The sequence below is a fragment of the Okeania sp. KiyG1 genome, from assembly GCF_014132355.1.
In the GTDB taxonomy this organism is placed as follows: domain Bacteria; phylum Cyanobacteriota; class Cyanobacteriia; order Cyanobacteriales; family Microcoleaceae; genus Okeania.
The window spans coordinates 1-115343 of sequence record NZ_BLZO01000089.1 but is presented as its reverse complement, the minus strand read 5'-3'; the positions used below and the strand labels follow the sequence as shown (position 1 = coordinate 115343).

94 protein-coding genes, 2 tRNA genes and 1 pseudogene (1 of these 97 running past the window's edge) are annotated in these 115343 nt (G+C 35.5%); 54 read left to right on the top strand and 43 right to left on the bottom strand.

Translation table 11 applies throughout. From position 1 onward, the window contains the following. The 4 genes from SAGCYANO_RS50540 to SAGCYANO_RS20450 all read right to left on the bottom strand — a co-directional run. Nucleotides 1-378 carry the start of a WD40 repeat domain-containing protein gene (locus SAGCYANO_RS50540; protein WP_202221747.1) on the bottom strand. 2214 nt of this gene lie to the left of the window's left edge, so the window shows 378 of its 2592 coding nt (coding positions 1-378); its start codon is at nucleotides 376-378; the stop codon falls past the left edge of the window. Nucleotides 379-641: 263 nt separating this feature from the next. Next, nucleotides 642-1097: a hypothetical protein gene (locus tag SAGCYANO_RS20460; protein WP_202221746.1), complete on the bottom strand. Its 456-nt coding sequence runs from the start codon at nucleotides 1095-1097 to the stop codon at nucleotides 642-644. Next, entirely contained in the window at nucleotides 1067-1990 is a 924-nt protein-coding gene (locus SAGCYANO_RS20455; protein WP_202221745.1) for an AAA family ATPase, read from the bottom strand. The genes SAGCYANO_RS20460 and SAGCYANO_RS20455 overlap by 31 nt, the downstream gene beginning before the upstream one ends. 146 nt (nucleotides 1991-2136) lie before the next feature. Beyond that, nucleotides 2137-3297: a hypothetical protein gene (locus SAGCYANO_RS20450; RefSeq protein WP_237396417.1), complete on the bottom strand. Its 1161-nt coding sequence runs from the start codon at nucleotides 3295-3297 to the stop codon at nucleotides 2137-2139. A 112-nt stretch (nucleotides 3298-3409) separates the two neighbouring features. On the opposite strand from SAGCYANO_RS20450, the gene SAGCYANO_RS20445 reads away from it, so the two are divergent. Continuing rightward, nucleotides 3410-3574 (top strand): hypothetical protein, encoded by a 165-nt coding sequence (locus tag SAGCYANO_RS20445; RefSeq protein WP_202221743.1) that lies wholly within the window; start codon nucleotides 3410-3412, stop codon nucleotides 3572-3574. Between the two features lie 873 nt (nucleotides 3575-4447). Here SAGCYANO_RS20445 and SAGCYANO_RS20440 read toward each other — a convergent pair. Then, nucleotides 4448-5803, bottom strand: coding sequence for an AAA family ATPase (locus SAGCYANO_RS20440; RefSeq protein WP_202221742.1), 1356 nt, complete (start codon nucleotides 5801-5803; stop codon nucleotides 4448-4450). A 1041-nt stretch (nucleotides 5804-6844) separates the two neighbouring features. Between SAGCYANO_RS20440 and SAGCYANO_RS20435 the strand changes: the two genes are divergently transcribed. The 9 genes from SAGCYANO_RS20435 (at nucleotide 6845) to thiD (ending at nucleotide 13545) form a co-directional block, all read left to right on the top strand. Continuing rightward, nucleotides 6845-7681 (top strand): cell division protein FtsQ/DivIB, encoded by an 837-nt coding sequence (locus SAGCYANO_RS20435; RefSeq protein WP_202221741.1) that lies wholly within the window; start codon nucleotides 6845-6847, stop codon nucleotides 7679-7681. Between the two features lie 212 nt (nucleotides 7682-7893). Continuing rightward, a complete protein-coding gene (locus SAGCYANO_RS20430; protein WP_202221740.1) occupies nucleotides 7894-8355 on the top strand; it encodes a helix-turn-helix domain-containing protein in 462 nt (153 codons plus the stop codon). 70 nt (nucleotides 8356-8425) lie between these two features. Further along, nucleotides 8426-8779, top strand: coding sequence for a transposase (locus SAGCYANO_RS50535; protein WP_202221739.1), 354 nt, complete (start codon nucleotides 8426-8428; stop codon nucleotides 8777-8779). Nucleotides 8780-8926: 147 nt separating this feature from the next. After that, nucleotides 8927-9337 (top strand): RNA-guided endonuclease TnpB family protein, encoded by a 411-nt coding sequence (locus SAGCYANO_RS50530; protein ID WP_202221738.1) that lies wholly within the window; start codon nucleotides 8927-8929, stop codon nucleotides 9335-9337. Nucleotides 9338-9517: 180 nt separating this feature from the next. Beyond that, nucleotides 9518-9709, top strand: coding sequence for a hypothetical protein (locus tag SAGCYANO_RS20415; protein ID WP_202221737.1), 192 nt, complete (start codon nucleotides 9518-9520; stop codon nucleotides 9707-9709). A 179-nt stretch (nucleotides 9710-9888) separates the two neighbouring features. Then, on the top strand, nucleotides 9889-10230 hold the full coding sequence (locus SAGCYANO_RS20410) for a transposase (RefSeq protein WP_202221736.1): 342 nt from the start codon (nucleotides 9889-9891) through the stop codon (nucleotides 10228-10230). A gap of 110 nt (nucleotides 10231-10340) precedes the next feature. Continuing rightward, entirely contained in the window at nucleotides 10341-10637 is a 297-nt protein-coding gene (locus tag SAGCYANO_RS20405; protein WP_237396415.1) for a transposase, read from the top strand. Nucleotides 10638-10804: 167 nt separating this feature from the next. After that, nucleotides 10805-12076, top strand: a complete 1272-nt coding sequence (ftsZ, locus tag SAGCYANO_RS20400; protein ID WP_202221734.1) for a cell division protein FtsZ — start codon at nucleotides 10805-10807, stop codon at nucleotides 12074-12076. Between the two features lie 662 nt (nucleotides 12077-12738). Then, nucleotides 12739-13545, top strand: a complete 807-nt coding sequence (thiD, locus tag SAGCYANO_RS20395; protein WP_237396414.1) for a bifunctional hydroxymethylpyrimidine kinase/phosphomethylpyrimidine kinase — start codon at nucleotides 12739-12741, stop codon at nucleotides 13543-13545. A gap of 180 nt (nucleotides 13546-13725) precedes the next feature. On the opposite strand, the gene SAGCYANO_RS20390 is transcribed toward thiD, so the two are convergent. Together SAGCYANO_RS20390 and dndE are read right to left on the bottom strand one after the other, a co-directional pair. Continuing rightward, the gene (locus tag SAGCYANO_RS20390) at nucleotides 13726-14115 is read right to left on the bottom strand and encodes a late competence development ComFB family protein (protein ID WP_255502632.1); all 390 of its coding nucleotides are present in this window, start codon (nucleotides 14113-14115) and stop codon (nucleotides 13726-13728) included. 280 nt (nucleotides 14116-14395) lie between these two features. After that, entirely contained in the window at nucleotides 14396-14788 is a 393-nt protein-coding gene (dndE, locus tag SAGCYANO_RS20385; protein WP_202221732.1) for a DNA sulfur modification protein DndE, read from the bottom strand. On the opposite strand from dndE, the gene SAGCYANO_RS20380 reads away from it, so the two are divergent. Further along, the gene (locus SAGCYANO_RS20380; protein ID WP_237396410.1) at nucleotides 14776-14919 is read left to right on the top strand and encodes a hypothetical protein; all 144 of its coding nucleotides are present in this window, start codon (nucleotides 14776-14778) and stop codon (nucleotides 14917-14919) included. The genes dndE and SAGCYANO_RS20380 overlap by 13 nt on opposite strands. A gap of 786 nt (nucleotides 14920-15705) precedes the next feature. Continuing rightward, nucleotides 15706-17439, top strand: a complete 1734-nt coding sequence (locus SAGCYANO_RS20375) for a hypothetical protein (protein WP_202221730.1) — start codon at nucleotides 15706-15708, stop codon at nucleotides 17437-17439. A 270-nt stretch (nucleotides 17440-17709) separates the two neighbouring features. Here SAGCYANO_RS20375 and SAGCYANO_RS20370 read toward each other — a convergent pair whose 3' ends face one another. After that, on the bottom strand, nucleotides 17710-18801 hold the full coding sequence (locus tag SAGCYANO_RS20370) for a choice-of-anchor K domain-containing protein (RefSeq protein ID WP_202221729.1): 1092 nt from the start codon (nucleotides 18799-18801) through the stop codon (nucleotides 17710-17712). 1461 nt (nucleotides 18802-20262) lie between these two features. Here SAGCYANO_RS20370 and SAGCYANO_RS20365 point away from each other — a divergent pair. Together SAGCYANO_RS20365 and SAGCYANO_RS20360 are read left to right on the top strand one after the other, a co-directional pair. After that, nucleotides 20263-20544, top strand: a complete 282-nt coding sequence (locus SAGCYANO_RS20365; RefSeq protein ID WP_202221728.1) for a type II toxin-antitoxin system ParD family antitoxin — start codon at nucleotides 20263-20265, stop codon at nucleotides 20542-20544. After that, nucleotides 20545-20850, top strand: a complete 306-nt coding sequence (locus SAGCYANO_RS20360; RefSeq protein WP_202221727.1) for a type II toxin-antitoxin system RelE/ParE family toxin — start codon at nucleotides 20545-20547, stop codon at nucleotides 20848-20850. Between the two features lie 1256 nt (nucleotides 20851-22106). Here the strand turns inward: SAGCYANO_RS20360 and ftsH3 are convergent. After that, nucleotides 22107-23948: an ATP-dependent zinc metalloprotease FtsH3 gene (ftsH3, locus tag SAGCYANO_RS20355; protein ID WP_202221726.1), complete on the bottom strand. Its 1842-nt coding sequence runs from the start codon at nucleotides 23946-23948 to the stop codon at nucleotides 22107-22109. 163 nt (nucleotides 23949-24111) lie between these two features. Here ftsH3 and SAGCYANO_RS20350 point away from each other — a divergent pair, with 163 nt between their 5' ends. The 8 genes from SAGCYANO_RS20350 (at nucleotide 24112) to SAGCYANO_RS20310 (ending at nucleotide 39201) form a co-directional block, all read left to right on the top strand. Further along, nucleotides 24112-24267, top strand: coding sequence for a hypothetical protein (locus SAGCYANO_RS20350; RefSeq protein ID WP_202221725.1), 156 nt, complete (start codon nucleotides 24112-24114; stop codon nucleotides 24265-24267). A gap of 26 nt (nucleotides 24268-24293) precedes the next feature. Beyond that, nucleotides 24294-25034, top strand: coding sequence for a tetratricopeptide repeat protein (locus SAGCYANO_RS20345; protein WP_202221724.1), 741 nt, complete (start codon nucleotides 24294-24296; stop codon nucleotides 25032-25034). Between the two features lie 23 nt (nucleotides 25035-25057). Further along, entirely contained in the window at nucleotides 25058-25363 is a 306-nt protein-coding gene (locus SAGCYANO_RS20340; protein ID WP_202221786.1) for an FkbM family methyltransferase, read from the top strand. A 1150-nt stretch (nucleotides 25364-26513) separates the two neighbouring features. Beyond that, nucleotides 26514-27986 (top strand): class I SAM-dependent methyltransferase, encoded by a 1473-nt coding sequence (locus tag SAGCYANO_RS49375; RefSeq protein ID WP_307785942.1) that lies wholly within the window; start codon nucleotides 26514-26516, stop codon nucleotides 27984-27986. A gap of 191 nt (nucleotides 27987-28177) precedes the next feature. Further along, nucleotides 28178-35824 (top strand): glycosyltransferase, encoded by a 7647-nt coding sequence (locus SAGCYANO_RS45085; RefSeq protein WP_307785941.1) that lies wholly within the window; start codon nucleotides 28178-28180, stop codon nucleotides 35822-35824. An 859-nt stretch (nucleotides 35825-36683) separates the two neighbouring features. Continuing rightward, a complete protein-coding gene (locus SAGCYANO_RS20320; RefSeq protein ID WP_202221723.1) occupies nucleotides 36684-37403 on the top strand; it encodes a class I SAM-dependent methyltransferase in 720 nt (239 codons plus the stop codon). Nucleotides 37404-37599: 196 nt separating this feature from the next. Beyond that, a complete protein-coding gene (locus tag SAGCYANO_RS20315) occupies nucleotides 37600-38340 on the top strand; it encodes a class I SAM-dependent methyltransferase (protein WP_202221722.1) in 741 nt (246 codons plus the stop codon). A gap of 339 nt (nucleotides 38341-38679) precedes the next feature. Next, complete coding sequence (locus SAGCYANO_RS20310) at nucleotides 38680-39201, top strand: hypothetical protein (protein WP_202221721.1); 522 nt, start codon at nucleotides 38680-38682, stop codon at nucleotides 39199-39201. Between the two features lie 170 nt (nucleotides 39202-39371). Here SAGCYANO_RS20310 and SAGCYANO_RS20305 read toward each other — a convergent pair whose 3' ends face one another. From SAGCYANO_RS20305 to SAGCYANO_RS20280, 7 genes and pseudogenes are all read right to left on the bottom strand, one after another. Further along, on the bottom strand, nucleotides 39372-39653 hold the full coding sequence (locus SAGCYANO_RS20305; RefSeq protein ID WP_202221720.1) for a DUF3288 family protein: 282 nt from the start codon (nucleotides 39651-39653) through the stop codon (nucleotides 39372-39374). Nucleotides 39654-40107: 454 nt separating this feature from the next. Continuing rightward, nucleotides 40108-40344, bottom strand: coding sequence for a tetratricopeptide repeat protein (locus SAGCYANO_RS50525; RefSeq protein WP_375339964.1), 237 nt, complete (start codon nucleotides 40342-40344; stop codon nucleotides 40108-40110). 42 nt (nucleotides 40345-40386) lie between these two features. After that, nucleotides 40387-40566, bottom strand: a pseudogene (locus tag SAGCYANO_RS50520) (tetratricopeptide repeat protein); the annotation flags it as partial. Between the two features lie 241 nt (nucleotides 40567-40807). Further along, nucleotides 40808-41179: an oxalurate catabolism protein HpxZ gene (hpxZ, locus tag SAGCYANO_RS20295; RefSeq protein WP_202221719.1), complete on the bottom strand. Its 372-nt coding sequence runs from the start codon at nucleotides 41177-41179 to the stop codon at nucleotides 40808-40810. Nucleotides 41180-41192: 13 nt separating this feature from the next. After that, entirely contained in the window at nucleotides 41193-41624 is a 432-nt protein-coding gene (locus tag SAGCYANO_RS20290; protein WP_202221718.1) for an NUDIX hydrolase, read from the bottom strand. A 432-nt stretch (nucleotides 41625-42056) separates the two neighbouring features. Further along, nucleotides 42057-42509, bottom strand: coding sequence for a DUF3531 family protein (locus SAGCYANO_RS20285; RefSeq protein WP_202221717.1), 453 nt, complete (start codon nucleotides 42507-42509; stop codon nucleotides 42057-42059). Between the two features lie 415 nt (nucleotides 42510-42924). Further along, on the bottom strand, nucleotides 42925-43932 hold the full coding sequence (locus tag SAGCYANO_RS20280) for a Sll0314/Alr1548 family TPR repeat-containing protein (protein ID WP_202221716.1): 1008 nt from the start codon (nucleotides 43930-43932) through the stop codon (nucleotides 42925-42927). Nucleotides 43933-44572: 640 nt separating this feature from the next. Between SAGCYANO_RS20280 and SAGCYANO_RS20275 the strand changes: the two genes are divergently transcribed. The 4 genes from SAGCYANO_RS20275 (at nucleotide 44573) to SAGCYANO_RS20260 (ending at nucleotide 49469) form a co-directional block, all read left to right on the top strand. Beyond that, nucleotides 44573-45202 (top strand): ABC transporter ATP-binding protein, encoded by a 630-nt coding sequence (locus tag SAGCYANO_RS20275; protein ID WP_202221715.1) that lies wholly within the window; start codon nucleotides 44573-44575, stop codon nucleotides 45200-45202. A gap of 302 nt (nucleotides 45203-45504) precedes the next feature. Next, nucleotides 45505-45651: a hypothetical protein gene (locus SAGCYANO_RS20270; RefSeq protein ID WP_202221714.1), complete on the top strand. Its 147-nt coding sequence runs from the start codon at nucleotides 45505-45507 to the stop codon at nucleotides 45649-45651. Between the two features lie 15 nt (nucleotides 45652-45666). Further along, complete coding sequence (locus SAGCYANO_RS20265; RefSeq protein WP_202221713.1) at nucleotides 45667-47520, top strand: hypothetical protein; 1854 nt, start codon at nucleotides 45667-45669, stop codon at nucleotides 47518-47520. Between the two features lie 1322 nt (nucleotides 47521-48842). Continuing rightward, entirely contained in the window at nucleotides 48843-49469 is a 627-nt protein-coding gene (locus SAGCYANO_RS20260; RefSeq protein WP_202221712.1) for a precorrin-8X methylmutase, read from the top strand. Between the two features lie 199 nt (nucleotides 49470-49668). Here the strand turns inward: SAGCYANO_RS20260 and SAGCYANO_RS20255 are convergent, their stop codons facing one another. The 3 genes from SAGCYANO_RS20255 to SAGCYANO_RS45075 form a co-directional block, all read right to left on the bottom strand. Next, complete coding sequence (locus SAGCYANO_RS20255) at nucleotides 49669-50355, bottom strand: phosphate ABC transporter permease (protein WP_202221711.1); 687 nt, start codon at nucleotides 50353-50355, stop codon at nucleotides 49669-49671. A gap of 163 nt (nucleotides 50356-50518) precedes the next feature. Next, nucleotides 50519-50866, bottom strand: a complete 348-nt coding sequence (locus SAGCYANO_RS45080) for a hypothetical protein (RefSeq protein WP_237396408.1) — start codon at nucleotides 50864-50866, stop codon at nucleotides 50519-50521. Nucleotides 50867-50883: 17 nt separating this feature from the next. After that, nucleotides 50884-51711 (bottom strand): RNA-guided endonuclease TnpB family protein, encoded by an 828-nt coding sequence (locus SAGCYANO_RS45075; RefSeq protein ID WP_237396406.1) that lies wholly within the window; start codon nucleotides 51709-51711, stop codon nucleotides 50884-50886. 383 nt (nucleotides 51712-52094) lie between these two features. On the opposite strand from SAGCYANO_RS45075, the gene SAGCYANO_RS20245 reads away from it, so the two are divergent. Next, complete coding sequence (locus SAGCYANO_RS20245) at nucleotides 52095-52340, top strand: lipopolysaccharide assembly protein LapA domain-containing protein (protein WP_202221710.1); 246 nt, start codon at nucleotides 52095-52097, stop codon at nucleotides 52338-52340. Nucleotides 52341-52445: 105 nt separating this feature from the next. Here the strand turns inward: SAGCYANO_RS20245 and SAGCYANO_RS20240 are convergent, their stop codons facing one another. The 7 genes from SAGCYANO_RS20240 to SAGCYANO_RS20210 all read right to left on the bottom strand — a co-directional run bounded on the left by SAGCYANO_RS20240 (nucleotide 52446) and on the right by SAGCYANO_RS20210 (nucleotide 60900). Then, nucleotides 52446-53384: a hypothetical protein gene (locus tag SAGCYANO_RS20240; protein WP_202221709.1), complete on the bottom strand. Its 939-nt coding sequence runs from the start codon at nucleotides 53382-53384 to the stop codon at nucleotides 52446-52448. A 207-nt stretch (nucleotides 53385-53591) separates the two neighbouring features. After that, nucleotides 53592-53663: transfer RNA gene (locus SAGCYANO_RS20235), tRNA-Thr, on the bottom strand. 30 nt (nucleotides 53664-53693) lie between these two features. Further along, nucleotides 53694-53775, bottom strand: a tRNA-Tyr gene (locus SAGCYANO_RS20230). A gap of 265 nt (nucleotides 53776-54040) precedes the next feature. Continuing rightward, nucleotides 54041-55867 carry an ABC transporter ATP-binding protein gene (locus SAGCYANO_RS20225; protein WP_202221708.1) on the bottom strand — a complete coding sequence of 609 codons (1827 nt, stop codon included), beginning with the start codon at nucleotides 55865-55867 and terminating at the stop codon, nucleotides 54041-54043. A 459-nt stretch (nucleotides 55868-56326) separates the two neighbouring features. Next, nucleotides 56327-56599, bottom strand: a complete 273-nt coding sequence (locus SAGCYANO_RS20220; protein ID WP_202221707.1) for a hypothetical protein — start codon at nucleotides 56597-56599, stop codon at nucleotides 56327-56329. Between the two features lie 486 nt (nucleotides 56600-57085). Further along, nucleotides 57086-57529: an NUDIX hydrolase gene (locus SAGCYANO_RS20215; protein WP_202221706.1), complete on the bottom strand. Its 444-nt coding sequence runs from the start codon at nucleotides 57527-57529 to the stop codon at nucleotides 57086-57088. A gap of 767 nt (nucleotides 57530-58296) precedes the next feature. After that, nucleotides 58297-60900, bottom strand: a complete 2604-nt coding sequence (locus SAGCYANO_RS20210) for a dynamin family protein (protein WP_202221705.1) — start codon at nucleotides 60898-60900, stop codon at nucleotides 58297-58299. Between the two features lie 634 nt (nucleotides 60901-61534). Here SAGCYANO_RS20210 and SAGCYANO_RS20205 point away from each other — a divergent pair. The 3 genes from SAGCYANO_RS20205 (at nucleotide 61535) to SAGCYANO_RS20195 (ending at nucleotide 64594) form a co-directional block, all read left to right on the top strand. Next, nucleotides 61535-63124, top strand: coding sequence for a hypothetical protein (locus tag SAGCYANO_RS20205; protein WP_202221704.1), 1590 nt, complete (start codon nucleotides 61535-61537; stop codon nucleotides 63122-63124). A 20-nt stretch (nucleotides 63125-63144) separates the two neighbouring features. Next, nucleotides 63145-63726: a hypothetical protein gene (locus SAGCYANO_RS20200; RefSeq protein WP_202221703.1), complete on the top strand. Its 582-nt coding sequence runs from the start codon at nucleotides 63145-63147 to the stop codon at nucleotides 63724-63726. A gap of 586 nt (nucleotides 63727-64312) precedes the next feature. Then, entirely contained in the window at nucleotides 64313-64594 is a 282-nt protein-coding gene (locus SAGCYANO_RS20195) for a hypothetical protein (RefSeq protein ID WP_202221702.1), read from the top strand. A gap of 549 nt (nucleotides 64595-65143) precedes the next feature. On the opposite strand, the gene SAGCYANO_RS20190 is transcribed toward SAGCYANO_RS20195, so the two are convergent. The 4 genes from SAGCYANO_RS20190 to SAGCYANO_RS20175 all read right to left on the bottom strand — a co-directional run bounded on the left by SAGCYANO_RS20190 (nucleotide 65144) and on the right by SAGCYANO_RS20175 (nucleotide 66893). Then, on the bottom strand, nucleotides 65144-65560 hold the full coding sequence (locus SAGCYANO_RS20190; protein ID WP_237396404.1) for a hypothetical protein: 417 nt from the start codon (nucleotides 65558-65560) through the stop codon (nucleotides 65144-65146). A gap of 74 nt (nucleotides 65561-65634) precedes the next feature. Beyond that, nucleotides 65635-65922, bottom strand: coding sequence for a hypothetical protein (locus SAGCYANO_RS20185; protein WP_202221700.1), 288 nt, complete (start codon nucleotides 65920-65922; stop codon nucleotides 65635-65637). Nucleotides 65923-66053: 131 nt separating this feature from the next. Beyond that, nucleotides 66054-66389 carry a hypothetical protein gene (locus SAGCYANO_RS20180; protein WP_202221699.1) on the bottom strand — a complete coding sequence of 112 codons (336 nt, stop codon included), beginning with the start codon at nucleotides 66387-66389 and terminating at the stop codon, nucleotides 66054-66056. Nucleotides 66390-66494: 105 nt separating this feature from the next. Beyond that, nucleotides 66495-66893 (bottom strand): hypothetical protein, encoded by a 399-nt coding sequence (locus SAGCYANO_RS20175; protein ID WP_202221698.1) that lies wholly within the window; start codon nucleotides 66891-66893, stop codon nucleotides 66495-66497. Nucleotides 66894-67001: 108 nt separating this feature from the next. Between SAGCYANO_RS20175 and SAGCYANO_RS20170 the strand changes: the two genes are divergently transcribed. The 10 genes from SAGCYANO_RS20170 (at nucleotide 67002) to SAGCYANO_RS45060 (ending at nucleotide 77433) form a co-directional block, all read left to right on the top strand. Further along, complete coding sequence (locus SAGCYANO_RS20170) at nucleotides 67002-67235, top strand: hypothetical protein (RefSeq protein WP_202221697.1); 234 nt, start codon at nucleotides 67002-67004, stop codon at nucleotides 67233-67235. A gap of 16 nt (nucleotides 67236-67251) precedes the next feature. Continuing rightward, nucleotides 67252-67470 (top strand): type II toxin-antitoxin system PemK/MazF family toxin, encoded by a 219-nt coding sequence (locus SAGCYANO_RS50515; RefSeq protein ID WP_202221785.1) that lies wholly within the window; start codon nucleotides 67252-67254, stop codon nucleotides 67468-67470. Between the two features lie 392 nt (nucleotides 67471-67862). Next, entirely contained in the window at nucleotides 67863-68165 is a 303-nt protein-coding gene (locus tag SAGCYANO_RS20160) for a hypothetical protein (RefSeq protein WP_202221696.1), read from the top strand. Nucleotides 68166-68221: 56 nt separating this feature from the next. Further along, complete coding sequence (locus SAGCYANO_RS20155; protein WP_202221695.1) at nucleotides 68222-68362, top strand: hypothetical protein; 141 nt, start codon at nucleotides 68222-68224, stop codon at nucleotides 68360-68362. Nucleotides 68363-68639: 277 nt separating this feature from the next. Continuing rightward, on the top strand, nucleotides 68640-69635 hold the full coding sequence (locus SAGCYANO_RS20150) for an OmpA family protein (RefSeq protein ID WP_202221694.1): 996 nt from the start codon (nucleotides 68640-68642) through the stop codon (nucleotides 69633-69635). Between the two features lie 752 nt (nucleotides 69636-70387). Then, complete coding sequence (gene rimO, locus SAGCYANO_RS20145; RefSeq protein WP_202221693.1) at nucleotides 70388-71719, top strand: 30S ribosomal protein S12 methylthiotransferase RimO; 1332 nt, start codon at nucleotides 70388-70390, stop codon at nucleotides 71717-71719. 923 nt (nucleotides 71720-72642) lie between these two features. Continuing rightward, nucleotides 72643-73872 carry an RNA-guided endonuclease TnpB family protein gene (locus SAGCYANO_RS20140; RefSeq protein ID WP_202221692.1) on the top strand — a complete coding sequence of 410 codons (1230 nt, stop codon included), beginning with the start codon at nucleotides 72643-72645 and terminating at the stop codon, nucleotides 73870-73872. A gap of 571 nt (nucleotides 73873-74443) precedes the next feature. After that, nucleotides 74444-75928 carry a DEAD/DEAH box helicase gene (locus SAGCYANO_RS20135; protein WP_202221691.1) on the top strand — a complete coding sequence of 495 codons (1485 nt, stop codon included), beginning with the start codon at nucleotides 74444-74446 and terminating at the stop codon, nucleotides 75926-75928. A gap of 235 nt (nucleotides 75929-76163) precedes the next feature. Then, a complete protein-coding gene (locus SAGCYANO_RS45065; RefSeq protein ID WP_237396402.1) occupies nucleotides 76164-76547 on the top strand; it encodes a helix-turn-helix domain-containing protein in 384 nt (127 codons plus the stop codon). Nucleotides 76548-76572: 25 nt separating this feature from the next. Further along, a complete protein-coding gene (locus SAGCYANO_RS45060; RefSeq protein ID WP_307785943.1) occupies nucleotides 76573-77433 on the top strand; it encodes a transposase in 861 nt (286 codons plus the stop codon). Nucleotides 77434-77676: 243 nt separating this feature from the next. Here the strand turns inward: SAGCYANO_RS45060 and SAGCYANO_RS20125 are convergent, their stop codons facing one another. Beyond that, complete coding sequence (locus tag SAGCYANO_RS20125) at nucleotides 77677-78123, bottom strand: NADAR family protein (RefSeq protein WP_202221690.1); 447 nt, start codon at nucleotides 78121-78123, stop codon at nucleotides 77677-77679. A 20-nt stretch (nucleotides 78124-78143) separates the two neighbouring features. Between SAGCYANO_RS20125 and SAGCYANO_RS20120 the strand changes: the two genes are divergently transcribed. Next, a complete protein-coding gene (locus tag SAGCYANO_RS20120; protein WP_202221689.1) occupies nucleotides 78144-79205 on the top strand; it encodes a TIGR03032 family protein in 1062 nt (353 codons plus the stop codon). Between the two features lie 296 nt (nucleotides 79206-79501). After that, entirely contained in the window at nucleotides 79502-83167 is a 3666-nt protein-coding gene (locus SAGCYANO_RS20115) for a calcium-binding protein (protein ID WP_202221688.1), read from the top strand. A 1508-nt stretch (nucleotides 83168-84675) separates the two neighbouring features. Here the strand turns inward: SAGCYANO_RS20115 and SAGCYANO_RS20110 are convergent. Beyond that, a complete protein-coding gene (locus SAGCYANO_RS20110) occupies nucleotides 84676-86262 on the bottom strand; it encodes a DUF655 domain-containing protein (protein ID WP_237396423.1) in 1587 nt (528 codons plus the stop codon). A 417-nt stretch (nucleotides 86263-86679) separates the two neighbouring features. Here SAGCYANO_RS20110 and SAGCYANO_RS20105 point away from each other — a divergent pair, with 417 nt between their 5' ends. Together SAGCYANO_RS20105 and SAGCYANO_RS20100 are read left to right on the top strand one after the other, a co-directional pair. After that, nucleotides 86680-87078: a hypothetical protein gene (locus tag SAGCYANO_RS20105; RefSeq protein WP_202221687.1), complete on the top strand. Its 399-nt coding sequence runs from the start codon at nucleotides 86680-86682 to the stop codon at nucleotides 87076-87078. A gap of 632 nt (nucleotides 87079-87710) precedes the next feature. After that, nucleotides 87711-88898, top strand: coding sequence for a cysteine desulfurase family protein (locus SAGCYANO_RS20100; RefSeq protein WP_202221783.1), 1188 nt, complete (start codon nucleotides 87711-87713; stop codon nucleotides 88896-88898). Between the two features lie 377 nt (nucleotides 88899-89275). Here the strand turns inward: SAGCYANO_RS20100 and SAGCYANO_RS20095 are convergent, their stop codons facing one another. Then, nucleotides 89276-89443, bottom strand: a complete 168-nt coding sequence (locus SAGCYANO_RS20095; protein WP_202221686.1) for a hypothetical protein — start codon at nucleotides 89441-89443, stop codon at nucleotides 89276-89278. 46 nt (nucleotides 89444-89489) lie between these two features. On the opposite strand from SAGCYANO_RS20095, the gene SAGCYANO_RS20090 reads away from it, so the two are divergent. Further along, nucleotides 89490-90335: a prohibitin family protein gene (locus SAGCYANO_RS20090; RefSeq protein ID WP_202221685.1), complete on the top strand. Its 846-nt coding sequence runs from the start codon at nucleotides 89490-89492 to the stop codon at nucleotides 90333-90335. A gap of 894 nt (nucleotides 90336-91229) precedes the next feature. On the opposite strand, the gene SAGCYANO_RS20085 is transcribed toward SAGCYANO_RS20090, so the two are convergent. After that, entirely contained in the window at nucleotides 91230-91670 is a 441-nt protein-coding gene (locus tag SAGCYANO_RS20085) for a hypothetical protein (protein ID WP_202221684.1), read from the bottom strand. 43 nt (nucleotides 91671-91713) lie between these two features. Between SAGCYANO_RS20085 and SAGCYANO_RS20080 the strand changes: the two genes are divergently transcribed. Further along, nucleotides 91714-91935 (top strand): hypothetical protein, encoded by a 222-nt coding sequence (locus tag SAGCYANO_RS20080; RefSeq protein WP_202221683.1) that lies wholly within the window; start codon nucleotides 91714-91716, stop codon nucleotides 91933-91935. Nucleotides 91936-92020: 85 nt separating this feature from the next. Here SAGCYANO_RS20080 and SAGCYANO_RS20075 read toward each other — a convergent pair whose 3' ends face one another. Both SAGCYANO_RS20075 and SAGCYANO_RS20070 read right to left on the bottom strand, forming a co-directional pair. Beyond that, complete coding sequence (locus tag SAGCYANO_RS20075; RefSeq protein ID WP_202221682.1) at nucleotides 92021-93016, bottom strand: serine/threonine-protein kinase; 996 nt, start codon at nucleotides 93014-93016, stop codon at nucleotides 92021-92023. Nucleotides 93017-93539: 523 nt separating this feature from the next. Continuing rightward, nucleotides 93540-93998 (bottom strand): GatB/YqeY domain-containing protein, encoded by a 459-nt coding sequence (locus SAGCYANO_RS20070; RefSeq protein WP_202221681.1) that lies wholly within the window; start codon nucleotides 93996-93998, stop codon nucleotides 93540-93542. 369 nt (nucleotides 93999-94367) lie between these two features. On the opposite strand from SAGCYANO_RS20070, the gene SAGCYANO_RS20065 reads away from it, so the two are divergent. Together SAGCYANO_RS20065 and SAGCYANO_RS20060 are read left to right on the top strand one after the other, a co-directional pair. Beyond that, the gene (locus tag SAGCYANO_RS20065; RefSeq protein ID WP_202221680.1) at nucleotides 94368-95360 is read left to right on the top strand and encodes a ribose-phosphate pyrophosphokinase; all 993 of its coding nucleotides are present in this window, start codon (nucleotides 94368-94370) and stop codon (nucleotides 95358-95360) included. Nucleotides 95361-96378: 1018 nt separating this feature from the next. Continuing rightward, on the top strand, nucleotides 96379-98160 hold the full coding sequence (locus SAGCYANO_RS20060; RefSeq protein WP_202221679.1) for a DUF262 domain-containing protein: 1782 nt from the start codon (nucleotides 96379-96381) through the stop codon (nucleotides 98158-98160). Between the two features lie 268 nt (nucleotides 98161-98428). Here the strand turns inward: SAGCYANO_RS20060 and SAGCYANO_RS20055 are convergent, their stop codons facing one another. The 4 genes from SAGCYANO_RS20055 to SAGCYANO_RS20045 form a co-directional block, all read right to left on the bottom strand. Further along, nucleotides 98429-99034 carry a hypothetical protein gene (locus tag SAGCYANO_RS20055; protein WP_202221678.1) on the bottom strand — a complete coding sequence of 202 codons (606 nt, stop codon included), beginning with the start codon at nucleotides 99032-99034 and terminating at the stop codon, nucleotides 98429-98431. 203 nt (nucleotides 99035-99237) lie between these two features. Continuing rightward, nucleotides 99238-99372: a hypothetical protein gene (locus SAGCYANO_RS47830; RefSeq protein WP_255502624.1), complete on the bottom strand. Its 135-nt coding sequence runs from the start codon at nucleotides 99370-99372 to the stop codon at nucleotides 99238-99240. A gap of 181 nt (nucleotides 99373-99553) precedes the next feature. Continuing rightward, a complete protein-coding gene (locus SAGCYANO_RS20050; protein WP_202221677.1) occupies nucleotides 99554-100612 on the bottom strand; it encodes an anthranilate phosphoribosyltransferase family protein in 1059 nt (352 codons plus the stop codon). 657 nt (nucleotides 100613-101269) lie between these two features. After that, nucleotides 101270-102247 (bottom strand): LysR family transcriptional regulator, encoded by a 978-nt coding sequence (locus SAGCYANO_RS20045; RefSeq protein WP_202221782.1) that lies wholly within the window; start codon nucleotides 102245-102247, stop codon nucleotides 101270-101272. A 194-nt stretch (nucleotides 102248-102441) separates the two neighbouring features. On the opposite strand from SAGCYANO_RS20045, the gene SAGCYANO_RS20040 reads away from it, so the two are divergent. The 4 genes from SAGCYANO_RS20040 to SAGCYANO_RS20020 all read left to right on the top strand — a co-directional run bounded on the left by SAGCYANO_RS20040 (nucleotide 102442) and on the right by SAGCYANO_RS20020 (nucleotide 108007). Further along, nucleotides 102442-103746, top strand: coding sequence for an RNA-guided endonuclease TnpB family protein (locus SAGCYANO_RS20040; protein ID WP_202221676.1), 1305 nt, complete (start codon nucleotides 102442-102444; stop codon nucleotides 103744-103746). A 127-nt stretch (nucleotides 103747-103873) separates the two neighbouring features. Then, a complete protein-coding gene (locus SAGCYANO_RS20035) occupies nucleotides 103874-105733 on the top strand; it encodes an alpha/beta hydrolase (RefSeq protein ID WP_202221675.1) in 1860 nt (619 codons plus the stop codon). A 52-nt stretch (nucleotides 105734-105785) separates the two neighbouring features. Beyond that, a complete protein-coding gene (locus SAGCYANO_RS20030; protein ID WP_202221674.1) occupies nucleotides 105786-106175 on the top strand; it encodes a hypothetical protein in 390 nt (129 codons plus the stop codon). 605 nt (nucleotides 106176-106780) lie between these two features. Then, the gene (locus SAGCYANO_RS20020) at nucleotides 106781-108007 is read left to right on the top strand and encodes an aspartate aminotransferase family protein (protein ID WP_202221672.1); all 1227 of its coding nucleotides are present in this window, start codon (nucleotides 106781-106783) and stop codon (nucleotides 108005-108007) included. Between the two features lie 153 nt (nucleotides 108008-108160). On the opposite strand, the gene SAGCYANO_RS20015 is transcribed toward SAGCYANO_RS20020, so the two are convergent. From SAGCYANO_RS20015 to SAGCYANO_RS20005, 3 genes are all read right to left on the bottom strand, one after another. Then, nucleotides 108161-108388 (bottom strand): FeoC-like transcriptional regulator, encoded by a 228-nt coding sequence (locus tag SAGCYANO_RS20015; RefSeq protein WP_202221671.1) that lies wholly within the window; start codon nucleotides 108386-108388, stop codon nucleotides 108161-108163. Nucleotides 108389-108947: 559 nt separating this feature from the next. Continuing rightward, complete coding sequence (feoB, locus tag SAGCYANO_RS20010; RefSeq protein ID WP_202221670.1) at nucleotides 108948-111278, bottom strand: Fe(2+) transporter permease subunit FeoB; 2331 nt, start codon at nucleotides 111276-111278, stop codon at nucleotides 108948-108950. A gap of 1030 nt (nucleotides 111279-112308) precedes the next feature. Then, nucleotides 112309-112941, bottom strand: coding sequence for a FeoA family protein (locus SAGCYANO_RS20005; protein ID WP_202221669.1), 633 nt, complete (start codon nucleotides 112939-112941; stop codon nucleotides 112309-112311). Nucleotides 112942-114125: 1184 nt separating this feature from the next. Here SAGCYANO_RS20005 and SAGCYANO_RS49370 point away from each other — a divergent pair. Both SAGCYANO_RS49370 and SAGCYANO_RS49365 read left to right on the top strand, forming a co-directional pair. Further along, nucleotides 114126-114857 (top strand): HAD-IC family P-type ATPase, encoded by a 732-nt coding sequence (locus SAGCYANO_RS49370; protein ID WP_307785940.1) that lies wholly within the window; start codon nucleotides 114126-114128, stop codon nucleotides 114855-114857. Then, a partial coding sequence (locus SAGCYANO_RS49365) for an HAD family hydrolase (RefSeq protein WP_307785939.1) occupies nucleotides 114854-115343 on the top strand: 490 nt, incomplete at its 3' end. The genes SAGCYANO_RS49370 and SAGCYANO_RS49365, both read left to right, overlap by 4 nt.

Genomic DNA, 115343 nt, shown 5'->3' with positions numbered 1-115343 from the left:
GATGGTTTTATCTACACTAGCAGAAGCAATTAAATTACCTTGAGGCTGAAAAGTTACACTCCAAACTACGTCACCATGTCCTTCTAAATGATTATATTCTTTGACTCCATAAACTGCTTGCTGTAGGGAAGCTGCAATTCGATATTCGGTTTCATTTGATAGATGATTTTCACCTAATGATTGTTTGATATTTGTCCATTTTTCACCTGCTCTAAGACCTTCTATCAGAGCATCAAATTTATAATCTGAAAAAAATAATGCTTCAGAAGCAGCAGTCATGCTATTAATATCTGCTCGGTATCTTTGAGCATCTGCCACCTGTTTTTGAAATATTGTTCTCTGCCAAAAACCTAGTGTGGCGATGGTTGAAAGTGACATGGAAATAATTCCAACTATTGCTACTGCTAGTTGTCGTTTTAAGGCAATATTTAGTTGAGTTTGACTAATGATTTTTTCACTTTCCGCCTGTTTTTTAGCGATTTCTGCTTGCTTAACTTCTACTTCAGCTTGGAGTAATCTTTCTTCTAAATTAAATCTTTGACGGATTGGTTTTACTAAATAATCATGAACTAGCTGATAGTGTTTTTCATTGGATTCTTTTCTGACAAATAATAACCCTGAATCTATTAAAATTTCTAATATTAATTCTGGCAGATTAAGTTCTTTTTCTCAGTAAAATCAAGTTGATTTTTAGCGGCTTTATCTAATTTATGATTAGACGTAGATAGCAAATTTTGTTTGGTAAATTGTTCAATTCTTTCTAATAATTCTGTTTGAGTTCTACTAGCTCTGGTTAAATTATCATTAGTCAGTGCAAACAAAATTTGCATGGTAGTTTCTTCATTTTTCTTACCACAATCTACAATTACTTGCTCCAAAAACTTTTTAATCAATTTTTCCTTAGCTTCTTGTGGATTAATACCAAACTTTTTCTGAAATCGGTCTAAGGTTTTAATGGGAGGTTTTTCCTCTTGTAGTTGACTTCCTACTACTTGCAATTCAATCGGACGAATCTTATTTCCTTCATCTGCTAAACCATCAACAATTACATCAATTAATTTAGGTTCTAAATTAAATTTAGCTCTTTTGTCAAACATTCTATAACAGTGTAAGCATCTTCTCTAGAAAAATCTCTTAAATGGTAACGAATTTGTTTATCTAAAATATTATTGTTAATGGCATCTAGATAATTAATAAAATCACATTCTAATAAATAATGTAAATAATCTTCTCTCATGGATAAAATTATTTTTACAAAGGGCAGATTGAGACAATCTCGCATAAATGTATAGAATGCTTCTCTCTCTTCACTGGTATTGCTAATAAAAAAAAATTCTTCAAATTGATCGAATATTATTACTGTTAATAAATTCCTCTCTGCATTGTTTTTTAAAGTTTGTAAAATCGATGATTCTACCGCTTTAAATTTATCTGTAATGTAACGCAAATATGGAGTAATTTTTTCCGTTACTAAATCAGATTTTCTTGAGTTATTTGATGCTGCATTTTCTGAATAATTTATTTCCGGTTTTATGAGATTCTGATCCAGTCGAAACTTTCTTTTGTTATCTAAAGCTTTTTGTAAACAATTTGCTAATGTTTCCAGCCAGTCACTATATACTTGTACTACTACTGGTATCGTATTTCTTGCTGAAATACTAATATTATTTAAAGCTGGTACTAATCCAGCCTTAACTAGAGAACTTTTACCAACACCAGAACGACCATGAATAATAGTTAATTTGTGGTCATCTCGACTAATTCTTTCTAGGAGATTATTAATATCTTTTTGCCTACTAGAAGCAGTTAATTCTTCTGGTAAATTCTGATAATAATCTAGTGATTCTTTGGGATAAACTTGCTTTTGTGGTTGTAATTGAGATGCACCAATAAAAGCTATCAATCCATATTGATGACCAATTTGTTTCTGTGTTTTTTTGAGACGAAAAGCTTCTAGATATTTTCCTTGGTAATAATAAAGCGATCGCAATTCTGTTAAAATCTCTAAATAAATTTTTGGGTCTCTAACTTTTTGAGTTTTTAAACTATTTTGAATTGCATTTCTTTCTGTGACTTCAGCTATTTCTAAATATTCAATAGCTTCTTTTTGCCTGTCTAGTTTTTTGAGGCTCCTTGCTAGTAAAAATAAGTATCTATTTTTTCTGTTGGTAATGTTATATCCGTTGCATAAAATAAAGTATTAAGTGCTTTTTCAGATAGCTTCAGCGCTTGTTCCCAATTAGATTTTTGTAAAGCTACTTCTGCGAGAAAACCATAATCTTGTGCTACTTGTAAATCATTTCCATATTCTTGATGTATTTTTAGCCCTTCTATGGCAATAACTTCTAATTCCCCCCAAGCTTTTTTCTTTTCTATAACTTGCCCTAGTGTTGCAATAACTTGAGCTACTAAGCTAAAAGAATTAACTTTTTCAAATAACTGTTTTGATTCTTGAAGTTTCAGTTTTGCTTGTTGTAACTCTGGAAAATTAGGTGGAGAGTTTTGAGTAGATTTCAGATAGTAACATAGGGCTATATTATATAAAATTATTCCTTGCCTTTCCAAGATAAATCTGCTGCTAATAATTGACACACCAGAAGACTTGGATTTATCTAGATAACATTGCTCCCTAACCTCATTTTTCCATAAACTTAAACTTTCTTGATAATGAAAAATAGCAGCATCTATCTTTTCACTGTAATAGTCATCTCGACCAAGAATTAACTCAATATTAGCCTTAAGAATTGGTTCTAAATATTGAGCGCGATTTTTTAAGTCTTTGAGAGCTAACTCAATTTCTTGACGTTTATTTTTACCTAATCCTTGAAAAGAAGAACAATTGCATTGAACATCGCAATTGTAGAGTAAAAAAGTAGAGATTGTATTATTTGTTGATAAAGGTATTATTTGTTTTTCATCACTAAACTCATTTATCCAATAATTCTCTACTTCCAGTCTCAGTAAACTTATTAGATCGCAAGCTGCTAGTTCAAATTTGATTGTCGCTGCTGCCCAACTTTTAAAATCAGGCGCTAGTTTAATTAGTTTAGCCAACAGCTCATCTGTTATCCATAAAACCAAAGGAAAATTAAACTTTTTCCGAAATTCATCCCTCACCTGATTAGTAGATATCAGTAGCTCATCTATTGCCTCTACTTTTTCCAAATCAAACACCATTAATGCTGATGGTTTGGGAGATTCATCTAGTTGTTTATCAATAGTTGTGTAAAGAGTTTTAACAGTTTTTGGTAATACTATTTCTTGAATTCCTACCGAAGGTAAATCTCTTAATTGCATAACAATTGTTTGCTGTAAACATTTATAGTTACAGAAAACTAAAATCAGTGAAAATTGTCCTTGAGAAAGAGTTATAGACCTAATTAATCTTTTGAACGATCGCTGATTGTAGATGATACTTTCTTCAAGATTTTTCAAATCTTTCATAGTTAAAAGGAAGAAGGAAGAAGGAAGGAGGAAGAAGGAAGGAGGAAGAAGGCAGAAGGCAGAAGGCAGAAGGGAAGAAAAGATTAGAAGGGATAAAGTTTTTATCACTAATTATCCGGATATAATATAACTATTGTTAACGCCCGTACAAAAGTTAAAAGTTAAAAGTCATGTGAACTCAAAAGTCAAAAGTAAGAAAATTTAAGTTAAAAATTAAAAGGAAGAAATTAAAAGTCAATTAACCACTATTTTTTCTCCTGACTCCTGAATTCTGAAGTCAAAATTCAAAAGTCAAAAGTGATATGAAGTCAAAATTCAAAAGTCAAAAGTCAAAAGTGATATGAAGTCAAAATTCAAAAGTCAAAAGTCAAAAGTAATAAATTTTAAGTTAAAAGTCAATTAACCACTATTTTTTCTCCTGACTCCTGAATTCTGAAGTCAAAATTCAAAATTCAAAAGTGATATGAAGTCAAAATTCAAAAGTCAAAAGTCAAAAGTGATAAATTTTAAGTTAAAAGTTAAAAATTATAAATTATAAAATTAGAAGTTAAAAGTCAATTAACCACTATTTTTTCTCCTGAATCCTGAATTCTGAAGTCAAAATTCAAAATTCAAAAGTCAAAAGTAATCAATTTTAAGTTAAAAGCTAAAAGCTAAAAGCTAAAAATTAAAAGTTAAAAGTCAATTAACCACTATTTTTTTCTCCTGACTCCTGACTCCTGAAGTCAAAATTCAAAAGTCAAAAGTCAAAAGTAATCAATTTTAAGTTAAAAGTTAAAAGCTAAAAATTAAAACTTAAAAGTCAATTAACCACTATTTTTTTCTCCTGACTCCTGAATTCTGAAGTCAAAATTCAAAATTCAAAAGTCAAAAGTAATCAATTTTAAGTTAAAAGCTAAAAGCTAAAAATTAAAACTTAAAAGTCAATTAACCACTATTTTTTTCTCCTGACTCCTGAATTCTGAATTCTGAATTCTGTTTGCGAAGCATTCCGTAGGAAATTCTAATTATCATTAATCCAATTAGCATACCTTTTAGTTTCTGCCAAAACCGGATTAATTCCAAACCAATGACCATCCCGGTCTCGATATTCAAACACAAACATACTTCGCAGTAAAGTTTGACATTCTTCCTCTCCTGTCACCCTTTGATTTTGTACTACTTTAAATAACAATTCCCACTCATCAAAAGTAATAGCTCTGAGCAAGTCATCTCGATATTCCTGAATTACATTTTCTAAACACTTACGAGAAAAAGGAGGGTCCTCTTGCTGTAGACAGCTATAGAGCAACATCAATAGTCGTCGCATGTGACCCCCACTAATACGGCAAAGTCGATTAAGAGTTTCAGGGGCGTCAAATAGAGTTGAGATTAATTCTAGACGTTCTTGAGATGATATATCTGGAAAAGCTCTAGCTAAAACCATTTGTTGTAACAACGACATTCCTGGTTCATAGTCATTAGGTTCCATCGTCGGTTTTTTGCTCCTGACTTGTACCGGCACCATCGGTAATACTTTTGGCTTAACTCCAAATCTACTGGATAATCTGCCATAATCATTAGAGAACATTAAAGTGAGGGGTATTGTGTAAACCACATGACAGTTTAGCTTTTTCAGTTGCTCTCCTCGGTCAACAAATAAATATTCTGGTTGAGTACGTCCCCATGACTTGGGTGAATTATCTACCCGGTCTAGGTTATCAACAATCACCACAAGTCCTTGTTTACCCCTGCGTTTCAGTTCAGTATTAGCTCGCCCCAGTAACTCTTTATTAATTGATTCTAGAATAGTGCTAGTTCGTGGTTCTAGATATTGTCTTAATTGAGAACGTAGTTTGGGAGAATCTTTAGTTTTAGCAGTAATTTTAGCAATACCAACAGATACCTCTGCCTCTCCTGAAAGTTGGATGGGGGTTTGTAATACCTCTGATATTTCCGTAAATAGCTTTTGGAAATAGCCTGGTTTGAGTTGAATCTTAGCTTGCTCCATATTTTCACTGACTTGACGAGCGATCGCCAGTAAAATATCACTAATGTCTACATCCCCCATATCTAAGTCTTCAGAGGATTCAAAATAAACAACACGATATCCTTGTTTTTCTAGTTTATCTTTCAATCGAAATAGTTCAGTGGACTTACCACAACCTATATGTCCTGTAAATAGTTGACAAGTTGGATGATTTCCAGATAGTAGTGTTATTGTTCTTTCTAATTCTCGAATAATGTCACTACCTCTAACACTGGCAAAATCTATGTAATATTTTTCATCTTCAGGATGTCCTACTATCAAGGTCTTGCTAGGGTTACAGGATTTGTAAAATTTAATTAAGTCAAGAGCCTCTAACACAGATTTTCCCATAACAAAAAAAAAGATAACATTATATCGTACTTAACTGTTTTATTCTCTTTAATTTTTTGAATATGGGCAAGAGGTATATTAACCCTTAGGTACTTAAACCTTAATAGTAATATTTGATAAAATTGAGTATAAAAACGAACAGAGAAGAAAATAAATTAGATATTTTTTCTATCTAAAATTGGAGTGATTAGTTAAAGAAATCTATAGGTGTAGAAATATCTATAAATCATAAAGAATTAACGATAATTTCACTGTTTTCTGTTCCCTAAACATTTCAAATATCTCAAAACTAAAATAATAATTAGGGCTTGCTGAAAAAGTCTTTTTGCGCTTGGTAGGGAGTAGGGGCGAATCGCGATTCGCCCGTACAGGAGTAGGGAGTAGTGAAGAGTCAAGAGGAATAAGGAGTTGTAGAGGACGTACAAAGGAAAAATTATTCCCAGATTGTTCTGCTTCTATCTTACGCCAATACTCACTTTTTGAGCTTTCCGTAAGGCAAAAAACTGGTACTTTTTCAGTGCCTAAAAAGGCCAAAACCTTTATAGCTCAAGACTTTTATATTTAATCAGCAAACCCTAATTATGTAAGCAAACATCGGTCATATTCACTAAATTCAAAAGTCAAAAGTAAGAATTAAAAAGTTATATTTTAAGTACTTAAAACCTCTAATATACAGTAATTTAAGCTTATTATTTGAATTCATCAGTTATAGCAGCAGAAACAAAGAGTGCGGACATTTATAAAGGATAAAACTCGGTCAGGAATTACTTTTAACTTTTGACTTTTGACTTTTGCCTTATTATCAAAATAATTGGGTCGCGCCACCCCGCCTTTTAAGGCGAAATATTTTTGGAGAGTTGCTCAAATCGCCGTTACAAAAATAACTTCTGTACGGGTGGTTTCCGTTCCGGAATACTTCGTAAACGCGTAATTAGGAGCATTCCGTAGGAAACCACCCCTACTGACTTTTGACTTCTGACTTCGTTAACTAGGGTAGCATTAAAAACATTAACTAATTAGTAAGTAAGTATAAAGAAATAAATGGCTAATAGTATTGCATCAGTTTCTCGAGATGACTTGTCAAGTCGGCGACAAATATTGCTGCGTCAAAGACGATTAAGATTAGTAGTTATAATATGGCAAATACTAGCAGTTGGTGGTTTAGCAGGAACTTTACTATGGGCAATTACTCAGCCAATTTGGCTAATAACTAAACAGGAGCAGTTAAGCGTAGAAGGTAATCAATTACTTTCAGACCGAGCAATATTATCACTAATTCCTTTAGAATATCCTCAGTCTCTTTGGAAAATTCAACCACAGGTACTAGCTAAAAATTTAGAGTCCCACGGCCCAATTGCTCGAGCAAAAATTAGTCGGCAGTTATTTCCCCCGAATTTAAAGATTGAGATTACAGAAAGACGTCCTGTAGCAATTACTCAACTAAAAAGTAAAGTAGGTGCTGGTAACTCACAAAAAATGGGGTGGTTAGATGCCGAAGGGAACTGGATACCTCTAGAAAGTTTTTCTGCTCTAGAAAGAATTCAATCCTTACCTACTTTAAAAGTAATTGGTTTTACTGAACAATATCGTAAATATTGGCATCTTTTATACCAAAGTCTAAGTCGTAGCCCTGTTAAAGTGTTCGAGATTAATTGGCAAGATCCAAGAAACTTAATTCTAACAACTGAACTGGGAATAGTTCATCTAGGACAGTACAGCTCTCGATTTAGCGAGCAATTAAACGTTCTAGACCAAATGCGAGAATTACCAAATAAAATTGATGCTCGCCGAATTGCCTATATCGATTTGAAAAATCCAGAATCTCCTTTAATCCAATTACCAAATAAATCTAGAGGAATTAAAATTCAGTCGAATTAAATCGACAATAATTTCAAAGTATATTAAAATATAGCCTTGAATTTTATAAAAAGTCCAAAGTAAATTTAACCTAATGTCGCAAGAATTTCCTATCCCTCTATTATTTATGGTGGGGATAAATAGCCACCAGTGGATAATCCGCAGGAGCGACCACTTTCAGCAAATCTTGTGCCATAATAATTTGTTGTTAACCTGAGTTTTTCTGCCTTATTTTGTACAGAGCCATCAAAGTCAGAATCTACCCATCATTAGAGCAATCCCAAAAACTAACTCAAGTCATGGGGTGTGCTAGATGGTGGTGGAATTATGCCTTAAACCTGTGCAATGAAACTTATCAACAAACAGGCCATGGATTAAGCCAAGTTGCTCTCAATCAAGTTTTGCCCAAGCTCAAAAAGTCACAAGAAACCGTATGGCTCAAGGAATGTTATTCTCAAGTTTTGCAGTCAATAACCCTCAATTTAACTAAGGCATTTAAGAACTTTTTTGAAAAAAGGGCTAAGTACCCGAGATTCAAATCTTATCATGGGAAACAATCCTGTCAATATCCTCAAGACACTCAAGTAGTTGACAATGGAGTGAAAATCCCTCAAGTCGGAGTAATTAAAGCCTCAATTCATAGATTATTTGACGGTCAATTAAAAACTTTCAAGAATTTAGAATTTAGAATTTAGAATTACCTCTTCTTATAAACTTAAGAGGATTGGATAAAAGGATTTTTTTTCTTCTCTTGGTCGATTGGATATGGTGAGGAGACCGCTCTTATCAGAGCCGCTCCGAATTGCGCCATCCCTCGACCGCTTTTTCTCCATGAATGGAGAGGCTTTATACCTGAATTTTTCGGTAACTATAACTAAAACGCCTACCCGAAATTATTATGCCTCATTGTTGTTCGACACTGAACAGCAAACTCCGGAAGTTTTGTTAACTGGTAAGATTATTGGTATAGATCTGGGATTAAAAGATTTCTGTATTACCCATGATGGTAGTAAAACTGCAAAATATACTAATCCGAAACGCCTGAAAAAACATCAGAAAAATTTAGCAAGAAAACAAGCTAATTTAGCTCGTAAGAAAAAAGGAAGTAAGTCAAGATAAAAAGCACGCAAGCTAGTGTCTAGAGTTTACTAACGTATTAGTAATGCCAGTCAAGACTTTCTACATAAATTATCCAGAAAAATCGTCAACGATAATCAGGTAGTGGTTGTTGAAAATTGAAATATCAAGGGTATGGTTTCCTAGGTCATGCTGCGCAAATGTAATCATAAACTAGCTAAAGCAATATCTGATTTGGGATGGGGAATGTTTGTCAATTTTGTTGAGTATAAACTACAACAAAAAGGAGGTTTGCTAATAGAAATTGACAGATGGTTTCCTAGTTCTAAAACTTGCTGTAATTGTCTTTACCAAATGTCAGAAATGCCATTAGATGTGAGAGAATGGACTTGTCCTAGTTGTGGCACACACCACGATAGAGATGAAAATGCCAGTAAAAACATAAGAGCAGAAAACATTAGACAACTATACGGTCTTGGAAGGACTGCTGCTGTTCGCGCAGCGTCCCGTAGGGAAGGAGGGGAAGTAAGACCAAAAAGTGGGCAAAAGTCTGTCTTGAGGCATTCCCCTGTGAGTTCAGAAGTCCCAACTTCAGCGTAGCAAGTTGGGGTAAATACAGAAAGCAAAAACTTATCTAAAGTTCATCAAACTTACTCATAATTATAGCTATCAAACTAAAATGAGTAATTTTGCTCAGTTGTCTATTCATTGAGTCGTTATCAGCTACAATTAGGATATGAAGCTAGTTGAACGTCATGTTATTACCAAATCACATTATTTGTGGTCAGAAATAGACCACAAGGCTTTTTGTCGAAAAATTTATTCAATTTAGCTAACTATTATTATCGCCAACATTTCTTTGAAAACAAAAAGAAACTAAGCTTTAATCAACTGTATCACCAGGTATCTAAAAGTGAAGATGATCAAGCTTTACCTACCAAAGTAAGTAAGCAAATAATCATTGAAGATTAGACTCAGCTTGGAGTAGTTATTTTGCGGCTTTAAAAGAGTGGCAAAAACAGTCAAATAAATTTTTAGGGAAACCAAAAATCCCCAAATATAAACAGAAAACATGCATGCCGAAATATTCTGCCCTATCCTGATGAATCAATATACAAAAAACCTTAAAAAAAGGAATTTGTCATCTGTCAATGAGTGAAATAAAAATCCACACTTCACAGACAGAAATAATAGAAACCAGAATTATCCCCAAAAGTAGCTGTTACATAATAGAAATAGTCTATGAAAAATCGGAGTCAACAACAGAAAATCAACAAATAGCAGGAGTAGATTTAGGAGTAAATAACTTAATAGCTGTAACGACAAATCAAACAGGAACTACACCTCTGTTGATTAAAGGCAGACCATTAAAAGCAATTAACACCTTTTATAATAAACAACGCTCTTATTTACAATCTCAATTAAAAATCAGCCACAATCAAAGTAATTCTCATCGGTTAAAAAAATTAACTCACATTCATGTCGGCTCTTAGCCGAAACGAAATTGTCGAGTAGAAAACTATCTCCATACAGCAAGTAAAAGGGTAATAGATTGGTGTATCAAGCATGAAATAGGAACCTTAATTATTGGGCAGAATCAGACTTGGAAACAAGAGATAAAATTAGGAAAAAGAACAATCAACAATTTGTGAATATCCCTCACTATAGGTTAATAGAGATGTTAAGGTATAAAGCCCAACTAAGAGGAATAAAAGTAATAATTACCGAAGAATCCTATACATCTCAATCGAGCTGTTTAGATGGGGATGATTTACCGAAATATGGAGAACAAAAACCGAAATTTAGTGGAAAAAGAGTAACAAGAGGGTTGTATAAAACCAGGGAAAATAAATTATTAAATGCAGATGTAAATGGGTCGTTTAATATAATTAAAAAGTAATTCCTGATGTCTTGGACCAAGGAATAAAGGGTTTGCCGTTTAACCCTGTAGTGGTTGATCCACTTGCGTTTGACTAGACTTTCAGACCTTCTCGTTCAGTTTGAGTAAGTTTAGTTGAGCGGTAGTTCACAAGTAAAAAATACTATATATCTACCATCCCCAAATTAATGATAGTGAATAATCAACAAGGGGTCAATAATGAAAGTCCCCAATCCCACGGACAAGGAAATTTTCCATTACCAAAAAATGTCTCTAATCCCTTTCGCAATAGCTCGGGACTTTATGGAGAACAAAATTATGACCCCAAAGCTACCCCAAAGGAAGAATCTAGGAGTGATGATATTGTGCCAAGTAATACAGCAAAAATTAAAGTAATAGGTGTTGGAGGGGGTGGCGGCAATGCTGTTAACCGAATGATTGCTAGTGAGGTCTCTGGTATAGAATTCTGGACAGTTAATACAGATGCCCAAGCTCTAACCCTGTCCAATGCTCCTAAACGCTTACAACTTGGACAAAAACTTACAAGAGGCTTGGGAGCAGGGGGTAATCCGGCTATTGGCCAAAAAGCGGCTGAAGAATCTAGGGATGAAATAGCTAATGCCTTAGACCACCCCGACCTAGTATTTATTACTGCGGGAATGGGAGGTGGCACTGGTACTGGTGCAGCACCAGTTATAGCTGAAATTGCTAAAGAAGCAGGGTCTCTGACAGTGGGTATTGTGACGCGTCCCTTCATGTTCGAGGGAAGACGTCGAATTACTCAAGCTGATGAAGGAGTTGCTGCTTTACAAAGTAGAGTTGATACTTTAATCGTGATCCCCAATAATCGTTTGCTATCTGTAATTAATGAACAAACTCCGGTACAGGAGGCTTTTAAGTTTGCAGATGATATATTACGTCAAGGTATACAGGGAATTTCAGATATTATTACTGTGCCTGGGTTGGTGAATGTTGACTTTGCTGATGTACGAGCAGTTATGGCAGATGCAGGTTCCGCGTTGATGGGAATTGGTATGGGGTCTGGGAAGTCTAGGGCAAGAGAAGCAGCAAATATGGCAATTTCTTCTCCTTTACTGGAATCTTCAGTGGAAGGAGCTAGAGGGGTGGTATTTAATATTACTGGCGGAACTGATTTAACATTACATGAAGTTAATACTGCTGCTGAGACTATCTATGAAGTTGTCGATCCTAATGCTAATATTATTTTTGGGGCTGTAATTGATGAGAAAATGCAGGGAGAAATTAAAATTACTGTTATAGCAACTGGTTTTAGTGGAGAAGCACAAATTAATCCTACCCAGGAAATAGCACAGCCAAGACGGTCTATACCAACTCCAACTCCAGCTCCAACTCAAAGCATTGAGCAGGAGAAAAAATTACCAGGATTGGATATTCCTGATTTTCTGCAAAGGCGACGGACTCCACCTTCAAATAGGTAATTATCAAATAAATAGTTATGTAGCTGTAGCAAAAGTTACCATAAATAGAGGTAGTTCAACAATTAATAATTAATAATTAATAATTAATAATTATTAAAAACGGATAGAATTGGTTAAAAGGAAATTTTTTTCTTTATTATCTCCTTAAAAGGGGAGGCTTGAAACTTGATTTTTTGGTCATGAAGGGCGCAAACGTTAACGCTCCGCGATATGTTTGCGCAGCATTCTGTATAGTATGAAACTATAGATTGAGCTAGAGTTTGTCAATATTATGTAGTATTTACGGGCTTTGCTGTATGTATTTACAGCGCAATTAATTTAAGTATACCAGGACTTACGCAAATTGACTTTTAAAGCACCATTTGTAGGGGCGAATGGCATTTGCGCTCCCCAAAGTTCCGCTTTACATGTCGCGGAGCGTTAACGGAGTTATGCGGTAGCAAAACGCCCTAGCCATAAGTAGAGTTTCTGCGTAAGTCTTGTATACTAAACAATTCTTGGAGTTTAGGGAGTAGGGACGTTGCATTCAATGTCCGTAGGTCATAGGTAGTAGGCAGCAGGAGAATGCTTCGATCCATTGCAGTTTATCTATTTGAAAATCTCTATAAAAATAACTATTTACTACTGACTACTAAATTTTATCTTAAATAATGGCTAATTTTATGGCACCAAGTATTCCTGTTGCTTTGACTATTGCTGGATCTGACAGTGGTGGTGGAGCTGGTATTCAGGCAGACCTGCGTACTTTTGCTTTTCATTGTGTTCATGGTACTAGCGCTTTGACTTGTATCACTGCTCAAAATACTTTGGGAGTGAATAGGGTTGATGCTTTGTCCCCAGCAGCGGTAAAAGCACAAATTCAAGCGGTTGTTACGGATATAGGGGTACAAGCAACTAAGATAGGAATGCTATTGAGCCAAGAAATTATTTTGGCTGTAACTGAAGAGGTAGAAGCTTTAAATTTAAAACCATTAGTAATAGATCCAGTGATGGTCTCCCGTGCAGGGGTTCAGTTAATTGATGATTTGGCTGTTGCAGCTCTACAGAGTGTTTTGCTGCCTAAGGCGACTGTTGTTACTCCTAATATTTATGAGGCAGAGATTTTTACGGGTTTAGAGATTAATAACCTAGATGATATGCAGATGGCTGCTAGGAAAATCTATACTTTAGGGGCAAAAACAGTTTTAGTCAAGGGTGGAGCTATGAAGAATGAGTTGCGAGGAGTAGATGTTTGGTTTGATGGAGAGCAGTTTGAGATTTTAAGGACTGCTACGGTGGAGACTAATAATACTCATGGCACTGGTTGTACTCTCTCGGCAGCGATCGCTGCTAATTTAGCTCAAGGGAAAGATTTATTTTCTGCAGTTAAATTGGGTAAGAATTATGTCACAAATGCTTTGGACTATGCTTTAGAAATTGGTCATGGTCAAGGTCCAGTGGGGCATTTTTTTCCTTTATTCATATCATAGGAGTCATAAGTTATAAGTCATAAGTCATAAGTCAGGAGTCAGGAGTTTAGGTGGGGAGGCGTCTGTAGGACGACGTACAGGAGGGAACGAAGATGGAGTTTTCAGGTATTAGGAGGAGAAAGTTTTTTTGTCACGCTCTTATCTTGAGATGATATTACTATTAACCATTTCAAAATATACTTATTTTCTAGAACTACCTAAACGATAGTATTGACCATGTTTCCAATTATAATTTTTACTGCTTTGTTTATTTTCTGCCGTAGATCCTTCTGTTTGTGCCACTGAGGAAGGTACTTTTTTGGTCTCCTCTCTAAATAGAGGAGTTGAACTTTTTAAAAGGTCTCTTTGCACTGCTGCAAAAGCATGACGTACTACTACTGCTATCTCCTTTCTATAATCTTCTTCTGCTTTTTTCGTTTGAAATTTCCAGCCTTCTTGACTAGAAGCATATAATGGTGGGAGACGATTCAGTGCATAAGTTTCTACATCAGCTCGCTTAATATATTTCGCTAACTTTTGAGGCAACAAGGTAATTTGGCGATTTACTTCTTCTGTTACCATCTGTTCCATAACATTAAGATATTTCTTTTTTGAATTAGGCTGAATCATTGCATATATCCTTTGTTCAAATATTTATTTAACCTACCTAGCTGTTTAACCTCAAACTTAGGATAAGAATACTTCTATATTACTAACTTACCTTTTCTACTTGATTTATTCAATTTCCATTATATTAAATTACAATTTGATGTAACGATTTAGTTACATAAACTATAGTTCTTAATAAACTGATAGTTGCTCTCTATCTATAACAAAAACTACTTAAATTTTTAATATTTGGAGTTAAAATTTAGTCGAGAGAAGGAATCGCAATTACAATTAAGTCTTCTATCCTTTTGATATTTGGGTTACCAGCTAAATATCCAATACCTCGATGCAAGTGTAGGCGAAATTGGGCGGCCAAAGTTTCCCGTTCTATGCCTATTCCATCATTATAGCAACGTTGTTTGAGAGCCAATAAAAAGATGTCAGAAAATTCTCCACCGAAAATTCTCCATGTTAATTCTAAATTACTATCAGTAGGGATTGGTACTGGAGAGGGAATGCTTGGTTCTGCTAAAGAGCAACAAAATGCCCAACGACAAAGAATATTCCATTGGTCTATTTTGGTATTACGCTTCAGTTTAGTTAACTGTTCTTTGGCTGTTTGAGAAAGTCGTATTCTTTCAATTGGTGGTTCCATTAAAGGTATTTAAAGTTACCCTTCGAGTAAATGTTATTAAGTTTGATTGTATCACAAGGAAGAAGGAAGAAGGAAGAAGTAAGAAGGAAGAAGGAAGAAGTAAGAAGGAAGAAGTAAGAAGGAAGAAGTAAGAAGTAAGAAGTAAGAAGGAAGAAGGAAGAAGGAAGAAGGAAGAAGGAAGAAGGAAGAAGGAAGAAGGAAGAAGAAAGAAGAAAGAAGGAAAAATATTGCGTTGTCTGAGTTTTAAGTTTTTGATCTGTCTCAACATTTGTTCTGATATTTTGAGATAATAATTGAGTAATAATGTCGTTCTCAAATAAACGAAATATTAATGATAAATATACATAATTTTTTAACTGCTCCTATAGATAAAAAATCAGGAAGAAGGAAGAAGGAAGAAGGAAGAAAGAAAAATATTGCGTTGTCTGAGTTTTAAGTTTTTGATATTTCCCAAAATTTGTTCTGATATTTTGAGATAATAATTGAGTAATACCAATTTTAAAAAAGAATGCTACAAAAAGGTAGACCTTGCTCGGATATGCTTAAAAATAGCTAGTCCAGTTCATTTTAGATAGTTATTTATATTGCTTTTCCCTTTTTTTTAATATTTATCCCTTCTTCCTTCTTTCCTCTTCCTTCTTTTGTACGGACGCCCTTATGCAACGTCCCTACCATTTGTAACAAACATTTATCACGCTTGGTATAATAATGTCGTTCTCAAATAAACGAAATGTTAATGATAGATATACATAATTTTTTAACTGCTCCCATAGATAAAAAAAACAAGAAGGAAGAAGGAAGAAGGAAGAAAGAAAAATATTGCGTTGTCTGAGTTTGAAGTTTTTGATATTTCCCAACATTTTTTCTGATATTTTGAGATAATAATTGAGTAATAATGTCGTTCTAAAACAAACTAAATGTTAATGATAAATATACATTATTTTTTAACTGCTCCTATAGATAAAAAATCTCGTAAAAGGGTGATGTTTTGGTTTAGTCTGAGCATGACTTTTGCTACAATTTATGCTTTGATGACTCTGAAAAAAGCTTTTGCTAGTAGTCTGAGCGTGCAAGATGATGCTAGACAACATATTTTTTGGATGCAGCGTTTTTTTAATCCAGATTTATTTCCCAATGATTTAATTGCTGATTATTTTCAGTCAGTAGCTCCAGCGGGATATACTTTACTTTATAAAAGTGCAGCAACTATAGGAATTAACCCGTTTATCTTTGCTAAAATTATTCCTTTTATTTTGGGTTTAATCTGTACTTACTATATTTTTCAAATATGTTTAGAAATATTACCAGTACCAATGGCAGGATTTATTGCTGCTTTGGTAATGAATCAGGCTATTTGGATGAAAGATGATGTTGCTTCTGCTACTCCTAGAGCATTTGTTTATCCATTTTTTCTGGCTTTTTTATATTATTTACTCCGAGGTTCGTTGCTCAAAATGGGGATAGCGATCGCTCTGGTGGGATTATTTTATCCTCAGTATGTATTTATTGCTTCTGGCATTCTAATTTTGCAACTAATTTACTGGAAAAATGGGAGGTTTCAATTATCATCAGAAAAACGGAACTTTCTATTTTGTGGAGTTGGTTTAAGTACGGCATTTTTTGTTTTATTACCTTACGCTTTAAGTTCTTCAGAATTCGGACCTGCTATTAGTCGTGAAATGGCAATGGAATTAAGGGAGTTTTATCCAAATGGTCGTAGTACTTTTTTTCACGTTCATCCAAAAGATTTTTGGTTAACTGGTAAACGTAGTGGAATGTTTCCTAAGTCTTTATTTACTCCAGCTACTCAATGTGCGGGGTTATTATTGCCGTTTTTATTGACTTTTAAATCTGCTTTTCCTTTAATCAGAAATATTACTAATAGAATTTGGTTGTTAGTGCATCTATTACTGTCATCTTTGGCAATGTTTTTTATTGCTCATGCTTTACTTTTTCGGTTACATCTTCCTAGTAGATATACAGGATTAAGTTTCCGCATAATTATTGCTTTGGCAACTGCGATCGCTCTGACTTTAATTATTGATGCTTTGTTTAATTGGGCAGAAAATAGACAAAAATTTACTGTTAAATTTCAGGGTATTATTTCTTTAGTTTTAACGAGTTTAATTATGGCATCTCTGGTGTTATATCCTGCTTTTGTTAAAGGTTTTCCTTTGGTTAAATATAAGGTGGGTAGAGCTACAGATTTATATAGATTTTTTGAAGCACAACCTGAAGATATTTTGATTGCTTCTTTGGAGGAGGAGGCAAATTTATTACCTACATTTGCTCAACGTTCTATTTTGTTGGGTAGGGAGTATGCTATTCCTTATCAAGTTGGTTATTATAGTCAATTTCGGCAACGAATTATAGATTTAATTGTTGCTCAATATAGTTCAGATTTAGTAGAAGTGAAGAGTTTTATTCAAAGGTATGGAGTTGATTTTTGGATGTTACATCGTGGTAGTTTTACGCCAGAATATGTTGAGGATAATAGTTGGTTAATGCAATATGAATCTGCACAGGAGGCGGTGACTTTTTTGCAGTTAGGATATATTCCTGCTTTGGCAACAACTGTACCTACTTGTACTGTTTTTCAGAATGATAGTTTGTTTGTTTTAGATACTAATTGTATTTATAGGAAGGAATAAGGAAGAAGATTGCTCACACGGATTATGGCACGGATGTACCGATTAAGTTGTTAGTCTTATAGAACTTAGGCAAATTTACTGTTAAACCACCATCTGTAGGGGCGAATGGCATTCGCCCTAACGATGTCAAGGATGGAAAGATTTGACGAGAGAAAAACAACTCTAGTAGGAAAAAATGGTTATTCGCACCGACAATTTTGATATTAGGGAGCAACCATGTTTAGATTGCCCCTACATTTTTATTCGTTAATTATGGAATCTTTAATAACTCTAATTATCAATGAAAAAGTCAGTCGCTTCTAGTGTAGGACTTCCTTGTAAACGGGCAAATAAACCTCCACTACCAAACCCGTTATTACTGCCATTTTGGTTGTAATATAAATTGCCGTTGCTTTGATTGTAAACAATAAAAGCATTACTGTTTCTCGCGGCATTGATACTATCGACAACCTCAAATTCTTGAAGTATACTTCCTGCTAAACTTTCTATTCTGCTGAAAGTTGTTCGAGACAAAACAATGATATCGTCATCTGGCACGAAGTCTACTATTCTATCTGTACCTATATCCCGTCTCCGAAAATTACGACCTGTGTCATAAATAAAAGCATCTGCACCTCCACCACCAATTAAAGTATCATTTCCAGCTCCACCATTAAGGTCATCATTTCCTCCTCCTCCATTAAGTCTGTCTCTACCACCTCCTCCAATGAGAATATCATTCCCTCCCCTAGCTATGAGGTTATCATTTCCTCCTCTGCCATCTAATCTTTCATCTCTATTAGTACCTCTAAGAGTGTCTCTTCTATTAGTTCCTATTCCTCTATCACGTTCTATTCTTGCGTACAAACCTGCTGTTGTTCTGGCGTCTTCTAATACTCGAAATTCTTCTGTAATTGTTTGACCGTTGTCTTGACTAAAGCCTAGTAATCTAATGGTATAGTCTTCTCCTTGATATCTGAAGCTACCATCACTAATTCTACTCACAGGAAAGACAGAATCAGCATTTTCTTCAGGGGTACCAGTATTAGGTGTTGTAACAATATCAAAGTCAAACTCAAAAGATTCAGTACGTCTAGTAGGGTCATATAATTCTAGTTCTATGTCCAGGGGTACTGATTCAACTTCTGTACCAGTCCTAACTGTACCATTAAAGTAGGTTAAATCTCCTACTTTGAACCTTCTATTGAGTTGAGTGGAGAAAGGATTAATGACAAAGCTCAATTCATTTGGATATGTTCCAAAGTCTGCTTCTCCCCATTTGAATGAGTGGGTTTCAACACCTGCAAATACAGGAGAAGAGTTACTTTCCCCTGGAATAGGTTCTCCCCATTTACCATTAAAAAAACCTTCAAATTGAACCATAATGAATAAATTATTTGTATTTGACGAAATATTTTTAATAGCTTAACTCATAAAAAAATATTGTTGACAATATATGCTGGATATTTTTAATATCTGCTTTTACTATCAGTAATCTCGCGGTTGTATCACATCAAATAAATATTATTTAATAGTTGATAATTTACGATAAAAAGAGTATTTCGTTACTCAGGAAAACTATGAGTATGGAAAGATTTTATGAGGGAAAAATCAGTATTTTTTAGGCAGCTCTCACAAAATTAAAATATTTCTGGTTTTGCTCCTGGGAAAAAATCCTGAATGTTCGATCGCCTCTGAGCCTGGAAATTTAGTTGAATAAAAAGTCATGCGTATAGACGAGTAGCGCCATTTAAGTCTGATGATATCAGAATTTTGGTGAGGATGCAACGGAAATTCCTTTGAGCGGCGATTTTTTTTCGGTAGCTTCAGACAATGAAAATATTGGTGATTTTCCACTCAATTGACATGGATGGAAAGATTTGATGAGGAAAAAGTAAGTATTTTTGGAAGCTTCATACAATGAAAATATTTCCAGTATTGCTCCTGGAATAAAATTCCTGAATAGTTCATCGCCTCTGAGCAAGGAATTTTAGTTGAATAAAAAGTCATGCGTATAGACGAGTAGCGCCATTTAAGTCTGATGATATCAGAATTTTGGTGAGGATGCAACGGAAATTCCTTTGAGCGGCGATTTTTTTTCGGTAGCTTCAGACAATGAAAATATTGGTGATTTTCCACTCAATTCAATTGTCATAGATGGAAAGATTTGATGAGGGGTAAGTATTTTTGGAGCTTAATACAATGAAAATATTTCTATTATTGCTCCTGGGAAAAAATTTCTGAATATTCGATCGCGCAGCGGAAGGTCGTTTGATCGCCTCTGAGCCAGAAATTTTAGTTGAATAAAAAGTCATGCGTATAGACGAACAACCCCACTTAAGTCTGATGATATCAGAATTTTGGTGAGGATGCAACAGAAATTCCTTTGAGTCGCGTTTTTTTCTGGAGCTTCATAGGATGAGAATATTGGTGATTTTCCACTCAATTGCCATGTATGGAAAGATTTTTTGATGAGGGAAAAACAAGTATTTTCTCAAGCTTGAGAAAATGAAAATATTTCTATTATTGCTCCTGGGAAAAAATTCCTGAATAGTTCATCGCCTCTGAGCAAGGAATTTTAGTTGAATAAAAAGTCATGTGTATAGGCGAACGACCCCATTTAAGTCTGATGATATCAGAATTTTTGTGAAGATGCAACGGAAATTCCTTTGAGTCGCGATTTTTTAGGAGCTTCAGGGAATGAAAATGTTGGTGCTGAATTTAGGAGGAGAAAGAATAAGAAAGATGAGGGTAGTTATGGCAATTGGAGAATTTTTTTTATGTCCAATTAAGCGGATTTGATATAATTAATAGCAACAGACTATTTAGCTACCTAGTAAAACTATGAATATTGTTTTAACGCCAGACATAGAACAATTTGTTAAAGAGCAAATCAAGAGTGGAAATTATCAGGATGCGCTAGCAGTTATTCGGGAAGGATTACAATTATTGGCAGACAGAGAAAGAATTTATCAAGGAAGATTCCAACAACTTAAACAGGAAGTAGAAATTGGCATCGAAGAATTAAAGCGAGGTGAAATATTTGATGGGGAAGCAGTATTTGATGAATTAGAAGAAGATATTAGACAGATAGAAATTGCAATGGAACAGAGGAAGAAAAATTAAATGGGTAGATATGTTTTTGTTTCTTCCGCACGATTAGATTTAAAGGAAATTAATAATTATCTAGCTCAAAAAAATCCACAAGCGGCAAGAAAATTACAGGCAAAAATTAGAGAAAAGTGCAGGCAATTAGCAGATTTTCCCGGAATGGGGCGTAATCGTGAAGAGTTGGCTTCAGGATTAAGAAGTTTTCCCGTAGATGATTATCTGATCTTTTATTTTCAGGTTCAAAAAAGAATTGAAATTGTAAGAGTTGTGAATGGATATCGAGATTTAGATGCACTTTTTGAGGATGGGGATAATAGTTAATTTACTATTTTGACATCTCAAGGGGTTGAAACACCCTGGATTCTGAGGAATTAATCCTTCTGCTATAGCGATCGCTCCAACCAATTAGAGTATGACAAAGTAATCAGAAAATTATCATTACCGAGAAATTTTGGGTATGCGCCTCTCCTTTTCAGGGGATAAAAAAAAGAGAATGTTCGCCAAGGTCAAGCCTCCTTATTCCAGAGGTACTGATAACTGATAACTGATAACTGATAACTGAAATGACCTTCTGTTCTACTTTCTCCAAGGGAGGGCAAAATTAATTTCAAGAACAAAACTAAATTTCGACCCTTTTTCATAATTTATACTAATTAAATTTATTTTTAATATTATTTGTTTTAATCAAAATCGCCTCATTTTTCGCTAATTATTACAAAATATTTCACGAACTTGCGTTATTTCAGCGATTTGTATCATACTCTGTACATTAAGATATGATGCCAGTGTTATATTTAAATTCAAAAAAAGACCTTTTCAAGAAAGCTATAACCTTGTATTTACGTTAATTGCATCTCAAATCTGCTAATTTTCAGCAGAGTTAGATAACCTCAAAAAAACAAATTTTGAACAAGTATAAATACCATAAGTAATTCTAGCTATTGACAAATAGCAGATAAAGTAAGGTGTAAATTCCAGACACTCAATATCGGTAGTCCTGCAACAGTAATGGTATTGATTGAACTTAGGACAAATTACCTAATGATGTCAGCTACGATCGCCTCAGTTCCAATTAAATAGCTATCAGCATTTTCCGTACCGAAACGCTTTTTAAAAGAAAGAGGATGTATTTAGGTTTCTTTCCTATTCACAGCTTTTTCCACTCTCCATCTTCCCCACTCCCCCACTCAAGAAAACATAGAAAAGTTTTTGAGATTGAGTCCTTCAACAGCAATGCCAACAAAGCAAAAACAGGACTTACGCAAATTGACTTTTAAACCACCATCTTTAAGGGGCGAATGGTATTGGCTAACGCCAAGCTCCGCTAAAGTCCTCGCTATATGTAAAGTCTCTGCGTAAGTCCTGAAAAATATAGGCTACTCTAGAATCATCCAAAAAGTAGCCATAAATTAATAATTTAAAGAAGAGAAAAAATTTAAGATATGGAAGTCGAAGGAAAGGTGAGGGCATATCAAAAGCTTAAAACTCAGACAACGCCAGATTTTTCCTTCTGCCTTCTGCCTTCTTACTTCTGCCTTCTTCCTTCTTCCTTCTTCCTTCTTCCTTCTTCCTTCTGCCTAAATCAAAGCCGCCATCTTCACATCATTAGTTGCCAACAACTCCTGTAACTCATCAGAATCTACAGTCTCCTTGTCAACCAACATCTCGGCCAACTTATCCAAAACATGACGGTTCCCTACTAAAACTTCCTTCGCCCGACGATAAGCTTGCTCTACCAAATTACGCACCTCATCATCAATAGCAGCAGCAGTTTCCTCAGAAAAATCACGCTCCGCCATAATATCCCTACCTAAGAACATATTACCGTTCTGACGACCAAGAGCAACTGGACCAAGGCGATCGCTCATGCCAAACCGAGTCACCATTTGCCTTGCCACACGAGCTACCTGCTGTAAATCGTTAGAAGCACCAGTAGTCACCTCTTCATCACCAAAAATAATCTCCTCAGCAAGACGACCACCCAAAGCTACAGCCATCTGATTTTGTAGATAAGCACGAGAGTACAAACCAGAGTCCATCCGGTCTTCGCTAGGAGTAAACCAAGTCAAACCACCAGCACGACCGCGAGGAATAATACTAATTTTCTGCACTGGGTCATAATCAGGCATCAACGCTCCGACTAAAGCATGACCAGCTTCGTGATACGCTACTAACTCCTTGCGCTTCTCGCTCATTACTCGGTCTTTCTTTTCTGGACCTGCTAATACCCGGTCAATAGCATCATTAACTTCGTCCATAGAGATTTCAGTTAAGTTGCGACGAGCTGCCAGAATAGCTCCTTCATTTAATAAGTTAGACAAATCTGCTCCAGTAAACCCAGGAGTTCGACGAGCAATTTTTTCTAGGTCTACATCTTTAGAGAGACTCTTACCACGAGCATGAACATTGAGAATTTCGAGACGACCTGCATAGTCTGGACGGTCTACTACTACTTGACGGTCAAAACGACCTGGTCGAAGTAGGGCAGCATCTAGAACATCGGGGCGGTTAGTAGCTGCAATAATAATGATACCTGTATTGCCTTCAAAGCCATCCATTTCAGTAAGTAGCTGGTTGAGGGTTTGTTCTCTTTCATCATTACCACCACCTAAACCAGCACCTCGTTGACGACCCACCGCATCAATTTCATCTATAAATACGATACAGGGAGCGTTAGATTTTGCTTGTTCAAATAGGTCGCGGACCCGGGAAGCACCTACACCCACAAACATTTCTACAAATTCTGAACCGGAGATGGAGAAGAATGGTACTCCTGCTTCCCCAGCTACAGCTTTAGCTAATAGGGTTTTACCTGTTCCCGGAGGACCTACTAACAATACTCCTTTGGGAATTTTTGCACCTACTGCTGTGAAGCGATCGGCATTTTTGAGGAAGTCTACTACTTCTGTTAGTTCTAGTTTGGCTTGTTCGATACCTGCTACATCGCCGAATGTAACTTGGGTTTGGGGTTCCATTTGCACTCTAGCTTTGGATTTACCAAAGTTCATCGCTTGGCTACCCGGTCCACTTTGGGCACGACGTAGTAGGAAGAACAGTCCCACCAATAATAGGATAGGGAAGAATAAACTGCTTAATGCTTTGATAAAGAGACCTTCTTCACTCTGAGGCACTACGGAAATATCTACATTATTTTGAGTGAGAATGTTAATTAGGTCAGGGTCATTTGGTAGATTAACCTCGACGACAGTGCCATCAGCTACTTTAACTTTAGCTGTTGTCCGGTCAGCACTTATAATGACTCTATCTACGTTATTATTTTCTATCTGTTGAATGAACTGACTATATTTCCAGGGTTCGAGAGTTTGAGATTGTTGCTCGAAGAATGTTGTTGCTAAGGCGATGACTACAATTGCCAATAAGGCATATAGGCCAGCATTTCTCCACCTTTTGTTATTCACTAGGGTCGCTCCTTCTTATCTTTTTATACTATTGGGACTATTTTTTAATCCAGGTATATTAACTTATGTTAACTGATTTCTCATATAATACCACAGTGGTTAGAGTACATAATGTTGTTCGGCGATCAAGTAATATCATGTCCGAATTAACAGTTATAAATAAATGACGGAGGAGTCAGGAGTCAACCCACCCCTCGCCCCGACCGTGGAGGGGAAGTCAGGAGTCAGGAGTCAACCCACCCCTAACCCCGACCGTGGAGGGGAAGAAAGAAGAACAACTGGAGTTGAAGGAGAAAGAGATGATTTTTGTCAGAGATAAAATTATCAAGCTAAAAATAATCTTGTTTGGGTATTTCTCTGGGTGAAGGTGAGGCAATTACTAAAAGACAAAATAAAAATCAAGACAGTCAAGACAATCGGATTTTGGCTTGTTACGAAGCTATTAAAAATCAACCTTATGCTGCTGAAGTTTACGAAGAACTAGGGGATGTCTGTTATTCCCAAGGTCAAATTGAAAAGTCTATTCGTTCTTACCATAAAACTTTGGCAGTAGTTTATGCAAAGCTAGGCAAAATTTATTTCCAAAAAGGTCAACTAGAACAGGCGATCGCTTACTATCAAAAAGTTATTACACTTGAACCAAAATCGGCAGCTATATATTGGAGTATTGGTCAGATTTTACAGCAACAAGGTAGATTATTTGAGGCTAAGATTTATCAGCAAAAAGCATTAGAAATAAAACCCGATTTAATGATAAAATCTTATGCTTTGAATCAGCTCGATCTTAAAGTTACTTCTTACTTAACTTGGGAAAATGGATTTTTTATTGAAGCTGGAGCAAATGATGGGATAAGTCAAAGTAATACTTTATATTTTGAGAGGTACAAAAATTGGCAAAGTATTTTGATAGAGGCAATACAAGAGTTAGTAGAAAAATGTAGAATTAATCGGTCTAAGTCAGTGGTAGAAAATTATGCTTTGGTTCCTTTTAATTATGGTCAGGATTATATAAAAATGTACTATTGTAATCTCATGTCTTTTGTTGATGGAGCGATGGAGTCAGAGGAGGAAAAAAAGTTCACTTAAAAGCGGGTTGTCAAGTTCAAAATATTAATCATAGTTATGAAATTAATGTACGAGTAAGGACATTAACTGCAATTCTTGACAAGTATGGAGTTGAAAATATAGATTTGTTTTCGTTGGATGTTGAAGGTTTTGAATTAGATGTGTTGCAAGGTATTGATTTTGATAAATACCAATCAAAATTTATGTTGATAGAAGTACGTTATGGAGATAGAAAAGCAATTGACTCTTTTTTAAGACCATTATATGAACCTGTTGCAGTATTATCTAATTGTATAAATCAGGCTTTACCGGAAAGGTCTCATCAAGATATTTTATATAAAGCGACATAAGCATTTAGCGGTCAGCAGTCAGCTATCAGCTTTTATTACCTTATAAGCATTTAGCGGTCAGCAGTCAGCTATCAGCTTTTATTACTTTGAAAGGAGGAAAAAGTAGAAGAAAGAATAATTGAAATATTTTCCAGAATTAAAAGTTTGTCAGCATTCAGCACTCAGGTATCAGCTATGAGCTTTATTACTTTATAAGCATTCAGTACTCAGCAGTAATTTATCAGCTTTTATCACTTTGAAAGGAGGAAAAAGTAATTGAAATATTTTCCAGAATTAAAAGTTTTTCAGCATTCAGTACTCAGCAGTAATTTATCAGCTTTTATCACTTTGAAAGGAGGAAAAAGTAATTGAGATATTTTCCAGAATTAAAAGTTTATAAGCATTCAGCACTCAGGTATCAGCTATGAGCTTTATTACCTGATAAGCATTCAGTACTCAGCAGTAATTTATCAGCTTTTATCACTTTGAAAGGAGGAAAAATAATTGAGATATTTCCCAGAATTAAAAGTTTATAAGCATTCAGCACTCAGGTATCAGCTATGAGCTTTATTACCTGATAAGCATTCAGTACTCAGCAGTAATTTATCAGCTTTTATCACTTTGAAAGGAGGAAAAAGTAATTGAGATATTTCCCAGAATTAAAAGTTTCTAAGCATTCAGTACTCAGCAGTAATTTATCAGCTTTTATCACTTTGAAAGGAGGAAAAAATAATTGAGATATTTCCCAGAATTAAAAGTTTATAAGCATTCAGCACTCAGGTATCAGCTATGAGCTTTATTACCTGATAAGCATTCAGCACTCAGCAGTAATTTATCAGCTTTTATCACCTTGAAAGGAGGAAAAAATAATTGAGATATTTCCCAGAATTAAAAGTTTATAAGCATTCAGCACTTAGGTATCATTTATCAGCTTTATTACCGAAAAATTGTGGTCTAAAGCCTCCCCTTTTAAGCAGATAAAAAAAGAGTATATTCCTTATGTCAAGCCTCCTTATTCCAGAGGTACTGATAACTGATAACTTAAATGATCTTTTCCTTCTTCCTTCTTCAAAAAATCTTTAGTTGAACTGTATTGCTCTGTAGACTTATCTACTTTCTTCCTTCTTCCTTCTTCCCTCTTCCTTCTTCCTTCTTCTCTATTAAACTAAAAATGACTCAATTTAAATTAACAACTCCTGTAGTTCTAATTATATTTAACCGACCAGATACAACGGCAAAAGTATTTCAGGCAATTCGTCAAGTAAAGCCTCCTCAATTGTTGATAATAGCTGATGCTCCTCGCCTCGATAAACCAGGAGAAGTTGAGAAGTGTATGGCAGCAAGAAATATAATTAATTTAGTTGATTGGAAGTGTGAAGTTTTAACTAATTATGCTGAAGTTAATTTAGGTTGTAGAGAGCGTGTTTATAGTGGGTTAAATTGGGTTTTTAGTTTAGTAGAATCAGCAATTATTTTGGAAGATGACTGCGTACCTCATCTAAGCTTTTTTCGATTTTGTCAGGAGTTATTAGAAAGATATCAAGATAATAATAAAGTAATGGCTATATCTGGAGATAATTTTCAGTTTGGTAATAATACTACTGAACATAGTTATTATTTCTCTCGCTATCCCCATTGTCGGGGTTGGGCAACTTGGCGAAGAGCATGGGAAAATTATGATAATCAAATGCAGTTATGGCCAGAATTTAGGGATAGTAATTGGTTGGAAAATATTTTCCAAAATACTCAGACAGTTAAATATTGGTCGCAGATTTTTCAGGATAATTATCAAGGGTTTAACACTTGGAATTATGCTTGGCTATTTACAGGTTGGGTGCATGGCAAATTAACAATTATTCCTCAGAGAAATTTAGTTTCTAATATTGGTTTTAGCCCAACAGCTACTCATACTAAAGATGTAAATAGTAAGTTTGCTAATATGTCTGTGCAGGAAATGATTTTTCCTCTAAGTCATCCTCCCTCTATTATTCGTAATATTCAAGCTGACGAATTTACAGAAAAAACAATGTTTAGTGGTAGTTTACAGTTTCAAAATGTTCATTGCAAAGTTTGTGGTTCTATATCTTATAAATTTGATACTGCTAAGGTTTTAAATAAATATAATGTTGACTATTTTCAATGTTCTAATTGTGGGTTTGTACAAACGGAAAATCCTTATTGGTTGGCTGAAGCTTATAGGGAAGCAATTGCTAGTAGTGATGTGGGTTTAGTGTCTAGAAATCAGAATTTTTCTTTGACTACAGAAAATTTGATTCTCAACTTCTTTAATGCTGATGGTAAATTCCTAGATTATGGTTGTGGGTATGGTTTATTTGTCCGCATGATGCGTGACTTAGGATTAGATTTTTATGGATATGATAAGTATTGCCAAAATATTTTTTATCAAGGATGGGAAGGAGAAATAAATAGGGAGCAAAAATATGAAATAGTTACAGCTTTTGAAGTGTTTGAACATTTCATAAATCCTCTGGCAGAAATTGAGAAAATACTGCAACAAACTAGAAATATTTTATTTAGTACACAGCTATTGCCGTCTAATAATCCTCATCCTAATGATTGGTGGTATTATGCTCTGGAAGAAGGTCAACATATTTCTATATTTACTAAAAAGCATTATCTGTAATTGCTCAAAAGTTTAAACTTAACTTATGCTCGGATGGGGAATCTTTGCATCTATTAACAGAGAAAAATTTATCAAATTCCGAGTTTAAAAGTATATTTGGAGTACCTAGATATCAACCTAAAAAAAGGAAAGAAACTTTAACTAAACTAGACTATAAAAAATCATAGAAAAAAACAAAAAATCAGCAGCAATTGGATTTAAAGGTTCTCATTGATGGTGTATTTTTCCAAATAAATAATACAGGTATCGCCCGTGTCTGGAAATCTTTGTTAGAAGTATGGTCAAAAAATAGTTTTGGTGAAAATATTTTAGTGCTTGACAGAGCAAAAACCGCGCCTAAAATTCCCGGAATCAAGTATCGAACTGTACCTTTATATAACGAGGCAAAAATAGATGCAGATCGTCAAATGTTGCAGACAGTATGTAATCAGGAAAATGCCGATATTTTCATTTCTACTTATTACACAACACCTATTTTAACCCCATCTATATTTATGGGTTATGATATGATTCCAGAAATTTTAGCTAAAAATCTTGATAAGATTTCATGGCAAGAAAAACATCGTAGTATTCGACAGGCAATTTCTTATATTGTAATTTCTGAAAATACAGCTCGCGATTTAGTAAAATATTTTCCTCAAATATCTGCAAATTCTGTCACGGTAGCTCACTGTGGAATTGAACCTAAATTTTCTAGAGCGACTCCTCAAGAAGTTGCTAATTTTAAATTAAAATATCAGATTAATCGCCCATACTTTTTGATAGTAGGAGAGAGAATAGGTTGGCTGGGTTATAAAAATACTATTTTATTCTTTCAAGCTTTTGCTAAATTCCAAAAATCCGCAGAATTTGAGATTGTTTGTATAGGAGGAGATAGAAAATTAGAGCCAGAGTTAAGCAAATATATTTCAGGTAGTAAAATTCATTTATTACAACTGAGTGACCAAGAATTAAAATTAGCTTACTCTGGAGCGATCGCTTTAGTTTATCCTTCAAAATATGAGGGTTTTGGATTGCCTATTTTGGAGGCAATGGCTTGTGGTTGTCCGGTTATTACTTGTCAGAATGCTTCGATTCCAGAAGTGGCAGGAATAGCAGCTTTATATATAGATGATAATGATATTAATGGGTTAGCAAATGCTTTGGGTGAAGTGCAAAAATCTGAAGTTAGGCAACAATTAATTAGTGCTGGTTTAGCACAAGCTCAAAAGTTTTCTTGGTCTCAAATGGCTAAGATTATGACTGATGTATTTATTCAGACTTTTAATCGGATTAAAGTCAAGGAATTATCTGCTATGGAAGATAGGAAAGATTTAGGCGAAATTCAATTTCAAATAAATCATGGGCAGTTAGAAATGCAGCGTCATTTCTGGAATGTTAATTCTTTAGACAAAGCCATGTTTGAGGGAGTCTTTACTGATAATAAAATTCACACTATGTCTCTTCAAGAAAAAATGGAGGCGTGGGAAAGTAAAGCTCCTAATTTTACTCCGGCAACAGAAAGATTGCAGATAGTATTAAACAAGAAAAGAAAGTCGCAACTTTCCTGGGATAAGTTTCAAGATTTTACCTATTCAAAACGCAGTCACTTTAAGATATTCGATCAATTTGATTTCTACAAAAATATTCACCCAGATGCAGCAGACCTAAAATTTTATCAGGATACTCTTGTCTATAATTTTATTACTCAAAATTTACCACCTGGTGCAAAATTATTAGAAATAGGTGGGGGTAACTCCAGAATAATTGAGGCATTAAAATCGAATTATGAATGTTGGAACATTGATAAATTAGAAGGTCAAGGCAACGGTCCGACTCAGATAAAAAATATTAATGGTTATCGACTGGTTTTAGACTATATAGGTAATTTTAATTCCCAACTACCTAACAATTATTTTGATTGTGTTTTTAGTATTTCGACTTTGGAACATTTGCCAGAAGATGAGCAAACTTTTAAAAATGTCTGTGATGATATTAACCGAGTATTAAAACCAGGTAGCATCTCTCTACACTGCTTAGATATTGTCATCAAAAAAACATTTGTTTGGACGAAAGGTATACTGCCATATATATTCAAAAATATTCAGACGTTAAACCAGATAATTCCTTTTGAAAAAATGCAGCAAGACCAAGATTTATTTGCAATGTCTGAATTTGCTTATCAACGACATTGGCAGTCAATTACCAAACAACCTTATACGGAATTTGGTAAACCAGTTTCTTATAATATTCTCTGGCAAAAATCAGAAAAATTATTCTCGCATAATCTAATAGTTAAACAACCATTACCGAAAATTTCAATTGTCACTCCATCCTTAAATCAAGGTGAATTTTTAGAAGAATGTATTGATTCAATTTTGAGTCAAAATTATCCCAATTTAGAATACATAATTATGGATGGAGGGAGTACAGATAATTCTGTTGAAATTATCAAAAAGTATGAAAAATATTTGACTTATTGGCAAAGTCAATCAGATGGCGGTCATTATTCAGCAATTAATTTAGGATTTAACAAAGCCACAGGGGAAATTATGGCATGGTTAAATTCTGATGATAAGTATCATCCAGATGCTTTTTTTAAAGTTGTTGCAGCTTTCGAGAAAAATCAAGAAATAGAATGGATAATGGGGCGACCAACTCAATGGAATAAAAATGGAAAATTAGAGTATATTTCTCAAAATTTACCACCTTGGTCTCGTGCAGGATTATTAAATAAAGACTGGGAAAAATATCATCAATGGATTCAACAAGAAAGCACTTTTTGGCAACGTTCTTTATGGGAAAAAATTGGTTCTAAATTATCTACAGAATTTCAACTTGCTGGAGATTTTGAACTTTGGATGCGCTTCTCTCGTTATGCACAACTTTTTGTCATAGATACCTTAATTGGTGGATTTCGTTATTATCAAAATCAACGTTCTCAAAAGTTTAAAAATCAGTATCTAGAGGAGGTGGAAAAAATATTAGTTCGAGAATTAAATTTAATTGCTAAGGAGCAGTTTACTAATTCACAAGCAGCACCTCAAACTGTGCAAATTACATCAGCAGAAATTGATTTAATTAAACAGCAAATACAGGTACCAGTTAAAAATAATTTAGTAATAGTTACAAGTATTGCACCAGGTAATGAAAAAAATCAGCTATCTGCGATTGAAAGTTGGCAAAAAGTTGGATTTACTGTTGTCTCATTAAATAATCAGGCAGAAATTAATAATCTTGAATCTATATATAAAGATGTGACTTTTTATCCAGTTAAGCGTGATGCTAAAGCAATAGTAGGAAGACCTCTGATTTATGTTGACGATCTACTACTTTATCTCAAAAAATACGGCACAAAAATTTGTGGCATTATTAATTCAGATATTCGTTTAGAAGTAGGGGAAGATTTTCTATCTTTTATATCTCAAAAGGCAGAAAATTCTGTAATTTTTGGTTCGAGAGTCGATATTGAAAGTGCTGAATTAACAGGGGGTGAGGTTTATCAAAGAGGTTTTGATATTTTCTTTTTTGATAAAGTATTGCTAGAAGAGTTTCCTATTTCTAATTTTTGTTTAGGTCTACCTTGGTGGGATTTATGGATTCCTAGTATGGCAATAAAAAAAGGTTTGAATAGTAAATACTTGGTAACTCCAGTTATTTACCATTTGAAGCATAAGCTAAATTACAGTAACGATTTTTGGCAAACAATGGGAATTCATTTTGCTGATTTTTTTGACATAGACCTGAATAAAAAATTTCAGCAAATATTGGTTACTAATCCCAGACAGTTACAATTAGAGTTAACTGAATTTGCTCATCATACTATTCGTAATATTCATCAAAAAACAGAGAGAATTTATTATCAAAGTCAACTGCAAAACAGAAACAAAAATATAGATAATCCAGATATGAATAATTCTAACTTTGCTCAAATTATAGGTAAGTTCCCAGCTATTACTCCTTTGTCTGTTAGTAGCAAAAGACCATTTTTATCCATAATGATTCCTACTTATAAAAAGGTTAAATATTTAGAACAAACTCTTAGAAGTGTTGTACAACAAGCTCTGCCTCCAGAAGAAATGCAGATAGAAGTAGTGAATGATTGTCCTGATGCTAAAATTCAAACTCAAATAGAAGCTATTGTCCGAAAAGTAGGGGGAGAAAGAGTTAATTTTTATCGACATTTTCCACAAGATATCGGTCAAGCTCCGATTTTTAATATTTGTCTGCAAAGAGCAAGAGGATACTGGGTTCATTTACTCCATGATGATGATTTTGTCTTACCAGATTTTTATGAAAATATCCGTAGTGTAATTGAGGAAAATCCCACAATAGGAGCAGCATTTTGTCGCCACTATTATATAGATGAAAATGATAATCAAAAGATGGTCTCTTCACTAGAAAAAGAAACTCCTGGTATTATTCCTGAATGGCTAGAAAAAATTGCTGTAATGCAAAGAATACAATGTGCTTCGATAGTTGTAAAACGTAGCGTTTATGAAAAATTAGGAGGATTTTGTCCAGAGGCAAATTCCGCAGCAGATTGGGAAATGTGGAAACGAATAGCTACTTATTATTCTGTTGGTTATGAACCTCAACCTCTTGCTTGTTATCGTTTACATTCAGCATCAGAAAGTACGAGATTAATTAAGTTTGGTGGGAATATTGCTGATACTCGGAAATCTATCGAAATTTCCGAATTTTACCTCCCACCAGAAAAAGCCAAAAAATTATCTACTCAAGCAAGAGAACATTATGCTATTTCTGCCACTCAAATAGCACGACAAATGTTGAAAGTTGGAAAACTAGAAGTAGCGATCGCTCAAATTCAAGAGGCTTTAAAATGTAGTGAGTCCAATCAAGTAAAGGAGGGGATAATTTCTCTGTTTATTTCTTCAGATTCTACTCTGGAAATAAATACTACTCAGCTCTTTTCTGAAGTGTCTAAATATGTGGAGGAATATCAGAAAGATTTCTCCAACCAGTCAGTTTTAGATAATCTCCGTCAACTCCGTCAGAAAATTGCTAATTACTGGCTAAATTTACCTACAGAAAAATTAGAAAGTGCTTATTTAGGTGATGCTGGTAGAGCTAGTCAAAAGTTAATTGGTAGTAGTCTTAAATATGAAAAAATTACAGATACAGAAAAATCCTTAGTCAAGGAAATAAAAAATCATATTACTCAAGGATTAGATCGACAAAATTCTATTCAATATCTCTTAGCTGCAACTCTCTATTATTATCCCCATCAACTTTCACCAAACTGGTACGAACAAGCTCCAATTCCTAAATGGTTTATCAATGATTATATAAAATTTATGATTGACGCTCCTAGCTACTTTCAAGAAATAGGAGAAGCAGATAATTTTTATCGTTATACCTTCAACTGGACTAACTATCTACATCAAAGAATATTCGGTAACTCCGACTCAAAAATCTGGCAAGATATAGCTTGGTTTTTCACCCAAAAATCCAACTTTATCCCCCTCTACTTTAATAATGAAAATCTCAAAGACATATATATTAAACGTGCCGAAATAATGGAAATTGCCTTAGAAACTCAAGGCTTTAAACTCAATTATTCCTTTCCAGAAAGACCTACTAACCGGAATAAAATTCGTTTAGGAATTCTCAGCAGTCACTTTATTCCTCAAACAGAAACTTTTTCCACCCTCCCATTTTTTGAACATTTAGACAAAACTAAATTTGAAATAATCTTATATAGCAAAAACCTAACTGAATACCCCCTAGAAAAATATTGTCAAAGTCGTGCAGAGCGGTTCGTAAAATTACCAGATAACTTAAGCAAACAAGTAGAAACTATTCGCACCGACGATTTAGATATCCTCTTAATTGGTACTAATGTTACTGCTATTACTAATCCTATTACCTTACTTGCTTTACACCGACTAGCAAGAATTCAACTAACATCAACCTCTTCTTGCGTCACAACAGGAATGAGACATATTGACTATTATATATCTGGAAAATTAACAGAACCACAACAACAACCACAACAACAATATCGAGAAAAATTAATTACCTTAAAAAATACAGCTCATTGCTTCAATTACTATGCAACTCAACCAGAAAAACCAGTAGTTAAACCAACTCGAGAAAGTTGGGGAGTAACCGATAAAAATATAGTCTTTGTTTCCGGAGCCAACTTTTATAAAATTATTCCCGAACTGAGAGAAACTTGGGCAAAAATTATTGCTGCCGTACCAAATTCTGTTCTAGTTTTATATCCCTTTAATCCTAACTGGAGTAATACTTATCAAGCTAGTACTCATTTTGTTAACGACCTGCGCTCTACATTTAATAAATATGGCATTGATAAAAAACGACTCATAGTAATCAAAACATTACCAAGTCGGTCAGATATCAAAGAATGCTTGAAATTATGTAACATCTATTTAGACTCCTATCCATTTGCCGGAGTAAACTCCCTCATAGAACCCCTAGAAATAGGCATCCCAATAATTACAAAAAACGGTAATTCATTCCGCTCCTTAATGGGTAGTTCATTGTTGCGATCGCTCTCCATTCTAGACCTAATAGTTAACAACGAAGCAGAATATATTAATCTCGCTATTCAGCTTGCCAATAATTTAGAATTTCGTCAACAAAAACGCCAAGAAATTCTGGAAAAAATTGAGCAAAATCCTTCATTTTTAGACAGTCTTAGTTACTCTACAGAGATAGGTGAATTATTTCAAGGATTATTCCAAGAATGGCAAAATATTCACGCGCCAAAAACTCTAAAATCTACAGTTGAAGAAGGAAGAAGGAAGAAGGAAGAAGGAAGAGGGAAAAAGTGGATAGGAACTCAAACCATAACCAATTTTCAAAACCGTGTAGACGATAGGGTATTAAACCCAAAAGAAAAAGATAAAAATTCTTTAACTGCTGAATTTATCAACCGTTTGATTGGTTGTGTGAATCTCTATCAAATTGACCCTACTGACCAATCTTTAATAGAAGAATTACGTCAAATTCGTAAACAAATAGCTGATTTTTGGTTAGCTGTAGCTCCCAAAGAATTAGAAACTACTTATCAAGGCAAAATTAGACAAGCATATCAAACTTTATTAAAAAGTGGAATTCAAAACGAACCCCAAACTGAAGATGAACAAAAATTTCTCAAAGAATTAGCTGAGACAAGTATGGGTTTAAATAATCCAAAAGCTATTAATACATTTTTAGGGGCAATGTTATATTTTCCTCCAAGCAAAATGTTAGTCCGAGATGCTAAAAATCGTTTACCTCAGTGGTTGATAGAAGATTATAAACAGATATTTGAAAGTCGAGAAGTTGCCCAGAAGTTGGAAAAAGCTTTTAAATCTAAATCGCCTCATATACCAGAAAATTCTTCAGTCACAACTACTGAAGTTAGACCAGAAAAAAATGTAGTTTTAACAGCAAATCAAACAGATAATTTAGACATTTCACAGCAAAAATTTATCAATCAATTATTGGGTAGTGTGAATCTTTATTATATTGATCCATCTGATGAATCTGTAGTTCAAGAGTTGCGTAAAATCAGAAAACAAATGGCTGATTTTTGGATAAATTTAGAACCGCAAAAACTAGAAATTTTTTACTTGAGTGAAATGGGTAAAGGTTATCAAGTATTACTCAATAGCAAGATTCAAAATGAATCTTTAATAGAAAGCGAACAGGAATTTTTACGACAGTTAGCTGCTCAACTTTCTCAAGGAATAGAAGCGCCGAAAGCTATAAATTATTTATTAGCAGCAATGTTGTATTGTCGTTCTGAACAATTACGAATCGAAGATATAACTAAATTGCCTCAATGGTTACTAGAAGATTATCAAAAATTTGTGGGAAATCCTTGAATAAGGGAGTGGGGGAGTGGAGGAGTGGAGGAGTGGAGGAGTGGGGAGTGGGGGAGTGGGGGAGTAGGGGAGTAAAGGAGTGTGGGAGTGGGGGAGAAGTAAATATAAGAGAATAATTAGGGTTTGCTGAAAAGTCTTTTTTAACGAGTAGGGGAGCGGGGGAGTAGGGGAGTAGGGGAGTAGGGGAGTAGGGGAGAATTTTTTTTGCCCAACTCTTGCCCAAAAGACGCTCCATGCATGAGCATGAAGAGCTGAAAATCAGGTATTTTTTCAAGACCTAAAAAGTCTAAAACCTTTACCTGTAAATGCTTTGAGATTTATTCAGCAAGCCCTAATTAATATTAACTAGCTAATAATTATCAAAAATGTCATTGCCCCTGTATTAATTACTTAATAATTGAAGTTTTACCTCACAAAAGCATTCTTTTTTACCGATAAATTGTAGTCTAAAGTCTCCCTTTTTAAGGGGATGAAAAAAACAGAATTGCGTATTTTCTTGCTTCCTTATTGCAGAGGTACTGTTAACGTTTGCGTAGCATTCCGATAGGAAAGTTACGACCATAGGAGGCTAACTGGTAACTGATAACTGATAACTGATAACTGATAACTGAAATGACTTTTGGTATAACTTTCTATTATAGCAAAAAGTCAATATCAGAAGGAACTCCAACAATTTAAAATCCAGGCACTCAAAATTCCTAAATCATTTCGTAAATATGCAATGCCAGAAAAAAATTTGAGACTACTGTAATTCAAAAACCTAATTTTATTAATCATGGTTTTTCAATCAAATTATGATAATATAATCACTTAAAAGTAACTTAGTTATCAAAAAACAATTTCTTCAGGAAAATTAACCATGAGTGAATATACTGGCATTACTGATTATTACGATCTTTTAATGACCCAAGGTTATTATGACTATGAAGGAATGGCTATTGCAGTCAATTCTTTCATCAAAGATGGTCACAAAAAAATACTTGAATTGGGTGTAGGAACAGGATTATTAGCCGAAAAATTAAAAGCACTTGCTCCTGAAGCTGAATTTACAGGAGTGGATATTACCTCATCAATGCTCGATATTGCCAGAAAAAGATTGGGGGAATGGGGAGAATTAATAGAAGCAGATGTCTATATTATGGACCTCCAAGAAACCTTTGATATTGCTGTTTCCAGTGGCGGAGTTTGGGTAATAAACCAACGAGGTGATCGGACCGATCTAGGAAATCATACAAATGAGATTCCTCAAGATATTAAGGGACTAACTAATGTTGCTAAACACCTGTGTCAAGAAGGGTTATTACTGTTGAGTATTCAGGGAGAACATAAAAATTATCAAAAAAATCTCCCGACAGGAATTGTTTATTCTCAGGAGATAGAAAAAATTGGGGAAAACGATGAAATTGAATCCATTGAGAAAAGTTATTTCTTTAAGAAAGACGGAGAAATATTAGCTCAACAAACACTTAATTTGAATTACATTAAGCAATGGAAAAAAGAAGAAATTATGGAACAAGCTGGATTTAGTTTTGTTAGTATCCATGAAAGCCAAAAGTTTCATGTTTATCGTAAAAAATGAAACATATAATCAAATAATTGTATCCAAATTAAGCATGATAAAAATTCCCTGTGAAGTTGCATCAAATTGAGAAAAGAAATAGCTGATTTATTGATATGGATTTTTCAATCAAATTATCATGCAAATTATCATGGTTATAGTTACTAAAATCCAAATTATTTATTAGGGACTGCACTTTACTCCTGCAAAATTAACAATGAGTCAATATACTAATATCACCGATTATTATGATAGTTTTACTGATTATTACGATCTTTTGATGACTCAAGGCAATTATGATTATCAAGGAATGGCTAATGCAGTCTATTCTTTGATGAAAGATGGTCAGAAAAAAATACTTGAATTAGGTGTAGGAACAGGATTATTTGCTGAAAAATTATTGCCACTTGCTCCCGAAGCTAAATTTACAGGAGTAGATATTACTTCATCAATGCTCGAAATTGCCAGAAAGAGATTAGGAGAGTGGGGAAAGTTAGTAGAAGCAGATATCTATGATATGAACCTCCAAGAAACTTTTGATATTGCTGTTTCTAGTAGAGGTGTTTGGGTAATAAGTCAACGAGGCGATCGGACTGACTTAAGGAATCATACTAAGGATATTGATGAGGATATTAAGGGATTAATTAATGTTGCTAAACATCTGCGTCAAGATGGATTATTTCTGTTGAGTATTCAAGGAGAACATAAAAGTCATCAACAAAATCTTCCCACAGGAATTGTTTATTCTCAGGAGATAGAAAAAATTGGGGAAAATGATGAAATTGAATCCATTGAGAAAAGTTATTTTTTTAAGAAAGATGGGGAAATATTAGCTCAACAAACACTTAAGTTGAATTACATTAAGCAATGGAAAAAAGAAGAAATTATGGAACAAGCTGGATTTAGTTTTGTTAGTATTGATGAAAGCAAAAAGTTTCATGTTTATCGCAAAAAGTGAAATAGACGATCGTTAAATTTTAGGCAGTAGGGAATAATTAATAATTAATAATTAATAATTAATAATTAATAATTAGGGCTTGCTGATTAAATCTAAAGCCATTGACAGATAAAGGTAAGTGCCTTTGTTATGTCCGGAAAAAGTACAAGGAGTTAGGTCGCCCTTGGTTCCAAAAGGAGCGCATTTTGGAGTAAGTATGGCGGACAAATCAAGGAACCATTATAAAAGACAACCTCCTCTATAATTCCCACTTATCCTGACTCTTAACTACTCTCTACTCCCTACTCCCTTTTTATTAAAATAGTAGATAATTAATTTGAGGAAATTTCATTAAATATTATGAGTGTTGTTGCAGCCAGAAAATATTCGGATCGCTTAATGTTTGCCTCTGATAGTATTCGAGTATCCGGTCATTTAAAAGAAAATTATCGTGTTACTGGAGACGAACAAGGTAAACTTTTTGAAATTAATGGTTTAGTTATTGGTGGTGTTGGTTTGATTATGGAATTAAGCTTTATGCAGATTTTTGCCAGAAATCACAAACCTGCAGCGCCAACCGTAGAAGCTATTTTAGATTTCATTGTTGAGTTTTATACTTGGGCTAAATCTAAAGATGATTCTTTTTCTAAGAGAAATGATTATTTAATTGGAATTGAGGGGGAAATTTTCCGTATTTGTGATAGTTATTTAGTGGAAAAAATTAATGAATTTGCAGCTATTGGAGCTGGAGAACATTTTGCCTTAACCGCAATGTATTTAGATAAAAATCCTCAAGAAGCTGTAGAAATTGCTAATGAATTATGTGTTTACTGTTCCCCTCCAATTAACATTATTACTAAACAGCTTAATGTTCATAGTTAACGTGGTATAGCTGAATTTAGAATTCTGAATTTAGAATTTAGAATTCTGAATTTAGAACTCAGAATTCAGAATTCAGAAGTAATCTCTGACTAAGTTTAAGAATTTATAAATGTTCGCTCCCTATTTGCGTAGTGCTTATAATTGCCCAAAGCTGACAGTTGAATGCTGACCTAAAACCAATCTTCTTGTTCGTTATTTTGTCGTTTATATACCTGACCTTGACGATGAATTTCACGAGTTTTTTCATAGAGCTTTTCTTCAGTTAGATCCCACTTTGCCAATACTTTTTCTAAGTCTTTCTGAATATCTCTTGCACCAGGAAAACCACGATAACGAATTTTTAATCTTGCCAATTCTGCTAAGTTGTAAGGAGTATCTTTTTCTGTTAACAGGGTGTTAACTATTTCACGGTCTTTATGATATTGAGGATGCTGTTGCTCTTCTGATTTCATAAAAGTAAAGTAAGAAATAAGGGCGTTGCTGAAGCGCGTGTATGATATTAATTTTAATTACTTAGTAGTCAGGAGTCAGGAGTCAGGAGAAAGAAAAGTGCTTTTCGGTCAATTAAGTAAAGATAACATCTAATTTTGCCATTCAAAGAATGACTATGATGATAACAATTACTTTTTTACAAAAAACAAGTAAGAAGGAAAAATAGCTAGAGTGATTTGGAAAAATTAATAGCTGGCCTCTAGACAAAAAACAGATAATAAATGTCTATAAATGTCTAATACAAAAATTATTTGAGGCTGCACAGAATTAGGTGTTAGGTATTGGGTTTTATACCAATTTTATGTGAGGTGGCACAGAATTATGAAATTTATTAACTTGTCTATAAGGTAATTATTAATTATTAATTGTTGAACTACCTTTGCCAAAAAAATATTCAGGATATCCTATTTAATTCTATTGACTATGCCACTTTTTAAACAGACTATCTTGATGATTGTTTTGAGTATTTTTAACTAAATCTGGCTGAATTTCTAAAGCTCTTTCTTGAAAAAAAAATGCTTCGTAAAATCTACCTTCTTGTTCTAAAATTTTGCCTAAATTCCAATAAGCTGCTGCTATATCTGGTTTGAGATTAATTGCTTTTCTATAGATAATCATTGCTTCATCAATTTGCCCTTTTTTATAAAACATACTACCCAAATTTACAATAGCTTCAACAAATTTCGGATTAATCTTTATCGCTAATAAATAAGCACGAATCGCAGCATTTACTTTATTTTGTACTTGTAGTATGTTGCCTAAAGTTTTATAAGCTGGAGCAAAATTTGGTTGATTTCTTAAAATTCTATGACAGAGGGCGATCGCTTCTGTAAAATTTCCTTGATTATAATAAGTTTCTGCTAATTTATTAATGGCATCAACATCATTTTCTTCAGATTTCCATAACTCCGAGTAATAGTTTTTGACTTGACTTGATGGAGTATAATTTTGAGATTTATTACCCTGTTGAAAACTTTTTTATCTTGTAAATTTAGATTCATCTTACTTCAAATACCTATCTCCAGAAATTTGATTTTTTACTTTATAGCAGAAGGAAGAAGGCTTTAGTTATCTAGGAGAGAAGGAAGAAGGAAAAATATTCCCTCTTCCTTCCCTATAAAAAAGAAACATGAGCGCTCACAACTCGCCAACCAAAAGAAGTACGCATCCAAGTTTGACTTTGCCTACCAACCTTTCCAGTTTCTTGACGTTGAAATTCAGTATTTACTGTAGCAAAATCTCGACCATAAGTAGTAATAACAGTATTCATCAATACCCGCTCTAAATTAACCTTTCCGCGAGCTTTCCTAAAAGCAGCTATTGCCTCATACCCATAAAGATTTGCATTAACTCCATAACGGATAGTATAAGGACTATGCCAAAATAATTCATCTAAAATATTGACATTATTACCAATCAAAGCTGCTTCATATTCCTCAAATACTGTTGTTACTTCTGTAACTACATCAGGAATATTAATCTCCATTTTAATGATTCTCCTAATCACAATACTCTAAAAAATTTTCTGGAACTATTTTCAATTCTCCAGACTTAAATCTATCTATTGAAATCCAAAGTGCGGTTTTCTTTCGTTCCTTCTCCCAAAAAGTTAATTCTTTTCTTTGATAAAACTTTTTATCGGCAAAATCACATTTATATAATTGAATTAACTCATGTCTTTCCTCCCCATTAAATATAAAAATGTTTTCCATGCAACCCAGATATTTAATATTAGTCAATTCAGCTTGAATCTCTTCTTGAAACTCTCTTTGTAAAGCATCACGACTGTATTCTCCAAAATCAACACCCCCACCCATAACCCGATAGAAAAATTCCTGTTTTACAGAGTCATAACCTTGAGAAATAAACAAGCGATCGCCATCTCTAATTAAACCCAAAGCTAAGACCCTAATTTTATTCTTCTTACTCATATAATTTTCTCAGATAAATATCAAGGGTAACTTGGAAAGATAAGTCATTCAAGAATTTATAATTTAGAATTTATAATTTAGAATTACCTCTCCTTTAAAACAGATAGGATTGACTCAAAGGAAAATTTTTCTTTTTACCCTCTTAAAAGAGGAGGCTTTCAACCACAATTTTTCGGTAAAAAAGAGCAATTTGGTTAATTTTTAACAATATAGAAAAATAGAAAATTACCGAAAAATTCAGGTATAAAGCCTCTCCATTCATGGAGAAAAAAGCGGTCGATCTTCGCAGCGCACCCGTTGGGTGGGATGGCGAGGAAACCTGCGCCATATCCATGAGACCAAGAAAAGAAAAAAAATCCTTTTATCCAATCCTCTTATTTATAAGAAGAGGTAATTCTAAATTCTTAATTCTAAATTCTTAATTTTTGAACATCAATTATTATCATAAAAACCCATTTCATCATTATTTTCTGGCACAGGCCAATCCTCATTTTGCCCCCCAATAATAAGCTTTTCTATTTTGACAAACTCTTCATCTAATCGTTGAAAACTATTAGTCAAAATATCTATTGCTAAAGCATCGCTAGTTCCCAAATCAAACCAACAACGACCCCAAAATCCTTCATATTCTACTTCTCCCATATTGTGCATAACAGCCATCATACTTTGACCCGCAACTTCCTGACTATATTCCATATAACTAACTTCTATTCCTGCATCTTGAACCTGTAGATTTTCTGCATTAAAGCCACCTAGTTTTCCTAATAAAAACCAGGAATCAAATAGTTCCTCTATGTAATGCTTTTCTGCTGTTGAAGGAACAGTGCTAAACTCTAACCAAATCCACACATCAAAAGGATTAAATTCGCGAAATTGTATTTCCATAAATATTTTTCATGCCTGATTTTGTTTAGACTAACTCGAGTGATTTATCAATATAACAATCTGAGTATAAATTATCAAAAATTTCCAGGATAAAAAACTATTAATCCTGACATTTTTCTCTTAATTCCCAGATATTTTCTCTATAGCCACCTCAAGAATTGTTATAGAAAAAATTAACTTTAGTTAAAAATTTATACTTTTGAATTAGCAATTTAACTAGCTATTAGCTATTAGCGTTTCCATACCGGAATGCTCCGCAAACAGCTATAAACTTGTAGGGGCGTTTTGCTCCGCAACATATAAAGCGCAGCTTTGCGTCAGCAAATGGCCATTAGCCCCTACTTGGGGTTTAAATCCCCTTCTAAACATTTACTGCTGAGTGCTGATTCCTGATTGCCGATCGCTAACTGCTACTTTAAAGCAGTGGTAATTCTGTTGGTCCCCATGTCCCCGAACCATCCCTAATAGCATCTCGCATTGGGTCACAAGGTCGTTTACCATCATCTATATTATTAATATTTTTACACTGTTCAAAAAATACTTGTGCTACCAAACGTCTTGGCATTTTATCTGACTTTTCCAAAGCCATATCAAAGTTTTCCCTAGCTTTTTTTCTCATTGATAAATCATTATCTTTATCTCGAGCTTGAGCAACTAGAATTTGTGCTTTTAGGTAATGTACTTCGGGATTATCTGGAACTTCTAACAAAACTTTATCCACATATTCCAAAGCTTTTTCAAGTTTGTCTAAATCTCGATAAGCTACTGCCACTCCTCGATAAGCTAAATGATGAGGATAAGCTTTTTCTTGCAATGTTTTTATTGCCTTTTCCGGGTCAGAAAATGGTAAATTAACAGCCAACATTAAATCCATATATCCTTTGAGCAAATTTAACTCTGGATCTGATGAATTTATTCTCTCTGCTGTTTCAAAATGATTCAAAGCTTTCCGAAGTTTCTCCAGAGCTTTTGGAGCGCCTTTTAATGTACCTTCAGTAGATATAATATAAGCACCTTCTAGAAATTGACCAGTTGCAGCATAAATATTACCGCGAACTGGATTTATTGCAATTAAATTTTCTGCTACTTCAGTAGTTTTCTGGGCATACAATTTTAACGATTCCCAATTTTCATCTAAGTAATGTAAGGAAGATATCATTGCATAAACAAGTGGCTCACTTATCTCTTCAGATTCAGCTATTTTAAGATAATCTTTTGCTTGTTTATAATCTCCTTCCTCAAACATTGCTTTAAAAGCAGCTTCAGTTTTTTCTCCTATTTCAATAGGATTTTTTTTGCGAAATGGGTCTCCTATTGCTGGATTTACTAATAGATTTAAACAGATTAAAGTAGCACTAGAAAGAACTGATATTTGTTTCAAAAATGGAATTTCTTTACACCAAATCAATGAAGTTTTTAGCATAAGTTATTTTGAGACTAATTAGATTTTTAGGCTGGTTAGGTTGTTAATAGAGAAATTTACTACTAGAGTTGATTTTGTGATGTTCTATAGTAAGCATTTCCTGCGGAATGCTGCGCAAACAGCCGTCAGCTATCAGCTATCAGCTATTGCTTTTAGTTAGTGATCAAAGCTTTCTTAATTGAGAAACAAAAAATCTTACTACAAAAGTCAGTTCCAAAGTCTATATTCATGTAAACCTCTTTCTTAAGCACAGGATATTATTGCTGTTAACGCAGTTCCTCCGGAGGAGGCTAGCTGATGACTAATAGCTGAATGCTTACGTTCTATGTTATTATCTAAGCTAGATTATATATAAATTTTTAGACAATTTTCATCTAAATCCAGAAAACGTTTTAACCCAAACTCAGAAAAATTTCTGAGTAGAAACAATAAAAAAGATATTTAAAAGAACAAGGGGTCATTTCAGTTATCAGTTATCAGTTATCAGTACCTCTGCTTGAAGTATTGGGATTGAAATATTGAAGTTTATTTTTTTTTCATCTCCTTGAAATGGGAGGTTTTAGACCTCATTTTTTGGTAAATACAGAAAATTAAATTCTCCCTTCTTCCTTCTTCTTTCTTCCTTTTTCCTTTTTCATCAATGCTTTATCTCAAAAACCTACATTATCATCCAGCAGCTAGTACCACCCCTATTCTCAAAAATATAAATCTGGAACTAGCACCTCAACAAATGGGACTAATTATCGGTCGTAGCGGTTCCGGCAAAACTACATTATTAGAAATATTAGCTGGTTTAGCTGAATGTTCTAAAGGAGAAATTTGCTGGCGAGACCAAAAATTAACCTCCGAACATCTACAACAACTCGGTGGTTTAGTATTTCAATTCCCAGAGAGACATTTTTGTGGTGCTACTATTCTCGAAGAATTACGATTAGGCCATCCAGAAATACGGCCAGAACAAATATCCTCTGCTCTGGAAGAAGTAGGACTTCAGGACCTATTATTAAGTACATCACCTCATGCTTTAAGTGGAGGTCAGCAACGTCGCCTCGCTTTAGCAGTACAACTAATTAGGCAACCTCATCTATTAATGTTAGACGAACCAACAGCAGGATTAGATTGGTCAATGCGAAAACAACTTGTCAATTTACTGGCTAAATTGAAAAATCATTGGAGTTTATTGATTGTTACCCATGATGCTAGTGACCTTTTACCCATAGCTGATAAATGTTGGACTTTAAATAAAGGAAACTTGGAATGTAGAATTTAGAATTCAGAATTTAGAATTGGGAATTGAGAATTCAGAATTTAGAATTTAGAATTTAGAATTTATAAGTTAATTGAGCTGGTTTTTCATTACTGAGGACTTACGCAGATACGCTATATATAGTACTCATAACTATTGTCCAATAGTTACTGGACTCTATACACAGTGTCTTTGCGTAAGTCCTGTTACTATCAATGTCTCCTGAAATTTAGATAAAAGTTATCAAGAGGCGATCGCTCATTTGAAGTCAGAAGTCAGAAGTTTGAAGTCAGAGGACAAATGTTTGGGATAGTATCAAGAAAGAATTGAAAAGTAGTTATGAAGATTCGGTGTTGGAACATTTGGCAGGTACTACCAGCGCACCGTTTGAACCAGGGGAGTATTGGGAAATAGTAGTTAAGGCGATCTACGATCAAGGGAATGAGTTGTTGGTTGTTAAGAAGTTGGATTAATTGAAGGTAATTATTATGAGTGATGAGAATGTGGATAAATTGTTAGTAGATAAATTGTTATCCGAATTCAGAAAGTGTCTTAAATTATCTTTTAAATTAGATGTAGATGAATTTAGGATATCAAATCCTGAGCAAGATCAAGATGATTTTTTTGAAAGGTTGTATTTTGAAATTACTTCTAAAATCAAGAAAAAATACCAACGACGGATTAGATCACTTATTATATTCATAGAGTTAAATGAAACCAATAATAAAACAACTAGCAGTGTTTCTATAATTGAGTCTCTACTTGAGGCAGTCAATCAGCAAGTAATTAAGTTAATTGAGTTAAATTCAACCGAAGAAAATACGTCTATTTTATCTAAAATTGAGCTGGTACATAAAAAGTTAATTGAACTAGCTGAATTTTTAATTGAGCGAGATATAGCTGCGCAGGACGAGGTAAATATTCTATCAATAATTGAAATTGAGCAACATTACCTAAAATTAGTGGGGCTAGTAAAATCAAATTTAGCTCAGAGTGATAGGACAAGTGTTATCTTTGCAATCAAGGTAATGTATGGAGCAATACAGAATACAATAATTGGAGATATTTTCTTTGTTCTAAGAGGTAATCGTAAGTCTGATTTTGCTTTTCTAATTAAGGCTCAATATCAAAGGTTAATTGAGTTAATGGAGTTAAATTTAATCGAACAGAACAGTACAGATTTTATCACTACTGTAATTCATCAATTTTTAATGGACTACTCTTATCATAAACCTAAAAAAAAGCCAGCTCACGTACCTAAAATCAAAGCCTTATACCAAGAAATATTGAGTTTCATCCCTACAAATAAAACCATACATGAAAGCATCATAATTACTGACAAAAACCTCAGTAACAAGAACAACTCAATTAGTTTAGTCAAAGGAATTTTCCTCTACACAGATATAAATTCAGAAATAGTAGACTATGTAAATAATCACTATGACCATTTTGACGACCTAACTGGTGATTGGTGCTACATATATGTACTAGAAAAAAAGGGAATTAATTGTAAACGATTGAAAAAGTATTGGAAGGAATTGCTTTTATCAATGCTACATGAAAGATTTAAACCTCTCAGCCCTTATTTTAAAGAGTCTTCTTGTGCAAAACCTTTTAATAGAAATGAGTCTTACAAAATAGCAAAAGATTTAGGTATCCGTAAAGACCAACTCCCCTGCATAGTATTCTTGCCACCTTTAACAGAAATATCTGGTCAAGAAAAGCTTGTAATTCCCGTTAAAGAACCGTCTACAAAATATTTAGAGAAAGTCTTTTCAACTCTGGAAAGTATAGTTGATGAAGCTAAGGAGCAGAATAAATATGAAGCAATAAAAGTCAAGTTTGACGACATTATCCAATATTTGGAAAACAATTCAGAAAAGGTTGTTAAACAGACAACTACTGAGTATCAAATTCATGGTACTAACATTTTTGTCAATAGTGAAATAAGGAGATTAAATATGACTAACGAAAATAACCCTTATATTAATACTGGTGATGGTGCTAATATTAATAGCGTTACTGGTCAAGGAAAAATATACACAGCAACTCAAAATCAATATAATTACCCCCCAGAACAAAAGCAAAATTTAGCTGAGGCAGCAAAAGAAATTCAACAATTATTACAACAATTGTCTAAACCGGACTATTCTGCAACTCCTACGGAAAATGCAATAATTGTAGGTGAAGTAATGCAGGAAATTGAGAAAAATCCCTCTCTGAAATCTCGAATAATTGAAGCTTTAAAACAGGGAGGAAAAGAAGCTTTTAAGGAGTTGATAGACCATCCAGCAGTTAATGTTTTGATGGCTTCAATTGATGGCTGGAATAATGCGGAGTAGGAAATAATACTGCTTATTAATGCTGTGTCGAGTATCCCTCAACTTGTTAAAAAATAGGAGAAACACAATCACGACTTACGCAGAGAAACTATATATAGCGTTCCAAAACTATAACGTTATAGATACATAGTGTTTGAGACTCAAAAATGCCAAACTCCTGAATATCATATATAGCGTTCCAAAACTATAACGTTATAGATACATAGTGTTTAAGACTCAAAAATGCTTAACTCCTGAATATCATATATAGCGTTCCAAAACTATAACGTTATAGATACATAGTGTTTAAGACTCAAAAATGCTTAACTCCTGAATATCATATATAGCGTTCCAAAACTATAACGTTATAGATACATAGTGTTTAAGACTCAAAAATGCTTAACTCCTGAATATCATATATAGCGTTCCAAAACTATAACGTTATAGATACATAGTGTTTAAGACTCAAAAATGCTTAACTCCTGAATATCATATATAGCGTTCCAAAACTATAACGTTATAGATACATAGTGTTTGAGACTCAAAAATGCTTAACTCCTGAATATCATATATAGCGTTCCAAAACTATAACGTTATAGATACATAGTGTTTAAGACTCAAAAATGCCTAACTCCTGAATATCATATATAGCGTTCCAAAACTATAACGTTATAGATACATAGTGTTTAAGACCCAAAAATGCCTAACTCCTGAATATCATATATAGCGTTCCAAAACTATAACGTTATAGATACATAGTGTTTAAGACCCAAAAATGCCTAACTCCTGAATATCATATATAGCGTTCCAAAACTATAACGTTATAGATACATAGTGTTTAAGACCCAAAAATGCCTAACTCCTGAATATCATATATAGCGTTCCAAAACTATAACGTTATAGATACATAGTGTTTAAGACCCAAAAATGCCTAACTCCTGAATATCATATATAGCGTTCCAAAACTATAACGTTATAGATACATAGTGTTTAAGACCCAAAAATGCCTAACTCCTGAATATCATATATAGCGTTCCAAAACTATAACGTTATAGATACATAGTGTTTAAGACCCAAAAATGCCTAACTCCTGACTATATAAGTCATCTTCATTAACCCAGTGCGAACCGCTTACCAATATAAATTAAGGCCCAACAAAGAACAAATAAACATATCTATATAAATCTGATAGCTAATTTGATATCTATAAAGTAAAGTATAGATTTACAGTTGTGGAGATTTATTTAAAATTTTGCCCTTCCAGGGTATTATTAAATGCTAATATTTTCATTTTTTTGAATCTTTATTTTAATTAACTATTTCAGGCAGGGGAATAATTTAATATGGAATGGCACATCACAGATGCCCAAAGCTTAGGAATTATTGACAGAGAAATAGGCCCTCACGCCTTCTCTCCTGCGGAGTACGAAATTGTGAGGCGGGTAATATATGCTACGGCAGACTTTGAATATAAGTCTCTAATTAGTTTCTCTGACCATGCTTTACAGTCTGGAGCTGCTGCTTTAGCTGCTCGTACAACTATTGTCGTAGATGTGCCAATGGTTCAGGTGGGTATTGCGCCAGTAATTCAAAGTACCTTTGTTAATCCTGTTTATTGTTCAATGGATGCTATAACTAGACCCCAGAAGGAAAAAACTACGGCAGCTTGGGGAATTGAAACTTTAGCTAGACGTTATCCAGAGGGCATTTTCGTTATAGGTCAAGCTCAAACTGCCCTCTGTGCAATTGTTGACTTAATTGAAGCTGAGGAAATTAGACCTGCTTTGGTTATTGGTACTCCTTCTGGTTTTGTGGGGGTGGATGTAGCTAAGTCACGTTTATACGATTCGATGATTCCTCATATTAGAATTGATGGTCGTAAGGGTAGTGCTGTGGTAGCAATGGCTATTATTAATGGTTTAGTGGACTTAGCTTGGCAAGCTTATGGTCAACAAGGTCAAGGTAATTAACTAGCTATCAGCTATCAGCTTTCAGCTTTCAGCTTTCAGCTTTTCCGTTCCGGAATGCTCCACAAATAGCATTTAGCTAGAGCGCTAAAAATTCAAGGGTTTAAGTCCCCCACTATATTTGAAAAAGCCAGTGGTGTGTGTTCATGTGGGATTAAAACCCCCATTATAAACCTTGAGAAACTGAGTGCTGAGTGCTACTTCAATATTCTATATTACTTGGTTGAGGCTGTTTACTTTTTCTACGAGATGAGCGTACCTGATTAATTACTTCAATAAAAGCATCTCTTCTAAGATATGGATAATCACTAACCCAAAGATTTACAGTAGGAAGATAAACATCTGAACTTTTGACAATTTTTCCTAAATCTTCTTGATAAGACATCACTAACATTACAGCTACCTGACCTCTAGAAACGCCTTGATGATGACGGCGCAGTGGAGCCTGAATTTCAGTTACAAATCCTGTTTTATCGCCTACTTCTAAATTAATTCGTTGCTCTAAATTTTCTACTATCATTAGTTCCCCTTTCTTATTAACTGTTTCTTCTTCACCAACTACTTCTTCTGTAACATATACATCTAAAACTCGTCCTTGCCATAGACCACTATATGGGTATCGCCTACATTCTATATTGCGAAGACTAGCTAATAAAACAGGTCCCCAAAACCAATAAAGACCTGCTGTGATACCAATTAGTAAAAATAAAGGGTCTCCATCGTTATGAGCAAATACGTTAATTAAAACAATGGTCAAAACTGCAACAGCAGAAATTAAAGCTCGTTTCAAAACATCAGAGAATTTTCCCCAATAATATTTATATTGGTCGCTCGTAGCTACAGTTGGAATTAGTTGTTCAAATGTTTTACGAGTTAGAGGAACTAGCATTTATAAATTTCAAAGTTTAGATGAATTGATTTAATTTTAGACTAAAGTACATGATTAACGAAGTCAGAAGTCAGAATTCAAAAGCCAGAAGTTTGATAGGAGGACTAACAAAGTCAGAAGTCAGAATTTTTTGACTACTCCCCGGACTCAAGTCACGGGGATTCTAAGCAGATACTACGCAACAGGATAAATCCATGTTGCTCCGTCTGTTCTTAGCTGACCAAAGATATATTCTCTGGGGACAAGTCAAAGTGCCCCTACACAGTCGGCTTAAGTTTAACCCTAGCTTTCTGCTTACTTTTGCGATTATATTTGTAGCCCCATTACAGTCTGCATTAATCAACCAATTATTACCTGTTCTATACAAACCACGCTTTATTCTTTTTCCTGATGGTTTCCAATCATTGGGTTTCTCACCATAAATAGGAAGATTGTCACCATCTAAAAATGAAGCAACACTTGTATAACTTTCCTCAGTTTCTATAAATATAATCCCATACTCTTCACACAATTGAGATATTCTTTCTTTCAGTCTAGCTGTAGGAATTGGTACAAATTCTGAATTACTTTTTTTCCTAATTCTATTTGATTTTTCTGACCTTGATTCCAACCAAAAACTATTGTACCAATCTGATTTTTTAAGCAATGGTTAATGACTATTCTGGCTGCTTTATTAATACCGTCACGAATTTGGCGGTTACGCTTTTCTGTAATGGCAGCTAGCCTATTTGACCAAAATCCAGTCGGTTGATTTTCTTTAAGAGTTGATACTTGTTTGTTGTACCAACGATTCATTGATTTGAGATGTTTACCATCTACAATTAAGCTCGTACCTACATTGGATACACAGGTCAACCAATTATTTACACCATGGTCTATTCCTAAGACATTTTCTTGATTTAATTGAGGTTTAACTACTACTTCTTTTTCATAAACAAATTCCCAATAAAAGCATCTATTTCTTGGTAATATTCTCAGTTCTTTAATAGCAGAAAATGCTAGATTACTAGGAATGGGAATTAAGAAGCAATCTAGACCAAACCAGCGCTTACAGGTATTGCCTAGTGGCACTCTGATTTGATTACCTTTGAGTTTTAATGCTTGAGCCGGATAACTAACTGTAGCTAATCCTCCTTTCTTTCTATAGTTAGGAATCCTTGGTCTATTTGTGATTTTACCTTCACTATAGGCTTTAATTAGACCATAATAAGAGTGAAATGATTCGGCTACAGTTCTCAATATTTGTTGTGCTGAAGAGCGAATATAAAACTTTATAGTGGTTGTTCTTTTTGTAAACTTTTTCCAAGTCATACTTACCCAGAGTTTTGTGAGACTTAAAATATAATTGTCTGGCATAATATATTCCCATGTTAGTTAGCTTGTGAGACTGTTCACATAAGAATGTTAAGATAGCAATTAATTCAGGATTTTTATTTACTAAAACTTGCTGACAAGAGTACATTTGAAACGGGTGGACCGAAAAGTTATTGTCAATCATAGTAACAGAGGAAAACTTTAGTTGTCTAGTCCAAACGACTACCTTGTTTTCATCCCCTTGGTTCAAACACGGGGGCCTTCAACGTTGCTTTTCGGTAAAATAAAATACTTCGGATTAAAATCCGACGAGTTGCCTTTCATCCATCGCTTAAAAGACGATGGCTTTCATGCTCCCGTGTTATTTAGGTAATTCATGGTAAGGTGATAATTAGTTATATCCCGTTTACCAAGCTGATTTTTTAATGCAAAAATTCATTTCGCCAATTCTCAGTAGTATAATTCTGGCATTGTGGGTGAGTGGTATTGCAATCTTCTCAGTCCAGAATTCTGCCCCAATATCTTTGAAATTTATGGCTTTCCAGTCCATCCAGATGCCTATCGGAGTAATTTTGGCTTTTAGTGTGAGTGTAGGAGTTATTATTAGTTCCATTCTCCTACCACCTCTGTTTGGTATTGGACAAACGAAAGAGCATCAAGAAGATTTTTGATTTTATTTTCGATTATGGAAAATAACCTGTGCCCATATAGCACAGAAATTATCAATTTTTTTCCCCTACTCCCTACTCCCTCTTTTCTGGAGATTATAGTAGTTACTACAACTTGTATACTTGACCATCAATTAGTAGTCGAGTAATTCCTTTTGCTTGTAAATATACTGAAGTTTTTTGCAACATTCTACCATCAGGCACTTTCAGCACTCTTTGGTTGCGGGTAGAAAATCTATGAGCTACTCGGTGATTGTCAAAAACTGGTAAAGTTCTCTCTTGAGAATCTTCCATAGGTATTTGTCCTAGTTCACCAAAGGCCATCAAAGGTTTAGTCACTAACTCTGTAAATTTATCTACTACTAAGTAACAAATTTTTGGCAGAGCAGATTCTGTGAGAGGATAAATTTTAACTTGAGAGTAACTGGGATTTTGAATAGACAGATTGTAGGATGTTTCTACATCCTCTTCTTCTTCGTCAAACTTATCTTCATCTTCAAATTCCTGGCCGAAATCTTCTAAATCATCATCCTCAAAATCATCTAGGTTCTGGGTTTGCTCTAGTAGGTCTGCTGCTAAAATCTCTTCTATTTCTTCCTTTGGCAAATCGTAACTATTCTCAAAGCGATCGCTTGATTTTTGCTTTTCTTGAGAATTTAAAGATAATTTAGGAGCTTCTGTTGGCCGATAAATCTCAGGATTATTAGATGAAGAAGACCGTCGTCGTCTTTTTTTGACTACTTCACCCGATCCATCTTCCCCATCATCCAATACTTCTCGATCTAAGTCTTCCTTGACTTTTAACTCATCCAAATCATCTGTTGTATCCTGGTCAATATTATTTTTTTGGGAACGAGATGGACGTTTTTGCTTCTGTTGAACTAGCTCTTTATATTCATCTTCTGGTATGTTACTTTGCAATATACGTCTAATAGTAGAACTACTTACTCCATAACGGTCTGCCAGAGTAATAGTATTATCTTCTGTAGTTTGATACAGCTCAACAATTTCTAATTTTTCTGAATCTGAAAGTTTTGTAGGTGTCATACCACCTTCCCCAAAAAATACTTAGTTTATTGATAGCTAGATATGTATAACTTTACTTAAAATACTATAGCTTTAATGACATAACTATCTAGGACTTTAAGCTTTTTTCATCTGGTTCTAACCATAACTATAATATCATTGAAAAAAGCAAAACCTACTTATTAATGTATTATATCCTTAATTATAAATAATATAAATTCTTTCCCAAGCCCGTGACGAGGATTGAACTCGTGACCTCACCCTTACCAAGGGTGTGCTCTACCACTGAGCCACACGGGCATTTTTCTTTCAATCCTTCCTATTTGTGAGTGGGCCGAGCTGGATTTGAACCAGCGTAGGCATAGCCAGCGGATTTACAGTCCGCCCCCATTAACCACTCGGGCACCGACCCTTACGACTCACATTTATAAATAATAACACAAAAAAAATTTATTGCAATAGTTTTTTGGAAAAAAGTTTATTAGACATCTCTTCTAGAAGAGGGAACACCGGAACAGGAAGAAATAATAGTTAGGGTTTGTTGAAAAAGTATGAGTGGTAAGGGGAGTCCTGCATAGTAATGATGAAGATATATTTTTTAATTTCTCCCTCACTCCCCCACTCCCCCACTCCCCCACTCCCTCACTCCCTCACTTCCTCACTTCCTCCTGCCAGACTTAAGCTATTAATTCTCCAGTCTCTTGTAACGAATGTAGTCGGCGATAAATACCTTTTTGAGCTAATAATTCTTCGTGACTGCCAACTTCGACAATTTTACCTTGGTCAAGGACTACGATTTTATCCGCCTCCCTAACTGTACTTAATCTGTGGGCAATAATAATTGTAGTGCGAGTACCAAAAATATTACGCATTGCTAACTGAATCGATCGCTCACTTTCATAGTCCAAACTTGAAGTTGCCTCATCAAAAATTAGCACATCTGGGTCTACTAATAATGCCCTAGCAATTCCTATACGTTGTCGTTGACCACCGGATAATCGCATTCCTCTTTCACCAACAACTGTATAGTAACCTTGAGGCATTTGTTCAATAAATTCATCAGCTTTAGCAATTTTACAAGCATCTTTAACTTGGGCAAAAGTTGCTTGAGGATTACCGTAAATCAAGTTACTTAATAGAGTGCCATTAAATATATCTACTTCTTGATGAACAATTGCTAATCTACGTCGATAACCTGTAATATCCAGAGTATTAATATTTTCTCCATCAATTAAAATTTTGCCTTGATTTGGCTGAAAATATCTGAATATTAATTTGACTAAAGTAGATTTTCCTGAGCCAGATTTTCCGACTAAAGCGACTGTTTGACAAGGTTGAATTAAGAGATTGATATCTTCTAAAACAGATTGGTTTGGATTGTAGCCAAAGCTTAAGTTAGATAACTCTACTTTTCCTGTAAATTTATAGGCATTAATCTGTGACGAACTGGCAATTTCTCCTGATAAATTAGCAGCATCAGAACCTATAGGTAATTGCATAAATTCATGGAAATGAATCATTGAAGCATAGCGACGGACAAATTCTTCAGTTAGCTGACTAAGGGGAGTTATCTCTGCATAAGCCATACTTGCTAGGGTATATATAGTCACGAAATATCCTAGAGAAATTTCGCCAGACAATGTTGCTGATAATGTTAAACCCAGAATGAAGAAAAGACAAAGTTGAACAACTGTTGTCTGATACATAGATAGCCAAACATAGCCTCGATGAATTCGATAGATAATAACTTTGAGAGCGCGGTTAATTCGGGTGGTTTGTTTGTGCAGTTCTTGAGTTTCTGTAGCAAATGCTTTGACTGTTTTAATATTGGTAATAATTTCTGAATTATGACTTTCTGTGTTTTCTTCATACTTATCAAAAGTTACTTCTATTTTGATAAGATTTTGAAGGATTTTGGTAGTAAAACTGAGAATAAAGATAAAAGAAATTAAGAATAGAATAGCAATCTCCCATTCTATTAAACAGATGACGATAAAAATACCTAGTACGCGCACTAATTTGGGTATTAATACACCAGCAATTTCAGGATAAGTCCAAGTGTGGTTTAAGACTCCTTTAGAAATGCGGTTGGCTATCCGTCCTGGGTTATTTTCATCATAAAATTCTATAGGTAGGGTGAGGATTTTTTTGACGGCGTTTTGGAAATGGTCTCGACGTGCTTTTAGAGGAACTACCCAGTGATACCAGTGTCCTAACCAAGCCATAGTTGGACCTTTGGTGATGCTGACTAAAAATATTAGTCCTAATGTCACTGATAGGGATAATGATTGATTGCTTGGTAGTCCAGTTAGATTGGAGACTGCTCCAATCAAGTTTTCCATTGGCCAGTCTGTGGGACGGTCTGAAAGTATGTTCAAAGTCTGACCGATGGCATAAGGAACTATTAAATCAATTAGTTCGAGGGCGCTAGATGCTCCGATACCTAAGATGGAAAGTGGTAGGTATGCCTGGTAGTATTTAATGATGTCCCGAAAAGTTGCCATAATTCTACTATCAAATATTTTTAGAGGCACAGCTAGCGCTACGCAAGTCAGAAGTCAGAAGTTAGTAGGGGCGAATGGCCATTCGCCCGTACAAGTTAGAAGTTATCCCTGACTAACTTTGAGCATTTATAAATGTCCGCGCCCTATTTGCGTAGTGCTATATTAATTATACTACACACATAATACGCTATGTAATATAAAACCTAATACTTACTATTTTTAGATTTTGGATAATAAAAGTATATCGTAATAGTAAAGCAGTTGCGATCGCGAAAGTAAATTTATGGTAGAAGGTAGTCAAGAAAAGGTTAATTATCTAAGTTGAAATTTTTGTAATATTTAGTTTTTTTATAAGGAAGAGGGAAGAAGTAGAAGAAGTAAGAAAAGAGCAATAATATAGAGCAATTATCATGACAATTTTCTATTATTTGTAGCCAAAATTTATCGCGTCTTCTGGTATTACAGAACCCTGATGGTATCTTTGTAAAGGTAAGGGTTTTTGGCAAAGAAGTCAGGAGTTAGGAGTTCGAGAAATAGAATAGGGGAAAAAGATAGAAAATTGCCCCCATATTCACCATCTCCCCATCTCCCTAGATTGAAGTATATAAATAGACATCTCCAATCATCAAAAATCGAATTAATTATTGCACTCTTATTCATCAATTCTTCCCCACTACGACCTAAGAAGGTTGCATACAACGTCTCTATAGATACCAAATGGGTTCTATACAAATTTCAAGAAGAATGTTACGAGTAATAAGAGTTATGGAAAGAGTTTAGATAAGATCTATATGAGAGTGGGTAAAATGTTCTGCTTCAATGGAGCTTTATTCTAAGAAATAGTGTTTAGATTATTCCTCCTAACTCCTAACTTTTAATCTCATTTCTGTTTAATTAGTGATGAAAAAAAGCATATTCTCACTTCAACGACAAATATCTCCGATAATCCCTTATTTATAAGTCAATACAGTTCAGTTAAGGATTTTTTGAAGAAAGAAGAAGGAAAGTAGATAAGTCTATAGATCAATACAGTTCAGTTAAGGATTTTTTTGGCAGTTCTGTCATCTGAAGAGTTACTCTAATGGTTCCATACCTGATGAGTTTTAGTCTGATATGAACCTGATAAGTACCGGACATGATATAAATCTTAGCAACAGCCTAACTATACAATTAATGTCCGAGATTTAATAATATAAATTTATTGTTTTCTGTTCCTTCTTAAATCGATAAAACTTGAGTCAAAATTTTCTTGTGTTCTTCAACAGTCTTTTCAGGAACATAATCAAAAATTTGAATTTTTTCTCCTTCTTGATTTTCGGTCGGTAGCGGAGAATTAGGAGTACATAAAAATACTAATCCTACTGACCAACCAAAACCACGTTGTTTTTCTTCACTCGGATATTCTGAATATCCTAATAACTGTTGTTTTGTAACTGTAATACTCAACTCTTCTACGGCAATTCTTTGAATAGCATCTTCAATATATTCTTGATAAAAAACTGTACCTCCAGGAATATGCCACAGATTATTCCAGGCAGCATCTTTTCTAAGAGTTAATGCCACACCTACATCAGTTTTCACAACTACTTCTACAACTAATCTAGGAACTTGAGAATATAGGAGTTTAAATTCTTCTGGAGAAAAAGGTTTCTTGCGACTCATTTGATTTTATAGTGCTAGGCGCTAGGTAATAGGGAATAGGGAACAGGGAATAACAAACTTTAAAAGGGTTTTAAAAAGGGTTTTAGGGTTGAAAAAATCCTAACCAATTATTGTAGTTCTATATTCCTCTTAATTATAGTAGTTGAAGGAAAGGTTAGCACAGATCGAAAGCTTATATTATGTCCGGTTGAACAGTTATGAATAAACGACGAAGGAGTCAGGAGTCAGGAGTCAGGAGGGAAGAAAGAAGAAGAAAGAGAAAGTTTTTTTATCTCTAATTACCCGGAGATGATAATATAGCAGTTTTCATTAACATAGAATACAGAAATTTTGGCTTAAAGGTAGCTATGCTGTTTGCGCAGCATGACCTAGGAAAGGCAGAATTTTTGTAGTTAACATGAGTGAAAACCGCTATAAAATTCAGACAAAGCAATATTTTTCTTTCTTCCTTCTTCCTTCTTCCCTATTCTTTCTTCCCTATTCAAAAAATCCTTAACGGAACTGTATTGAACTATAACGGAAGAGAATTTTTATTTGGAATATTAAATATTTGAATGATTGCCTTTTCTAGTAAATAAATTATCTTTTCAGTGCCAGGTTTAATACCCTACCGTCAACGGGGGTGCTGAAAATTGTTTGGGGTTATAAAATACGAAGTGGCCGGTAGTTGACTATCCATAAGCAATTTTCCCTTCTTCCTTCTTCCTTCTTCCTTCTTCCATCTTCCATGAGAATTTTTCATTTCAGTTAATAGCAGTTGCTCGACTTCAACTAATTTGAGTTAAGGTTATTTCAAGTTGCTTTTGTATTTGTGTAAGTTGCTGTTGTTTAGCAGATATAAATGCTTTTTCAACTTTTAGTTGTGACTGAGTTTCTTTGTGAGCTTTATCTTGTTGTTCTAGGAGATTTTCATAAAGCAATATTGCCTGTTCGATCGCCGTACTTACGGATTTAAATTGAGTGTAAAAAACTTCAGCAATATTGTCACAAACCTTATCAAGTATTTCTTCAGAAGATTCCTGAAACTTTTGAAAACCTACATGATAAACTTGTTGTTTGATCTTCGTATCTGCCTTTTCTTCATCACCACCAATACCAAAAAATGAACTAATCAAAGCCACTGCTCCCCCAGCTATAATAGGTAAAATTCCCAATCCTGTAAACATAAATAATGCATCTGCCGTCAGACCACCTAATTGTAATACTTCCCATAAACCACCTCCATTATCATCATATCCTTCTAACTTAATTACAGAATTTATATCTAACTCATCTGCTCTAATATTTGCAATTGCCAAATTAAATTGCTCATTCAAATTAGAATTTACTTGCTCGTCAACCTCTTGTAAATTCATTCTAACAACCTCTAAACTTTGGCAAACTTCTTTACTGAGAATCTGTAAATTATTCACCACAATTTTCTTGACTTCTGTATTCCCCCAGTTTTCTAATTCTACAGAAAGAGAACTTGTAAATCCTTCAGCATAATCTTTGATAACTTTTTCCCTATCCCAAAGAGGTGAATGTTCTGAATCCCATTCATTAATTTTTTCAGATAAGCGATCGCTCAATTCTTCTGCCCATTTATCCCATGCTTCAGCAGTTTTTTTAATACTCTTATCTTTGAGTTTTTCAGTAGTTGATAAAATTTTCACATCCCCTTCACTTGCTTTCCCTATTTTTTCCAATATTTTCTGTTTTGCCTCCTCTGATAAATACACCTGACCATCTAAAATTTTTTCTGCTTGTTCTAATCCTTTTATTCCCTCAGAAATTAAATTATTAATCTTAGTCACAAACTGCTGAATTGCCACAACACCTCGCTCAACAGTAAGAAAATTTTCTATGGACTTTGTGAAATGATAAAAATATGTCAAATATTCATTTTCTTTATCCTCTAAAGTTGCATCCAAAGCAGCTTGAGCAGAAATAAAATGTAAACGACTTTCATCTGCAATAATCGGTTTTTCACCAAAGACAAAATTTTCTAAGCTCTTTCTAATTTGCTGACGCTCTTTTTCACTCCTAACTAAATCTAGAAAATTCACCAACACAAATAAATTATCTGTAGGTAAATCAATTTGATTCCCATTTAACTGCAACTTCAAAGTTTGAAGTAACTCTCGTTCCCCTTGAGTTAATGAACGAGAAGCATTAGTTAAAAAAATTACAGCATCTGTATCTTTGATTAATTTTTGAGTAATAATTTTACGGTCTGGATGTTCATTTAAACCAGGAGAATCAACAATTTCTACCCCACTTTTACATAACTCTAAATCTGGATGTTCAAAAAATATTGATTCTAGGTCCGAGCGTGCTAATTCTTGACTCATATCTCCTAAAGCTGCTGATTCTGAAATAGTAGATTTTTCCTGATATTCTGCTAAAGAAATTTCTATCTCATTACCATTTTTATAACGACAAATAACCCGCTTTTGTTCGCCATATTTTAAAACTGTAACTGTGCCACTACAAGGAATTTCTCTGACTGGTTGAATTTCTTCTCCTAACAAAGCATTTAATAAGGTTGATTTACCTTGACTAAATTCTCCAACCACTGCAACTCGGAATTTTTGGGATTGTATTTTTTCGGAGACTTTACCGACTTCAGATATTAAAGTATTGGGAAGTAAATCTCTCTCAGTTGATACTGTAACTATTTGATAAATTTCGGAGCAAATATTCTGCAATTTTTGTTTATGTTGTTGAAACTCTTTTAACTTTTGATAAACTACAGTTTGTTGAAGCTGATTTTTTTTGTTTTGATTTTGATAGTAGTTGGGTAAAAGTGAATTTAGCATTTCACTAGCAGCTTTGACAAAAATATTATCTAACTGATGGAAACGTGCTGGGTTGAGTAAATATGCCACTTCATCCATCGCCTTATGGGCTAAATTTTCTTGATGAGTGAATCCTGCTTCTAATACCTGCAAATGTTTAGTTTTAATGCCTAATTTACGACTAATAATTTCCAAATATTTTTTTTCTCGTGCATCAATATTTCCATCAGCGGCAGACATTTCATAACCAAAGCAAATTAATAACAATTTTTCTGGAAGAGACAGAGGAGAAGTTAGTGTTAAAATCGCCTCAATTTTTTTGTAAAGATGTTGTTTTGATACTCCTTGAATCATTAATTTAGTTAATTCCAAAATATTTCCTTTTGGCGGAATAAATTTATGGAGGGTAATTTTTAATCTCGCTCTTTCTTCCTCTGCTACTTTCCCATCTGCATAAATAACACCTATCAGTATGATGACCAAATTTGCCAGAAATAATACTGGTGGATTAATATCCTTCTTACTCAACTTATTTCCAGTAATAACAGATAGTAACTTGACTGATTCGGTGTTTATTTTTGCAGTATCCATAGGTATATATATTTAAGATTTTATTGAGATATTATTATTATACCTGCATCAAAGTTATTACTGAGTAAAGATATTTCACAAAAATCTATCATGATAAATTTAGATGTCTGTATATAAACAATCAGAATAATGAGTTAACTTAAGGTAAGAATCAATCCAATAGAAATGATTGACAGTAGTCTGCCTAATAAAATCAAAGAACGAGGTTGTCTTAAAGGAATTGAAAGTAATATTACGCCGAATAAATTGCATAGTTGTATTAACTTTGTAAAATCTTCTAATCTGTTTTGATTATTTTGTTTATATAGTTTTTTATTGAATAAATTTTAGAGCTGAGAAATCACTATATACAAAAGCTTTAAATTTTTTTCTATGTTAGACTAGGCTATTAAATAAGAAGGTAAGCATTTCCTACGGAATGCTGCGCAAACAACCGTCAGCTATTAGCTATTAATTTTGGGTCTGCGTAAAAGTAACCTTTGAATGAAATTGAAAAAGAATAAAAAGTTGCTGCCAAAGTCCCTGGACAAAACCTGAGAAGTAATTATTCATTATTAATTGCTAATAGCTAACTGCTGATAGCTGAATGCTTACATAAAAAGACTTAATGCAAACCCATTCTTAAACACAGTTTATGGTTACTAATATATCCTCAGAAATTAAAAATATCATTGAAAAACGTCAACCTCTAGCTAAGAGAGTTGAAAAAGTAGAGGCTCATTTGATTTCTCTACAGCAATATATTCAACGACTAATTAGAGAGCGGAATAATTTTCTGCCTCAGCTTAATGATTCTCAAACATCGGAAATTTTGCAAGGGATTAATTTGCCTCAAATAGAGCAAGAGATAACAACGAATTTAACGATAATTAGTAAACTAAAAGCACGGTTTTCTCGCCAAACTCTAAATATTGGTGTAGTTGGTAAACCAAGGCAAGGGAAAAGTAAATTTTTACAGACTTTAACAGGGTTAACTCGCAATGAAATTCCCGATGGTAGCGGACAGCATTGCACGGGAGTTATGAGTATTATTTATCATCAATTACAAGCAAAATCCACTACAGGAAAAGTCTACTCTCACTCCCAAGAAAGTTTACTAGAAGAAGTTATTAAGCTTTACTATGGAGACTTATTATTAGGAACAACACCACAAAAATTTGACGATTTTCTTAACGGGGGTTTACCTGCATTACCAAGCAATATTACTAACAAAGTAGACCAAGCAAAATATGAATATTTGAAGCGGTATAAAGAACATTATAATGATTATCAAAATTTGTTGAATCTGAAACCTATTTTTTCCATTCCCCAGAACAAAATTAGAGAATATGTTGCCCAAGATGATGTTGATGGCAAACAAGTTTATTACAATTATTTAGCTGTCAAAAAAGTAGAAATTGAATCTCAGTTTCCCCACTCAGATATTGGTCAAATAGCAGTAGTAGATTTGCCTGGTTTAGGTGACACAGGGGTAGGAGATGTAGAGCGAATGATTAAAGTTTTAAGTGAAGATGTAGACTTTGTTTTGTTTATGCGAAAACCTAACTCTGGAGGAGATTATTGGGATAAAGATTCTGATGTAGGTCTCTATGATAAAGCGCAAAAAGGAATACCTACAATTCCTTTATCAAGATGGTCATTTTTAATTCTTAATAAAACTGCTCCTGACTCGGAGCAAGGAGATAATTCCAAAAATTGTCAGGGTTTTTTAGATAAACTTCCTGATACAAGGATGGAGTTTGCTGACTGTATTATTGCTGACTGTGCTAATACAGAAGAAACGGCAAATGTGTTAGAAAAAATTTTGCAGTATTTGACGGAAAATATTACTGAGTTAGACCATAAATATGCCAAAATTTTTGAAAATCAGTTGATTAAGTTAAGTAAAGATTTGCAAGCAGATTTAGAAAAAGCTAGTTCTGCTCTACAAGAATATGCGGGAGATAAAAGACTTTTTAAGAAGTTGTTTAAGCAATTTTGGGATAAATTAACTAATACTTTACAGCCACATTTGGAAACAATTGAGTCGGTAAGTAATCAAACAGATAAAACTTTCCAAGAAGAACTAAATAAAGTTATAGAAAATTGCCAAAAACTTTCATCTATTCCTGAGTCTGTGGAACCAATCAAAGAAAAGAGAAATAAACTTGGTTCATATACGGAAGCTTACAGTCGTTATCTGCATATTATCAGAACCGATTTATCCAAAAATTCTTATCTCTAGATGGAAAAATTCAAGAATCTTTGGATGAAATTAAATCAGAAATAGGTCGATTATTAACTGATGAAGTGCAACTAGGAGGATTAACTGATGAGCGAGAAATTGAGTTCCTAAAATGGATGGCAGAGCATATTCCAGGGGATTTAGAAAATATGAGGTTAGGGTTTGAAACTATTTCCGCTTTTAACGTATCTTATGCAGGTATTATTCAGCGTCAAGTTAGACAATATATTAATAAACTTACCCCTGATAAAAATCCTCTTAGTTTAACTTCCGAAAATGCAGAAAATTCGGAAAAAGTGTTGATAAAAATTAAGGAAATTCATCAAGGGGTAATTGATTCATGTAAGTCAGATTTAGATAAATTATTATCTGAGCCTAAACAGTTAGCTTATGCCATGGTAGCTGAGTTTGTAGATCGGATATTGCGCCCTGAAGATATTAAAGATGATTGGGATATTTTTTTAAATGATGAACAAGTGCGACAGAAAGTTTGGCCGGAATTTAAGACTATGGCAAATCGGATGAAAATTCAAAAAGATTGGCAAAGTTTAGTAGAGCAAATTATTGATATTAATCAGTTAGAAAAGATGAGATTTTTATAGGGAATTCAAATACCGTAGGTTGGGTTAAGCGGCGCAACCCAACAAAAACTTCTCTAACAGTACATTTTTATAAAGACAATATAATTTTATTTCAAAGGTAATACAAAGATTTCCTAATCTTAATAGGTAGCTATGTATGTTGAGTTTTGCACCTAAATTTATTTCTAGCTGTAGGTTGGGTTAAGCTTTAGCGCAACCCAACAAAAATTTCTCTAGCAGCACATTTTTTAGTCAGGGCAATATAATTTGATTGAAAAAGTAATAGAGATTTTTCCTAATCTTAATGTGGAGCTATATATACAGCGTATTCTACTTTGATGAAGTAGACCCATCGCGGGCAAGATGCCCGCACTAGAAACGTTTAATTTTTAATATTTGTACTTCATATACTTGAAAAATGCTGTAACTCTTTGCATAACAATTAGGTAGGGTTATTCAAGAAAAAAACTTTTGAACAAATCATAAATTATTTGAGTCATGGTTGTTAATTTCCTGATTAGTTGTGCAAAGATATTTATGTTGGGTTTATCCTGCGGATAAGCTCCGCTAACGTTCCTCAAACCAACCTACAAAGTGTTATATAAAATTGCGACTGCTAATTAATTTATGTAAGTCAGATTTAGACAAATTACTATCTGAACCTAAACAGTTAGCTTATGCAATGGTGGCTGAATTTATAGACAGGATATTGTACGCTGAAGATATTAAAGATGATTGGGATATTTTTTTAAATGATGAACAAGTACGACAGAAGGTTTGGCCGGAGTTTAAGACTATGGCAAATCGGATGAAAATTCAAAGAGATTGGCAAAGTTTAGTTGAGCAAATTATGGATATTAATCGGTTAGAAAATATGAGATTTTTATAGGGAATTAAAATACCGTAGGTTGGGTTAAGCGCCAGCGCAACCCAACAAAAATTTCTCTAACAATACATTTTTATAAAGACAATATAATTTTATTTCAAAGGTAATACAAAGATTTCCTAATCTTAATAGGTAGCTATGTATGTTGAGTTTTGCACCTAAATTTATTTCTAGCTGTAGGTTGGGTTAAGCTTTAGCGCAACCCAACAAAAATTTCTCTAGCAGCACATTTTTTAGTCAGGGCAATATAATTTGATTGAAAAAGTAATAGAGATTTTTCCTAATCTTAATGTGGAGCTATACATAACTCTTTCCATAAAAATTAGGTACGGTGATTAAAGAAACCAACTTTTGAACAATTCATAAATTATTGGAGTCACTGTTGTTAATTGACTGATTCGTTGTGCAAAGGTCTTTCTGTTGGGTTTCCTTCCTCAACCAAACCTACAAAATGTTATGTAAAATTGTGACAAACTTCTATATTTATTATTGGCAATCTGCTGAAAATTTACATCATTGTTTTCTGGGGATTTTTTGATGTTTTTTACCTGCCTACTTTAGCATTTCAAGAAAATTTTGCTTAAGCAAACCCAGAACTTTAATAAACTGAAGTATTAGCCAGTAAATCACAAACCATGAAACTGTGATACTTGGAATAAATAATATAATCATAAACATTAATTCTGATTGTTGATATCCTGCGTTCAGAAAACATAAAATCCATCCTTCTTGATTTCCCGGACATTTAAAGAGTAAATTAAGCCCTTGGATCGTAAAGGGAAGTGTACAAATAAGTATAAAAAATAATAAACCATATTCCGTAAAAAATTCACTCTTATGCAATTGTTGACGTACCTTTTCACTCATCAATCTAAATAATATAAAACGATATCTAGATAACCAATAATCAACCTTGCTCAAAACTAAATTAGGACTACTATAGAATAGCTGACCAAACATCAAAACCATAGAAAAATAGCTCCATAAAAAAATCACCAAGCTTGTTAATAAAAATGGTGATGCTAAAACTAAGCATAAAAGAATCAAAAAATATTGGAATTATCTATAGATAAATTAAGTACATAAGTTATTATTGCTAAACCAAGGCTCCAAATTGACATATAAAAAAATTCCCTCCATTCTTGGGAAAGATTCAAATTATTTTGAACTTTTTCCTGAAGCTGAAAGTGTTTAACTTCCATATTTTGTAGAGAATTTTCTAATAACTCAACTCTACGAAACAGCGAATCTAAATAAACATCTTGACTTATCTTTTCCTGCTCTAACTGAAATGCTAAAGATAATTTAGAAAGTTCTTCCTGAAGTTTCAAATATTCACCTGCCGCATCTTGGGAAAACCGCTCTAACCTTTCCCTCAGTAAACTAATCTCTTGAGATAATTCCTGAGCATTTACTTGTTGAGATTCAAAATCTACTAACTTCTGAATAATTATTTGAATTTCTAACTTCGTGTCTTCTGCAAACTGGTTGAAATTTTCATTGACTTGCTGTTGCGAATTAACATTATTATTAATTTTTTCTCTATTTGCCCAGAAAAATTTTGTAGAGAATTTTCTAATGACTTAACTCGACGAAATAACGGCTCTAAACCAACACCTATATTCGACCTTTCTTCCTGCAACTCCAATATATTAGATGATAATTCAGCCACTTTTTCCTGAAGTTGTGAAGAATTACTTTCCACATTAGAAAAATCCTCCAACTTTTCCCTGAGTAAACTAATATCTTGAGATAATTTATGAGCATCTACTTGTTTAGATTCAACATCCACTACCATCCGAACAATTTCTTCAATTTCCCGTTTTGTATCTGCTACAAATTGTTGAAACTTTTTCTTTACTTCCTGTTGTGAATCAAGAGTACTATTAATCCTTTCCTCTATTTACCCAGGTAAACTGTCTAATGAATTTTCTAATGACTTAACTCGACCAAACAACGACTCTAAATCAACATCTCCATTCAACCTTTCTTCCTGTAAATCCAACATAAAATTAGATAACCCAGAAACTTTTTCCTCAAGCTGAGAGTAACTACTTTCCACACCTTGGGAAAACTGCTCTAACTTTTCTCTAAGCAAACTAATCTCTTGAAATAACTCCTGATAATCTGCTGTTTCAACCTGCAAAACTTCATTAACTTCCTCAGATTTATCATCAGTTTCTACCTGTTCAGAATTACCAGGATAATTATGAGATTCCGAAACATCTTTTTTTACACCCCTAATTAGATCCGGAGTAAATTCTATATCATCTAATGGATTACGGTCATTCTTTTCCGACATAAAACACAGCGTAAAAATTTGATATTTGTTTATATCTTAATATTATAGCTGAGTAGATAGGTTGTATGGTGTTATTTTGCCTGAGTAGAAGTTACAAAAAAGAAAAAAATGCCTAATCAAAAACTTTCCTTAGAAATATCAGAATCTCTCCATGAAAAATTAGAGGAACTATCTGAGTCAACAGAAGAACCAATTGAAACTCTAATTATTAAAATTGTTGCCATGAGAATGCCATCATTGCTGAGAGAAACTCAAAAGTTTAATCAACAGTTAGATGCAATTACTCCAGAACAACTGCATGGTGAAATTGGTTTAGAAGAAGTAGTAAGTCAGAAATTCTAATAACTCAGATTTTTATATTCCTAAAAAGGCAGATATTGTCTGGATAAACTTTAATCCTCAATCTGGAAGAGAACAAACTGGCAGTGGTCCTGTTTTAGTAGTTTCATCAAGTAGATATAACCCTCTTGTAGGATTAGCTTTAGTCTGCCCAATTACTACAAAAGTCAAAGGATTTATGTTTGAAATAAAAATTCCAGAAGGATTAGAAATTTCAGGAGTTGTACTAGCAAATTGAGTCAAATCTTTCGACGATAAAACATGGTGAGTAGAGTTTGCTTGTCAAATGCCAGATGAGAGATTAATGCAAGTAATTATTGCCATAAATAGAATGATGATAAAAGTTTAATTTAATCTCAATTAATTCATTGATTTATTTGATGATTTATGAAGTAAAAATATTGAATTTTGTCTTGACCAAAAAATCAGGTCTCCAGCCTCCCCTTTTAAGGGGATGAAAAAGCGGTCGTAGCGGAGCTTCCCGTAGGGTGGGATGGCGAGGTTTCCTCGCCATATCCAATCGACCAAGAGAAAATAAAGTTCAATATTTCAAGTCTCTGATTTTCCTACAGAATGCTGCGCAAACAGTCAGAGGTACTGATAACTGATAACTCATAACTCATAACTGAAATGACCCCAGTAATTCAAGCAGGTACAGCTTCGGGTGCTTATGAAGTTGTTAATAATGAAGAGTTAAAACAAAAATCTCATCCCCCATCCTTCCAGGACCAAATATTGTTTTTAATAAAACCAAAATTGAGGAAACAATTTGAGTCTTATATCAGTCAATACTTAGTTAAAGTAAGTTATAAAACCCTGGGATTATCCAATTTACAAACCGCCTCAAATATGACCATTGCCAATCTTTATTATTATTTTAAAATTAGAGACGAATCAGAAACAAAAATGGGAGAAAATATAGTAGCAACATAGACATATTTCCAGAAAATCTTAGCTAAAATCAAAAGTAGAATTAGGAGATAAATATCATGTCAGACCTCGACCGTGGAATAATGAAATTTAAGGGAGCAGATACTCCCAGCGCGATCGCCATTTCTTCCATTCTGATTTTAGGTGCCATAGTCTTGCTCCTTTTGTGGGGACTCAGTACCGCTTATACAGTTGGCTAGTTAAAAGCAATACAAATTACTTAGAGACGCTCCACCAGAACGTCTCTTTAAAGATATTTAATTTTTAATTAAAATCCAATTTATTGAGAATCTAAAGAGTTGAAAAAAAAGAGTTTATGATTTATGGCCTTTCTCATAAAATGTTGCTATAAATAAGGACAAGAATCTCCATGATTAATGATTTGGGATTTTGTCTCACTTGCTGATTCTGTCAATATAATATTAGTTTAATAGAAATTATTTGAAATCAACCTAATTTGGAGCTATATTATTAGATATGACTACTGAAAAAAAAACACATAAACAACAAACTGTAAGCCCTACTATCTTAGCAGGATGTATGGGCTTTATGATAATATGTGCTTGGGCATTTGCACGTCCTAAAGCTTTTGAAAAACCTACTATTGAAGTTCAATTACCTGAAACTGAAGATGTAGACGAGCAAACAGAAGTTGCTCAAGTACAAACAACAGAAACTGAAACAATTTCAACAACAACTGAAACAGAGTCTCTAACCACAACGACAGAAACCACAGACACTGAAACAACTATTACTCAAGCAGAGTCCCCAACTCCCATCACAACTGATGCAACAACCACTGAAACAGAGTCTTTTACTACAACGACAGAAACCACAGACACTGAAACAACTATTACTCAAGCAGAGTCCCCAACTCCTATCACCACTGATACAACAACCACTGAAGCAGAGTCTCTAACCACAACTACAGAAACCACAGACACTGAAACAACTACTAACTCAGTATCTACTTCTCCATCCCCGACCGTATCACCTACTACTAATATTACTGCTACCTCTGGAGTCGAAACTACAAAACCAACTGCTACATCATCCCCCGAAATCGAAACTTCTGCTGCTGCTACTACTAACACATCTACAACATCTCAACCACAAGGCAAAAACTTGAGTCAAACCAAAACTTTAGGTCAAGTAAAATTTGGATTTGATGCATTTGAATTATCTCCCGAAGCAGAGCAAACTATAAATAGTTTCATCTCAGAAATTAAACAATACGATCCGAATAAAGTTACTATTAGAGTTGAAGGTCATACATCTCAGGTCGGTGGTGCTCAGTTAAATCAAGAAATATCTGAAGACCGAGCAAATGCAGTGGTCGAATATTTGAAACAGCAGAATTTACCACATCAGGTTGTTGGCGAAGGAATGGGATTTTCTCAACCACTCCCTGGTAGCGATCCTGCTGCTGATATCAACCAGCGAACAGTAATTATTTTGACACCCGCTAATTAAAAAGGAAGAAGGAAGAAGGAAGAAGGAAGAAGGAAAAAGGAAGAAGGAAGAAGGAAGAAGGAAGAAGGAAGAAGGAAGAAGGAAGAAGGAAGAAGGAAGAAGGAAGAAGGAAGAAGGAAGAAGGAAGAAGGAAGAAGGAAGAAGAAAAAATATTGGTGGTGGTTAGAGATAGTGTAGGAAGTGTGGGGAGTGTGGGAAGAAATTCAACAATATATATCTTCACCATTATCGAAAAATTCTGGTCTAAAGCTTCCCCTTTGAAGAGGATAGAAAAAGAGAATATTCCCGAACTCAAGTCTCCTTATTGCAGAGGTACTGTTAGCGTAGCTCCTCCGCTAGGAGGCTAACTGATAACAGAAATGACGCTCCCCAGGACAACCAAAATATTGTGTTGTTTGAGTTTTAGAGCTTCTCGATCTGTCCGCGCTCTTTCCTTCGACTGCTATACCTTATATCATGTCCGATTGAATAGTTATAAATAAACGACGGAGGAGTCAGGATGACCTAGTCACGAGTCAGAAGGGAAGAAAGAAGGAAGAAGCAAGAAAAAAAGAGAAAGTTTTTTGATAGCGCTCTTATCCGGACATAATATTATATAGAATCTCCCCCACTCCCCTGCTCCCTACTCCCCTACTCCCCTACTCCCCTACTCCCCTACTCCCCTGCTCCCTACTCCCCTACTCCCCCGCTCCTAGGTAATATGCTATATTAAAAGACTGTTCCAAATCAAAACTAATAAATCTGAACTATAAATGTCTACAAAACCTACCATTTCATTCTCTCACCTAGGGTGCGAAAAAAACCGTATCGATACCGAACATATCATAGGTTTACTAGCACAAGCAGGTTATCAAGTAGATGCTAACGAAGAATTAGCAGATTATGTAGTCGTTAACACCTGTAGTTTTATTCAAGATGCTAGAGAAGAATCTGTTCGTACTTTAGTAGAATTAGCAGAAGCTAACAAAAAAATAGTCATCGCAGGTTGTATGGCGCAACACTTCCAAGAAGAATTACTTGCAGAACTGCCAGAAGCAGTAGCACTTGTGGGGACTGGTGATTATCATAAAATAGTTGATGTGATGCAACGGGTAGAAAAAGGCGATCGCGTCACAGAAGTCTCCCCCCAACCAACCTATATCGCTGATGAAACAACCCCACGTTACCGCACCACATCCGAAGGAGTTGCTTATGTACGAATAGCAGAAGGTTGTGATTATCGTTGTGCTTTTTGTATTATTCCTCATCTACGAGGAAATCAGCGATCGCGCACCATAGAATCTATTGTCACCGAAGCTCAACAACTCGCAGACCAAGGGGTAAAAGAAATCATCCTCATCTCCCAAATAACCACTAACTATGGAGTAGATATCTATGGCGAACCCAAACTCGCCGAACTTCTCCGCGCCCTAGGAAAAGTTGATATACCCTGGATTAGAATGCACTATGCCTATCCTACAGGTTTGACTCCCAAAGTAATAGCCGCCATCCAAGAAACTCCCAATATTTTATCCTATCTCGACTTGCCCTTACAACATTCTCATCCCCAAATTTTACGGGCAATGAATAGACCTTGGCAAGGTCGGGTTAATGATGATATAATCGAAAAAATAAAAGCATCTATGCCTAATGCCGTGTTGCGGACAACCTTTATAGTGGGCTTCCCTGGTGAAACAGAAGAGCATCATACACATTTAGTAGAATTTGTCAAGCGCCACGAGTTCGACCATGTTGGGGTATTTACTTTCTCTCCAGAAGAAGGAACACCCGCCTATAGTTTGCCTAATCAATTGCCCAAAGCAGTGATGGACACTCGTAGAGAAGAAATTATGCAAGTCCAGCAGCCCATATCTGCGAAACAGAATCAAAAATCAGTGGGACAAGTAGTTGATGTACTGATTGAACAGGAAAATCCCCAGACAGGAGAGTTAATTGGTAGGTCATCGCGGTTTTCTCCAGAAGTTGATGGACTTGTTTATCTCCAAGGTCAAGCCCGTTTGGGTTCAATTGTGCCAGCGATGATTACAGATGCAGATATTTACGACTTGTACGGTAATCTAGATTTAAGTCAATCGAGCAATTAGACATCTCCTCCAAAAGAGGCAACAGGCAACAGCTCATCTGGCAACAGCTCATCTGGCAATAGGGAGAAATAATTAATAATTTATGGATAAGAATTGATTTTATTTTTGATTTTTACCAGATGTCTATTAGACATCTAGACATCTCCTCCAAAAGACGCAGTAGCGGTGCGACCCCGCGTCGGCGTCAGACGCAAGGGAACGCGCACCAAGAGAGGGAGTAGGAGCAGAAAAGAATTGACGAATTAGAGTGTAATAATTGAGCAAAATAATTGGGTCGCGCAACCTCGCCTTTTAAGGCGAAATATTTTTGGAGCGGGGATCAAATCCTCGTTACAAAAATCACTTCTGACTTCTGACTTCTGACTTCTGACTTCTGACTTAGTTAAATGTCCCAAAAACTCTACATAAATGTACAAAATCTAAAAAAATTAGTGAAATTAAGGAAAATATTTAATAAATGTGGCAAATGTTAAGTATTTTGTTATTATGTTAATGATTATGAAGATAAAGACGAGCTACCCTAAAGTAAGCTGCTAAGTATCATAACATACCTATGATAACTTAGGTAAAGAGGAGGGGACATGGAAAACCTCAAAGTAAAGGTAATTTTTTCCTCCCTTGTCCAACGGAAACTTGATATATACAACAGCTTAACGATAGCCAAATATTGGCTCTAACCTTTCTCAACAGACCCTCTAGGAAATTCCTCTCTATAGCCGTAGGTTTAGGAGTGAGACGAAAAGAGACTTAATCGCAGGGGCTTAAAATTCCTGAGATTGATATGTGTGAGACAGTAGTAATTTCTATATCTTTATCTAATGTTGGTATTTATACCCGCGCTCTCCTCGTCGGGAGCGGAGGGATGGGAATGCCAACCCATGCTATAATAAAACTAAGATTGCGTTAGTAATAGGTCGAAAACATTGAAAGCTAGATATAGATATCGCATATATCCTAATCATATCCAAATAACTAAATTAAATCAATTATTTGGATGTTGTCGTTTTGTTTGGAATCAAAGTTTAGCATATTGTAATCAACTGTATGCTGATGGTCAAAAGAAACCTAGTTATGTTGATTTAACTAAGCAATTTATAACTCAAGCTAAAAGAGAATTAGTTTGGTTAAAGGAAGTAGCATCTACTCCATTGCAACAGTCTCTCAAAGATTTAGACCAAGCTTACAGGAATTTCTTTAATAGTTGTACTGGAAAACGCAAAGGAATTAAAGTTAAACCTCCTAAATTCAAGAGTAGAAAGTCTAGACAAGCAGTTAGATTTGTCGGAGCTAATTACAAAATTGGTCAAGATAAAATCTATCTCCCAAAAGTAGGAAAAATTAAAATTATTTGGTCAAGACCATTAGCTAGCAATCCTAGCTCAGTTACTATAATTAAAGATAGTGCAGGATCTTACTTTGCTAGTTTTGTAGTAGAAACTTGTGCAGAAAATTTACCAAAGTCTGGTAATTCAATAGGTATTGATTTAGGTATTTCAACTTTTGCAACCTTGAGTAACGGAGAAAAAATTAATGCTCCAAAACCTCTGAAAAATAACCTAAAAAAGTTAGCTAAATTTCAGCGTAAATTTACCAGAACTGAACAAGGCAGTAAACGTCGTGAAAAACGTAGGCTGAAAATAGGTAAACTTCATGCCAAAATTAAAGATATTAGAACTAATTTTCTGCACAAGTTATCAACTGATTTAGCCAAAAAATACGACACAATTGTACTAGAAGACTTAAATGTTTCCGGTATGATTAAAAACCGCAAATTAGCTAAGGCAATTAGTGATTTAGGATGGAGACAATTTAGGAGTTTAACTGAAGCAAAATGCGAGAAATATGGTAGAGACTTTAGGACTATTTCTAGGTGGGAGCCTACATCTCAAAAATGTAGTTGTTGTGGGTTTAAAGGTGGGAAGAAAGAGTTAAATGTTAGGGAATGGACTTGCTTGAACTGTGGTAGTTTTCATGATAGAGATATTAATGCAGCAGTTAATGTTTTAGAAGTTGTTCAACCGAAAACCAAGGTTGAAATAGTCAAAGAAACAGTAGCAAAAAATCCTGTACAGCTATCACTTTTCAATGAAGTCGCCGAGGGTCAACGGTCGATTATTTTCGGACACGGAGGAAACGTCAGACTGGCAAGCTAGCAGATTCCAATGATGTGTCAACCCGCCCTGAGTCATTCCTTCAGCTTAGTCTGTTTGATTGATGGATGGGAATCCCTCGCTGTACAGTCAGGTCAGCGTCGGGAGGATGTCAACCGCCTTGAGAAGCAGGGTGGCTGCGCGTATTGTCCTTTTGAGGAAATAAAGGTTGAAAAAACCAGAGACACTGAGTAAAACCAAAATGCTTCTTTATGTTGTATGGAGGCATCAGTGGCTCGGACGCGAAGCCTTCGTTTAAGTCAAAGACTAAGCAGAGGTACTTCAATATACCCAACTAGGGAGAAAAGGAACAGGCATTTTGCCTTTAATTCTGTCGTCGATCTTCAGGTTAAAACCTAGCCGTTGAGAACACACAGACACTACTGAAATGTTAGCTACTAACTCTAATGCTATCAGGATTAGTAGAAACTGTGATTGGCAAAGGCATACTGCCCTACCAAATAACTACAGGTTTATCGTGAGCAAGGGCTGATAAGCAGCTATAGTTGAGCATAAATCTGCCTCCAAGTTGGGTAACAAAACCAGATGTAAAATAATTTACTTAGGAGAATTAATGGATTTATCGTTTGCAAATTTAGGAATTTCACAAGAGCGTGTAAATCATCTGGAAACAATTGGTTTTACTGAACCTACTCCGATTCAAGTCCAAGCAATACCTCATTTGCTGTCAGGAACCGATATTGTAGGTCAAGCCCAAACAGGAACAGGTAAAACCGCAGCGTTTTCGTTACCCATATTGGAGAGAATTGACCTGGAGACAAAGGCAGTTCAAGCTTTGATTTTGACTCCCACTCGTGAGTTAGCGCTGCAAGTTACAGAAGCGATTCGTCAAATTGCTGGTTTGGATAGTAAGGGTCCAACTAAACATCGATTACACGTTTTAACTGTTTATGGTGGTCAATCTATTGAGCGTCAGATTCAGCGCCTTCAAAGAGGTGTTCAGATTGTAGTAGGAACGCCAGGACGAATTATCGATATGCTGAATCGCAATAGTTTAAAACTAGATAATTTGAAAATGATGGTTTTAGACGAAGCTGACGAAATGTTGAGTATGGGTTTTATTCAGGATGTAGAAAGAATTTTGGATGCGGCACCCAGTGAACATCAAACAGCTTTCTTCTCTGCTACCATGGACCACTCAATCAAGAAACTGGTGAATAAATATTTGCGATCGCCAGTAACAGTCAAAGTTGCTCAACAAAAGACAACTCCAAAGCGAATTACTCAGATTGCTTACATGGTGCCTCGTGGTTGGCCAAAAGCTAAAGCCTTACAGCCAGTTTTAGAACTCGAAGACCCAGAAGCAGCTTTGATATTTGTGCGGACAAGGCAAGCTGCGGCTGAACTAACAAACCAATTGCAGTCAGCAGGTCATAGTGTTGATGAATATCATGGTAACTTGAATCAATCCCAACGGGAACGGTTGCTAAGTCGCTTCCGCAATCAACAAGTACGTTGGGTAGTGGCAACTGATATTGCAGCTCGTGGTTTAGATGTAGACCATTTAACTCATGTGATTAACTACGATTTACCTGATAGTGTGGAAAATTATGTTCACCGTATTGGTCGTACTGGTCGTGCAGGTCGTGAAGGTATAGCGATTTCGTTGATTAATCCTTTAGATAAGCGGAAGTTGCGGTTGATAGAACGTCATCTGCGTCAACGTTTGGACACTCGCTCGATTCCTAAGCGGTCTCAAATTGAGGCCCGACAGTTGCAGAAGTTACAGAATAAGGTACGAGATGCTCTGAGTGGGGAACGGATGGCTTCTTTCTTACCATTAATTGCTCAGTTGGGTGAAGAGTATGACCCCCATGCGATCGCTGCTGCAGCTTTACAGATAGCTTATGATGAAACTCGTCCTGCTTGGATGGGGCCTGATTATGCTCAGGAGGAAGACATTCCTGTCTATGAAACTCCTAAACCAAAGCCAAAGCCACGTTCACCTAAGAATCGTAATCAAAAACCTTCTCTTAAAAATCAGAAGAAAAATGGTGACAATCTTGTAGAAGAGGCTTCTGTTTCAGGCAATAATTAAGTTATTTATTTCTGGCTGAAATAGTCGAATAGTAATTTTAGCTTCTCCCGGTTGAAGCCCCACGCCGTTTGCGTTTGCGTAGCATCCTGTAGGGAAGCATGACCTAGAAAAAGGTAACGTCGGCGTGGGATGAACCCCGGTCTTAACTATTGGGTGTAGCCTGAGAGTCTATATACTTTTTCAACTATGAAGTATACTTACCAATACCGTATATATCCAGCAAACGTGCCAGAAGTTGATACTAAACAACTGGCTCAGAATTTGTCGGTATTGGTACAACAGAATGCTAGGAGAACGTTTTAACTGGTGGGAGCAAAGCAGATGTCCTATAAATGCTTGTCCTCTAATTTGTCATTTACCTGAATTAAAAGACAAACCAAATTACTATAACCAGAAGAAGCAATTACCAGAACTGAAAAAGACTATAGTAGAGGTCAAACACTCAGGCGAGCATCTGGATTTTTCCCAAGTTTATTCAACAGTTTTGCAAGATGTTTGTAAAAAAGTAGAAGCAACATTTTCTAGGTTTGTAGTAGGCGATCATAATGGCAAACGAAGTGGTAAACCGAGATTTAAAAATCAATCTAGATATCGTTCATTGAACTTTCAAGAGTGCTGATGATTCTTGGTTAAAATTTTCATCAATTAATAGTAAATGGTTATATATTTCAATTCCTAAAACAGGTTTAATAAAAGTCAGAACTCATAGAGCAATACCAGAGCTAGCCAAAATTAAACAAATTTCATTAACCAAAAAAACTGATGGTTGGTGGATAAATTTAAGCTTAGAGGATAAGTCAATCCCTGAGTTTAAAACTGACAAGATTCAACCTACATGGGAAAACTCAATAGGTTTAGATTCCGTCCTAGACAAAGATATTTATCTAGCTACATCAGAAGGGAACAAATTACCTTCTGTGAAACCTTTAAGAACAAATCAAGAAAAACTAGCTAAAGTATCCCAACGCAAGAACAAACGTAAACATGGCAGTAAAGCTAGACGAAAACTAGCAAAACGCGAAAGTAAAATCCATCAAAAAATAGCCAGAAGTCGTAAAGATTTCCAGTACAAAACAGCTTACAAATTAATTAAAACAGGTAAAAAAGTATTTTTCCATGAGAAATTAAATCTCACAGGATTAACTCGCAGAATTAGAGCAAAACAAGATGAAGATGGAAAGTATTTGCCTAATGGTCAATTGTCCAAGTCTGGATTAAATAAATCTTGGCTTGATGCTGCGTTTAATCAATTCTTTAACATACTGGGTCAGGTAGCCGAAAAAGCTAACGCTAGAGTGATAGAATGCAAACCAAATTATACATCTCAACTACTTTCTTATAGAGATGAAATAGTGTTTACAGATTGCAGTATCAGAGAATATTTCGATGAAGAGTTACAGTTAAAAATTGATAGAGATATAAACGCTGCTATCAATTTGAAACGAGTCGGGCTGGACTTGTTCGGTGACTATAAACCGCCGTCAAAACAAAGTGGTTATAGCTAAATCTAAAACCACTTCTGTTTCTAAGGAAGTTCTGACCGTCTTTAAAAGGTATCAGAAGCCTACACAGAAAGCAGATGCGTCGGTGTAGGTAAGTCACAGACGCGATCGCTTACGTCTTTAAATTTTTTTCAGGAAGAAGTAGGAAGGAAGAAGGAATAGGAAAGAAGAAAGAAAAGTCTTGCTTTGTCTTAGTTTTAGTTTTAAGCTTTTAAACTGTCTGTGCCCTTTGCTTGGACTGCTATATTAATTATTAATTGTTGAACTCAACATATCTCGTACTGCCATTAAAATTTTGCCTAATTTATTTTCCCCACTACCATCTTTTCTTTGACCCCAATATAAATCTACGGGAGACCTATAAACAATTTCTTCATTGCTAGTAGACAGTAATATTTCCCGAATCTCAGAATTAGCAGCAAATTTGTTGAATACTGCCTTTTGCATAATATCATATTTTACCTCTTCCCAATCTGAACGTAATGGGCGGTTGCGATCGCCTCCCAGATTTGCTGCTTCCCCTGGTGTTGCTGCTAAACGAATTTCATCAGCATCAGGCATACCTGGAAATTTTTGAGCTTGAAAATAATGTTCGCTGGTTGGCCACCAATAACCATCTAATTCAAAACCATGAGCAGAACAATTGGAAAAACAACCGTATCTGCTGAGAGTGCTATAAAATGAAATTGCCATAATTTCTCTAACTTTCTCTAATGTCAAAAACATCATCATTTGAAATTCTAAGTTCTCAACAGTTTATTCAATGGTTGAATACTGAGAAAGTTAGTTTAGCATTTACTACTTATCAATCTAATCGACTATTTTTCATCGGCATTAAACCTGACGGTAGTTTATCTGCTACTATGCGGACTTTCGATCGCCCCATGGGACTTTATAGCACCACCGATACCCTAACTCTGGCCACTCGCTACCAGGTCTGGCAGTTAGAGAATATGGTGGAAAAAGGTCAAGTGTTTCAAGACCATGACAAAATGTATGTTCCTCGTCGCAGTTGGCTGACTGGCCAAATAGATGTCCACGATATTGTGGTTGCTGGATGGGAAAACAATGATGGAAAAATTATTTTTGTCAATGCTCTGTTTAGCTGTTTGGCAACTTTGAGCGATCGCTACAGTTTTGCTCCTCTATGGAAACCACCTTTTATTTCTAAACTTGCTCCTGAAGACCGATGTCATTTGAATGGGTTAGCTATAGTTGACGGGGAACCTGGTTATGTTACGGCTTGCGGGCAGTCGGATGTGGTGGATGGATGGAGGGATAAACGGCGCGATGGAGGTTGTGTTATCCATGTTCCTAGCAAAGAGATTATTGCTACAGGACTTTCCATGCCTCATTCTCCTCGTTTTTACCAGGATAAACTCTGGTTGCTAAATTCGGGAATGGGAGAATTTGGCTATTTAGATTTGAAAACGGGACAATTTCAACCTGTTGCTTTTTGTGGAGGATATTTGCGGGGGTTGACTTTTTGGCAAGATTATGCTGTGGTGGGTTTGTCTAAACCCAGAGAACAGACTTTTTCTGGTTTAGCTCTTCAAGAAAGGTTGACAGAAAAGGGAGCTGAGGCTTTTTGTGGGTTACAAATTATTGATTTGCAGACTGGGGATATTGTTCATTGGTTGCGGGTAGAAGGAATTATTGTTGAGTTGTACGATGTGGCAGTTTTGCCTGGAGTCAAATATCCCGGTTGTATTGGTTTGCAACAACAGGATGAGTTGAGGCGAGTGGCGACCCGCGATCTAAGTCTGGAGGTTTAATCTCTCCTTTAATTTGTGTTAGGTGAAATTCGATTTTTTTGAAAAACGAAAAAACATAAAAGCTGATATCCACTGTTAAAATTACCAAAAATGCTCTGCAGTCTACTGATGAGAATATTCATTAGGATGATCATACGATACTAAATCCGATAACTATAGACCACATATCTTAATAGAGAAAAGCTTGATACATAATGTGTTGTAGTTGACTTAATTTGTGGTATGGCTAAACTTGCTTTAGTAGAATAAGTAGGTGAAATCCCAGTTTGTTTGAAAATAGAATGTTATAAAAGCCTATGTCCACTGTTAAAATCACTGAAACCGGAACCCCTAATGAAGCTGGTGCAGTAGCAGCAACTTTTACCATAGACAGAGATACAGAAACAGCAGGAGATATTACAGTATTCTTCACCATCTCAGGCACTGCTCAACAAAACATCGACTACGACATTCAAGGAGCGCAGACGATAGATGGCACAGTTGCCACCGTTACATTTAACGGAGAAACAGGCAGCGTTGTGATTCCTAATGGCCAAACCAGTGTCAACCTAGAAATAATCCCCAGGGACGATATTGTTGTCGATGCCGCAGAAACAGTCACCCTCACCCTCATAGAAGAACCCACAGGAGTGCCCGAACAGTATGATATAAGTCCTACTCCAGGGGATGAGACGGCAACTGTGACAATTACAGATAATACTAACCCCGCATCTAAAGCAGTGGGGAAAAATGAGGAAATCATCTCTACCAATGCTGATAGTCCCCGTTCAGTATTTGTAGCGGATGTGGATGGTGATGGGGATGGGGATGTTCTGAGTGCTTCCTTGTATGACGACAAAATAGCTCTGTACCTCAACGATGGCAGCAATAACTTCACAGAACAGACTATTTCTACTAATGCTGATGGTGCCCGTTCAGTATTTGCAGCGGATGTGGATGGTGATGGGGATGTGGATGTTCTGAGTGCTTCCTTGTATGACGACAAAATAGCTCTGTACCTCAACGATGGCAGCAATAACTTCACAGAACAGACTATTTCTACCAACGCTGATGGTGCCCGTTCAGTATTTGCAGCAGATGTGGATGGTGATGGAGATGTGGATATTCTCAGTGCTTCAGCTGGTGATGACAAAATAGCTCTGTACCTCAACGATGGCAGCAATAACTTCACAGAACAGACAATTTCTACTAATGCTAATGGTGCCCGTTCAGTATTTGCAGCGGATGTGGATGGTGATGGGGATGTGGATGTTCTGAGTGCTTCCTTGTATGACGACAAAATAGCTCTGTACCTCAACGATGGCAGCAATAACTTCACAGAGCAGACCATTTCTACTAATGCTGATTTTGCCCAATCAGTATTTGCAGCAGATGTAGACGGTGATGGGGATGTAGATATTCTTAGTGCTTCAGCTGCTGACGACAAAATCGCCCTGTACCTCAACGATGGCAGCAATAACTTCACAGAACAGACAATTTCTACTAATACTAATGTTGCTTTTCCACTATTTGCAGCAGATGTGGATGGTGATGGGGATGTAGATATTCTTAGTGCTTCAGCTTTTGACAACAAAATAGTTCTGTACCTCAACGATGGCAGCAATAACTTCACAGAACAGACTATTTCTACTAATGCTGATGGTGTCTATTCAGTATTTGCAGCGGATGTGGATGGTGATGGGGATGTAGATATTCTCAGTGCTTCCTTGTATGACGACAAAATCGCCCTGTACGAAACAGTCCCTGTCTCCTTAGTCAGTATCACTGCCACAGGAACTCCTGCAGCAGAAGCGGAAGCCACCCCAGGCATTTTCACCATAGACAGAGGTACAGAAACAGCAGGAGATATTACAGTATTCTTCACCATCTCTGGTACTGCTACCCAAAATATTGATTACGACATTAAAGGGGTTCAAACCGTAGATAACACAGTTTCCACAGTAACTTTTGATGGAGAAACAGGCAGCGTTGTAATTCCTGATGGCCAAACCAGCGTTAACCTAGAAATAGTCCCCAGGGACGATGTTGTGGTCGATGCAGCAGAAACAGTCACCCTTAACCTCATAGAAGAACCTATAGGAGCGCCCCAACAGTATAATGTTAGTGTGACTCCAGGGGATGAGACGGCAACTGTGACAATTACGGATAATACTAACCCCGTACCTAAAGCAGTGGGGGCAAATGAGAAAATCATTTCTACCAGTGCTGATGCTGCCTATTCAGTATTTGCAGCAGATGTAGATGGTGATGGGGATATAGATGTTGTCAGTGCTTCAGCCTTTGACAACAAAATCGCCCTGTACCTCAATGATGGCAGCAATAACTTTACAGAACAGACTATTTCTACTAATGCCAATAGTCCCATATCAGTATTTGCAGCAGATGTGGATGGTGATGGGGATGTGGATGTTCTCAGTGCTTCATTATTGGACGACAAAATTGCCCTGTACCTCAATGATGGCAGCAATAACTTTACAGAACAGACTATTTCTACTAATGCTGATGGTGCCCGTTCAGTATTTGCAGCAGATGTGGATGGTGATGGGGATGTGGATGTTCTCAGTGCTTCCTTATTTGATGACAAAATCGCCCTGTACCTCAATGATGGCAGCAATAACTTTACAGAACAGACCATTTCTACTAATGCTGATTTTGCCCGTTCAGTATTTGCAGCAGATGTGGATGGTGATGGAGATGTGGATGTTCTCAGTGCTTCAGGCTTTGACGACAAAATCGCCCTGTACCTCAACGATGGCAGCAATAACTTCACAGAACAGACTATTTCTACCAACGCTGATGATGCCCGTTCAGTATTTGCAGCAGATGTGGATGGTGATGGAGATGTAGATGTTCTCAGTGCTTCAGGCATTGACGACAAAATCGCCCTGTACCTCAACGATGGCAGCAATAACTTCACAGAACAGACTATTTCTACCAACGCTGATGATGCCCGTTCAGTATTTGCAGCGGATGTGGATGGTGATGGGGATGTAGATGTTCTTAGTGCTTCAGCTGGTGACGATAAAATAGCCCTGTACCTCAACGATGGCAGCAATAACTTCACAGAGCAGACTATTTCTACTAATGCTAATAGTGCCCAATCAGTATTTGCAGCAGATGTGGATGGTGATGGGGATGTGGATGTTCTCAGTGCTTCAGAACTTGACGACAAAGTCGCCCTGTATGAAACAGAAGGGGTTGGTGCTGTGGAATTGCCACCTACACAAGAAATCATTGGCACTGAGTCAAGCGATATTCTCAATGGCACAAGTACACAAGATAGCATTTTTGGCTTGAGTGGTAACGATGTAATTAATGGTTTAGATGATAACGATGTTTTATTTGGCAATGAAGACCTAGATACTATCAACGGAGATGCAGGTAACGACACAATTTTTGGTGGTAAAGATAACGATTTAGTTTTTGGCAACATAGGCGAAGATTTACTGAGGGGAGACAGAGAGAGTGACTCTGTTTTTGGTCAGGAAGGTGACGACACAATTTTTGGTGGCAAAGATGACGATCTAGTAGATGGGGGTTTTGGTAACGATTTAATATCAGGCGATCTAGGTAGCGACACCTTAATTGGAGGTCAAGGAATAGATACCCTGACTGGTGGTGATGATGCTGATATTTTTGAATTAGCTGTTGACGAAGGTTTGGATCTAATCACCGACTTTGTGCCACAACAAGATATAATTCTGCTGGACAAAAGTACATTCACAGCCATTACCAGCGAACTAGGAGTAGGGTTTAGTGTAGCTGAGGAATTTGCAGTAGTCACAAGTGACCAAGCAGCAGAAACCTCGGATGCAATCATTACCTATAATAGTAACAATGGTAATTTATTCTATAATCCAAATGGCAGTGAGACAGGTTTGGGTAGTGGAGGTCAGTTTGCCACATTGACAAATACTCCAGTGTTGGAGGTAGAAGATTTTGTCTTGAGAGTTTCGACTTAGTTAACAATTTGCGATAGGGAGCGCGATATAATACCCTAGTTCTCACACGCAAGTAGTAACGAGGGTGAAATTTGTATCTTCTGCACTAATCGCTGCTATTCGCATTTCTGGCAGTCTATCTATATAGACATAGACCTCATATAGAATCCGGTTGAATAGTTATTGTATAGTTGGGAGTGGGGGACCCACCCCTAACCCCGACCGTGGAGGGGAAGAGGGGAGTGGGGGAGTGGGGGAGTAGGGGAGATTAAATATTGAAGTAATTATAGAATTATCAACATATACTATATAACCGGATTCTATATCAGAAGAAATCCCGCTCCCTACTAGGAAGGGCGTAGTAAGGGTTTGAGGACTTTTTTAGTTATGTTAATTGACAAAGACTTAAATGTAATATCATGTTCCCCCTCCGGGGGAGCTACGCTAACGGACGGGTCAGTTATAAATAAAATTTCAGAACTGACAGTACTGAATAAATACTGAAATTATCTTGAAATACTGAAATTATCTTGATTTTTCTCCTTTCTTCCCCTCCACCGGAGGGGTTAGGGGTGGGTTGACTCCTGACTCCTCGCTAAGTTATACCAATTTGAAAAAAGAATGCTATGAAAAGTGCCACTCTATCAGATATGCTTAAAAATAGTAATTATCGTGGATTTTAGATAGTTATTTATATCGTTTTTACCTTTTTTTCAATATTTATTTCTTCTTCCTTCTTCCTTCTTCCTTCTTTCTTACTTCTACTATTTGTAACAAACACTTATCAAATTGGTATTATTTATAAGTATTCAACCGAACATGATCAGAACTTACGCAGAACTGCCATATTTAGTAGGGGCGAATGGCATTTGCGTTCCGCAAAGCTCCGCTTTATATGTTGCGGAGCAAAACGCCCCCTACCGATAGCGTATTGTCTAAGAATTTGCGTAAGTCCTGATGATATAAGTATAGAGTGTAGAGATTCGGTTGGGCAAGACCCGTCAATGCCTGTGGATGAGTAACCGCCTACGGTAGGGACGTTGCATGCAACGTCCCTACAGCAGGAAGTAAACAGCCTCCTAGGTCGGAGCTACGCTATCAATTTGTCACGTTATGTGAGGCTTTGTATCAGTTTTATGAAGCAGGTTAATACCGTTTCACGGAATTCAAAAGTCAAAAGTCATGCATTATGATTTTATAGCTCAAAACTTTGATGCTTCACTAATTTCAGCAAATTATTCGACATCTAAAGTTTGAAACTATTTGTAACATTCTTTTTTCAAATTGTTATAACAGCAAGTAGTCACGAGGACAGGTGGTGTGAAACTTTTCTACTTTTACACCTCATTGGCCAAAATCTATGTAGGGTTTGCTGAAAAAAACAAAGTGTGGGGGGGTTGGGAAGTGTGGAAGTTTGGGAAGACAGGGAAAGTAGGAGGAATAATTATTCTTTTATTTACCAGTACTTTGAGATTAGATCAGTCAGCCCTAATTATTAATTATTAATTATTAATTATTAATTATTGAACCTACCAGGTTACTCGATCGCTTAACTTCTCTAATATTTTAGGTCCAATTCCAGGCACCTGGTCTAGGTCGTCTAAAGATGTAAAAGGTTTATTTTGTCTAGCTTGAATAATCCGCTCTGCTAATTTAGGTCCAACACCAGGTAGTGTTTCCAATTCTTTAGCAGTAGCTGTATTGAGATTAATTTTAGTGTTAGTATCTATTGTAGGTTTTTCAGTTTCTGTTAATAGCTCGCCACATTCTTTTTGTTGTTTCTCTACTTTTTTAATCAACCAGGATGGTATACCCAGAGTAGCTGTTTGATAAAGTCTTTGAAATTCACGGTCAAAATGAGCTGCTACTGTAGAATTTTCAATTATCAATAAAGTTTCATCATTGTTTTTATTAGCTGTTTCAGTCCAATTGTGAGAACCAGTTATGACAATCGAATTATCAATAATTCCGAATTTGTGATGCAGGCGATCGCCAGGGGGTAAATTTGGTACTCCTACTGTAAAAATTGGTTTTTCCCAAGTCCGATTATTTGCTTCATATTTGCATTTATTAGCCAAAGCAATACCCATCATATCTAATCCTTCACTATAATAACGATAAGCAAAACTCGGATCTATTAAACCTTGAATTAATACTCCTTTTTGAGATTGATTTTCTAGGGTATTAACTAATTGTTGTGATGAAAATACAAAGAGGGATAAATCAATAGATTTTTGTGCTAATTCTAATGTTTGATTAATTAAACCATTAGTACTTTGCTGCCAAGATTTAGTATTAGAAATAGGAGAAAACTTTACTGCCACTTTTGTATCTCCAATAAATATTTGTCTGACAGGTCTAAATGGTTTTTGCACGCCAAATTTACTATCGTGTTTTCCACCAGGTCCGTCTCCCCATAGGAGATTAAATTCCTCTGTGAATAGTTCAGCTAATTCAGAACTTTCTATTTTTAAAAGATTATTAGTATTTCCTCTACTCATAGATTCAAAAAAATCTCCATGAATACCGCTATTAGTAAAATTAGCTGAAGTAACAATAATAGTTTTACCGTCCACAACTACAAATTTGTGGTGCATGAGACCACTACCCCTAGAACCATCAGCAGTATCATCAATCAAGGGAACCCCTGCATTAGTTAACATAATCAGAGCATCACTGCTATTAATTTCATCTTGACTAAGATAACCATCCATGTTATAGTCAGCTATATGAAAAAATTCTCTGTAGCGTTCCTGTTCCCGTTCAGACAGTTGAGTTACTTCAAATTCAGTTAGGCTCCCCCAAGAACGATTGTAGTTATTCTCAATAATTATTCGTACCTCTATACCTGCTTGATGACGTTCGACCAAAGCTTGAGCAATACCAGGTAAACGTAACTCTTGAACCGCCACATCTACACTAGAAGTAGCATTAGCAATAGTACCAACGATTATTTCTTCAAGATTATCTCCTGACCTTGTTTGCTGGCGAGTAGACTCAGTATAGGTTGAAGCTTGGGACTGATTAAAATAAACTTCAATTAAGGGGTCTTGTGGTAACTGGGGAAGTTGAGCAACCGACTGCCGATCTATATTAAGATAACCAGTGAGAATCAGGCTCAGTAGTAAAACAGAAACAAAGCGCAGTTGAGTAGAAAAAAATAGCACTGATTTGAGGAAAGCCAATGGCCTAAATAGGCTATTAGTTAGAGTAGGATAGCTCACAAGGGTAGGTTTTTTACTTTCTATTTGTGACAAGACTTGGAGGAAAAGAAGCACAAAGAACTACACTGACTTTATAATACTTATACAGTGGCCTGAATCTTAAACATTTTTGTTGCTTCTATTTGAATCTTAAAAAATATTGATGTTGAATATTGTGTCATAATGGCCGATAATATTAAATTGAGAGTGGACTATAGCGCTACTAAAGTTTAATAAATAGTTTGTGGATTTTTCAATCAGGTCTGGAAAAAAATATTTAACGATGACCAAAACTGAGAGAACTTGGTAAAAGCTAACTTTGCTGTTTTTATGCCGAAAAGAAAAAGGACTTTTCCGTGTGGCCATAAAGGATATGGGAGAAAATGCCATCGCTGTGAACAACAGGAGATGGCAAAGCAAAGAGTTGACGAAGAAATAGCGGAAAAGCGAGAAAAAAAGTTAGAATGGGAAGCCTCTTTCGATGGCGATTTGATAGACTTGAGAGGATTACCAGATTATGTAGTGGTTAAAGCCAGGTCAATTATTTCTGCATTAAATGATAATCAAAGCTATCGAGAATTTGGAGGTAAACGGCTGCGTCATAATCGTTTCATAGTAAGTATACCTGTTACTCGCAACTATAGAATGATTTGTCAAGATTATGGGAGTTTTGTTATACCACAGAAAGTTATGTCACATGAAGATTATAATGTTTGTAAACCTAAGTAGCTATTTATTAATTAATAATTAATAATTAATAATTAATAATTACCTATCCTTGAAAACTGATTAGGATTGACGAGACAGGAAAATTTTTAGTATAGAAATATATGAGTCACAATAGCCACATTAAAAAGAATTCAGATACATAGCAGTCCTATTAGAATTATGTAAAAAATATCTGGGAATTTATAGAGTAGATATATCGGGTAATATTGCCCAGGGAATTAAACAATTTTTACCAAATAATTAAGGTGAAATTCCTCTCATTTTAAGGAGAAACAATGAATTAATTTTCCCTTTTGCGTAAATCCTATCCGTTTTCAAGGAGAGTTCATTAATTGATAATTACAATAAGGTTAAAACCGTTACGGAATTGAATATAAGTAAATCTGATTTCTTCTCTTAGTCGATTGGATATGGCGAGGTTTCCTCAACATCCCAGCCTCCGGGAAGCTCCGAATATCGACCGCTTTTTTTTCCCTTAAAAGGGTCGGCTTCAAGGCGTGAATTATTTAATTATTAATTATTAATTATTAATTATTAATTGTTGAACTACTTTTTCACTTTTTTATGTCAAAACTTTTGTGGCAATATTTTGATTATATTGTAGAAGTTAATGATAAAAACGGATAGACATGATGCAAATTTATCTAGACTATAGTGCCACAACACCAACAAGGCCAGAAGCGATCGCTGCTATGCAACAAGCTTTTACCCAACAATGGGGTAATCCATCTAGCTTACATACATGGGGCCAGAGGTCGGCAACATTAGTCGAGAGGGCAAGAATAAAAGTGGCTAATCTGATCCATACAGTGCCAGAGTCAATTATTTTTACTTCTGGAGGGACTGAAGCTGATAATATGGCAATCATGGGCGTGGCAAATTGCTATAAAAAACCCCAACATATCATTATTTCTAGTGTAGAACATTCTGCAATTTCACAACCAGCAAGAATGTTAGAAAATTGGGGTTGGCAAGTGACAAGATTACCTGTGGATCGACAAGGAAGAGTAGATCCGGAAAAACTACAAGCAGCATTACAACCAAATACAGTTTTAGTATCAATAATTTATGGTCAAAGTGAAGTTGGCACTCTCCAACCTATTGAGGAATTAGGTAATATTTGTCGTTCTCATGGGGTTTTGTTTCATACTGATGCCGTTCAGGTAGTGGGACGTTTACCAATAGATGTGCAAAAACTGCCAGTAGATTTATTATCTTTATCAAGTCATAAAATTTATGGTCCTCAAGGTGTGGGGGCGCTTTATATCAGAGAAGGTGTAGAGCTAGTACCAATATTGACTGGTGGTGGCCAGGAATTGAAATTACGTTCTGGTACTCAGGCCGTAGCAGCGATCGCTGGTTTTGGAGTGGCAGCAGAATTAGCAGATGAGGAAATGACGACAGAAACATTAAGGTTAATCAGATTGCGCGATCGCTTATTTGAACAGATGGCACAAACTCCTTATGTAATTTCTACTGGAGATCGATGGCATAGACTACCTCATCATGTTAGTTTTTGTATTGTTCCCCCAGAAGTTGAAATAGGGGAAAGGGAAGATAAAATTACAGGAAAAACTTTGGTGCGACAGTTAAACCTGGCTGGAATTGGTATTAGTGCTGGTTCAGCTTGTCATAGTGGAAAGGTAACTCCAAGTCCAATATTACTCGCAATGGGGTATACAGAAGAGCCTGCAACTAGAGGTATTCGTTTAACATTAGGACGAGAAACGACGGAAGCAGATATTGATTGGACAGCAATGGTACTGAAACAAATTTTGGAAAGACTAATGCCGAGGACACTAGCTATTGTCAATAATTAATAATTAATAATTAATAATTAATTATTACCTCTCCTTGAAAAGAAGAGGATTGACTCAAAGGAAAAATTTTTCTTGTTTCTCCTTTAAAGGAGAGGCTTTAAAACTTAATTATTCGGCAAATTAAAAATAAATATAGTATGTAATAAATTAGGATATGTATATTGCGATCGCTTTCTTAAAAGTAAAAGTAGTACAAATTGAAACTATATTAATTATTCCCAATATGATTTGTTCAATAGGAGTATTTAGTTTTTCATAACTTTTGTTATTTTGAAACTTAGTATTAATGTTAACAAAATACTATTACTTAAGATCGAGAACATTAGTCAAAAAAAGTAGTAATTATCTTTTTATTTTTGGGTTTAATACCCTGCCGTCTACAGGGTGTTTATAATTCCTTGGGTTTTGAGTCGCCATTCACTTTTTCCTCCTTCCTTTTTCCTCCTTTCTTCTTCCTTTTTCCTTCTTCCTTCTTCCTTATTAAACAAGTCTAAAAATATTATATAATTTGCATGATAATTTTCAATTTGAACTAAGATTAACAAAGAAAATATACCAATAAGTCATAATCTGAGAATTCGGAGAAAAAAATTGAAAAATCAACAACAAAGTTTACAAACAGTAATATTAGCAACCGTGTCATCATTAGTATTGCTAATTGGCTTCAATTCCTTTGTCATTATTAATCCTGGTCAAGCTGGTGTTATTAGTATTTTAGGTAAAGCTAGAGATGGCGCTCTCTTAGAAGGTATTCACTTTAAACCTCCCTTGATTTCTCAAGTTGATATCTATGATGTAACTGTACAAAAATTTGAAGTTCCAGCCCAAAGTTCTACAAAAGATTTACAACAATTATCAGCAAGTTTTGCAATTAACTTTCGCTTAGACCCTATGTTAGTAGTAAAAATCAGAAGAGAACAAGGAACTCTACAAAATTTAGTTGCCAAAGTAATTGCACCACAAACTCAAGAATCTTTTAAAATTGCTGCAGCTAGAAGAACTGTTGAAGAAGCCATTACTCAAAGGGAAGAATTGAAAGCAGACTTTGATAATGCTTTAGGTTCTCGTTTAGATAAATATGGCATTCTTGTGTTAGATACTAGCGTAATTGATTTAACATTTTCTCCTGAATTTGCTAAAGCAGTTGAAGAGAAGCAAATTGCTGAACAAAAAGCACAACGAGCAGTATATATTGCTGAAGAAGCAGAACAAGAAGCTCAGGCATATATTAACCGTGCAAAGGGTAAAGCAGAGGCTCAAAAACTATTAGCTGAAACATTAAAAGCACAAGGTGGTGAGTTGGTTTTACAAAAAGAAGCGATCGAAGCTTGGAAAGCAGGTGGTTCTCAAATGCCTAAAGTTTTAATTATGGGAAATGACAAATCTCAAAGACCTCCTTTTATTTTCAATCTTGATAATTTAGATGAAAATCAATAAATCATCTTGAAGAAGGAAGAAGGAAGAAGGAGGAAGGAAGAAGGAAGAGGGAGGAAGACAGAAGGCAAAAGGCAGGAAGGAAAATTGCATGGGGTATAGTCTTCGACAGGCCATTTTGTGTCTACAAACCTCAAACAATTTTAAGCACCTCCGTTGACGGTTGTGGGTATTACACCCGCATACAGAAAAGAGAAATCTCTTGGTTAATTGTTTTTAATTCTAAGGAAATGAATGAAATAGATACCTAAGAACGACAAAACAAATTCAAAACCTAGAGACATTATACTAAGTCCGGTCGATCTAATATCATCAGGATTTACGCATAATATCAAATCCGCTTAATTGGACATAAAAAAATTCTCCAATTGCCATAACTACGCTCATCTTTGCTAATTCTTTCTTCTCCTGAATTGCAGAATTGCAGAATTGCAGAATTGCAGAATTCTACAGCGGTTTTCATGTGGGTAGACCACAGTAGGGGCGTTAACGATAGTTATGCGCAAGCTTTCGGCCGTTTGCTGACGCATAGCTGACGAATGGCGCCCCTACAGGTTTTTGGTTATGACGATGTGGTTCATCAACTTGAAAAGCGCTGCTCAAGACTTAACCATTCTATAACTGTTTAACCGGATTTGATATAACCACCATATTTTGTAGGGGAAAACGGCCGTTTTCCCCTACAGGTGGTGTATAATTCAATATTTTGCTTTAGGCCGCCAGATAGATATTTCATGGACTAAAACCCTACTACAAACAAAAACTTTAAACGACAACTATTCAACTAAAATTTGATAATCGGATGAAGTTTCTTCTGCTGGAGTTGGTGAAGCTGTTGCCTCTGTTTCTGGAATCACAATTTGCTTTTTAGGCTTTTTAGAAGGTTTATCAAGCTCTTCAAGTGGAGTTGATATGGGGAATGATTTTTTTTATCTGCTTCTTAGAAGGTTTATTTAGCGGTAGACCAGAAGGTGACTCAGTTGCTTCCGGTTCTTGTGTAGGTGCAGGTGACTCAGTTGCTTCCGGTTCAGAGCTAGGAATAACTTGAGGTATAGGGTTAACTAAATTAATATCTAGCTTGTAGTCAGTACCAGGTAAACCAGGTAAGGGAGTGAGAGTTATTTTGTAGTCTCCATCATTGGGTAGAGTTCCTTTCCAAATAGATACTTTCTCAGAAATTCCATCTACTGGTTCACCATCTACTGCTATTAAACTCATTAATACTCCTTCTCCAGTAACTAATAAATTCAGATTTTGCCCTTGACTTCCAGAAATTATATAGTCAATACTTTCATTCCCTTTCAAGCGACCTTCAATAGAGATAGGTTCTCCTGGCAATATATTCAGACGTTCCTCTGAAGTAATTGATGGAGATGGAATTATGACAGGAGCAGGAGTCTCCGGAATAGGAGTAGCACTAGGTAGTGGTGTGATTGGTATTTCTGGTGTTGCAGATGGTACAGGAACAATAGGTAATGGTGATGGCAAAGTAGGTGATGGTGTTGATGTAGTTGTTGGAGATGGGGATGAAGTGGGTATTGGTGATGATGGAGGAGGGGGGAGGGTTGGTACTGGTATAGGGTTAATTTTTGTTGGTTGCTGAAGTTGAGCTTCTTGTTGTCTGCGCTGGAGGAAAAAATTAACTGCACTCCAAGATGCTATACCAGACAAAGCCACCAATACTGCTACTAATGCAGTTGCAACCCATTGATGATTATCAAAAAAAAACTATCGTTGTTATTGGGGTTAGGGTTTTGATTTGGAGTTGCTCCTACTGTTGGTTGTTGGGAAGGGGAAGGATTATTTTGTTCCTGGTTGATGGTAGGTAATTGCTGAGATTTGATATGGGGTAATCTTTCCAAAGCTTGCTCTACTTCAGTAACAGACTGATAGCGATCGCCTGGTTGATGACTTAACATTCTATTGATAACCTCAGCGAACCCTGGACTAACTGCTACCCACCGTTGCCAATTCCAAGTTAATGTACTTTGATCGATTAATTGTTGGGGTTCTTTTCCCGTCAATAGTACAACTACTGTAACTGCCAAAGCATATAGATCGCTATTTGCTGTTGCTCTTCCCAGTTGAATTTGTTCCCAGGGAGCGTAACCAAATTTTCCTACATTTGTCAAGGGTGCTGTTAAGTGGGAAGATTGAATTTTTGTTACGAGTTCTTTAACTACTCCGAAGTCTATCAATACTGGCATTTGATCGCTTTCTCGCCTAATGATATTGTCGGGAGATATGTCTCGGTGAATGATACCAAAACTGTGAATATGACCTAAGACGGGTAAAATTTGTTGTAAAAAAGTTAGTACTTCTGCTTCTGAGAACAAACTATCTGTTATTTGACGTTCTTGCAATATGCTGCGATAGGTTTTGCCTTCGATATAATCTTGTAAGAGGAATAAACGTTGATTTTCTTCAAAAGTGGCTCGGAATTTGGGAACTTGGGGATGTTGAATTTGATAGAGAATAGCTGCTTCGCGAGAAAATAGTTCTTGAGATTTAGTTACTGCATAGGTATTTGTCTGTAGGGGAATAAATTCTTTGAGAGCGCAACGCTCGTTAAAGCGACCTGTATCTTCTGCTAGGTAGGTACGTCCAAACCCACCTTGACCGAGAAGATTAATCAAGCGATAGCGGTTTTGTAAAATAGTTCCTGTAGGAATTGGTGGTTGCATAATAATAAATTTAATTTAGTAGGGAACAGGGAACCCACCCCTCGCCCCTCCCAGGAGGGGAATAATTGATAATTTATGGATAAAAATTGATTTTATTTTTGATTTTTGGAAATATCTATTGGAGATATCTAATCTAATAGTATAGCGCTACGCAAATATGGCGCAGACATTTATCTATTCCCAGATCCGATGTTCCCTTACAACTAAAATTTATTCTCAAGCGCCAAAAGACTTACTGCTATAGTTAATACTCCTCATTCTTCAGAACACTTGATTTCTGAATTATTTGTAGATGCCTACATCTATAAAATTACTCTATTATTAACAGATTAAAAGTGCCTATACTTGTGGGAAATTAGTAATCAATTTCATTACTATTTTAGCTGTTGATAGCAGAGTAGAATTTGAGGAAAAGAATAAAGATATTGTCTAATATCATACTCCCTTCCCATGTTGTTAAGGCCATTAAAAATAACAAGATTTATGACCTTAATTATCCTATTTAGGTGAGCTTAATTTTTAATTATGAATTAAGCCTAGCCTTAACTGCCTCCTGTACTTTCTTTCCATCAGCCTTACCCTTCAACTGTTGCATGGCCGGACCCATCACTTTACCCATATCTTTAGGAGAATTCGCCCCTACCTGAGCAATAATTTCATCAACAACCTTAGCAATATCCTCATCAGACAATTGTTTTGGTAGATATTCTTCAAGAATGGCCAATTCTGCAGCCTCTCCATCTGCTAGTTCCTGACGACCTGCTTGAGTATATTGCTCTATTGAATCCCGGCGTTGTTTAGCCAATCTTGTCAATATATCCATTTCTTGAGTCTCTGTCAGAGAATCCTTTCCTGCTGCCCTAGCATTAGCTTCCTCTTCTAGAATTACTTTTTTAATGCTACGAACTGTTTCCAGACGAACCTTATCTTTGGCCTTCATCGCCGCTTTAATATCCTCTGTAATTCTGTCCTTTAAACTCATAATCTCACTCCGGATACCAATTCAATCTAAAGTCATTTTATCAAAAAAGTGGGTCTAAAGCCTCGTCCTTTGAGGATGACTTTTGGTAGTAACTTGCTGATCGTAAGTTGTGTCGATGAGCAAAGAATCACTTTTTGTGAGAATCTCCGGACCCTTAGAACGGAGAGTATGTCAATTAAGAGATTTTACGTTTTCTAAAGACTTCCGTAATATTCTTATTAAATATTCAACATTTATCTGGCTTTATTTAGCAAATATTCTTGGTATATTACTAAAAAAACGATCTTTCTATCAATAAAAATACGGAAGAATATTTTTAGTTTGAGATGATAAGATCGCAATAAAGACAAGGTGCTGCGAGGGCTTGCTGTGATCCGTGCTACTTTACCAATTCAGGCTCCTGTGCCTGCCACTACTAATGATCATAATCGATTGAGACTTTTCTCTGGTTCTGCTAACGTTCCTTTGGCTACGGAAGTAGCTAGATATCTGGGTTTAGATTTAGGCCCAATGGTGCGTAAAAGGTTTGCAGATGGAGAACTATATGTTCAAATTCAGGAATCAATTCGAGGCTGTGATGTTTATCTAATTCAGCCTAGTTGTCGTCCAGTTAATGACAACTTGATGGAAATGTTAATCATGGTAGATGCTTGTCGTCGTGCTTCTGCCAGACAAGTGACTGCGGTTATTCCTTACTATGGTTATGCTAGAGCAGACCGTAAAACTGCTGGTCGAGAATCAATTACTGCCAAATTAGTGGCCAATTTGATTACTGAGGCAGGTGCTAATCGTATTTTAGCAATGGATTTGCATTCTGCCCAGATTCAGGGTTATTTTGATATTCCGTTCGATCATGTTTACGGTTTACCGGTAATTTTAGATTACTTAGTAAGTAAGAATTTATCTGATATTGTTGTTGTTTCTCCGGATGTGGGTGGGGTGGCGAGAGCTAGAGCTTTTGCGAAAAAGTTAAATGATGCCCCATTAGCAATTATTGATAAGCGTCGCCAAGCTCATAATGTGGCAGAAGTGTTAAATGTGATTGGTGATGTTGAGGGAAAAACTGCTGTGTTGGTAGATGACATGATTGATACGGGTGGTACTATTTCTGAAGGGGGACGACTTTTGCGCGAAAAAGGGGCGCGACAAGTTTATGCTTGTGCTACTCATGCAGTATTTTCACCACCAGCAGTTGAGCGTCTTTCTAGTGGGGTATTTGAAGAGGTTATTGTTACTAATACTATCCCATTCTTGGAGGAACATTATTTTCCTCAGTTGACTGTTCTTTCGGTGGCAAATTTATTGGGTGAGACTATTTGGCGCATTCACGAGGATACTTCAGTTAGTAGTATGTTTCGTTAGAATTTGCTGCTCTGAGATACTAGCTCACGCTTTCTTCACTATATTTTGGGAGGGAAGAATTTTGACAATTTAATCTTCACGAAAAATTAATAAAAAGAAAATTTTTGTGAAATTTTGGGAGCTGGATATTTGGAAAGTTAGTCCTTTTTTTACTGTTGAGGGTTAGACCCATAAGGGTCTACCTACTTCGGTTAATTATGAGAAGAAAGAAGAAAGAAGGAAGAAGGAAGAAGGAAGAAGGAAGAAGGAAGAAGGAAAAATCTAGCATTGTCTGAGTTTTAAGCTTTTGACCTTTCCTAAACTTTGCTTCCACTGCTGTAACACCTTCTAAAAATCTAGACAATCCTAGACACGCTCTTCATCGGTGACTAAAAGCGATTTTCCGACTCACCCGTCCATAAGTCTACTGGCAAAGAAGGCTGATGTTCCGCTCAAACACATTGAGTTTAGGATTCCCTCTGGGGTTTTCGTCCTTATGAAAAGTCGAGTGCCAAACACTCCATAATTGTTGCTAAAATCCTCTGGTCTTAGCAGACAGATGCAATAATAACATAGATTAATGGCGTAAAAACATAGACATTTTGTAGATATTTGTCTAGTATAGTCCATGTTTTTCAGCTGTAGCAAACAACAGTAGGATCTATTCTCTATACTCTGCTGTTATTATTTAAAATATTTTTTTTACATTTATCAGGACTTACTCCAAAGATGAAATTATAGACCATTTGTAGGGGTTAACGGCCGTTAACCCCTACTATCTGTAGTTGTTATGCGTAAGTCCTGTTTATATCACAGCGCTTTTTATTTAAGTAGACTACAAAATTATTTGAGGTTAGGAAGAAGAATGCTTCGATCGCTCTAGTCTATCTATATTGAAAACCGCTATAAGTCCGTAAAAATCCCATTTCTCAACTGAAGGTAGAAGTGGTTTTAAGCTATTAGATATTATGATCTACCTTACCCTTAGAAAATGCTATATTACTTCTTCCTTCTTAATTAAAAATATTGAGGTCATTATATGGCAACTATCGAATCTCAAGACATGACTCTAGAAAAGTTATTTGATGAATTTTATGTCATTCCTGATTATCAGCGCGAATATGTTTGGGAGGAAAAAGAGGTAAATGAATTTATTCAAGATATATATGAAGAATTTTCTGAGCAAAATCAAAACTCCTATTCTGAGTATTTTATTGGCAGTATAATTGTTTGTAGTCGCGGGGATAATTTGTATGAAGTAATTGATGGGCAGCAACGGATGACTACTGCTTATTTAGTTCTTTGTGCAATTCGAGATTATCTATTAACTATTAATTCAAATGAACGTATTGAAGCATTAAAAAATAAGATTGCTTCTCTATATACAGATAACTCGGGTAATGACCAGTTTAAACATAGGGTAGAACTGCAATATGAAGAAAGTAGGGGAGTACTAGAAAATATTGCTATGCAAACAGATTTAGACCAAATATCTCCTACTCGTTCTGTTAAACATATTCAAAATGCTTATGCTGAAATTAGAAAGTTTCTTTCTCTTAAATTTGAGTTAGATGAAGCTGCTATTTCTCATCTCAAAAAATTTTATGCTTATTTTCTCAAAAATGTTAAATTAATTCGCGTAAAAACAGCTAGTGTTGCTCATGCTTTGAAAATCTATTCAACTTTAAATCATCGTGGTTTACCCCTGGATGATATGGATTTACTCAAAAATTTAATTTTTGCTAAAGCTAAACAAACAGACTATGAGAAAATTAAAGTTAAATGGAAAAAAATGATAGATTTACTCTATCATTCTCAGGAAAGACCGATGCGTTTTTTGCGTTATTTTATTTTGGCAAGATATGCAGAAGATGGAAATTATATTGCAGAAAAAGAAGTTTATGATTGGTTTCTCAAAAATGAATCTAGATGTGGATATAATACTGAACCTATTCTATTTGTGAATGATTTATTAGCCTCGGCAGAAGCTTATGTAGCATTTTTATCAGGTAATAATATTGATGGAACAGTAAATCGTTATTTGGCAAATATTCGCTGTCTCAGTGTTAATGTTAGACAACATTTAATCTTACTTTTGGCTGCTTATCAATTGCCTCAATATTGTTTTATTGAATTATGTCGGCAGGTAGAAAATTTATTATTTGTGGCAATGTTGACTAGCGATCGCAATCAAAAGGCGTTCGATGGCATGATTCTTAAGTGGGCTAGTGAATTACGTCAAATTACATCAACAGAAGAATTCGATCGATTTATTACTAGCCAAATTATTTCTAGTAAACTGTTAGTTGCAGATAAATTTGAGAAAGCATTTCATAAACTTAATAAGTCATCATTTCAGCCTTATCAAATTAAATATATTTTAGCAAAATTAACACAATACATAGATGAAACTGCTTGGGGTGATGGGGGAGGAATTGATGATTTAAGCAATTATCTTTTGAAATTAGATGTAGAACAAATTTTACCAGAATATCCTACTCAAAAAGTAATTTCATCTTTCGATAAACCTGGTGAAATAGAAAGTTATAGTAAACTTTTAGGCAATCTGACTTTGTTAGAAAGTTCGATTAAATCTGCTGTTTATAATATGAGTTTTACGGAAAAAAAATTAGGTTATACTAAGTCAAGATTTCTGTTGACTAGGACTATTGCTGAAGAAATTTATGTGGGGAATAATACAACTATAGACTTAGCGGTAAAAGATTTAAAGACCTTTATTAAATGGGATTCCCACGCCATTGAAACTCGACAAGAAATATTGACTCAATTAGCTAAAAAAGTGTGGGATATTCCTGAGTAGGGGAGTAGGGGAGTAGGGGAGTAGGGAGTAGGGAGTAGGGGAGTGGGGAGTAGGGAGTAGGGGAGTAGGGGAGTAGGGAGTAGGGGAGTAGGGACGTTGCATGCAACGTCCGAGAGCGATAAGTAAACATCAGAATAATTAATTCTAAATATATGGCAGTCGAAGCAAAGAGCGTGGACAGATCAAAAGCTTAAAACTCAGGCAAAGTAATACTTTTCCTTCTTCCTTCTTCCTTCTTTCTTCTTCCTTCTTCCTTCTTCCTTACTTCCTACTTAACAACAAAAGAATCTAAAAAAGCTTTAGCCTCTGGAAAATCTAAATTTCCATCTTCAGCAACTACTTGTAAGCTATATAATGTTGGTCCGCTAGGGTCAATAAATATTCTTAAAAGTAATCTCAAATTAGGTTTTACTTTTGACTGTAAAATTATTTCTCTACCTGGAAATCCTTGATAATTAATATTTTTTTCACTAATTATTTGAGAATTAGAGTTATTTGCTGCTCCATCTCGCGCTCCATTTAATCCTTTTTCAACATTATATTCACTAGGATCGACTGGATATTTGATGCTAGAGACAGAAAAAAATCGTTGTTTTTCTGGATATTGGTAGAAAACTAATAAGGCATTAAGTTTTCCCAAAGAAGTATCAACAGATAAGTTTTCTTCTTCTGGTGGACCAGGAAAAAAAACTGTATAAGTCTCATCTTTAGCTGTATATCTATACCAGCTATTAGCAAGATAAATAATATTAGTATCTGTAAATTCTGATGAATATTTTAATGGTGGATATATAATTGCTATTGCATTTAAATTTGATGTAAAAGATAGAATTGTAACTATACTATAAATTATCACAATTAAGGATGATTTCATAATGTTAAGCTTAACTGTTTTATGTTCTGTTTAGATAATCAGTTATAATAAAATTTAAGGACTGATATCATGTCCGTTTGTATCGTTTGTGTAAAAGTTGGGGAAATATCTACCGTCATATAAGGTTTTTCCTTGTATTGTGCGTTAACGATAGTTATGGGAAGCAAACGGCCGTTCGCCCCTACTTCTTCCTTACTTTTTCCTTATCTTAAAGCTTCTTCTTTCTTCCTTCTTGCTTCTTCCTTACCTTCTCTATACAATACCGATGCTACCGGACATGATATGACAGTACCGAACAGTACCAAAGAAATACTGAAATTATCAATACTATTCTCCAATATTTCCTCCTTTCTTCCCTCCTGACTCCTGAGTCCTCACAACAGTTATTTGTAAGTATTCAACCGAACATGATATTAAAGTATTGTTAATGAAATTAAAATTATCAAGATTTATTTTGAGTCAATCCTCTCCTTGAAAAGAAGAGGTAATAATTAATAATTAATAATTAATAATTAATAATTAATTGTTGAACTGAACTTTAGCTTGAATTTCTCTCAACTTCTCCCCTACTTCACCACTACTTAATAAACTTTCCGCCTTAGACAAGCCTTCCTTAATATCAGAGCAAACTCCACAACGCCATAAATAAAAACCTCCATTCCAAATAGCTGCTGACATTAACTGACTCACCTTACCCTGCAAAACTTCTTGCATTTGCTCTACTAACTCCGCAGTTGAGCCTAATAAAACCTCCTTTCCTCCACAACCATAGTCACTCGGATGCAACAAGAGACGTTCAAATGTGGCAGAATTATCAGATGGCATCGATACCCCAATAATAGCTGTCCGATCGCGAGGTAAGTCACAACTTCCTTCTAACCCCTTGACTGTTGTATAATTTTTCACACCCTGTAATGCCAACGCTCCTTGAAACATACCTTCTGTAGGAGGATGAACATATCCCGCGGCCAGATGAACTTCCCCTGTAAAGGGAACCCAAATTAATTCCATCGTTGCTAGAGGGGGTCGTTTACCAATATCTCGACGATATTCAACTAAAGCATCTGCTTGGGGAAAATGTGTAGGTAGATAAACAAAACCTAAACCAGTCTGCTCAAATACTTGTTGTATCTGTGCCAGCGATAGTTTCTCCCATTCAACACCTAACCCTTGCCAAATATCAATAAAAGGTACTCCTTCTTTTGTTGGCATCCGCGCTCCACCGTGCATCACCACAAACACCCCTGCTGTTGCCAAAATTAAAGCTGTGAGTGGGGTGACAGGTGCAGTACGCGATCGCCCATCATAAGGACAACCTAATACTGTCACTACACCCATCGATGGTTGACTTTGCAGTTTTGGCCCCAAGTCGTAATAACTATCTAACATTCCTGCCAACTCATCTCCAGTCGGGCGTTTAATGCGGTGAGCAATTAAAAAAGCGCCGACCTGGACTGGTTTTGCTTCTTTCAACAACATCATTCGCATTGCTGCTGCTGCCTCTTGGCGGGTTAAATTTTTCCCTGTATGGGGCCCACTGCCAATGGTTTTGAGTAATTCTCGAAAGCGATCGCTCATTTAATTTATCTGCTCCGGTTAATTAGCTATTTCTTTTTTGACTTTTGTTTAGTGAGTTTAATACCCCACCTTCACCCGCAATGTCAATACTAATATCAAATCTCAAAAAGTTTGCTATGTATCTTTAGTAATGAGGAGATAGGGAGGTAAGGAGTAGTAATACCATTTATCAAAAACTTTTCTACATTTTGTTGAGTAGGGAACCCACCCCTAACCCCTCCCTGGAGGGGAAATAGGGGAGTGGGTAGGGACGTTGCATAAGGGCGTCCCTACAGGGAGAAGCAAAAATAAGAATAATTAACATTAACGCAAGCTGAAATTAGCATGCAAAGTGATTTTGCTTGTACCGATCAGTTGACAACTGAAGTATTGCCCAAGTATAGCAATAATGCATGGGAATTGGTATAATATCATGTCCGTTGGTATCGTTTGTGTATAAAGTTGGGGAAATATCTAGCGCCATATAAGGTTTTTCCTTCTCTTGTAGGGGCGATTCGCGAATCGCCCCTACTTCTTCCTTCTTCCTTACCTTCTCTATACAATATCGATGCTACCGGACATGATATAAGATGGTAATCAAACATAGCATTACTATTCAGAAATGGTATAAAGTTAAAATTTAAACCATTAATTATCCCAACTTTAGCATTCTCCTGACTACTGACTCCTGACTACTGACTTCTTCAATGTTGTGGTTTGATTAATTTGCTGTGGAATTACTTCTTTTACTAGCTCCCAGAAATATTCGATCGGGGGAATTTGTATCCGATCGCTAGTTGTTACTACCACCACCTCACGACTCCAAACAGAATCTTTTATTGATGATACCTTAGAAGTACTTGGAGTTACTCCTATTGTTTTTATGGCAAGGGTGGGGTCGAGTTTAACATCTATTAAAGCTGAATGAGGTAACAGAGCAATTAAGTTTCCTTGTCGTACTACTCCTCGGAAAGCATCAAGGGTATTTAGTTCTAATGCTGCATTGAGTTTTGCCCCTAGTCGCTCAAATTGCTCTTTAACTAATCTTTGCATCCCGTAGCCATCTTTGAAGACTACTTGAGGATAGCGAATAAGTTCGACCCAGGGAATTTGGTCGTATTTTGTGAGGGGATGGTTCGCTGCCATTAATACTTCTATCGGTTCAGTGTAGAGAACATCTACTACCATTTCTGGACTGGTAGTGAATAAGCGGTTATTCATTACTATTGCTATATCTACTAGACCGTCTTTGAGAACTTTCAGGGTGCGATCGCTTCCTAGAGCAGTTACCCGCAATTTTACTTCTGGATAGTGGCGACAAAATCTTTGCAAAACTGGGGGAAGGTAAGCAGCACAAACAGAGTGAATAGCTGCCACACAAAGTTCTGGTTGTTTTCCCGCAAGCATTTCTCCTATTTCTTGGGTAGCAGTTTCCCAAGCTTGACAAATTTTCTTAGCATAAGGCCATAAGCATTCTCCTGCTAGAGTGAGTTTGGCTTGGGTGCTACGGTGGAACAAGGGCGTACCCACTTCATTTTCTAGAGCTTGCACTTGTCGGCTAACTGTTGATTGAGTGATGTTACATATTCGCCCTGCTTGTTGGAAGCTACCCGTTTCTGCAACACAAAGAAATGCTTGCAACTGCTCTAAGCGCATAGAGTTTTTATTCAATTATTATTTACTAATCTTTTATTGTAGCAGATGGACTCTTTTTATTTAGTAGAGTATGATACAGCTTTTCAAATTGAATTATATCAAATCCTTTTAATTCGGTATAAAAAAATGTTCCATTGGGAATGTCAACTGGTGCTACAATGAAATTACTTAATGTTAGTAACAGGTCAAAAATATTGAAGTCCAGATACAAGTACCGTATCTACCCAAATCATATTCAAATAACAAAATTAAATCAACTATTTGGTTGTTGTAGATATGTTTGGAATAGTACATTAGCGCATTGTAATCAACTATATTCTAATGGCCAAAAGAAACCTAGCTATGTGGACTTAACTAAACAATTCATTACTCAGGCAAAGCTTGAATTACTTTGGTTAAAGGAAGTTGCATCTACTCCATTACAACAGTCTCTCAAGGATTTAGACCAAGCTTACAAAAACTTTTTTGATAGTTGTAAAGGCAAACGAAAAGGCGTAGGGGCGAACGGCCGTTCGCCCGTACAACCACCTAAATTCAAGATTAGAAAGTCAAAGCAAACTGCAAGATTTGTAGGTGCTAATTACAAAATCGGTCAAGACAAAATCTACTTACCAAAGGTAGGCAAGATAAAAATAGTTGGTAAGCGAGAATTACCTGCTGAACCCAGCTCTCTAACAATAATCAAAGATTCAGCTAATCGCTACTTTGCTAGCTTTGTAGTAGAAATCAATCCTGAATCGTTGACTAAAACTAACAAGTCGATAGGCATTGATTTAGGCATTTCAACTTTTGCAACTTTGAGCAACGGAGAGAAAATCAATGCTCCCAAACCTCTGAAAAATAACCTAAAAAAGTTGGCTAAATTCCAGCGTAAATTCGTCAAGACAGAAAAAGGTAGCAAACGTCGTGAAAAACGTAGATTAAGGATAACTAAACTTCATGGCAAAATTAAAGATATTAGAACGGATTTTCTGCACAAATTATCAACTAATTTGGTGAAAAAATACGACACTATTGTTTTAGAAGACTTGTTTGCGAAGCATTCCGAAGGAAATGTTTCTGGCATGGTTAAAAACCGTAAGTTAGCTAAAGCAATTAGCGACTTAGGATGGAGGGAATTTAGGACCTTAACTGAGGCTAAATGCGAGAAATATGGTAGAGAATTTAGAGTTATTTCTAGGTGGGAACCCACTTCTCAAAAATGCTCTAATTGTGGCTTCAAGGGTGGCAAGAAAGAGTTGAATGTTAGAGAGTGGACTTGTTTGAATTGTGGTACATCCCATGATAGAGATATCAACGCTGCGGTAAACATTTTAGAAATCCTTCAACCAAAAACCAAGGTTGAAACTAAAACAACAGAAAATCCCGTACAGTTATCACTTTTTACTGAAGTCGCCGAGGGGCACTGGTCGATTATTTATCGGACACGGAGAAAGCGTCAGACTGGTAAGCCAGCATTTTTCACAGATGTGTCAACCCGCTCTGAGTCATTCGAGTAGGGGCGAACGGCCGTTCGCCCCTACAGTCTGTTCGACTGATGGATGGGAATCCCGGGCTGTCTCGCAGAGCAGCGTCGGGAGGATGTCAAGGCACAATATAAATACTTAAATTCAAGAGGAGTAATTGATGGTATTTCATTGGTCAAAAACAAAATCTATTTCCAAGTATATTTTCAATTTTCTAGGTGCTAATATACCTCAAGTACAGGAGACAAAAATTAGCAATATTAAACAAAAATTAGTTTCATCAAAAATTTCTAAAAATAACTTGGCATTGGTCGCTGGGTTAACTATATTATCACCTATTTTTACCACTATTTCTGCCTCTGCTGCCGAAAATCTTATAATTTCTATTCCTGCTCTCGATATTACAGATCCAATCGTAGTTTCTCTGCCACCTTTTCAACTAAAAATACCAATTGAATCTATCGAAAGGTTTGCTCAAGAAGGAGAGTTTAGTGAAGAATTTAGCTTTTATTCTGAGGTGCTAACAACAGAACAAACTAAAGAAATACAGACAGTTATAAAAAAGCAAAAACAAGAACTAAGAGAACTTTTTCAAGAGCGTTTTGATGTTAATCCTACTATTGTAAACAGATTTATGGAAGAACCAGCAGGACAAGAAATTCTGAAAAGATTAGGTAAAATCCTGAAAACTGGAGAAAATAAAAATGGGAGTAAAGCTCTCCAAACAGCTTTCCAGTTAGCTATTGAAGAACCAGATGGTTTGACTATTATTAATGTGTTGAAAAAATTTCCTGGAGATTTATTAATAGAACTTCAAGAAGGCATCAATTTAACTGAAGAATTAATCAGGAGATTTGTAGAAGAACGCTTGATTGTAGTAGAGCTACAAAATCAAGCTCAAGAAAGATCGCTTAGTGAGAAGAAAGTTGATTTTAATAATTTTCCAGATTTAAGACAACCAGGGAATATAAGATGGGAAAAACAATCTATTACCTTTAGAAATCCTAATCGCGACCGCTCTTCTCCAGCAAATATTTATCTGCCCAAAAGTTCTGGAAATAAATTAATTCCTGTGATAGTTATTTCCCATGGTTTAGGTTCAGACATTAATAGCTTTGCCTATCTTGCCGAACATTTAGTATCTCATGGCTTTGCAGTAATAGTACCAGAACATATTGGTTCAAGTGCAGAAAAACTTGAAAATTTCTTTGCAGGTTTTAGCACACCTGTAGATGGAATGGAATTTATTAACCGCCCACTAGATATTAAATATTTACTAGATGAACTAGAGGCAAAAATAGACTCCGATCCAATTTGGCGAGGTCAGCTAAATTTTAAACAAGTGGGAATAGTAGGTCAATCTTTTGGCGGTTATACTGCTTTAAGTCTTGCAGGTGCTCCCCTAGACCTAGAAGATTTACGAAAAGATTGCCAATCTGAAGATACTAAATTTATCTTTAATTTATCTCTATTATTACAGTGCCAAACAAGTAATTTACCAGCAGAAATAACTAACAATTTACGAGATGAACGTATCACAGCAGCTATTGTAATAAATCCAATTAGTAGTGGTGTATTTGGACCTCAAAAAATTAGTAAAATTGCAATACCTTTGATGATTGTTGCTAGTACTAGAGATATTTTTGCTCCACCAATTCCAGAGCAAATTTATCCATTCATCAGCTTAACTACTACAGAAAAATATTTAGTTATTAGTGAACCAGCAACTCATTTTTCGTTTATTGCTGTAGAAGAAGAAGAGGAAGTTTCTCTAGAACTACCAATGAAATTAGTTGGTCCCGATCCTAATTTAGCTTATCCTTTTATGCAGGCACTAAATTTAGCATTTTTTCAAGTTTATCTGACAAATCAATCTCAATCTTTACCATATTTAAGTGGGTCTTATCTACAATATATTAATCAACAACCATTTATTTTCAGTGTATTACAGTCTCTCACAGAAGAGGACTTACAAAAGGCGATCGACAATTTTTCCGAACGATTAAGTAATATTAATTAGGCTTTGCGCTCAAAAGTCTTTTAGTAGGTGTAGGAGACAGGAGACAGGAGAAATGGCTCGGGAGCGAGGAGGTAGGAGCAATAATTGTAATAATAATTTTTCTGCCCAACTTATAGATATACAGAAAAGCTTTAATTGTGTTGCTAAACATCTTCAAGCAGGAGGTCTACTAATAATTAGTTCTTCTAATGCTTATGGAGATAATTTAGTAGAATTAGATAATGGTATTGTTCATAAAATAATTGCCACTACTGAATTAATTGAAAATGAACGTTATGCTATTCTTGATTATCTTTTTTATCAAAATGAGGAGTTATTAACGCAACAAACACTAAAACTTAAATTACTCAGTTATCAAACCTGTAGGATAATGCTAGAAAAAGCAGGGTTTATAGAAAAATATATCAACCCAGGAAAATATTATACCTACTTAAAAACTTAGTAAGCATTTAGCCGTCAGCATTCAGCTATCAGCTTAAACAGTTGTCATTGCGACCGAAGGGAAGCAACCTCGTTTGACCATTAGATTGCTTCCTTCCACGGAGTAACCGTCGCAATGACGAATGCAGTTACTAATTACCCGGATTTTATCATAATACCTGAATGCTTGCACTAAAACTTCTCGTTCTTGTGCTTCAATTATCTGGTTAAAAATGTAGTACAATATCAAGTCCGGTTAAACAGTTATAGAATGGTTAACTCAGGAGGAGAGAGAATTATAAAGATGAGCTTACTTATGACGATTGGAGATTTTTTTGATGTGCAATTAACCGGATTTGATATAATACCAATTTGAAAAAAATTACGAATAGCAATAAAAAAGTTTACCGAAAAATTCAGGTATAAAACCTCTCCATAAATGGATAAAAAAGAAAAAAATCCTTTGATCCAATCCTCTTATTTATAAGAAGAGGTAATTCTAAATTCGCGCATTCTAAATTATTGAAAGTACAAATAATGTTGAAAAAAAGATAACTTAAAACCTAAAAAATGGCGCTGAATGCTAATAGCTAAATGCTGACAAAATTTAATCACAATATTTTCATAATGACTAACAAAATACCCAGACAAAATATACCATCTATTCCATCATATAATTATCAACCTACTCCATATATTGGTATTTCAAAACAACAAGTAATTGAATTAAGAAAACAATACATAAATCCAGTTGTTGCTACCTACTATAAACAACCAATTATGATTGTGGAAGGTTCGATGCAATATGTTTTTGATGAAACAGGGAAACGTTATTTAGACGCCTTTGCAGGAATAGCAACAATTAATGTTGGTCATTCTCATCCTCATGTTGTTAAAGCTGTACAAGAACAATCAGCAAAATTACAACATTTAACCACACTTTATCTACATCCAACAATTGCTGAATATAGCAAAATGTTAGTAGATAAAATGCCAGATGATTTATCAATGGTTTATTTGGTTAATTCTGGTTCAGAAGCTAATGATTTAGCAATGTTAATGGCGAGGGTTTATACTGAAAATTTTGACATAATTACTCTCCGCAATGGATATCATGGTATGGGTGGTAATACAATGGGATTAACATCTCAAAGCACTTGGAAATATTCTCCACCTCATAATTTTGGGATTCATCATGCTTTAAATGCCGATGTTTATAGAGGTCCTTGGAATAATAATGAAAATAATGTTGCTGATAAATATGCTGATGAAATTAAGAATATAATTGAATATGCAACCTGTGGAAAAATTGCTGGTTTTATTGCTGAATCTATTCAAGGAATGGGCGGAGCAATAGTTTATCCAGATGGATATTTAAGGAAAGTATCTGATTATGTTCATCAGGCAAAAGGACTATTAATTATTGATGAAGTACAAACTGGTTTTTGTCGAACTGGTAAAGGTTTTTGGGGTTTTGAACTTCAGGATGTTAAACCTGATATTGTCACTTTAGCTAAAGGTATTGGAAATGGATTACCTCTTGCTGCGGTTGTAACAACACCTGAAATTGCTCAAGCATTTACTCAAAAAATACACTTTAATACATTTGCTGGAAATCCTGTTTCTTGTGCAGCAGGTAAAGCAGTTTTAGAGACAATTGAAAGGGAAAATTTACAACAAAATTGTTCTCTAGTTGGAGATTATTTACTCGAAGGTCTTGATAATTTACAAGAAAAATATGAATGTATTGGGGATGTTCGTGGTTGTGGATTAATGATTGGTGTTGACTTAGTTAAAAATCGGGAAACAAAAGAAGCAAACTCTGAGCTTGCATCCCAAATTCATGAACTATAGAATTTTCCAGCATCTTAATAATTAGCTGAAGTAACTTTTCTGCATCTTCTCATATTTCCCATTTTGAATAGATAACAATAAGGATACAAAATATGATACTAACAGTTGTCATGCTTGAGAAAGATAAGAGATAAAATACTCCCCCGATTTTTTTCAACTCTCTAACCCAACCCATTCATAAAATTCAATCATTTCTGACGAACAGTTGCAGCAACTAGCACATTTTTCTCCTTCCATCAGACGAATTCTTCCTTTACGAATTAGTCGTTTGAGTAAAGGACGCATAGCATTAGCATCCATCTGAAAATGCAAAGCTAACTCAGCTAAGGATATCTTGCCACATTTTTCTAAATAACCTTGAATATCAGTTAAAATCATCATAAAAATTCGGTAAGTGGGAAACCACCGTCTTTTAAGCGGTGGATGGAAGCGACTCGACGGGTTTTAACCCGTAGTCAAAAAAATGTGTTATTATCAATATAATAACTTAAAAAGTAGCCTCAATGGCCTTTTAGCCGGAGAGAGTAGTGGCAATTGACACCGTAAGCGTGGACTGCTGCTGTATACGTACTACGGTACGGTACTGGCAATGTGGTTGTCTCGAGCAATGTGGAAATCGTGGTTTTAACCAGATTTACAGCTCCTCTAAAGAATCCACGCGACTTTAGTCCGTGGGGTGTCAAAAGAGACAATAGGGAATAGGGAATAGTAATATCATGTCCGCTGGTATCGGAACCTGTAAAAGTTGGGGAAATATTTACCATATTTAAGGTTTTTCTTCCTCTTCTTCCTTACCTTAGCACTTACAATACCGATGCTACCGGACATGATATAATTGATTTTATTTTGGATTTTTGGAGAAGTCTATATTATCTGATTAAGTCAATACTCCTGACTGATAACTGATAACTGATAACTGATAACTGAAATGACTTCTTCTTCAAGTAATTTGTTGCTGACTTCTTAACCGAACGGGTTGAGCTAACTTCATCATAAGCAAGGTAGAACCCGTAAATACCAATGAACCTACAATCCAAATCAAGGAAAAGCCTGGATGTTGTCCAAAGGTACAAACTTGATAGAACACAGTGGCTACAATATAGGCTAATCCTGTTGTCCACAAAGCTACAAACAGCATCCATCCCATATTAGTTTCTCGATAAACAGCCGCCGTTGCTGAAACGCAGGGGAAGTAGAGCAGCACAAATAACAAATAGGAAAATGCTCCTACTTTGCCATCAAACCGCTTCACCATTGCTCCAAATGTTCCTAACTGTACTTCCTGTTCCTCAGCCGCCGTTTCTACATCTTGAGTCTCTCCAATATTTAACCCCAGGGGATCGAGTAGTTGATTGGGTAAGTCAGCTAAATTAGCAGGAATGCTAGCAAATGCTTCTCCAATACCTCCCCAGAAGCTAAAACCTTCTTCCTCAGTTTCTGCATCGAGATTATCTTCTTTGGCTAATTGTCCGTAAATCGAATCTAGGGTTCCCACCATAGCTTCTTTTGCAAAGACTCCAGTGAAAATTCCCACCGTTGCTGGCCAATTTTCCTCTGTAACTCCCATGGGAGCAAAAATAGGGGTGACAGCTCGACTGGTGCTACTGAGAACAGATTTTTCACTGTCTTGGTTCCCAAAAGAACCGTCCATACCAATAGAGTTTAACAATCCCAAAACTATCACCATCAAGACAATCACTTTACCAGCTTTCCACAAAAATGCCTTTAAGCGTTCCCAGGTTCGGATTAAAACACCTTTAATTCGGGGAAGATGATAGGGTGGTAACTCCATGACAAAATGACTTATTTCTCCTTTGAGAAGGGTATTTTTCATCACTATCCCTGTAAAAATCGCTGCTAAAATTCCCAAAAGATAGAGTCCAAACACAATATTTTGTCCGCCGATGGGGAAAAAAGCTGCAGCAAAGAGAGCATATACCGGAAGTCTCGCTCCACAGGACATAAAAGGATTCATCATAATAGTCATTAGGCGATCGCGGGAATTTTCTAAAGTCCGTGTAGCCATAATTGCTGGAACATTACAGCCAAATCCCACTAACATCGGTACAAAGGATTTTCCTGGCAATCCCACTAACCGCATTAACCTATCCATCACAAAAGCAGCTCGCGCCATATATCCCGAATCTTCCAGAATTGACAAGAACAGGAACATAAACCCAATTACGGGGATAAAAGTGGCAACAGTTTGAATCCCTCCCCCAACTCCATCAGCTAAGAGAGCAATTAACCACCCTGGTATACCTATTCCTTCCAGAAGATTAGCTAAACCATCAACAAAAATCGTGCCTGCAGCAATATCAAAGAAATCAATAAAGGCACCACTGACGTTGATGGTAAACAGAAACATGATATACATTACTAAAAAGAAAATGGGAACCCCTAGCCAGCGATCGAGGACAATCCGGTCTAAGCGATCGGAAATTGTACTACTAGCTTCACCAATGCGTTCGGTAGCTCCTTCAGTTAATTGGCGAATAAAACCATAACGACTGTCGGCAATGATGATATCAATATCTTCCCCCAATACCTGATGGATTTGGCGACGATTTTTAACCACAATTTTCGTTAAGTCTTTACCCCCTAATTCTGGGGCAACTTGGTCTTCATATTGCAGTAAATTTAAAGCCGTCCAGCGAGGTTCAACAATGCGTTTGCTACTGTGTTCAGTGATATAGGGAACCAATTCTGCTAAGGCATCTTCAATCACTGCTGGATAAGCAACATAGCTCGGCGAACGATTGATATTTTTCACCAGTTCACCTACTGTATCCAATAAGGGTTTGATTCCTTCTTCTCTAGCAGCATTCATCGGGATAACGGGACACCCTAACCGTTCTCGTAAGAGTTCAGCATTGATTGAAATACCTCGGTCTTGTGCTACATCCATCATATTGAGGACAACAATCATTGGTAGCCTCATCTCCATGATTTGCGTTGTTAAATAGAGATTACGCTCCAAATTCGAGCCATCAATGATATTAATGATTAAATCTGCTTCCCCAGACAGGAGGTAATCCCGCGCTACCAGTTCATCCATCCCGGTTCCCTCTTCTTCTACATCAAGAGAGTAAACTCCAGGTAAGTCTACTAGGGTAATTTCTTTTCCTTGGTGTTGAAACTGACCTTCTTTGCGGTCTACAGTTACGCCAGGCCAGTTACCTGTACGTTGGTTGGCTCCTGTTAGGGCGTTAAAAAGGGTTGTTTTCCCACAATTGGGGTTACCAATGAGGGCAATAATGGGTTTTAACATTAGTTTTGAAGATTAGAATTGAGAACTTATTTTGACAGCAGTTTTCGTTTCGATAGGTATAGCAGTCGAAGCAAAGGTTAGGACAGATCAAAAACTTAAAACTCAGACAATGTAATACTTTTCCTTCTTCCTTCTTCCTTCTTCCTTCTTTCTTCTGCCATAACAGTAGGGGCGAATAGCCATTCGCCCTTACAGGGTTTTGGTTATGATTGAAAATGGCGATTCCTCCTTACAGGGTTTTGGTTATGATTGAAATAGCCACTGATTTTCTCTAGACTGATGTTTTCTTCATCTATAACTATTGGACAATAGTTGCAGCAGTTTGCGCGCGTTATTGTTGTACATTTGCGGAGCAAGTATTGATGTTTTCTTCATCTGTAACTATTGGACAATAGTTGCAGCAGTTTGCGCACGTTATTGTTGTACATCTGCGGAGCAAGTATTGATGTTTTCTTCATGTATAACTAGGGCTTGCCGATTAAATTTTAAAGCATTGACAGATAAAGGTTTTAGCCGTTTTAGGTCTTGAAAAAGTACAAGGTTTTTGCTCCTTATAGCTGCAAAAAGTTAGGATTTTGGGTTGACTATTGGCTGAGAAATCAAGGGATAATTCTTCTTCCTGCCTCCTCTAAATTCCTTACTCCTCCTGTCTTCCCCTCCCCTCCACGGTCGGGGTTAGGGTGGGTTGGGAGGGGAGGGGCGAGGGTGGGTTGTCTCCTGTATCCTGACTCCTACCCTCTACCCATAAAACTTTTTCAGCAAACCCTAACTATTGGACAATAGTTACAGCAGTTTGCGTGCGTTATTGTTGTACATCTGCGGAGCAAGTATTGATGTTTTCTTCCTCTGTAACTATTGGACAATAGTTACAACAGTTTGCGTGCGTTATTGTTGTACATCTGCGGAGCAAGTGCGGGAACTATATTGCTACTTTTATACAACAAATCCCTATCAAATCTTATTTTTGAGTTTTAATTTTTAACTTGCCCGTAGCACTATACTTGCGGAATCCCAAAATTTAGCTACCCATCTAAACAGCCTCGACTATTAAAGCATCTGACTCTTCTTTGCGTAAGCTCAGATGAAAATCTCTGACTAAAATCTCTATTGGGTCTCCCAAAGGTGCTATCCGAATTACCTCAAATTTGACGCCAGGGGTCATCCCCATCGACAACAGTTTTTTCTTATAGCCTCGTTTTACTTGGTTGTAACCCACAACTCGGCCTTCAGTTCCCTCTGACATTTCTCGCAACAATACTGTCGTTGTTTGATTTTTCATGTTTTCTCCTTGAGTTAAAGACTGGTCGCTAACTAAAATGTTGTTAGCCATTCCCGAACCCACACCGATCCGGTTATCTTCTATGGCGACTAGAACCGAACCACTAGGTTGAGCGCTGACAATTTGCAATTGAACCCCTGGAGTTAATCCCATTCCTAAGAGGCGATTAATTCCTCCTTTTCCCTGAAAACCAACTAACCAAACCTTTTGTCCAACTGTTGTTTGTGATAGGGGATAGGAGTTATTCTCCTTAACTGTTGCCCTAACTTCATCCGTATCAATTTGACGATTACTCAACTCATTAAAAAAGTCAATTCTCCTATCTATGCGATGACTAGAGATAGAGAGAAGGTTTTCATTAGTGTGATTCACTTTCCAATCCATATCAAGCTCCTTAAATACTAAGGTTTTACAATCACTTGAATTTGATTTATTTTTTAATCATCTTTTTTAGTTAAAATTTAATTAAAAAATTTCTCATTTAGATGCCACATTCCGCAGGTTTCGTCTAGATAAAGGGGTTTTAAAAAGTTAACACACTACTGGTAGTGTATTACTATTTACATTAACTCTATCAGTAGCGCTCAAAGGCCAAATATAAACCCTACCAATAGTGGTACGGAATGTCGGGCTGAAAAATTACTAAAACTTTAGATATAGCAATCATTCATTTATGGTATTTTTTATGCTTTGATAGCTACAAGCTTGAAAGAGCAAAGATTTTCACGAAAAAAACACTCTATAAACTGATAAGTCTACCAGTAATTAATTAGAGGTAATTGCGGTAATTAATTTAACCTGCAACTTCAATTAATTAAAAAATTTCAGAAAATATTTAGTAATTAATTGATTTTTTTTTCATTAATGCTTACCATACTATCAAAATTAATTGAAAATTTCCCTGATTAAATTAAAAATGATTAAGAAATGGGTCTGAGAATATGAACCCATCCTACTAATAGGAGTTATACAAAACATAAGTGGTAGTGGTGCATAGTAACGGTAGAGAGTGTGTGTGGGGAGTGTGGGGAGTGTGGGGGCAAAAATTTTGTCTACAGTTCTCAAAAAATGTACTTTTCAATACACTTTTCTCCTAAAAAAGTCACTCCAAGACTTCAACATAACTTATATATAATGTCTACGTTTCATGTTAAGAAAGATGTTTATAAAGCATAGGGGGATAATAAATAAAAATTTTTATGATTAGTCAATCCTATCCGCTTTCAAGGAGAGTTCAAGAATTTAGAATTTAGAATTTAGAATTACCTCTCCTTGAAAAGAAGATAATTGTGTTAAAAGGAATTTTTCTTCTCTTGGTCGATTGGATATGGTTAGGAAACTCATCCATCTCACCCTTCGGGAAACGGCGAAGATCGACCGCTGTTTTCTCCATGAATGGAGAGGCTTTATACCTTAATTTTTCGGTAATTATTAATTATTAATTATTCATTATTAATTGTTAAATAAACTCCTATGAATCAAAAAAATTTTCTCTATCTCAATATCTCCAAATTGCTCAATATTATCCAGAAGCATTTGCTGCAGGAACCTGTGCTGTACTGATTTTTTTGAGTTGGTTTTGTTTAGAAATTAATTGGGTTGGTTTAGCACTATTAATTTTAGCAACAGCTTATGTAATTGGTGGTTATGAAAGTGCTAAAGAAGGTATAACAACTCTCTGGTCAGAAAAAGAATTAGATGTTGATTTATTGATGATTGTTGCTGCTTTGGGAGCTGCTGCTTTAGGTTTATGGCAACAAGAATATCACTTAATAATTGATGGAGCAGTGCTAATTTTAATTTTTGCTATTAGTGGCGCTCTGGAAACTTTTGCTATGGAGCGAACTGAACGTAATATTCAAAAATTAATGGCTATTACTCCTGATACTGCCAGATTAATAGTCGATAATCAAGAAACAGAAATTCCGGTTAATCAATTAAAAATGGGAGATTTTATCTTAGTTAAACCTGGAGAACTTATCCCGACTGATAGTATTATTATTGAAGGCATTAGTACCATTAATCAAGCTCCAATTACAGGAGAATCTATACCCGTTGATAAGACTGTAGGAGATGAAGTTTTTGCAGGTACATTAAATGGTAATGGTGTTTTAAGACTACAAGTAAATAAATCTCCAGAAAGTAGTTTAATTCAGCGTGTAATTCGTTTAGTTGAACAAGCAAAAACTGAAACTCCACCCTCTCAGAGATTTGTGGAAAAGTTTGAGAAAATTTACGCCAAAGTTATAGTTATTTCAGGTATATTACTCGCAATTTTACCGCCATTTTTATTAAATTGAGTTGGGAAACTACAATTTATCGAGCTTTAATCTTTTTAGTAGTTGCTTCTCCTTGTGCTTTAATGGCAGCAATTATGCCCACTTTATTATCTGGCATTGCGAATGGAGCTAGACAGGGAATTTTATTTAAAAATGGTGCTCAATTAGAAATGATGGGAGAAGTCAAAGCGATCGCCTTTGACAAAACAGGAACTCTGACTACTGGAAAACTACAAGTTGTTGATATTATCCCTAGAAAAGGTAAGTCAGAAAATGAAGTTTTACAGTTAGCTGCTGCTCTAGAATCTTGTTCTGAACATCCTATTGGAAAAGCTATTACTCAAACAGCAATTACAAAAAATATTCAGTGGCAAGTAGCAACTAATGTCATAGCAAAAACTGGGGAAGGAATTACTGGTATTGTTGATAGTCAAATTATTACAGTGGGCAAAGAAAATTTAATAAAGTCAGAAGTAAATAACTTTAATTCCGACTTTTTAGAAGAAA

Excerpts from the sequence above, each read along its gene's own strand:
- SAGCYANO_RS20445 (WP_202221743.1), top strand. The coding sequence starts at position 3,410 with ATGATACTTTCTTCAAGATTTTTCAAATCTTTCATAGTTAAAAGGAAG.
- SAGCYANO_RS20370 (WP_202221729.1), bottom strand. The coding sequence starts at position 18,801 with ATGGTTCAATTTGAAGGTTTTTTTAATGGTAAATGGGGAGAACCTATT.
- SAGCYANO_RS20435 (WP_202221741.1), top strand. The coding sequence starts at position 6,845 with ATGGCTAATAGTATTGCATCAGTTTCTCGAGATGACTTGTCAAGTCGG.
- SAGCYANO_RS20060 (WP_202221679.1), top strand. The coding sequence starts at position 96,379 with ATGGCAACTATCGAATCTCAAGACATGACTCTAGAAAAGTTATTTGAT.
- SAGCYANO_RS20285 (WP_202221717.1), bottom strand. The coding sequence starts at position 42,509 with ATGGAAATACAATTTCGCGAATTTAATCCTTTTGATGTGTGGATTTGG.
- SAGCYANO_RS20020 (WP_202221672.1), top strand. The coding sequence starts at position 106,781 with ATGACTAACAAAATACCCAGACAAAATATACCATCTATTCCATCATAT.
- SAGCYANO_RS20120 (WP_202221689.1), top strand. The coding sequence starts at position 78,144 with ATGTCAAAAACATCATCATTTGAAATTCTAAGTTCTCAACAGTTTATT.
- SAGCYANO_RS20035 (WP_202221675.1), top strand. The coding sequence starts at position 103,874 with ATGGTATTTCATTGGTCAAAAACAAAATCTATTTCCAAGTATATTTTC.
- SAGCYANO_RS20245 (WP_202221710.1), top strand. The coding sequence starts at position 52,095 with ATGCAAAAATTCATTTCGCCAATTCTCAGTAGTATAATTCTGGCATTG.
- SAGCYANO_RS20440 (WP_202221742.1), bottom strand. The coding sequence starts at position 5,803 with ATGGGAAAATCTGTGTTAGAGGCTCTTGACTTAATTAAATTTTACAAA.
- SAGCYANO_RS20215 (WP_202221706.1), bottom strand. The coding sequence starts at position 57,529 with ATGAGTCGCAAGAAACCTTTTTCTCCAGAAGAATTTAAACTCCTATAT.
- SAGCYANO_RS20375 (WP_202221730.1), top strand. The coding sequence starts at position 15,706 with ATGTTAATGATAAATATACATTATTTTTTAACTGCTCCTATAGATAAA.
- SAGCYANO_RS20080 (WP_202221683.1), top strand. The coding sequence starts at position 91,714 with ATGACAGGAGCAGGAGTCTCCGGAATAGGAGTAGCACTAGGTAGTGGT.
- SAGCYANO_RS50525 (WP_375339964.1), bottom strand. The coding sequence starts at position 40,344 with ATGTTTTATAAAAAAGGGCAAATTGATGAAGCAATGATTATCTATAGA.
- SAGCYANO_RS20305 (WP_202221720.1), bottom strand. The coding sequence starts at position 39,653 with ATGAAATCAGAAGAGCAACAGCATCCTCAATATCATAAAGACCGTGAA.
- SAGCYANO_RS20450 (WP_237396417.1), bottom strand. The coding sequence starts at position 3,297 with ATGCAATTAAGAGATTTACCTTCGGTAGGAATTCAAGAAATAGTATTA.
- SAGCYANO_RS20265 (WP_202221713.1), top strand. The coding sequence starts at position 45,667 with ATGAGTGATGAGAATGTGGATAAATTGTTAGTAGATAAATTGTTATCC.
- SAGCYANO_RS45075 (WP_237396406.1), bottom strand. The coding sequence starts at position 51,711 with ATGCCAGACAATTATATTTTAAGTCTCACAAAACTCTGGGTAAGTATG.
- SAGCYANO_RS20015 (WP_202221671.1), bottom strand. The coding sequence starts at position 108,388 with ATGATGATTTTAACTGATATTCAAGGTTATTTAGAAAAATGTGGCAAG.
- SAGCYANO_RS20005 (WP_202221669.1), bottom strand. The coding sequence starts at position 112,941 with ATGGATTGGAAAGTGAATCACACTAATGAAAACCTTCTCTCTATCTCT.
- SAGCYANO_RS20260 (WP_202221712.1), top strand. The coding sequence starts at position 48,843 with ATGGAATGGCACATCACAGATGCCCAAAGCTTAGGAATTATTGACAGA.
- SAGCYANO_RS20460 (WP_202221746.1), bottom strand. The coding sequence starts at position 1,097 with ATGTTTGACAAAAGAGCTAAATTTAATTTAGAACCTAAATTAATTGAT.
- feoB (WP_202221670.1), bottom strand. The coding sequence starts at position 111,278 with ATGTTAAAACCCATTATTGCCCTCATTGGTAACCCCAATTGTGGGAAA.
- SAGCYANO_RS20310 (WP_202221721.1), top strand. The coding sequence starts at position 38,680 with ATGAGTGTTGTTGCAGCCAGAAAATATTCGGATCGCTTAATGTTTGCC.
- rimO (WP_202221693.1), top strand. The coding sequence starts at position 70,388 with ATGTCTACAAAACCTACCATTTCATTCTCTCACCTAGGGTGCGAAAAA.
- SAGCYANO_RS50535 (WP_202221739.1), top strand. The coding sequence starts at position 8,426 with ATGGTGAGGAGACCGCTCTTATCAGAGCCGCTCCGAATTGCGCCATCC.
- hpxZ (WP_202221719.1), bottom strand. The coding sequence starts at position 41,179 with ATGGAGATTAATATTCCTGATGTAGTTACAGAAGTAACAACAGTATTT.
- SAGCYANO_RS50530 (WP_202221738.1), top strand. The coding sequence starts at position 8,927 with ATGCTGCGCAAATGTAATCATAAACTAGCTAAAGCAATATCTGATTTG.
- SAGCYANO_RS20315 (WP_202221722.1), top strand. The coding sequence starts at position 37,600 with ATGAGTCAATATACTAATATCACCGATTATTATGATAGTTTTACTGAT.
- SAGCYANO_RS20135 (WP_202221691.1), top strand. The coding sequence starts at position 74,444 with ATGGATTTATCGTTTGCAAATTTAGGAATTTCACAAGAGCGTGTAAAT.
- SAGCYANO_RS20365 (WP_202221728.1), top strand. The coding sequence starts at position 20,263 with ATGAATATTGTTTTAACGCCAGACATAGAACAATTTGTTAAAGAGCAA.
- SAGCYANO_RS20030 (WP_202221674.1), top strand. The coding sequence starts at position 105,786 with ATGGCTCGGGAGCGAGGAGGTAGGAGCAATAATTGTAATAATAATTTT.
- SAGCYANO_RS20170 (WP_202221697.1), top strand. The coding sequence starts at position 67,002 with ATGCCTAATCAAAAACTTTCCTTAGAAATATCAGAATCTCTCCATGAA.
- SAGCYANO_RS20275 (WP_202221715.1), top strand. The coding sequence starts at position 44,573 with ATGCTTTATCTCAAAAACCTACATTATCATCCAGCAGCTAGTACCACC.
- SAGCYANO_RS20280 (WP_202221716.1), bottom strand. The coding sequence starts at position 43,932 with ATGCTAAAAACTTCATTGATTTGGTGTAAAGAAATTCCATTTTTGAAA.
- SAGCYANO_RS20410 (WP_202221736.1), top strand. The coding sequence starts at position 9,889 with ATGAGTGAAATAAAAATCCACACTTCACAGACAGAAATAATAGAAACC.
- SAGCYANO_RS20045 (WP_202221782.1), bottom strand. The coding sequence starts at position 102,247 with ATGCGCTTAGAGCAGTTGCAAGCATTTCTTTGTGTTGCAGAAACGGGT.
- SAGCYANO_RS20350 (WP_202221725.1), top strand. The coding sequence starts at position 24,112 with ATGACGGAGGAGTCAGGAGTCAACCCACCCCTCGCCCCGACCGTGGAG.
- SAGCYANO_RS20050 (WP_202221677.1), bottom strand. The coding sequence starts at position 100,612 with ATGAGCGATCGCTTTCGAGAATTACTCAAAACCATTGGCAGTGGGCCC.
- SAGCYANO_RS20100 (WP_202221783.1), top strand. The coding sequence starts at position 87,711 with ATGCAAATTTATCTAGACTATAGTGCCACAACACCAACAAGGCCAGAA.
- SAGCYANO_RS20175 (WP_202221698.1), bottom strand. The coding sequence starts at position 66,893 with ATGTCGGAAAAGAATGACCGTAATCCATTAGATGATATAGAATTTACT.
- SAGCYANO_RS20360 (WP_202221727.1), top strand. The coding sequence starts at position 20,545 with ATGGGTAGATATGTTTTTGTTTCTTCCGCACGATTAGATTTAAAGGAA.
- SAGCYANO_RS20290 (WP_202221718.1), bottom strand. The coding sequence starts at position 41,624 with ATGAGTAAGAAGAATAAAATTAGGGTCTTAGCTTTGGGTTTAATTAGA.
- SAGCYANO_RS20255 (WP_202221711.1), bottom strand. The coding sequence starts at position 50,355 with ATGCTAGTTCCTCTAACTCGTAAAACATTTGAACAACTAATTCCAACT.
- SAGCYANO_RS20105 (WP_202221687.1), top strand. The coding sequence starts at position 86,680 with ATGCCGAAAAGAAAAAGGACTTTTCCGTGTGGCCATAAAGGATATGGG.
- SAGCYANO_RS49375 (WP_307785942.1), top strand. The coding sequence starts at position 26,514 with ATGACTCAATTTAAATTAACAACTCCTGTAGTTCTAATTATATTTAAC.
- SAGCYANO_RS20125 (WP_202221690.1), bottom strand. The coding sequence starts at position 78,123 with ATGGCAATTTCATTTTATAGCACTCTCAGCAGATACGGTTGTTTTTCC.
- SAGCYANO_RS20155 (WP_202221695.1), top strand. The coding sequence starts at position 68,222 with ATGTCAGACCTCGACCGTGGAATAATGAAATTTAAGGGAGCAGATACT.
- dndE (WP_202221732.1), bottom strand. The coding sequence starts at position 14,788 with ATGGAACCACCAATTGAAAGAATACGACTTTCTCAAACAGCCAAAGAA.
- ftsZ (WP_202221734.1), top strand. The coding sequence starts at position 10,805 with ATGATAGTGAATAATCAACAAGGGGTCAATAATGAAAGTCCCCAATCC.
- SAGCYANO_RS20115 (WP_202221688.1), top strand. The coding sequence starts at position 79,502 with ATGTCCACTGTTAAAATCACTGAAACCGGAACCCCTAATGAAGCTGGT.
- SAGCYANO_RS20320 (WP_202221723.1), top strand. The coding sequence starts at position 36,684 with ATGAGTGAATATACTGGCATTACTGATTATTACGATCTTTTAATGACC.
- SAGCYANO_RS20225 (WP_202221708.1), bottom strand. The coding sequence starts at position 55,867 with ATGGCAACTTTTCGGGACATCATTAAATACTACCAGGCATACCTACCA.
- SAGCYANO_RS20390 (WP_255502632.1), bottom strand. The coding sequence starts at position 14,115 with ATGGAACAGATGGTAACAGAAGAAGTAAATCGCCAAATTACCTTGTTG.
- SAGCYANO_RS20160 (WP_202221696.1), top strand. The coding sequence starts at position 67,863 with ATGACCCCAGTAATTCAAGCAGGTACAGCTTCGGGTGCTTATGAAGTT.
- SAGCYANO_RS20210 (WP_202221705.1), bottom strand. The coding sequence starts at position 60,900 with ATGGATACTGCAAAAATAAACACCGAATCAGTCAAGTTACTATCTGTT.
- SAGCYANO_RS20150 (WP_202221694.1), top strand. The coding sequence starts at position 68,640 with ATGACTACTGAAAAAAAAACACATAAACAACAAACTGTAAGCCCTACT.
- SAGCYANO_RS20070 (WP_202221681.1), bottom strand. The coding sequence starts at position 93,998 with ATGAGTTTAAAGGACAGAATTACAGAGGATATTAAAGCGGCGATGAAG.
- SAGCYANO_RS20205 (WP_202221704.1), top strand. The coding sequence starts at position 61,535 with ATGGTTACTAATATATCCTCAGAAATTAAAAATATCATTGAAAAACGT.
- SAGCYANO_RS20075 (WP_202221682.1), bottom strand. The coding sequence starts at position 93,016 with ATGCAACCACCAATTCCTACAGGAACTATTTTACAAAACCGCTATCGC.
- SAGCYANO_RS20240 (WP_202221709.1), bottom strand. The coding sequence starts at position 53,384 with ATGACACCTACAAAACTTTCAGATTCAGAAAAATTAGAAATTGTTGAG.
- SAGCYANO_RS20190 (WP_237396404.1), bottom strand. The coding sequence starts at position 65,560 with ATGGTTTTGATGTTTGGTCAGCTATTCTATAGTAGTCCTAATTTAGTT.
- thiD (WP_237396414.1), top strand. The coding sequence starts at position 12,739 with ATGGCACCAAGTATTCCTGTTGCTTTGACTATTGCTGGATCTGACAGT.
- SAGCYANO_RS20180 (WP_202221699.1), bottom strand. The coding sequence starts at position 66,389 with ATGGTAGTGGATGTTGAATCTAAACAAGTAGATGCTCATAAATTATCT.
- SAGCYANO_RS20055 (WP_202221678.1), bottom strand. The coding sequence starts at position 99,034 with ATGAAATCATCCTTAATTGTGATAATTTATAGTATAGTTACAATTCTA.